The organism is Steroidobacter cummioxidans (assembly GCF_003104955.1).
On record NZ_LSRW01000022.1, the window covers coordinates 1 to 115343 of the forward strand.

A 115343-nucleotide genomic window follows, 5' to 3' on the forward strand; every position below is an offset into this window, starting at 1 on the left:
GCAGCGTCAGATGTGTATAAGAGACAGACGTGGATGTTTGCTGGCCGGCGGCCTTGCTCGCAGCGCCCCAGCGCCACCCGGTGACTTCCGGCAGGTCGTCGCCGTGCTTGGCGATGTAGTGCTTGTGCTCGAGCAGCTTGTTCTTGATGGCTTGCAGGGCGTAAGCCGCGCGCGAGCCTAGCTGCTCGATGCGCTCGATCACGTCACTCACGAGGTGGAAGCGATCGATGCGATTCAACACGGCCATGTCGAAGGGCGTGGTCGTCGTACCTTCCTCCAGATAGCCGCGCACGTGGATGTTGCCGTGATTGGTGCGTCGATAGACCAGCTTGTGAATGAGGGAAGGGTAGCCATGGAACGCGAAGATGACCGGCCGGTCCTTGGTGAACAGCGCATCGAAATCCTGATCGGGAAGCCCGTGGGGATGCTCGCTCGGCGGCTGCAGCTTCATCAGGTCGACCACATTGATGACGCGGACCTTCAGCGTCGGCAGATGAGTGCGTAACAGGTCGACCGCGGCCAGCGTTTCGAGCGTCGGCACATCGCCGCAGCAAGCCATCACGACATCTGGCTCGCTGCCTTTGTCGTTGCTCGCCCATTCCCAGATGCCGATGCCGGCCGTGCAATGGCGGATGGCCTGATCCATCGTCAACCACTGGGGCGCCGGCTGTTTGCCGGCCACGATCACGTTGACGTAGTTGCGACTGCGCAGACAGTGATCGGTGACCGACAGCAGCGTATTCGCATCGGGCGGCAGGTAGATCCGCACCACCTCGGCTCGCTTGTTGGCGACATGGTCGATGAAGCCGGGATCCTGATGACTGAAACCATTGTGGTCCTGGCGCCAGACATGCGAGGAGAGCAGATAGTTGAGCGAGCTGATCGGGCGACGCCATGGAATGTGGTTGCACACCTTCAGCCATTTGGCGTGCTGGTTGAACATCGAATCGATGATGTGGATGAACGCCTCGTAGCAGGAGAAGAAGCCATGACGGCCGGTGAGCAGATAGCCCTCGAGCCAGCCCTGGCACTGATGCTCGCTCAGCACCTCCATGACTCGGCCCTCCGGTGCGAGGTGATCGTCGTATGGGAAGCGCTCCGCCAGCCACGCGCGATTGGTCACTTCGAGCGCATCCTGCCAGCGGTTGGAGTTGTTCTCGTCCGGGCTGAAGAGGCGGAAGTTACGCTGCTCCATGTTGAGCTTGAGCGTGTCGCGCAGGAACTTGCCCATGACACGCGTCGACTCCGCCATCACCTGTCCTGGAGCGGTGACTTCGACGGCGTAGTCACGAAAGTCCGGTAAGCGCAGATCCCGCAGCAGTCCGCCGCCGTTCGCGTGCGGATTGTCACTCATGCGTCGCGCGCCTTTGGGCACGAACTCGGACAACTCCGGCTTGGGGCGCCCGTCGCTATCGAACAACTCCTCCGGCCGGTAGCTCTTCATCCACTGCTCGAGGATCTTGATGTGCTCGGTCTTGTTCATGTCGCTCATCGGCACCTGGTGCGAGCGCCAGTAGTCCTCGGTGCGCTTGCCGTCGATCTCCTTTGGGCAGGTCCAGCCTTTCGGCGTGCGCAGCACGATCATGGGCCACATCGGCCGCTTCGCTCCGCCGTCGCGCTGTGCGGCCTTCTTGATGCGCTGGAGGTCGTGCACGATGCCATCGAGCGTCGCGGCCATGGTCTGATGGAGCTTGGCCGGATCGTTGCCTTCGACGAAGTAGGGCGCGTAACCATAGCCGCGCATCAGATGATCGAGCTCGTCGTGACTGATGCGAGCGAGCACGCAGGGATTGGCGATCTTGTAACCGTTCAGATGCAGGATCGGCAGCACCACGCCATCGCTTGCGGGATTCAGAAACTTGTTCGAATGCCAACCGGTCGCGAGCGGACCGGTCTCCGCTTCGCCGTCGCCGATGACGCAGGCGACGATCAGATTCGGGTTGTCGAAGGCTGCGCCGTACGCATGCGAGAGCGCGTAGCCGAGCTCGCCGCCTTCGTGAATCGAGCCCGGCGTCTCCGGCGCAACGTGGCTCGGAATCCCTCCCGGAAACGAGAACTGCTTGAACAGGCGCTGCATGCCTTCCTCATCGCGCGAAACGTTCGGGTATACCTCGCTGTAAGTGCCATCGAGCCAGGCATTCGCGACCAATCCCGGGCCGCCGTGGCCCGGACCGGTGATGTAGATCATGTCGAGGTCGTGGTCGCGGATGATCCGGTTCAGATGCGTGTAGATGAAGTTGAGGCCCGGGGTGGTGCCCCAGTGGCCGAGCAGGCGCGGCTTGATGTGCTCGCGCGCCAAGGGCTTTTTCAGCAGTGGGTTGTCGTACAGATAAATCTGGCCGACTGAGAGGTAATTCGCGGCTCGCCAGTGCGCATCCAGCTTGTTCAGCACTTCGCGGGTCAGCGGTTTCGCGGTGGCAACATCGTTCATAACGGCTCCATCCCATCGGGAAAGTGAAGGGCGTGCGTGCCGGCGGCATACGCGAGCCGAGGAGCAACTTTCCTCGCATCGTGTGGTTCGCTCCATGTCACCAAGGTCCCATAGAGCACTCGGCGCGGCGTGCGCACGCTGCTCCATACTGGAAGCGGATATGACTACGCGGGAACTCCTATTGGTCCGGCACGGCGAGACGGAATGGAGCCTGAGCGGCCAGCACACGGGCCGCACCGACATTCCTCTTACCGAAAACGGTCGCGTGGCTGCAAAGCACCTCGCGCCATTGTTGGCGAGCAGGGCGTTCGCTCTGGTGCTCACCAGTCCATTACAACGAGCACGCGAAACTTGTCAGCTCGCAGGACTGGGCGCACAAGCGCAAACAGATGCCGATCTGCTGGAGTGGGACTACGGCGCTTACGAAGGACTGACGCCGCAACAGATTCGCGCAGAGCGACCGACCTGGATGATTTTCACGGACGGTTGTCCAGATGGGGAAACGCCTCAACAAGTTGCAGAGCGCATCGATCGAGTCATTGCCAGAGTGCGAGCGGCGATTGGGAATGTCGCAGTATTCGCGCACGGACATGTGTTGCGAGTGTTTGCCGCACGCTGGCTCGGATTACCGCCGTCCGCCGGCAGCCACTTCATGCTCAGCACCGCAACGGTGAGCGTCTTGAGTAGTTATCACGGCATCGCAGCCATCAAGCATTGGAACGCCCCCTTGATGTCGTCGGCGCCGCAGGTCACCGAAAGCGAAGCTCGGGGAGCGGGTGACGACGAGTGAGTCATGCATGCGCACGCAGATCGAAGGAGTGTGCGCCCCCGCCGGGCAGCAGATACTCACGTTCTCTGAATCCCAGTTTGATGGGCGCGGCGCGAGGCTCCCGGCCACGAACAGTGAGTGCTTCGTGAGTGAGAGACAGATCCAGCGTATGGCCGCGATAGCGGATGCGCAGGTCCAGTCTGTCGAGCGCATCCGGCAAGCGCGGATCCAGTTTCAGCATGCCGCCCGCAACGTCGATGCCGGTACAGACCCGCTGCACCAGATCGACGGTGCCTGCCATGGCGCCGAGATGAATCCCTTCGGCCGTCGTGCCTCCTTGAATATCGCTTACGTCGCTCAGTAAGGCTTCGGAGAAATAGGTGATGGCCTTCGGTCGATCGCAGCGTGCCTGCACCCACGCGTGGACGACCCGGGAGAGTGTCGAGCCATGCGAGGAGCGGGCGTCGTAGTAGGCAACGATGCGTGGGATCGTTGCGGGATCGAATGAATATCCGAGGCGCGCGAACAGTCGGCAGAGCTCGTTGGTCGAGAATACGTAGAAGAGCATCAGCACGTCGGCCTGCTTCGCAAGCTTGTATCGGTTGGCGCTGTCGTTCTCGGCCTCGAGAATGAGCTCGAGGCGCTGCACGTTGCCGTAACGTTTCCGATAAGCCTCCCAATCGAGCTCCGCGAGCGCTTCGTAACCTTCGAACTGACTGATGATGCCGTCGTCGTGAAACGGCACGAACATGCGTCGGCTGATGTCGTCCCAGCGCACGATTTCCTCGGTGGAAAGTCGCAGTCGCGACGCGATCTCGGCGCGACGCAAGGGCGGCAGCAGATCCAGCATCTTCTGCGCGTGCCACAGAATCCAGGCGGCCATGACGTTGGTGTACGCGTTGTTGTCGACCCCCGGGGTGGACGAATCCGGATAGCCTTCGTGGAATTCGTCGGGCCCCATGACGCCGTGGATTTCGTAACGTCCACGCGTCTCGTTGTAGGTGGCGATGCTGGCCCAGAAGCGAGCGATCTCGAGATACAGCTCCGCGCCATAAAACTGCAGGAACTCGAGGTCGTCGGTGATCTGCACATACTCCCAGACATTCCAGGCGATCGCGCTGCTCACGTGCCGCTGGCGAAAGCTGTTGTCCGGCACCCAGCGCTGCGAGTGCGGATTGAGGTTGAGCTCCTGCGTTTCCTCCTGGCCGTCACTGCCGCTCTGCCACGGAAACATCGCGCCCTTGAAACCGGCGCGCCGCGCGGCTTCGCGCGCTTCGCTCAAACGCTTGTATCGGTACATGAGCAGGGAGCGCGTGATCTCCGGCTGGCGCAGCGCCAGCGTCGGGAAGATGAATAGCTCGTCCCAGAAGATGTGGCCCTGATAACCTTCGCCCGTCCAGCCGCGGGCCGGCACACCGATGTCGAGCCCGATGGAGTTGAGCGATGCCGCCTGCAAAAGATGAAACGTATTGAGCCGCAGCAGCATCGGGATGTTCAGTCTGAACGGCGCCCTGGCGGAGTGCAGATCCAAATCGAAGCTGCGCCACAACTGGCTCCAGGCGAGGCTGTGCGCATCGAGCGCTTGCGCGAACGATCCGGCTCGCATGATGGCATTGCGAGCCGCGACCACGGGTTCGGAGATCGCGGCGTCTCGGGAACTGTAGAGCACGGCCATCTTTTCGATGGTCAGAGTCTCACCCGCGGCCAGCTGCACCTCGATTTCCTGGCCGATGAAGTCGCGCTCCAGCAGTTCGCGTCGGATCGCTATCGCGAGCCGCTCGTCACGAAACAAACGCGTACGCGCCGCTTCCACCACGTGGAGGTTCGATTGGCTGGTCCGCACGTGCAGCAGCACCGTGTCGTCTCCAATCTGCTCGCTGCCGATCGTTTGCAGATGGCGATTGTTGAATTTCTCATACAGCTTCGCGCCGGCATTGACGATGTGCCCGTCGATGGCCGAGCGAACCGTGACCGGCCCGGACCAGTTCTCGGCGGTGACAGTGATTTCGAGTGCGGCCAGGTGCATCTCCGCCATGGAAACCAGGCGGCGCTCTCGCAGCGTGCTGCGTCGTTGCGACTGATCCTCGAACGTCAGCGTTCGCGACAGCACGCCGTGCTGGAGATCGAGCTCCTGGCGGTACGACAGAATGCGTACGTGCTGCTCGTTGAACCAGTCGGCAGTGTCGAGGCGCAGCTGGACCAGCAGCCAGTTGGGGAAATTGACCAGATCCTCATTCTCGACGACGCGGCCGGCGATGTCGGTGCACAGGCGATTGTAACCTCCGGCGAGATAAGTCCCTGGATAGTGCACACCGTCGGCCCGCGCCCACGCCGCTGCTCCGCGCGTGGTGAAGTAGCCATTGCCGAGTGCGCACAAAGCTTCGCGGGTACGTTCTCTCGGGGCGTCGAAGTCTTCGTAGACCAGCGACCAGGTGGCGGCCGCCTCTGGCGTGACTTGAATTTGCAGCAGGCTGGCGACCACCTCATCCGCACCTGCTTTGCGCAGGGCCTGGGATTGGCCGCCGCGGTCCACGCCTATCAAAAGACCGAAGCCACCCGCCTTGCCGGCCTCGATACCCACGGTCGCATCTTCGACGACTATGGTGCGTGCGGTGTCCGCACCGAGGCGCCGCGCCGCTTCCAGGAATGCATCGGGCGCGGGTTTGCCCCTCAGGCCGAGACACCGGACGTCCTGGCCGTCGACGCGCTCATCGAACAGGCAGGCAATCCTGGCTGCTTCGAGCACAGCAGCGGCGTTGTTGCTGGACGATACGACGGCGGTTTTGATCCCCTGTGCGTGCAACACAGCGGCTAGCTCCGCTGCACCTTCGAACGGCGTGACGCCGTGTTGCTCCAGATGCTGCATGAAGTAGCCGTCCTTCAGATTGCCCAGCGCATGGATGGTCTGCTCGCCGGGAGCATCGTCCGGATCGCCCAATGGCAGCGCTATTTCACGCGATGCGAGGAATGCAGCGACTCCTTCGTGACGCGGTCTGCCATCCACATAGCGGCGATAGTCGCTGGCGATATCGAAGTCGACGCAGGGTTGCTGCGTGACCTCGCTGCGATGGCGCAGAAAATCATCGAACATGCGCTTCCAGGCTGCCGCGTGAATCGCTGCTGTCGGTGTGAGGACACCGTCGAGATCGAACAGCACCGCGTCGAAATCCCGCGGCGAAACTGTGACGAGCAGGCCACTTGTAGCGCTCACGGCTGTGCCCCTGTGATGCCGGACCGGCCCTTGAGCTTGCGAGCCCGGTTGGGACCTGCCTACTGCCCCTTGGGCCTACTTTTCAATGTGAGCGCAGGATTACGGCACGATATTTTCGAGCAGCTGGCTGCAGCGTTGGCGCTTGCCTGAAACTCCGGCTCACTAGTCTCATCCTGCGAAATCTGCGCGCTCATTGCGCGTTGCCGCTGCGCCGTTTGCCTTCCGGCGTCGACGGCTTATATTTCGGCATCCGCCCGCTGTGCCCCCAGCCCGATTGCCAGGAGAAAGTATGGCCAAGTTGAACGTCAACGGAACTGTCCGCGATATCGATGTGGACCCGAATACACCGTTGTTATGGGTATTGCGGGAGCAAGTCGGCCTGACGGGCTCGAAGTACGGCTGCGGCGTGGCTCAATGCGGTGCGTGTACCGTACACATCGACGGCAATCCGGTGCGCTCATGTGTACTTCCTGTCAGCGCGCTGTCAGCTGAGCAACAGATTACGACCATCGAAGGATTGTCAAGCGATGGTTCCCACCCGCTGCAACAGGCCTGGCTGAAGCTCGATGTGCCCCAGTGCGGCTACTGCCAGTCGGGCATGATCATGGCGGCGGCCGGGCTGCTGAAAAACAATCCCAAGCCCACCGATGCCGATATCGACGCCAGCATGACCAACATCTGTCGCTGCGGGACGTACAACCGTGTGCGCGAAGCGATCAAGCTCGCCGCCGCTGGCCTGCCGGCCAAGCAGAGCACTTAAGGAAGGGGGCCTCATGAGCATGGCAACGCAGGTTTCTCGTCGTAGCTTTCTGATCGGCTCGGCCTCCGCCATTGGCGGCTTGTCGCTGGGCTTTCATGTGCCTTTTGCCGAGGGCGCGGCGCCCGCCAAGACCGCGGCGGAAGTGAACGCATGGGTCGTCATCCAGCCCGACGACCAGGTCGTCATTCGCATCGCCCGTTCCGAGATGGGCCAGGGCACCCTCACGGGCCTGGCACAGCTCGTCGCCGAAGAGCTGGAGTGCGACTGGTCCAAGGTCACCACGGAATACCCGACCCCGGGCCAGAATCTGGCGCGCGATCGGGTGTGGGGTAATTTTTCCACGGGTGGCAGCCGGGGTATTCGCGAGTCGCACGAGTACGTGCGCAAGGGCGGGGCCACTGCACGCCAGATGCTGATTAGTGCCGCCGCTGCCGAGTGGAAAGTGCCGGCGAGCGAATGTGTTGCCGCCAACAGCGTCATCACTCACAAGCCGAGCAATCGCAAAGTCACCTTCGGCAAAGTGGCCACCGCTGCTGCGAAAGTCACTCCGCCCAAGGATGTGACGCTCAAGGATCCCAAAGATTGGAAGATTGCGGGCAAGCCGCTGCCGCGCCTGGACACGGCGGACAAGCTCACCGGCAAGCAGATCTATGGCACGGATCTGAAGCTGCCGGGCATGTTGAATGCAACGGTGCGCGCGTGCCCGTATTTCGGTGGCAAGGTCAAGAGCTTCGATGCCTCGGCAGTCTCGAAAATGCCGGGCGTGCGTAAGGTTGCGCAGATCGACGACACGACGATCGCCATCATCGCCGACACTTGGTGGCAGGCGAAGACCGCGATGGATGCATTGCCGATCGTGTGGGATCAAGGTCCGAACACGGGGGTGTCGAGCGAGTCCATCGCCGAGATGCTCAAGGGCGGTTTGGATGCGAAGGATGCCTTCGTACAAACAACCGTAGGCGACGCGCCGGCTGCGCTCGCGGGAGCGAAGAAGACGATCTCGGCCGTCTACGCCTATCCGTATCAGAACCACGCGACGATGGAGCCGATGAACGCAACCGCGCTCTACACGCCGCAGAAATGCGAAGTGTGGGTGCCGACGCAGAACGGTGAAGCGAGTCTGGCAGCGGCGGCGGAGGCGGCGGGCCTGCCGGTGCAACAATGTGAAGTTTACAAACTGCATTTGGGCGGCGGCTTCGGCCGACGCGGCAATTTCCAGGACTACGTGCATCAATCGGTGCTGATTGCCAAGCAGATGCCGGGCACGCCGATCAAGATGATCTGGACGCGCGAAGAGGACATGTTGCACGGTGCGTATCATCCAACCACCCAGTGCAAGTTCACTGCCTCGTTGGACGATCAAAACAACGTGACGGCCATGCACATGCGCATTTCCGGCCAGTCGATTCTGGCGGCGGTACGGCCCGAGGGCATGCAGGGCGGTAAGGATCCCGCCGTGTTCCAAGGCTTGAACCTGACCGGCGATGAGGGCCACATCGGCTACACCATTCCGAATCTGCTGGTCGATCACGCCATGCGCAATCCACCGGTGCCGCCGGGGTTCTGGCGCGGTGTGAACTTGAATCAGAACGCGTTCTATCTCGAATCGTTCATCGAGGAGCTGGCGCATGCGGCCGGCCAGGATCCGCTCGTGTTCCGTCGCAAACTGCTGAAGAATCATCCGAAGCATCTGGCCACTTTGGAAGCGGTGGCGAAAGGCATCGGTTGGGACACACCGGCGCCCAAGGGCGTGGGGCGTGGCCTTGCTCAGATCATGGGCTTCGGTAGCTATGTGGCCGCTGCGGCGGAGGTATCCGTAACCAATGGTCAGATGAAGATTCATCGCATCGTCGCAGCGACCGACGCCGGACACGTCGTCAATCCTGCGCAGGTGGAACGTCAGGTGGAAGGCTCGTTCGTCTATGGACTGTCGGCGGCACTGTTCGGTGAATGCACGATGCAGGGCGGCCGCATGGTCGAGGACAATTTCCACACCTATCAGGTCATGCGCATGGCGGAGATGCCGAAGGTGGAAACTCACATCGTGCCGTCGGGCGGATTCTGGGGCGGCGTGGGTGAGCCGACCATCGCAGTGGCCGCTCCGGCGGTGATCAATGCGTTGTTCGCAGCCACCGGCAAACGTATTCGTACGTTGCCGCTAAAGAAACATAGCCTCGCATGATTCGTTGGGGCTATACGCTGGTCGCGGCGACACTGATCGCCGCACCAGTGTCCACCTGGGCTGCTTCACCGCCCGGCGCTGCAGCGTGCCTCGGATGCCACACTGTCGCGGCGGATGGCAGCCCGGTGCCGCCGCTCGGAAATTTCAAGGCCGAGCAGATCGTGACGGCAATGCAGGCGTTTCGCGCCGGTACGCGTCCCGCCACCGTGATGGATCGCATCGCCAAGGGATTTTCGGATGAAGAGATCAAGGCCATCGCCGACTGGTATGCGCGCTCCAAAGCAAAGTAGTCGGCGCGCTGTCCTCGGCGGTCTCGCAGCGGGCGGCGTGCTGGCCGCGTTCGGAATGCCTGCGGCTCGCGCGGCGACGAAGGCAGCGCCGCACGTCGTTGTCATCGGTGGCGGATTCGGTGGTGCGAGTTGCGCTCGCTTGATCAAGAGCGAGGATCGCAGCATTGCGGTGACGCTCGTTGAAGCCAACTCAACTTACATCGCCTGTCCGTTCAGCAACGCGGTGATCGCCGGGCTGCGCCAATTGGAGCAGCAGAAGTTCGGCTATGACCGGGTGCGAGCCGCTGGCATCGATGTGGTCCATCGCAAAGTGACTGCGGTCGACGCCAGGCAACGGACGGTTCGTCTCGATGATGGCAAGCAGCTCACCTACGATCGCCTGGTCGTGGCGCCGGGAGTGGAGGTGCGCTTCGACGCACTTCCTGGCTACACCGAAGCTGCGGCGGAAGTAATGCCGCATGCATGGAAGGCGGGCGAGCAAACGCTGTTGTTGCGTCGTCAGCTCGAAGCGATGAAGGATGGCGGCGTGGTCGTGATGTCCGCGCCGGCCAATCCGTTCCGGTGTCCGCCCGGGCCCTATGAGCGCGCCAGCCTCATTGCTCATTACCTCAAGACGCACAAGCCGCGTTCCAAGCTGATCCTGCTCGACGCCAAGGATGCATTCTCAAAACAGAAACTGTTCGAGGCGGCGTGGCGGGAGCTTTATCCAGGCCTGATCGAGTGGGTGGGCCTGTCGTCCGGCGGTAATGTCACTCGCGTCGAGCCGGACACTCGCACGTTCGTTACGGAATTCGACAGCCACCGCGCCGATGTGGGCAATGTCATTCCTCCGCAGCGTGCCGCGGCGGTCGCAGCGATCGCCGGCGTAGCCGATCAAACTGGGTGGTGTCCGGTCGATCCGGTGACGTTCGAATCGAAGTTGCAACCGGGCGTGCACGTGATTGGCGATGCCATCATCGCTGGCGGCATGCCCAAATCGGCGTTCTCAGCGAATTCCCAAGCGCGCGTTTGTGCCGCAGCCGTGGTGGATTTACTTCGCGAACGGACGCCTGCGACGCCCAAGCTCATCAATACCTGCTACAGCCTGGTGGCACCGGACTATGGCATCTCCATTGCCGGCGTCTATCAACCTGCGAATGGTTTGCTCACCGATGTGCCGGGCGCGGGTGGCGTCAGTCAGCTCGATGCGCCGAAGTCGGTGCGCGCACAAGAAGCGACATACGCGGAAGCGTGGTTCAAGACCATCACTCACGGCGTCTTCGGATGAGGATGACGTGGCCACTGTGGGCGCTGTGCGCGTTGACGTCCGTGGCGTCGGCGACTTCGCCACTGCAGAACGTGCAACCGTACGCTGTCACGGGTGATGCCATCGAGAAATCGTTGACGGGGCAGGCCGGCGATGCGAAGCGAGGCGCCGAACTCATACAGCAGCGGCACAAGAGCCTCTGCGTGTTGTGCCATTCGGGCCCGTTCCCCGATCCTCACTTGCAGGGGACGCTTGCTCCGGACCTGACAGGCATCGGCGAGCGACTGTCGGCCGGGCAGTTACGCTTGCGCATCGTGGATACGAAGCGATTGAATCCGGCCAGCATCATGCCCACGTATTACGGCGTCATCGCGAATGACAAGGACACTCGCGTCGCCGACGGTTGGCGTAACAAGCCGGTGCTCACGGCCGAGGAGATCGAGGATTTGGTGGCCTATCTGCAGACGTTGCGGCGATGAAGATCACTCGGCCGACGCTCGATGAAGCGATTCGCTCGTTCACCGGTGGCGCCGTCGTGCGCGAAGCTCGCGTGAAGTTCGAGATCTCGCCTTTGGTGGAGAACGGCAACGCAGTGCCCGTGAGTGTCGAAGTCGACAGTCCCATGACTGCGGCCGATCACGTGCGGCGCATCGCGCTGTTCAACGAAAAGAATCCGCAGGCCGACGTCGTCGTGTTTCATCTCAGTCCACGCAGCGGCCGCGCGCGCGTGGCGACGCGCATTCGCCTGGCCGCTTCGCAAACGGTAGTCGCACTGGCTGAAACGAGTGATGGCGCGTTCTGGTCCGCCCAGGCAAAGGTGATCGTGACGCTCGCGGCCTGCATCGAGGATATCTCTCAGCAATGACCCGCGCGCTCGTCAACGTCCCGAAAACGGCCAAGCGCGGCGAGATCATCGAGATCCGCGTGATGATTCAACATGTGATGGAAACGGGCTATCGCGAGGGGCCGAATGGCGTCACGATTCCACGCAACATCATCCATCGGTTCGTTTGTAAATACGCGGGCGAGGAGATCTTCTCCGCCGAGCTGTTTCCGGCGATCGCAGCCAATCCCTACATGGCTTTCAGCGCCGTTGCGACCGAGAGCGGCACGCTGACGTTCGAGTGGACCGACGACAAAGGTGAGACGCAGAACACGTCCGCCGAGCTTACGGTGACGTAATGTTCCGGCTCGCGCTGTTGGGTGCATTGGTGGTTGCTTCCGTGAGCGCCGTTGCTGACATCGCTCCGAAGGACCGGCGTTCCGGCTTCGAATTCATGTCGCCGCAGACGCAAGCCATGCAGTCCGACGAAACCAGCAATCCCGGCATGTTGTGGGTCGCGAACGGCGAGCGCCTGTGGAGTGAGTCACAAGGCACCGCTGCCAGATCGTGCGCGAGCTGCCATGACGATGCGGTCAAGAGCATGCGTGGCGTCGCGGCCCGCTACCCAGCCTTCGATGAGGAATCGAAACGGCCGATCGATCTGATGAGCCGCATCAATCAGTGCCGCACAAAGCGCCAGGGCGCGCCGCCACTGACTCAGCAAAGCGATGAGCTGCTGGCACTCACCGCATACGTTGCCTACCAGTCCCGGAACATGCCTGTAGCACCTCCCGCAGACCCTCGACTTCAGCCGTTCCGCGACAACGGTCGCGCCTGGTTCGAGCGGCGCCTGGGGCAACTGCAACTGTCCTGTGCTTCCTGCCACGATGAGCGTTGGGGCGCCCGGCTCGGCGGCAGCATCATTCCCCAAGGCCACGCGACGGGTTATCCGTTGTATCGCCTGGAATGGCAAAATATCGGGTCCCTGCAACGCCGGCTGCGCGGCTGTCTGGTCGGGGTGCGAGCTCAGCCGTTCGATTTCGGTGCGCCGGAGTTCGTGGATATCGAATTGTTTCTAATGGAGCGCGCCCAGGGCTTGCAGATGGAAGCTCCGGCGGTGCGGCCGTAAGCCTGGACGTGACCTGACGGAATGACAGCACAGGTGCAGCGAGTCTCGACGCAGAGTGTGCCCGAACCGGAGCGTTTGGCGTACCTCCACGACTTTATTGCGCGCAATTGGGCGGGTATGCGGTTCACTCCGTTGAACGATGCCGACCAGCGCATCGACATCGCGGTGTTCGAGTTGCCGGATGCCGTGGGTATCGCGCGCGCTCACTATCCGTCGATCATTGGCACCCGCCCGCGCGATCTTCTTGGCGATGGACGTGACAACTACACGCTCGCAATCGTTTCCGAGGATCACGAGGTTTCCGTGGCGGGTTGTCGGGCTTTCACCGTCAAAGCCGGCGACCTGATGATCATCAACGAAGGCACGTGGTTTGAAGTCCGGCATGCTCGCGCCACGGTGGAATTGGTTTCCCTCGGGTGCTTGCAAATAGCTGCGCGCGTGCCTCGTCTCGATCTCGCGCCGTTCTATCACATTCCACGCAACGCCCCGGGTGCCTCGCTGTTTATCGGTTACGCGAACCTGCTGCGGCAAGCACCGCCGGAAGGGGACAAGGCGCGGCAGATGGCCGCGAGTCACATTCACGATCTGATCGCCGTGGTCCTGGACGGCTTCGTGCAGGGAGGCGCGGAACGTAACGAGCGTGGCATTCGTGCCGCTCGACTCGAGCTCATCAAGCAAGACATTCTCGATCGCGTCAGCGATCACGCGCTCAGTGTCAGCTCCATCGCCAGCAGTCAGGGCGTGACGCCGCGTTACATCCAGCATCTGTTCGAAAGCGATGGCACGACGTTTACGGAGTTCGTGCGTGACAGCCGGCTCACGCTGGCGTTCCAGCGACTGGACGCAGGTACTAAGGTAAGGCCCATTTCCGAGATCGCGTTCGAGTCTGGATTTGCGGATCTTTCCAATTTCAATCGCGCCTTTCGCCGCCGCTATGGCGTAACGCCCTCGGACGTTCGGGCAGAAGCGATGCGCAAGCGCATTCGCTGACGTTCGTATCGACAGGGCAGCGCATGCCCTTAGGTCACGATCTTCGTTCCCTGCAGCATCAGTTCGCCTGACACCAAGACACGCACGCCTCCTCGCCGCGATGCTGTCCGAATCGCGTGGCGTTTTTCGGCTATTGGCCAGCCACACGTCGTACCTGCAGAGGCAAGAGAAAGCGTGAACAGATCGATGTTTTTTGGAACGAGGGTGGGTCGGGGCGCAGTCAGCAATGGCGCTGCGCGCATGATCTGGACCGGTGGCTTGCTATTGATGCTTGCCGGATGCGGTGGTGGTGGTGGTTCGAACTCCGACGACGGCGGCCGCAATGAGCCGCCCCCGCCGCCGCCGCCAACCCAGAGAGATCCCGTTACAGCGGTTGCCACTGAGGTGGGCAGCCCTCTCGACGCAGCGGTGACGCAAGCGATCGGCCCGGCAGGCGGCGTGCTCGAGTCGGCCGACGGTACGCTGCGCGTCGAGGTGCCTGCTGGCGCGCTCACGGCGGAGCAAACCTTCAGCATTCAGCCGATCTCCAATAACGCACACGGGAAGATCGGCGGCGCCTTCCGGCTCGGCCCCGAAGGCGTCACGTTTGCCAGCCCGATTCGACTGACATTCAACTACACGCCCGATCAGATCCTCGGCACGGCACCGCAACTGCTGCGCGTGGCGAGCCAGAATCGCAACGGCTTCTGGGAGCTGCACCAAACGACGCTCGATGCAGACGAAGGGACCGTGTCGGTCAACACGACTCACTTCAGCGACTGGTCGGCCGTGGCTGGCGCGCAGCTTTCGCCGGGGTCCGCGACGGTGAAGCCGGGCGAGACTGTCGCTCTGTCGGTTGTGGTTTGCGCGCCCGTGCAGTCCGACGACCTGCTCACGACACTCCTCTCCGAGTGTCAGCCGAGCACGGTGATCCGGAATCTCGTCAGGAATTGGTCGGTCAACGGAGTGTCGGGCGGTGACGGCCACGTGGGCACCGTTGCGGTACAGGACGACCGTTCGGCTGTGTACACGGCACCTGCCAGTGCGCCTCAGTCCAACCCGGTGGCGGTCTCTGCGGAATACACCACGCTGCAGGGTGAGCTCGTAACGCTCATTTCAAACATTCGAGTGCAGACGGGCCTGTGCACCCCCGCCAACCCGGGCGAGCCTTGTTTCTTCGATCTGGTTCAGTACAACGGACGGGGATTGCCGTCCGACGAGCTGCCTCGCGAGACTTGGGAGAACCCTGAAAGGGTCACGGGTGGGCGGCTGTCGCTGCGGGACTACGATGGTGACGGCGCGGGCACCTGGACGCTGCGCCACGTGTGGGTCGAAGAAAGGCCTTCCGGCAATCTCGAGCAGTTCGTGCAGGCCGCGGGTGACTTCACCAGCGATGCGAACGGCCGGTTGAGCTTCACCGCGCTTGGCGGCGAAGCAGCCTTCACTGGCTCCATTCAGCAGGGTGTCGTCACGATCGAGGGCTATCCGCTCTCGACGCGGCATGTGACCGTGTCGGCCCAGCTCAGATTTCAGCAGCCGTGAGATCGACCCGGCCGCCGACGAGTGCGTCGGCGGCCGGGACAGCGGCCCGTCATCGTTCAGATCGGCCAGTTGGCCACGTCGCACTTGCGAGGCAAGGTAAATTCCAGCTTCGCAAACGCCGCGTATAGCAACCTTGTCGATAACGCAGGTTGGCCGGTTTCGACGATGGCTTTGAGCCGTTGCAGGATGACCGGCATACCGCCAGCGATGCCCTTGGCGGTCGGTGTGCCCATAGGAATGTTGTCGACCAACAACGTTACTTCGACGCCGCCGGTGACTGGCTTCAATTCATAAGTCACGACGCAGGGTGGATCGTCGTAGCCCGCGAAACGGAACGAGTGAGAGAAGCGGCGGGGCGGGTCGTAGTCGAGCACTTCTCCGACCACCATCACCTTCTTCTGACTGGATGTGCGCATCTGCATGCGCGCACCAGGTCGCAGCGTCTGGGCGTGCAGCCAGGTATTGAACACGGCCAGCTGCGGCTCGTCTTGTTTGGTGAGCTCGCGCCAGATGGCTTCCAGCGAGCCATCGATGACGATGCGAGAGACCAGTCGACGTTCGTTGCTCATTCCTTTTTGCTCCGTTCCACCGCATATTTCAATCGAGTCAGGCGCCCGGCCCAGAACGATCGATACTGATCGCTCCAGCGCTCGTGGATGACCTGCAGCGGCGCGAGATTGACGTACAGCGGTCGATCGCGCCCCACCTTCTGCGACACCAGCAATCCTGCTTCCTCCAGCACATTGATGTGTTTCAGCACTCCAATGCGGCTGAGATCGAAGTGGTCCACCACTTCGCTGACGAGACAACCGGGCGCTGCCGCCACGATGTCGATGATCTGCCGCCGCACCTGGCTGGCCAGCGCTTGAAAAACCGTGTCGAGTTCGTGTTCTTGCATAAGGCCTTATAGGTAACTATATTGTTACGTGTTGGCTCGGCCTGTCAAGTGACAGGCGCATCGCGAGGTTGGAGACATGACGCATCCTGTCGCCGTGGTCGGTTTCGACCACATCGTGCTGCGCATCCGCGACAAGACGCGGATGCTCGGTTTCTATCGCGATGTGCTGGGATTCCCGGTCGATCGCGATCGGCCCGAGCTCGGCCTTACGCACATCCGCGCCGGCGACGATTTGATCGACCTGGTGACGGTCGATGGGCCGCTTGGTCGCAAGGGTGGCGCAGCGCCCGACGCGGAGGCACGCAACCTCGATCACTTCTGTCTGCGGATACGGCCGTTCGATGAGGCCGCGCTTCGGGCCCACCTCGCTGCTCACGGTGTGCAGATTGATGAAGCGGGTGATCGTTACGGTGCCGATGGCAACGGCATGTCACTTTATATCCGCGACCCAGAGGGCAACACGATCGAGTTGAAAGGCCCGCCGCGATAGTCGCGACCGGCGTTGCCGCACACCGCTGTTCCCTAGGTCCAATAGTGACCGGCGGCCAGACTGGATCACCATTCCTCAGGTGCACGCAACGTTCCCGCTATGTGAGGAGAGCGCTCATGATGCGTACGAGATTTGCGAGACTCGCCAGCCGTATTGGCGCTGCCGCACTGTTCGCCGTTTCGCTCACCTGTCTGGCCCAGTCGATCAATACCAACTACATGCCGGGCACCGACTTCTCGAAGTACCACACCTACCGCTGGGTGTCGGTCGGGGAGCACGGGGCGGTGGATCCGATTCTCGACCAGCAGATCAAGCAGGCCGTGGACAAGCAGCTCCAGGCTAAATCCCTCGTGAAGAAGGATGAGGACCCAGCCGATCTGTACATTGGCTATCAGGTGGGTGTGCAGCAGGAACACGAGCTCAATGCCTACGGCTCGCCGGGCTGGCGCTTCGGTGGCGGGATGGCGAACGCGACCACCTCCACGGTGGACAACGGCACGCTCGTGCTCGATATGTACGACCCTGCGATGAAACAATTGGTCTGGCGCGGCGGCGCGACCGAGACCATCGACAAGAACAGTTCTGAGGAAAAGAAACAGAAGCAGCTCGACAAGGCCGCGACCAAGCTGCTGAAGAACTTCCCGCCCAAAGCTGCCAAGTAGCGGCGCGCTGGGGCGAGTCATGGCGGTCGGCGAGGTTCTGCAATCGTGGCACGACGGCCTCATCAAGTCGTCGATCGTCGAGTTCGTGGCGCGGGTGACGAACCGTGGCAGCACGGACTATGTGCCGCCAGCCGAGCGGATCGCGGTGTTCGATAACGATGGCACGCTGTGGTGCGAGCAGCCGATGCAAGTGCAAGTGTTCTTTGCGCTGGATCGCATCAAGCACCTCGCGAAGCGGGATCCGACGCTTGCCGAGCGCCAGCCATTCAAGGCCTTTATCGAGCGCGACTTCAAAACGATCGCCTCGCTCGGCAAGCGCGGCGCGTTCGAGTTCGCCTTCATGACGCATGCCGGTGTCTCGGAGGAGGAGTTCGATGCCCTGGCGCATGCATGGCTCGAAGCCGAGCGTCATCCGACGCTGGGGCGTCTGTTCAAGCGTTGCGTCTTCCGTCCCCAGATCGAGCTGCTCGACTATCTACGCGACAATGGTTTCAGAACTTTCATCGTCTCCGGCGGTGGCATCGATCTGATGCGGGCCATGTCCGAAGAGGCGTACTCGATTCCGCGCGAGCAGGTGATCGGGTCCAGTCTCAAAACGCGGGTCGACGTGCAGGCTGGCGTGCTCACGCTCTTCAAGCTCTCAGAGCTGGGAACCTTCGACGATCGCGAGGTGAAGGTGGAGAATATCGGTCTGCACATCGGCCGCCGTCCCATCCTGGCCTTCGGCAATTCGGATGGCGATCTGGCGATGATGCGCTACACGCTGGCGGGCCCGAGGGCTCGCCTCGCGTTGCTTCTGCATCACGACGATGCGGAGCGAGAGTTCGCATACGACCGCGAGTTTCGATTGAGCCCGCTCAGCGAGGCATTGGATTGCGCCGAGAAGGATGGCATCCGAGTCGTCAGCATGAAACGGGACTGGTGCACGGTGTTCATTTGAGCGCCGTCTGATCCCGAACCAGCAGGTGCGCGACCAGCAACCCTGCTTCATAAAGCAAGTACATCGGCACCGCCATCATGCACATGGAAATGGCGTCGGCGGGAGTCAGCAGGGCCGAGATCACGAAAACTCCCAGCAGCACATAGGCGCGATTCTGCTTCAATGCAGCCACGCTCACGATGCCCGTCAACACCAGCAGCATGACCACGACCGGGAGCTCGAAAGCGATCCCGAAGGCCAGGAACAGCACCATGACGAAATCCAGGTAACTCGAAATATCGGTCATCATGGCGACGCCTGTGGGGGTGGTCTGGGCGAAGAAAGCAAACATCACGGGGAATACGAGCGTGTAGGCGAACGCAATGCCGACCACGAACAGCACCACGGACGAAACCATCAGCGGCACCGCGAATCTTTTCTCGCTTCGATACAGTCCTGGGGCTACGAACGCCCATGCCTGGTAGAGCGTGTAGGGTATCGATAGGAAGACGGCGACGAAGATCGCCAGCTTGAAAGGCGCCATGAAGCCGGACGTGACGCTGGTGCCGATGAGCTGGCCGCCGGCCGGCAGTTTTGCGACCAGTGGCGCGGCCAGGACTTCAAAGAGCGCATTCGAAAAGTACAGGCAGGGAATGGCCAGGATGACCACACAAACGACGGCTCGAAGCAGACGGGTGCGCAGTTCGAGCAAATGCGACATCAATGGCGCTTCGGTGAACTTTTCGTCAGAGGTTTCCATCTGCAGGCTCGTGGCAAGGATTGGTGATGTGGTTGGTGCTTTGAGCAAATGCTCCGGCTCACAGAAGCACGAATGCCGCGGCTGCGAGCAGCGTGGGAACCGCGGCGCCCAGCAGCAACCCGCCAGCGCCGATGGTCTCGTCGGCGAAGCCGCGTTTGAGTAGCGTGACGCCTGCCGGATTCGGTGCATTGGCGATCACCGTGAGGCCGCCGCCAGCGACTGCTCCGGCCACGAGCATGTACTTCGCTTCGGCGCTGATGCCGCTGATGAGCGAGCCCAGGTAGGTTAGAGCGGCGTTGTCGGTAATTGCGGTGAGGCCGAGCGCGCCGAAGAACAACGCCAGCGGCTCGAGGGCCGATACGATTGGCTGCAGCCACCACCGTTGCATGCTTCCCAGCAGTACCAGGCCGGCCAGGAAGAAGCCCACCAGCAACGCTTCCTTGACGATCAATGGCGCCTGATAGCGATCGTAGGCCTGCGTGAATCCGAGGAACATCAGGAACAGGCCCACAAAAATGATCGGATGGTGAGCAAAGATGACCACCGCAGCGAGGAAGATCCCGTGCACCACGATCACCGTGAGCGGCATGGCGGGACGATTTGCGGGATTGGGTGGCTGCATGCGGATCAATTCGCGACGGAGCACGAACGTGGCCAACGTCGCGTTGATGAGCACCACCAAGGCGGCCTTCCATCCGAAGTTCGCCAGCATGAAAGCGCTGTCCCAATTCCAGGTGGCGGCAACCATCAATACCGGGGGCGCGGCGTAAGAGGTGAGTGTTCCGCCGATCGATACGTTGACGAAGAGGACGCCCAGGGCGAGGTATTTCGGCGCTTCGGGCACGGGGCGTTGGAATACCTGCGGTGCCAGCATCAGTGCAGCGATCGTCATCGCAGCAGGTTCTGTGATCAACGAGCCGAACAGGGGAACGACGGCAAGGCTCAACCATGCGAGCATCACCGACGTGGGTGCGGGCAGTATGTGCGCGACCCGGCGCAGCGAGGCTTCGACGGCGTAAAGGATCGGGCGGGAGGCCGCGATCACCATCACAACGAATACAAAGAGCGGCTCAGTGTAGTTGCGCGACTCTGCGTACTCGATCGCGCTGGCGCCACCGGAGAACACGGCCATGCACGCGATCAGCACGATGGCCCAGAAGCCAAACACGACTTCGACCTCTCCCAGCAAGTGGAACAGGCCCGCATGTCGGGGCGATCGGGCAGCGAGTCGCTCGAATTGTTTGGCGGAGAAGGTGTGCAGCAGTGCCAGCGCGAACAGGCCTGCGGCAATTTTCTGCAAGACAGGGTCGGATTCTATGGACATGGGCACGGTCAACCCGCGCGGCGGCCCGACCAGCGCACAACCTGTGGACGATCATTCGCCCAACACCCACCGCGCAATATACCGTTACTTCACCGTGATGGCGAATGTCGAAGCAAAGTGGAAGCTACCCATCGGGATACAGGTGTCCAGCGTGCCATCCGAGAGGATCGGGCAGCGTTTCAGATACGTATCATTCGTGGTGAGGTAAGCGTTGGTCGTCGTGAAGGCCGCGCGCGTCACGGATTCGCCGACCGCTGTGTCCACGCACATGCCGAGAGTGCCGCTGGAATTGATCGCGCACACCAGCAGGCCGCCGCCGTCACGCAGCGAGTACAAGCGATCGCCGATCACCTGAGAAACCATCGTCGCACGCGACGTGTTGATGCCGGTGTCGAGGCAACTTGACAGGCTGGATGACGTGGCGCTGCACGATTGCAGACGCCAGCCGCCGGGGAAGCTTTGGTAGTAAGCGCCATAGGCCCGGGTGCCGTTCGCCGAGAACACCACCTTCGTGAGTCGCTGAGTGTTCAGCAAGGAGCAACTCAAGATGTCTCCATCGATGTTGAGCGGGCAGCGCTTCAATCCCTGGCCCACATCGTTGACGAACAGGGCGTTCACCGCCGGATGCACACCGATCGTCAGCGGGTTCGTGACCTGGTAGCCGATCGAGGTGCCAGCGAGGCCCCCACCGTAGCGCCAGACTGCGCCCAGCGTGTCAAGATTCGAGTTGGCGTAGTAAAGCTTGCCGCTGCGATAGCCGAGGTCGATCCTGCCGGATCCGTAGGCGTCGAAGACCAGACATCGCCGCAACATGCCGTAGCCATCGAGGTCGCACTCGGAGATGAACGATGCGTCGGAGTAGCTGATGTACAGCACAGGGTCTGCGGCACTGTAGTTGATCGAGGCCGTGCCAAATTTCGACGTGCCGGAGTTGTCGAGGTAACTGAAGCCGAGCGTCAGTGTGGCGGCCGCGGGGGCGCGGGGCAGATAAAAGAGTGACAGCTGACAGCTGTTGTTGCCGGTGACGTTGGCGCAGGTGAAGTCCGATGGGCCGAACCAGCCCTCCGGCAAGGCAGGCAAGTTGGTCACGGTGAAGTTCGTAGCCGGATTGCCGTCGTCGGTAGCGTAAGTCAGCGTGACGGTCTGCATTTGCCCGGTATGCACAGCGATCGAGCTTTGGCTCACGGTCGCGGCGATGTTGTTGTTCACCGTAGCGGCATAGGGAATGGTCAACGATCCGGTTTTGGCTGTACCCGAGTTGTCTCGGTAGCTGTAGTTCAATGTGAGATTGCCTGAGCCGAAGACGGCGGGCGCGAATAGCAGCGGCAACTCACAGGGAAGATCGACACTCACGGTCGCGCACGTCAACGCGCCGACCGTGCTGCTCCAACCCATCGGCAATGTGCTCAGATCCGTGGTCACGGCGAATTGGCTCACGGTATTGTCGTCATCCGTCGTGAAGGTGATGTGTACGGGCCGATTGCCGACACCGGCGACGGCGGTGATTTGCCCGCCAGGGGCGACGTTACCAACGACGTTATTGTTCGCGGTGGCCGTATAGGCGATGTTGATCGACCCATTCTTGCTGGTGCCGGCGTTGTCCTGGTAGGTGTAGCCGAGCGTCAATGTGCCGCTACCGGTAGTGGCCGGCGTATAGGTGAGTGAGAGTTGGCAGCCATTGCCAACGCTGACGGTAGCGCAATCGAGTGTCGCGCTCGATACGCTCCAGCCGGTTGGCAGTGACGCAAGTGCCGTGGTGATCTGCAATGCCGAGGCTGAGAAACCATCGTCGGTCATGAACGTGACATTGACCGGTTGGCCGCCGCCACCGACGACGGCAGCGATCTGTCCGCTGGGTGCCACAGTGCCGTTGACGTTGTTGCGCGTGGTCGCGGCATAAGCGATGTTGGCCGAGCCGTGCTTGCTCGTGCCCGAGTTGTCTTGATAGGTGTAGTCGAGCGTCAATGCGCCGCCGCCGCCAGTGGTCGGCGCATAAGTGAGCGAAAGCTGGCAGCCGTTGCCAGTGCTGACGAGTTCGCACTCGAACGTTGTGCTCGACGTGCTCCAGCCTGAAGGCAGCGACGCAAGTGCCGTTGTGATCTGCAGAGCTGAGGCCGGGAAGCCATCGTCGGTCGTGAATGTGACATTGACCGGCTGGCTGCCTTCGCTGGCAACCGAGATGACTTGCCCGGTTGGCGCGGCGGTCGCGACGACGTTGTTATTCGCGGTGGCGGAATAGTCGACGAGCTCGCGCCCGGTCTTGGTGTTGCCCAGGGCGTTCGTGTAGCTGTAATCAAGGTTGAGTGTGCCGCTGCCGCCCGCGAGTGGGGCATAGGTGAGATTCAGCACACAGCCACTGCCGGTGGTGACGTTCGCACAGCTGAAGCTTGCGGGGCCGCTCCAGCCTGCCGGCAATCGCGTCAGGTCTGTCGTGATGCGGAGATTCGTCAGCGCGTGAGCGTCGGATGAAGTGAACGTAAAGCTGAGTGTGCGAGTGCCGCCGCTCACCGTTTTGATCCTGTCGCTAGTCGAGCGAGTCACGACCGAGGTGTTGTCGGTAGGGGTGTCGCGTGGGGTATTTTGCACCGGCGTCGCGGCCTGCTTCGAGTCGCTGCAGCCGACCAATGTCAGCAACAGCAGGCTCGATGAATAAACAAGTGCTCGTGAGTGTGCGTGCCGGGCAGTCATGAAACTTTCCGTTGTTACGACTGAGAGATCAGCGGCGGCACCATAGTGGCGGCTGTCGTGACGTCGATGTTAAAGACATCACACAATGTTTATTTATTTGTAGCGTCGGCGATGTTGTATGTATTTGTTAGTTACGAAGGCGTAGGTCGAAAGGCTTGGAAAAATGCAGCATGTGTGGGGTGCAGGTCTGTGCTGCGCACGCGGCCGCGGATCACATCGGTGGCGTCGTAATCACTCGGATTTCGCGGGTGGGTTAGGTGGATTCACCGGTAGTGCCGGCAGTTGCATCGGCTGAGACTCCAGTACGTAGATGAACCACTGAGCAGGGCGTTGTTTATGTACCGGCGAATTCTGGTGCCGATCGATGGCAGCAGCACCGCGCTCGAGGGATTGACCGAGGCGTTGCGGCTCGCCCGGGCATTTCAGGCCAGAATCAAGTTGGTGCACGTGGCCAGCGAGCTGAGCATCGATCCGGCTGTCACTCCGTCCGTGTACTACGAGTTCGCTGCCGAAGGCAGGCAGGCAAGCGGCCATGAGGCGCTGGCGAACGCGCAAGCGTTGGCGAACGAGCAGGGCGCGGACGTTGAAGTGCAACTCATCGAGGCCACTGGCGCTCGGGCAGCCGATGCCATCGTTGCAGCGGCTCAGCAGTGGCCGGCGGATCTCATCGTGATGGGAACCCATGGCCGTAGTGGAGTGAGGCGGCTGGCATTGGGCAGTGATGCGGAGATGGTGTTGCGATCGGCACCGGTTCCGGTGTTGATGGTGCGAGAAGGTGTCACCAGCTGAGTTCCGCGTCGGCGCGCGTGGTCGTGTTTAGTCGCGATGGCTGGCGAGATCTCGAATCGTCCGGGCGATGAGCGGGGCAATGGAGCAGACGCGCAGTCCGGAGTCGAGCCACTGCTCGAACTCTGGGCGTAGTTCGATTGAGTCAGTCACGAGAACGTTGTCGGCTGCGTGTGATGAAAATATCTGGCTGGCTGCCGGCAGGAAGGCAGCGTGTGCTGCCGCGACTAGCACCGTCCGCGCGCCGGCCTGGCGCGATGCCTGGCAAGCTCGCAGAATTGTGGAGCCGCTGACGATCATGTCGTCGTAGATGATGACGGCTCGTCCCGCCAGATCGCCGACCACTGTTGCCCCGGAGACGACGCCCTTCGTACGGCGCTTCTCCATGAATGCCAGATCGACTTCTCGCGATAGAGTGCTGGTCAGAAATTCGCGAAACCGTTGCGCGCGCTTCACGCCACCGATGTCCGGCGACATCACCACGACCGGTTGATCTCCGACTGCCTTGGCGATGTCCGCAACGAAGACGTCGGCGGCTTCCAGGCGGAGGGTGTGACAGCGAAAGGCGTTGTCGAAGGCCGCCTCATTGTGCATCTCCAGCGCAACTACGCGATCGATGCCGACGGCTTCCATGAGCGCTGCGACATATCGCATTGTCACTGGATCGCGAGGCTGGGTTCGTCGGTCCTTGCGTGCGTACGCGAGGTAGGGCGTTATCGCCGTGACGCGCTCAGCGCCGGCGTCCTTTAACGCGCCAACGAAGAACAACAGACGACACAGCTTGTCGTTGGCCGAGGCGTTGGCATCGCCGCAAAGGTCTTGCACGACATAGACGTCCTCGTTGCATACGTCGACCAGCGGACGCATCTTGTGCTCGCCACCCTCAAATTCTCGTTCTTCGCTCGGCGCCAGCACCGTTCCAAGCGCAGCAGCGACCCGACCTGCGAGGCTCGACGAAGTTTTGGGGGCGAATATCAGCATGGGATTACTGTGAACTGCGGCTGCTGCCGGGACCAGCTGCAACCTCCACGCAGCCGCTCCGGCGTACTACGTAACGGCTCAGGGTCACGGCGCGTTCCGCAGTGCGTGGCGTATGGCGAAGTCCTAGGAGCGTTCTTTTCCGCCGCCAGGGAGCCCGCGGGCGCTCGGGTCGGCAAGTGAGGAATGAAACAGTAAAGCGCAGCATCTCACGGGCGTCGCAAGCGCCCGTGCTTACCTTCGTGCTGTAGCTCGTGACGTGCGGGACGCAGCGCTCGATTCGGTCGCAAAGCTGTTCAACAACGTGTCGACCAGCGCCAGACCGTCACGCTCCAGCGAGATCAGTTGCGGATTGAGCAGCCACTCACGAATCAGACCGCTGATCGCACAGCGCAGGATCATGGCGCAGATGGATGGATCGAGTTCCGCACGTAACTGCTTCAGTCGCTTGGCATGAGCGAATGCTTCTTCCATGCGCTCCTGAAACTGCGTGGCGCCGCGCTGCTCGCGACTCAGAATAGGGCGGGTTTCCTCTGCAAGCTCGCAGTGCAGGTACGAGATCTCGACCGCGTTACGTGTATGGGCATTGTGGGTCAGCTCATCGAACACAGTGATGTGGAACTGTCGCAGCGTCTGTAGCGGCCGATCGCTGTTGCTCGAGGCGATCTGATCGAGCTGGCTGATGAAGGGGCTTTCGACGCGCTCCATCACCGCCTCGAAAACCTCGAGCTTGTTGGCGAAGTGCCAGTAAACCGCGCCGCGGGTGTGACCGGCCTGGGCAGCGATGTCGTCCAAAGTGGTGCGCGCCACGCCTTTTTTCAGGAAGCACAGCTCTGCCGCGTCCAGGATGGAGGAGCGGGTGGCCTCGGCGTCTTCTTTCGTCTTGCGAGCCATGAGTGTGTCGGGCATCTCAGATCGGACCGCTATGTTAACCGGTGGGTTGATATACATACAAACGTGTATGTATAATTGTTCGATCTGGTAACCCCTGGTGATTCCGTGCCCCGTCCATCGACCTCCCCGGTGGCGCTTTTTGGCGTCCTCGCTATCTCGCTCGCGCTTGTCGGGTGTGCTGAAGATCCGCCGCCTGCGCCGCCCGCGCCCGATGTCATCGTCGAGACCGTGCAGCGGGGCGACTTGCCGCTAGCGTTTGAGTATCCAGCGCGCGTCGCCGGTTCACGCGTCGTCGAAGTGAGAGCGCGCGTGAGTGGCGTCATCGTCGAGCGCAAATATCGGGAAGGTCAGCCGGTAAAGGCGGGCGATGTCTTGTTCCGCATCGAGCCGGACAACTATCGCGCGGCTTACGAGCAGGCCGGCGCCGAAGTTCAGATGCAGCGTGCAGCGATAACTCAAGCCAGGAGCGACTATGAGCGCGCCAAGGCGCTGGTCGCCGAAGGCGCGGTCAGCAAGCGCGAATACGATCAGGCCGAGGCGGCATTTCTGCGCGCACAAGGTGGCTTGGCCGCGGCCGAAGCTGCACAGAAGATCGCACGCTTGAATCTCGACTACACCGAGGTGCGCTCGCCGGTGACCGGTGTTGCGAGCAAAGAGGCGGTCACGGTCGGCAATCTGGTGAACGGCGCTGCGACCGCGGGTGGCGATTTACTGACGACGGTGATTCAAGCCGATCCCGCCTACGTGGAATTCTCCATCGCCGAGGCGGAGCTGTTACGTCTGCGCCAGCTGTCGGAAGGGCAGAGCAAGCAAGCTCAATACCCGGTTCGTATCGTGCGTGGCTCGGCGTGCGAAAGCACCGGCAAGCTCGATTTCGCCGATACCTTCGTGAATACGAGCACAGGGACGGTGCGTGCGCGAGCGGTGTTTCCCAATCAGAACGGCTGTCTGGTCTCCGGCCAGTACCTCGCGATTGAATTGAGCGGCGTACAGATCGCGGATGCATTGGCGGTGTCGAAAGCCGCCGTGCTGTTTGCTCAGACGGGGCCCATGATCTGGGTCGTCGGTGACGACAATAAGGTCAGCCCGCGACCCGTGAAGATCCAGGAGAGCTGGCGCGATCGTTGGATCGTGCAGGAAGGCGTACAGCCGGGCGAGCGCGTCATCGTGGAGGGACTGCTCAAGGTGCGGCCCGGCGTCGAAGTCGTCGCGCTGACCCAGGAGCAGGACACTGCACGCAAGGCCGCGAAGAACCAACCCGCGGCAGCGGCGGGCGAGGGCGGCTGAGATGTTCGCCGAGTTCTTCATTCGCCGGCCGATCTTCGCGACGGTGCTGTCGATCCTTATCGTGATCCTCGGCCTGGGGGCGATGGTGGGCTTGCCGGTGGCGCAGTATCCAGAAATCCTGCCGCCGCAGATCACCGTGAACGCGACCTATTCGGGCGCTGCTGCCAATGTCGTGGCGGAGACGGTCGCCGCGCCGATCGAAAATCAAATCAACGGCGCGACCGGCCTGCTCTACATGAATTCGTCGAGCAGCTCCGACGGCCGCATGACGATCACTGCCACCTTCGAGACCGGCACGGATCCTGACGAGGCGTTGGTCGAAATCAACAATCGCATCGCCGCCGCGACACCGATGCTGCCGGAAGAAGTGCGGCGTCTGGGTGTCACTGCGCGTAAGTCGATGTCGAGCATTCTCGGCCTCGTCTCCCTGCAATCGCCGGACGGACGCTACGACGACGTGTTCCTGAACAATTACGCGTTGTTGAATATCGTGGACGAGCTGAAGCGCGTGCCCGGCGTGGGCGATGCGCTGCTGTTCGGCTTGCGCTACTACTCGATGCGCATCTGGATGGATCCCGACCGCATGCGTGCACTCGGCATGACGCCTTCGGACATCATTCAAGCGTTGCGCGATCAGAATGCGCAGCTGCCGGCCGGCAGCATCGGCGCACCTCCGCTGACCGAGCCGGTGAACTTCACGTACACGATGACGACCAAGGGACGTTTGAACACGCCCGAGGAGTTCGGCCAGGTCGTGCTCAGACGCGATGCCGACGGGGGCCTCGTTCGTCTCAAAGACGTGGCTCGCGTCGAACTTGCTGGCCAGAACTACAACTTCACGTCGCAGTTGAATGGCAAGGCGGCGGTGCCCGTTGCGGTGTTCTTGAGTCCAGGTGCCAACGCGCTCGAGGCGATGGATGCGGTCAAGAAGCGCGTTCATGAGTTGAGCGCCGCGTTCCCCGATGGCATCGAGTACAGCATTCCGTACGACACCACCGAGTTCGTGCGTATTTCGATCAAGGAAGTGGTGAAGACGCTCTTTGAAGCGATGCTGCTGGTGTTCGCCGTCGTGTTCCTGTTCCTGGGCAACTGGCGCGCGACCTTGATTCCCAGTCTGGCTGTGCCGGTCTCGTTGATCGGCGCCTTCGCCGGCATGGCGATGCTCGGATTCTCCATCAACACGCTGACGCTGTTCGGGCTGGTGCTTGCCATCGGCATCGTGGTCGATGACGCCATCGTGGTGCTGGAGAACGTCGAGCGCATCATGCACGAGGAGCACTTGTCGCCGACGGAGGCGACGATCAAAGCCATGCAACAGGTCACTGGCCCCGTGGTCGCGATCGTGCTGGTGCTGTGTGCGGTGTTCGTGCCGGTCGCATTCGTCGGCGGCATGAGCGGCGTCATGTATCGACAGTTCGCCATCACGATCGCGGTTTCGGTGGCGATTTCAGGGCTGGTGGCGTTGACCCTGACGCCGGCGCTGTGCGCGCTGCTGCTCCGACCCGGAGACAAAGCGCAGTGGCGATGGTTGGAGAGCTTCAACGAGTGGTTCGCCAGACTGACCGGCCGATACACGCAAGGCGTGGCCTATCTGCTGCGTAATACCGCGCTCACGGTTTGTCTGTTCATCGCAATCGGAATCGCGGCGACGCTGTTGTTCCGATCCGTGCCGGCGTCGCTGTTGCCGAACGAGGATCAAGGTGTCGCGATTGCCGTGCTCAATCTTCCCGATGGCGCGTCATTGAGCCGGACCCAGGCCTCCGTCGATCAGTTGACCGAGTACGAGACGCAGCATCCCGACGTCGATCGCGTGGTCAGTCTGGTCGGCTACGACATGCTGACGGGCGCGCTCAAGCCGAACGCCACGACGCAGTTCGTGCGCTTGAAAGATTGGCAGGAGCGTCCGAAGGAGCAGCAAAGCTCCGAGGCAATCGCGGCCCAGCTCATGGGCGAGGGCGGTGCGCAGGTGCGAGATGCTTTCGTGCTTGGCATCAATCCGCCGCCCATTCCCGGGCTCTCGACCACGGGCGGGTTCGAGTTGTATGTGGAGAGCCGCGTCGGGTCCGACTACCGCAAGATTGCCGAGGTGGTGAGCAATTTCATCGCCAAGGCCAATCAAGATCCTCAGCTCAAGGGCGTGGCCACGATGTTCAGCGCCAATGCGCCGCAGATTTTTCTGAACATCGATCGCGACAAGGCGGCGCAGATGGGCGTGAGCCTCACGCAGCTCTTTCAAGCGACGCAGGCGACCTTCGGTTCGTTCTACGTCAACGACTTCAATCGCGACGGCAGAACGTATCAAGTGCAACTGCAGGCTGAAGGGGCGGCGCGCGATGAGATCGAAGACTTGCGCAATGTCTCGGTACGCGCCGACAGCGGCGAGCTCGTGCCACTGAACACGCTGGTGACCGTGGAGCAGGACATCGGTCCTGAGCAGGTCGAGCGTTTCAACAGCTTCCCGGCGATCAAGGTGCTCGGCGATCCGGCGCCTGGGGTCGCGCCCGGCGACGCAATCGCGGCGATCGAACGGATCGCGGCTGAAACGTTGCCGCAGGGTTACACCGTGGCCTGGATCGGCTCGGCGTATCAGCAGAAACAAGTATCCGCTTCATCTGCCATCACGATGGTGGGCGGATTGCTGTTCGTGTTCCTGATCCTGGCCGCGCAGTACGAGCGCTGGTCGCTGCCGATGGCGGTCATGCTGTGTATGCCATTCGCGCTGTTTGGCGCCGCGCTGGCGGTGCTGATGCGCGGTTTGACCAACGATCTGTACTTTCAGGTGGGCTTGATAACGCTCATCGGCTTGTCGGCGAAGAATGCGATTCTGATCGTCGAGTTCGCGGCAGAGAACGTTCGGGCCGGGATGCGAGTCAAGGAGGCGGCACTGGTCGCGGCCAGACAGCGTTTTCGTCCCATCGTCATGACCTCGCTGGCGTTCATTCTGGGCGTCGTGCCGCTCGCGATCAGCTCGGGCGCAGGCGCAAATGCTCGTCACTCGATCGGCACCGGCGTGATTGGTGGTTTGTTGATGGCGACGCTCGTGGCGACCTTCTTCATCCCGTCCTTCTTCCGTTGGGTGATGCGCCGTGACGAGCGACGCGAGCAAGTCGTGCCGGCGAACGCCTTGTCGCAGGAGATCTGACATGCGACGAACTGCTATCGCGATTGCTGTCGCTGCGTTGTTGAGTGCCTGTGCCCAGATGCCGGAGCGCAATGTTCCAACCGATGTGGAGGGCATGTTGCCGGATCGATTCACCGACGTGGTGGCGATCCCGGACACAGGCGTCCCGCCCACCTGGTGGCAGGCCTTCGACGATCCCAAGCTGGTGTCGCTGGTCGAAAGTGGCCTGCAATACAACAGCGATCTGATCGTCGCCGCGGAACGATTGCGCGAAGCTCACGCGACGATGCGCTCGGTGCGCTCGGCTCAGCTGCCTGAGGTCAGCGCATCCGTTGCCGGTACGCGGCAACGTACCTGGGTGGCCGGCTTGCCAGACTCGGCGCTCATCGAGACCGGTCAGTATGGTGTCCAGGTGCGTTACGAAGCGGACCTGTGGGGACGGTTGGCCTCACAGACGGAAGCAGAGCGGCAGCGATATCTGGCTCAGGGTTACACCTTGGCATCGCTGCGACTGACGATCGCGGCGGAGCTCGTGCGAGGTTATCTGCAGGCGCAGTCGCTCTCCGAAGCCCGCTCAGTGTTGGAAGAGAACGTTCACGTGCTGGACGATCAGCTGCGACTCAGCCGGCGTCGCTACGATGTCGGTGCGATTTCGGAGCTGGATCTGCAGCGCTTCCGTTCCGAGCTGGAAGACTCACGTGCGCAACTAGCCGAAACGACACAGCAATTGCGCGCCGTGCAGCGGGCATTGCTGCTGCTCGCAGGGCAGCTGCCCACGGATGAGCGCGTGGCTCATATCAACATCGAAAGCGAGGAGCGCCCACCGGCAGTACTGCCGACCGTGCCGACGGGGCTGCCTTCATCGCTGTTGAATCGACGGCCGGATCTGCGAGCTGCGGAGGCGAACCTTGCGGGCGCCGGCGCTGATCTGAACGCCGCGCGGCGTGCGTGGCTTCCGACTATTGCTATCACCGGATCGGCGGGTGAGATTTCGAGGGGGCTTTCCGATCTGTTCAAGGACGGCATGAGTCTTTGGTCCGTCGGGGCGACGGTCACGCAAGCGATCTTCGACGGCGGACGGCGCAATGCTGCCATCGAGATCAGCGATGCGCGTCGCGAGCAGCTGGCGGAGTCGTATCGCGCAACAGTTCGTCAGGCATTCGGCGAAGTGCTCGATGCCTTGGACGCTCGCACCGCTGCCGACGCGGTGTATCGAGCTCGAACCGAGCAGTCCGACGCATTACAAACGGCATTGCGCCTCGCGCAGCGTCGCTACGACGAAGGATATTCCGACTATCTCGGTGTGCTCGACGCACGCCGCAGCCTGCTGCAATCCCGTCTGGCCGTGGCCGAAGCGCGACGCAATGGTGGCGCCGCCTATGTCGATCTCGTCCTGGCCATCGGCGGCGGCTGGAGCGAATCGACATGACGATCGACTCGGAGGCATGTTGAGTCAGAACGGCAGGCCCATGCGTTTGCAGGCAAATACGTCGCGCCGCCAGCAACTGCTCAACTCAGCGGCTCGACTGATTCTCGACCAAGGCGTCGGCAAGCTGACTTTGGAGGCCGTGTGCGAGGCGGCTCGGGTCAGCAAGGGTGGCTTGCTGTACTACTTCGAGAGCAAGACCGCGTTGCTGGAAGCCTTGGTGGACGATCTGGCCGCGCAGCTGCAAGGCGAAGTGGACGGACAGTTACATACGAGCAGTACTGACGGCGTCAGTGGCGCGCGAGCGTACCTTCGTGCCGTCGTTCGGATGGGGGAGTTGCCGCGAACCCAGCAGCTCTGCAAGGCTCTGACATTCATCTGCGCTGCTCACCCTGAATTCGTCGATCGCATCCGCTCGCGTGCGAAACAGCGCTCCGTGTTCTGCTCCGCGAGGAACCTGTCGCTCGAAGAACTGCACCTGCGCCTGCTCGCGGACGGCTTGTGGCTCGCGGATATCTATGAGTGCTATCAAATCACCCCTGAACGCCGCATGCAGCTGCTGGAACTGTGCGGCTGTGCCGACAGCGACGTCGCAAGCGATCGTTGATGCCCACAGTTATCAGCAGAGCGGTCGCGATTCTTGCGATGTCTCAGGCAGCCCTTCTCTTCAGTTCCGCAGCTGAGAGTGCCGAGGAGGGGCAGTTCTACGGACTGTTGCGCGCACGGGACCTGACTCCGTTCGGATTCTTGCGACTCGATATGCGGCCCGGCTACGCAGGTTCCTTGGAGACCGGCGCTTGGGCGGTCGAGCTCGAGATCGGCTACCAGAACACCTGGGCGTTGAGCCCGAACGTGGAGCACTATCTCACCGATCTGGAAGCGCAGGGTCGCAGGGAGCTGGGCGCGGCCGAGTTGCAGGCCATTCGGGAGCTGCCGGGTGAGAATTATCTGGTCGATGTCGAGTCCGCGACCTTGGATGCGATCGTCCACTACAAGTTCGCCGAGGATTGGACCGGATATCTGATTACGAGTGGCGTCTCGTACCAGGGCGGATTTCTCGACAGTACGATCGAAGGCTTTCACGACGCGTTCGGCTTCAGCTCATTCGGGCGACCGGCCGTGCGCAGGAATCAAGTCAATTACATCTACGATCTCAAGGGCACCCAGCTCGCCAGTCTAGATGGCCCAGCGCATGGCGGCGTGCTGGATCCAACGCTCGGCGTACGCTACACCGGCTTGCGACTTCCGCAGCCGTGGACGTTGGCAGTCGAAGCGGCTGTCAAAGTGCCGATCGCCGGAACCCGCCAACTATTGTCGACGGGTCACTATGACTACGGATTCCAAGCGTCGCTGCAGCGTCGCGGCGTGCGCCATGCGCTTTACGCCGACGTCGCGGCTGTCTACTACGGTGGCGCCGAATTTCCCGTGCCGCAGGATGCTCAGATCATCCCGACCGTGATCATTGGCTACGAGTATCGGTTGACCGAGAGGACCAACCTCAATCTCCAGGCCTATGTGAGCCCCAGCGTCTACTCCAGGCGTCAGACCGATCTCGAGGAACTGACCGGCATCAAGTATCAGTACAGCTTGGGCCTGCGTCATCGTATCGGCCGTGCGCTCCTGACTTTCGGCGTGACAGAGAACGTGCAGAACATCAACAACACGCCGGACATCGGGTTTCAGCTGGGCGTGGCTTATCTGCCTGCTGCGGGTCGAAGGTAGCCGACGCCCTGTCGGGAATGCACCCGACACAACCTTTCGACGATGAACCCGCGACCGTGCTGGCGCTTTAGTAGTAGATAGGTTCGCGCTTGAAACAGGGGGTACGCCCCATGAACGCTCCGCAGCTGGCGTCTTTGAATCGACTTCTGGCGGGTCTGCCCGATCTGCTGCCGATGATCGAGGCGACGTACAAGGACGTTCACGCTCATCCCGAGCTATCGATGCAAGAAATCCGGACCGCAGGCATTGCGGCCAGGCACCTGGCGGACAACGGCTATGAGGTTACGACCGGGGTCGGCAAAACTGGCGTCGTCGGTTTGTTACGTAACGGCGAAGGGCCGATCGTCATGCTGCGTGCCGACATGGATGCACTACCGATTCGAGAGGCGAGCGACGCTGCCTATGCGAGCACGGAAGCATCGGTAGCGCATGCCTGCGGACATGATATGCACGTGGCATGGCTGATGGGAGCGAGCGCGTTGTTCGCACTCGCGCGTGACACATGGAAGGGCACACTGATCGTGCTATTCCAGCCCGGCGAAGAAACGGCGCAGGGCGCCCGAGCGATGATCGACGACGGTTTGTTCACTCGCTTTCCCAAGCCCGACATCGTGCTGGGCCAACACGTGATGGTCGGGCCTGCGGGCACGGTCGCCGGCAGTGCTGGGCCGATCACATCGGCAGCAGACAGCCTGCAGATTCGTCTGTTCGGTCGCGGCGCGCATGGCTCGATGCCACAAGCCAGCATCGACCCGGTCGTCATGGCTGCGTCGGTCGTACTGAGGTTGCAAACAATCGTCTCGCGCGAGGTCGCAGCCACCGAGTCTGCCGTGATTACGGTAGGCGTGTTGCAGGCGGGCACGAAGGAAAACGTCATTCCAGACGATGCGCTGATCAAGTTGAACGTGCGCACCTTCGACGCAGGCGTGCGCAAGCGTGTGCTCGCCGCGATCGAGCGTATCGTGAATGCCGAGGCGCAAGGGTCGGGCGCGACGCAGGCGCCGGAGATCACGCCACTCGATCGCTATCCATTGAACATGAACGACAAGGCTGCGAGCGACCGCGTCGCTGCGGCATTTCGCGCTCATTTTTCGGCCGAGCGCGTGTTCCATTCCGGTCCGGCACCGGCGAGTGAGGATTTTGGATGTTTTGGCGCTGAGTGGAATGTGCCTTCGGTCTATTGGTTCGTTGGCGGCACTGATCCTGCGATTTATGCCAAGGCAAAGGAGGAGGGCAGAGTTCAGGAGTTGCCGGTGAATCACAGCCCACGATTCCTGCCGGTGCTGCATCCGACACTCGCAACGGGCGTGGAGGCGATGGCAGCTGCCGCGCTGGCGTGGTCGGCGGTCGTGTGACCCCATTCGATCCTGCGACGGCGAAGGAAGTCCAGGACACGCTGGTCCTGGTGCTCGATCTCTGCGGCACCTTTGCGTTTGCGTTGAGCGGCGCGACGGCAGGCATGCGCCGCGGCCTGGATGTGTTTGGTGTGCTGGTTCTCTCGTTTGCTGCGTCGAGCTTCGGTGGAATCGGTCGCGATGTGCTGATCGGCGCGACGCCTCCTGCGGCTTTGGTGGATTGGCGTTACCTGGCGGTGTCGCTCGCGGCTGGACTCATCGTGTTTTTCTGGTCGTCGACAATCGAAAAACTCAGCAACCCGGTGCGGCTGCTGGATGCCGTCGGTCTGGCTTTTTTCGCCGTTTCCGGGACGGAGAAAGCACTGACGTTCGGTTTGAGCCCGGTGATGGCGGCGTTGTTGGGGATGTTGACCGGCATCGGCGGCGGGATGGTGCGTGACGTGCTGCTCGCCGACGTGCCCGCCGTACTGAAGTCGGATCTCTATGCTGTGGCGGCATTGGCCGGTGCGGCGGTCGTGGCCGGTGGTCGAATGCTGCATGTCCCGGCTGTCGTCACCGCAATCTGCGGGGGAGCGATTTGCTTCGGGCTGAGAATGATGGCCATCCGCTGGGGATGGCATCTGCCCACCGCTCGCCGCGATCGCGCCCCGCCCGGCTGACGCATCTTTCAACATACTCACACACAAGAGAGTGAATGTTGACATTGGGCCGGCTTGGTGGCTCACTCAGCATCCTGCAGAACACTCACCAGCGTGAGAATGAACTAAAGACCAAGATCTAGCAGCACGACAGGGGGGATCATCATGAAGCTCGCGTTATACGGGACCTCAGGCTTTGCTCTGTTATTTGGACTGGCCGGGGGCGCCGGGCCGGCCTGGGCTCAGCAGGCAACGCAGTCGGTGCCGGCCGCCGCTGAGGGCGCGCTCACCGAAATCGTGGTTACCGGCTCGTTCATCCGAGGCACGCCGGTAGATACCGCGTTGCCGGTCGAGGTTTATTCACGGGAGGAACTGGAGAGGCGAGGCTCTCCGAGCGCCCTCGAATTCGCCAAGAGCCTGACCATCGCCGGTCCGACCACCGGAGAGTCCTATTATTTCGGCGGACCCACGCTGATCGGCTCGGTCAATTACAACTTGCGCGGCCTCGGTGCCGACAAGACGCTGATCCTGCTCAACGGTCGGCGCATGGACATCAATACTGCGAATATTCCTTCGCTCGCGCTCGCCCGTACCGAAATCCTCAAGGATGGCGCCGCGGTGATCTACGGCGCAGATGCCATTGGCGGCGTGGTGAACTTCATCACGCGCGATCGTTTCGTTGGCGTCGATATGGATGCGCAATACAAGTACATCAGCGGGTCGGACGGCGATTATTCGACCGGCATCCTGGGAGGCTTCGGTGAGGGACGCGTGAATGTGATGGCGTCGGTGGAGTACGAGCATCGTTCGCGGCTGCACGCGTTGGAACGCGATTTCACGCGTGATTCGCTCGATCCGACCAAGGCCGGTTACAACCCAGCGCCGTGGTCGACGCTCACCAATCTGGCAGGGTGGTTGCCGCGGGGCGCGTTGCCGGCAGTTCCCAGCGCGACAGCCAATGGCGAATTCGGGGCGCCGGTTGCAGACATCGTGTCCGATTTCACGCGGCAGTCATGCGCGGCGGTCGGCGGCCGATACGACAACAACTTTACCTGCGCATACAACTACATTCCTTATTACAACCTGGTCGAAGACAACGATATTTACCGCGGCTATTTGCAGCTCAACGCGGAAATCTCCGAACGCATGGACTTTCATGCCGATGCGTCCTACGCGCGCGTGACATCGCCGCAAGTGTTTGCTTCGCCAGCACAGCCGATGGTGCGCGGGCCGGCGATGGCGACCGGATCGACGTTCCAAATCTACGTGCCCATCGAGAATCCCTACGCCGCGGACTTTGCAGCTCGCAACGGCATCGTCGGCGCGTCGGGATTCACGCCCGTCACGTATCGACTGCTGGGTCACGGCGGCAACTTCGCGTTCGGTAACGGCAAGGGCTTTGGCGTGCCCGACCGAGTCGACAACGAGATCTGGCGCCTGTCAGCGGGCCTCAATGGAACGTTCGGTGAGTGGGCCGGCAAGGCCCGCGACATCGGTTATGACTTCGCGGTGACTTACAACCATTCGGATGCGTTCAACACCCATCCGGATACGATCGGCTATCGCTTGCAGCAAGCACTCAACGGTTTCGGCGGTCCGAACTGCCAGGCCCCCGATCTGGATCCAACGCGATTCGGCACGCAGAACCCCGCGGCAGCCGGGCAGAACGGCTGCATGTGGTGGAATCCGTTCTCCACCTCGTTCGCCGGCCAGCCCATCCTCGGCCTCGCCAATCCGAACTACGCGCCGGGCAGTGAGAATTCGCTGGAGTTGACGCGCTGGTTGTTCAATCCGCGTGCAACTAGGACGATCAACGAAAACACCACCGTAGATTTGGTGTTCGACGGCATGCTCGGAGTGCATCTGCCCGGCGGTGAAATGGGTTGGGCACTGGGCGGGCAGTATCGCGATGTGAAGCGTCGCGAAGACATTCCCGATCCGATCTACAACGGCAGCCTGGCTTGCGAATGGCCGGCGGAGTTCACCAGCGCGAACGGCGTCGGTTCGCCGAACTTGCCGGCCCGGCCCCTGCCGACCAACGACCCGAATTTCCGCGGCTGCACGCCGGACAGCCCGGGACCGTTCGTGCTGTTCGCGCCCGAACTGGCGGATTCGCTCGGTCGTCATCAATACTCGGCGTTCGCCGAGTTGCGCCTCCCAGTGCTGTCGAACCTCGACTTCCAGGCGGCCGCGCGTCACGAGGAGTTCGAAGGTGGGCTCGGTGCCACCGTGTACAAGCTCGCGGGCAAATGGAATGTCTGGGGACCGCTGTCGATCCGTGGCTCGTATGGAACGAACTATCAGGCGCCGCCGCTGGGCGTCGTGCCCGGCGCCGTCACGGTTGCTGCTCGCACGTACACGGCCGCAGCCAGCAACTGGCTGGGCGCGCAATTCATTACTGATGCGAATCTGAAACCGGAAACGGCCACTGCCAAGAACTTCGGGGTGCTCTGGCAGAGCGAGGGCTTCAGGCCGGGACATCGCTTCCAGGCGATCGTCGATTATTTCGACATCCGCACCAAGGATCAGATCGGCCAGGTCGCCGATCCGAACCAGATCGCGAGCCTGGTGTTCAATGGTCCGGGCAATACGATCACGACTTGCGATCCGGCCGTGCAACCGCTGCTCAACCGCGTGACCTTCAACGCGGGCTGCAGCGTCGGCATGAGCGGTGTGGGCACCTTCTCGTCGGTATCCACTCGCTATGGCAACGGCCCCGGACAGAGCACCAACGGCATCGACTTTCAGAGCATGTACGACATGCCGCTGGCCTCCGGCGATCTGTCGCTGAGCCTGAGCGCCACCAGGATCACGGAGTTGAAGACGGGGCCCACATCGCTCGACGGCGTTGTGATTTCAACGGGAGACGACCGGCTGGGCATGCTGAACTTCGCGACCTTCGCGCAGGCCGCGCCTGAGTGGCGTGCGAACGTCGATGCGAACTACCGGTTCGATCGTCACAACGTGCGAGTGGGCGTGAATTACGTGTCGGCCGTGAAGGACGAGCGTCCTGGCGTGCAATACGGCGAAGAGGGCGAGGACTGGATCACCGTCGATCTCACTTATCGGTTCCAGTTCAGCGCGGGTCTGGCGCTCTCAGCAACCTTGGCGAACGCTTTCGACCGCGATCCCCCGCCGGCGCAGGAGGAGTTCGGCTACGACCCGTGGACTGCCAATCCGCTGGGTCGTACCGCCGAAATCGGTCTCAGAATGACGTTCTAGTGGTCGCGGGCGGCGGCTGATAACACAGCCGCCGCTGCTGCCTATCTCGGTGCGTCCTCGATGTGGATACATTGGCCTGTCCAGACGCGGACGCGCTTGTTTCGCGCCGCGTCCGGTGCAACGACGGTTACGTCGATCGTGCACGGATTGGCGGCATCGAGGCCGCCGAACACGAACGGCTCCACGGGATAGATCGGCGTGGTTGTGGTCGTGGTCAGCGAACGCCGCGGCGTCGTATCGGACGGGTAGCGAGCCGCCAGCGTCCACTGATAGCTCAAGGTTTCATTGAGCGGATTCTCCACGCTCACTTCAGCCGCAAAGCGCGGAACTTGGGTGCCGATAAGGAACGAGCAGCCACGCCGGCGCAGATCGACGATCGAGCCCGACGGAACCGAGTTCGATTGGCAGACTATGAGCGGGTTGGAGGAGAAGTCACGCGAATACAAGGCGGCGCTGGTAACGCGCGGATAGGGATTCGCCGGCGGCGGCAGCACCGAGAATGTTTGGAGACGCGATGCCGTCGAGCCTTCCCGATCCCGCGTCGTTGCACGGACCGTGCGCGAACCGGCAACGCCGAAGCGAATCGTTCGAGAACAGCCTGCGCCGGAGACGATGACATCCGGATCCGCTACTTGCCACGTCATGGCATTGCACATATCCGTGAGCGACGGCTCGTTGATGTCGGTGACTATGGCGGTGACGACGAAAGGCTCGCCTTCCTGCGGCTGCCCGATCGTCTCGAACGCGATTTGCGGCGGGGTATTCGTCGCGATGACGGTTTTCGTTACCGTGACTACTTGCGTTCCATAGCGCGCAGTCAGCGTCAGCGTGCGCTGCCCGGCAGTTTGAAATGCGACGCGCAGATCGTTGCCGAACAAGATGCCGCCCGGGGCGACTGGATTCTCCACCACCCACTGACCGTCGAAGAGCTGTCCGTCCCGATCCGAGGTGATAGTGAGGCGCACGTTACTGGCTCCTGGCTGCCGTACGCCGAATGTTGTCGCGATATTCGTGGGAACGCGCACGTCGACGGTGCTCACGCCGCGCGGATCAATGGTCAGCCCCGCGGTTGCGCCTGGAAGTGACTGATCGTTGATCCATCGCTGACTGCGCCGCGAGTCGAACTCGAGCGCTTCCAACGAATTGAAACGACTGCTCACGTAGTCGGCCGGAATGTAGTAATAGCCTGCATCCGCGGCGCCGCAGCCCCAGGAGTTGCGGATCACGAAATACCCGCCGCCGCCGACATTGCTGGTCACCGGTCCGAAGGTCATGTCTTCGTTGCTGATGAATCCGACGACCTGTACGAGATGACCGCCGCCGTCATTGTTCTTGTCGTAGTCGGTCAAGCGGCCGTCGGCGCCGACGTTGCGAAAACCGTCGTACACCGGGAACGAAGCCATGATCGAGACGCCGCTCGCGAGCAGTGCGCGATAGCTGTTCAGATCGAACGTCTGTCCGCTCTTCCACAGCAGACGCGCGCGGCTTGCCCTCACGCCGGCGCCCGTATAAGTCATGACCGAATAGGCGCAGAACCGCCGATTATTTTGGATCGTGCAGTAGCGCTCGCTTTGATGTGCGCTTTCCGAACACGTCGCGGGGTAGTTGGCGCACGCAGATGTATAAGAGGCAGCCGTGCCTTCGACGCCCGTATCGAAGGCGTTTGCTGGCCTGCTATACGAAGGGTTGTAGGGCCAGTGCGTTTCGGGCGGCAACGCTACGTTGCGATCGGCCGCGGCGTTGAGCGCCCGGGACGAGGACCCGCTGTCCACGAATTCGCTCGGCAGCCATTGGTGTTTGGCTTGATTGACGAAGAACTGCTCGGACAGATCGACGACGGCGTCGTTCTGCACGCGCTCCCGACTTTCGATGGCCGCAATCGCTGTGAAAGCCCAGCACGTGCCGCGCATTCCCTGTTGCTTGACCGGCGAGACGAAGGACCGCAGCGGAAACCAGTGGGTTCTCGCCAATCCGGTCGGGCTGCAGGTGCCGTCGTTGTCGACGCGCCTGGAGATCGCGCGTGACGTTTTCGCGGCGACAGGGGATGCCGCTTCCAGATCGAGGCGGGTTCCATCGAGATCGACGACGGTATCGAGCACCGTATCGAGCTGACGCCTGGCTGCCGCAATCTCTTCCAGCGACGCTGCCGACAGTGACTCCGGCGCGGGCACCTGCGCTTTCAACTCATCGCTGAGCACGGAATGTGACAAGGCATACGCCGCGAGCACCGCTGCCGGATCGTGTGCGTCTCGATGATTTCTGGCGAGGGCTTCGATTCGGCTTCCCAAGTCGAGCAGCGCCACCGTTTGACCACCCGGCAGCGTGACGACCGGCGTGCCGAGATAATCTCCGGACGCGCGGGCGCGCGCGATCAACGCCTGCTCGTCCTCGTCCAGATCGGTCTGGCCTTCGAGAAACGTCAATTCTCGATCGATGTGTTCGCGCCGGGCGCGCTCCTGGTCGGCCTGCTCGTTCGACGTGATGATCTGCAGCGCACTGGCTGCATGCATTCTCCGAAACTCTTCTGCCGAAACGCTGCGGGCGTCGCTCGGTGTCGCCCCGTGCCACTCGTTCTGGGTAGTGAACAATGTTTCAGCGACGGGCGGGGGACTCGTGGTCCCACTGCCGCCACCGCCACCACCGCCACCGCAGGCTGCCACCAAGAGCAGCGTAGTGAGACCGAGAGCAGGGGCTCCGGACTTGATTTGACATTGTCCGGCAACGCTCGGATTGGGTCCGTTCAGCATCCTCATCACCCTCCACAGCCGGCACAGGGAGCCGGCCGTTAACTGCAGTTACGCAGTTCGCAGGGAAAAAATGACAAGGAGGATGAAATTCTAGATCGGTCGCGCGCCTTGCCTGAGCGCTCGTCGGCGCCCTGCGAGCAGCAGCAGGGCGCCGAGCAATGTCACGAAGTCCATCGAGCCACCGCCGCCGCCACCGCCGGTATTGCCACCGTTGCCGCTACCCCCGCCGCTGTTGCCGCCACTGGGCGGCGGTGGTGGCGGTGGTGGTGTGGTGGCCGTGACCGAGCTGGTCGCGGAGTTGTTGGCTGGGTCGATATCGGCGAGCTCAGAGCCGATCGTCACTGTCGCGCTCGCGTCGACGGCACCTGCATTCGTTGCCACTGCGCTGAACGTGAACGTTTGCGAGGCGCCGACTGCAATCGTTCCCAGGTCGCAGGATGCGCCGCCAGTGCTGGCGCTGCAGCCGCTGGGCAGCGTTCCCAGCGTGAATGCCGATCCCAGACTGAAAGTGACGTTGCCTTCGCTCGACGGGGTGCTGCCGCGATTCGTCACCGTTACCGTGTAAGTGACATCACCGCCCTGGAGCAGGGTGGTCACCGAAGGCACGACGGTCACGCCGAGATCGCCAGGATCCCCCGTGATCGCGGAGGCTTGCACAGTGTTGTTCGTTGGCGTCGCGTCGCTCTCATGGCCACTGACAGTGGCCGTCGCCAACAGGAACAGGGCATGGGCAGGCGTCGTATATCGAACCACCGCGTTTATCTCTTCACCCACTTGCAGCACGGGCACGACGCAACCTGTGGTCGAGCAGGTGCCGCGATCGGCGCTGTAGCTGATGTTCGTCACGCCGGCCGGCAGCGTCGCTGACACGTTCACTCGGGTGGCGGCGTAGGGGCCGTTGTTGACGGCACGCAGGTTGAAAGTCGATTCGAAGTTCTTTGCGCGCGTACCGCTGTGACCGCTGATGTCCACGTGCAGATCCGGCGCCACTTCGAAGCTGGCGACGCCGCGTCCGCTCACACTGACATACAACAGCGAAGGCGTATTGGGATCGAGCGCTAGTTTGTATGCTCGCCACGGTCCCGGCTCCGTGCCGGCGCGCAGGACCTCCCACGTCTGGCCTGAGTTGACGGAGCGAAGCACATACGAGGAGGAGCTCGAGCTGGTCGCGTACAGGGTCGTGGGCACGACCGGGTCGATGGCAACCGACTGCGCCGGCTGATTGGTCGTCACAGCAAACGAATTGCTGGCGGTGAACGTGTCACCCCCATCGTTACTGACCTGCAGGGCGGCTGTCGCGGCATAGATGCGCGAGGAGTTCGATGGGTCGATCGCGATCTGCCGCACGTCCTGACCGACGAACGCTTGCGTCCAGGTGGTGCCACGATCGGTGGAGCGATACAGCCCGCCGGTGTTTGGCTGGCCGAACTGCAAGGCGGCGAGAAACATGCGTGAGGGCTCCGCAGGATCGATCTGCAGGTCCATGCCATACACAGATGCGTTGAGGTTGGTGCTCAAGGGCGCCCACGTCGCACCGTCGTCGGTACTGCGATACATGCCGCTCGAGCTCGGCGACGACAGATCGAAGGAGCTGGCGTAGAGCGTGTCGGGCACCTCGGGATCGAATGCGAGGGTCTGCGTGGATCGGCCATTCAAACCAGTGCCTGGCAACAGCCAGCTCAGGCCGCCGTCGGAGGAACGATAAACGCCCTGGCCGAAGCTGCCGAAATAAATGCGGTTCGGTGCGCCGGGTCGGACGGCGATCGTGGCTTGGCCGGCATCCGGTCCCTGGCCCGGCACGATCAAGCGCTGCCACCCCGAGTCGCCGCTGGTCGCGAACAACGCGCTGCCGCCGACGCGCGACGTATTGGTGTACGCGTAGACCTTGGAGTTGCTTGCCAGAGTGGTGGCGAACTGGCTCACGTCGTGTGCGATCGGTGGCTGCGTGGCATCGACCCAGGCTTGGGCGGAATTCGTTGTGTAGCGAGCGAACTGCGAACCGAGCAGGACGATCCGCGAGGAGGCCTGCGAATCGACCGCCACACCCTCCGATCTGCCGTCGGACGATGCGCCGAAGCTGTGCCAGCTCGCGCCGTAGTTGGTGGTTTCGATTAGCGAACCGCTCGACCAGCGCGAGGCAACCGCGCGACCGGGCGTCGTCGGGTCCGCAGCCACAGCAATGAAATCTCCGCTGGTTGCCCAGGTCCAGGTCGCGCCGCCATCGCTAGAAACGAAAATGCCACCATCGGCGACCACGGCCAGCTGGTTGGTCGACAGGTGCGCGATGTCGCGGGTCCATAACATGCCCGAAGCGCTCACGGACACTTGCGTCCAGGTCGTCCCGCCGTTTGTGCTGGTGAGCACGAAAGGACCGTTGATCCCGTAGGCCCGATCCGAGTTTTGCGGGTCGACGACGATCTTGGTCAACGTTTGTGAAGCGGTGCCCCGGGCGGTCCAGGTGTTGCCGCGATCGACACTGCGGTAGACCTGCCGATCGGCGCCGGAGTAGTAAACGGTAGTCGCATTCGCACCGACGCCCCAGATGCCGCTGCCCGGGGGCGCGACGATCGAGAAGCTGTCGCCGCGATTCTCGGAGCGGTAGATGCCTTCGTTATAAACGGAAACATACAAGCGATCGCCATCGGACGGGTCGACCGCGAGGCCGTTCACCTGGCCTTCGAAATTACGCAGCACCGCCCATGTGACACCGCCGTCGGTCGAGCGGTGGATGCTTCGCAGGAACATCGCATAGAAAACATTCGGTGCGGTCGAGTGGGCTCTTACACCCAGCGCGTGCCCGCCAGGCGGACCTTTGGTGGTCCAGCTGTTGGTCCCCGCATGACTGACGACCGCAACCATGGCTAGCACGGCACTCAACAGCGACGCGCCTATCCGTGAATGAGAGCTCACCCGCGTTACCCTTTGTATATATCGTCGTTATCGAGGCGGGCGGGAGCATAGCAGTTGTGGCCGCGGGGCGGCGGCCGATGCGTCGTAATGTTACCTGTTCTGCCAGGCAGCGATCGCGTTCACCAGGGAGATTATCGGTGCGATCCGGACTCAATCGCGGTACCCAGAATCCACGGCAAAATGACTGGCGGGCTGGTGCGCTCGCCGGCAGGCGTCAGATTCCGGCGTACCACTCGTATCCGTCATCTTCCCAGTAGCCGCCCTTGCCGCCGTTGATTCGGGCGAAGCTGGCTACGAGCTCGATGTGCATGAGGTACTTCGCCATTTTGTAGCCGAGTTGACGTTCGAGGCGCAGACGCAGCGGCGCGCCGTTCGGGATCGGCAAGGCTGCGTCGTTCAGCGCATAGGCGAGGATGGTTTGTGGGTGCATGGCGTCTTCCATGTCGATGCTTTCGTAGTATTTCGCTCCCGAGACATCCATCGGATCGGCACAATAAAACATGACGTAGCGAGCGTCGGCTCGAGGCCTGACGAGAGCGAGCACTTCGCTCAAAGGGGTGCCGGTCCACTTGCCGATGGCGCTCCAGCCTTCGACGCAATCGTGTCTCGTGATTTGCGTGCGGCTGCGCATCGCGCGCAGTTGATCGAGCGTGAGTTGCACCGGGCGCTCTACCAGACCATCGACGCGCAGCCGCCAGTTGACGAAGCCGTTCGTCGCGAGCGCGCGGTACTCTGCGGTGTCGGGGTAGTCAGTGCCATTGCTGCGAAACTGGGGCGATAGGTCCGCCTCGGTGAATTCCTGCGCCATCGATGTGCGTGGAGTCACCGCGTGCTGAACGTTCCGACTCAAGAGCTCGCCGATCTCCAACACTTTAGTGACGCGCGGACTGCGGGAGGCCGCGTCGCAGGCGCCCAGCAAAACGCCGCCGCTGGCCACGGCGAGATGACGGAGGAAGCGTCGCCTGGGCGGTTCAGCGTTGCTCATGTTCGATCCGATAGCGGCCGGTGATCATCGAGCGCAGGTTGTTCCAGAAGCCCGTTACGATCACCTCGAAGACGTGAATGAAAAGAAACAGCACCAGCAACCAGGCAACGACGAAATGTATGGTACGCGCCGATTGGCGTCCGCCGAAGATCTCGACCCAGCCCGGCCACACGGAATCGAGCCGGGGCGACATCGACATGCCGGTCAGCACCATCAGCGGCAGCAGCACGAAGATCACCACGATATAGCTGAGCCTCTGCAGTACGTTGTAGCGCGTCGCTGCTTCGCCACGCGGGTGACGCAGGTGCAGATGATCGGCAATCGAGCGTCCGATCGAATGCCAGTCGGATCGGGTCGGAACGAGATCGCGTGCGACATGACGACTGGCGATCGAGTAGACCAGATACGCCAGGCCGTTGATGACGAGGATCCAGGCGAAGAAGAAATGCCAGCGTCGGCCCATCGCCAGCCACTGCACACTGGGGATCGTCAGCCAGGAGGGAAAACCGTTGGCCAGCTCGAACCAGGGACCTGCGCCGGTATAAGAGGACTGCCCCCAATACAAGCTGGGATGAGCATTGAAGATCTGCAGTCCGCTCATCAGCAGCAGGATCAACGCAACGGCGTTGATCCAATGCGTCACGCGCACAATCAATGCATGTCGTCGCTGGATCACAACGCACTCAGCACCGTTTTTCCTCGCGCATGCTCGCGTTCGAGGTGCGCTTGCGCTTCGGCAGCGTTGCGCATTGGGTAGACCGCTTGCACATACACTCGTACCTTGCCGTCGTCGATGAGCCGCGCAATCTCGGCGAGTTGCCGCGCGTTTGGCTGCACGCCGTATCCCTTACCGCTGGCTTTGCGTGCTTGCGCCTTGTCTTTTGATGATGGCGGGCCGAGCGTCGAGACCAGCGTCCCGCCGGGTTTCAGCACCGCCCACGAGCGATCCTGTGTTTCGCCGCCGATCAGATCGAACACCAGATCCACGTCGCGAACACGGTCCTCGAAGCGCTCCGTCTTGTAGTCGATGATCTGGTCGGCGCCCAGCTCGCGTAGGAATTCCTTATCCGCATTCGATCCGGTGGCGGTGACTTTCGCACCCGCGGCCTTCGCGAATTGAACGGCGAAATGGCCGACGCCGCCGGCTCCTCCGTGAATCAGTACATGTTGTCCGCGTTGCAGGCCGCCCTGATCGAACAGCCCTTGCCATGCGGTCAGCGCCGCCAGCGGCACAGCGGCCGCGTGCTCGTGATCGATGGATTGCGGCTTGGGCACAGCGTCGCTCGCCTTGATCGTGACGTACTCCGCGTAGGCGTGGCGGCTGCTCGGCAGCATCGCGAAGACATCGTCGCCGGTTTCCCAGTCCTGCACCTGCGTGCCGCAGCGAGCGATCGTGCCGGACATGTCCTGGCCGAGCACCATCGGCAACTGCTCGGCTTTGGCGAACTGGCCGGAGCGAATCTTGTAGTCGACGGGGTTGACGCTGGCTGCCTTGATACGAACCAGGACCTCATCCCGCTCCGGCTCCGGGCGCGGCACTTCGTCGAGCTGGATCACATCAGGGCCGCCGAACGAATGAATACGCATCGCGTGCATGGTCGCCATGATGTCCCCCTCGAACGTAGCTGGTCGGATGGGATTTCCTCGAGCGTGGAAGTCGAGCGCAGCGGCAAAGGTTCCGCGCACGTGGCCCACATCAACGCAGACACCGCGGACTGTCGTAAGACTGCGCGAGAGGATTGCGAGCTACTGCGCCGATTCGGGCAGCGTTTGGATGATCAGATCACCTCGGCGCAAGTCGAGTCCCGCTGCCGCACAATCCCGGGCATCGCCTGCATTCGCGTTGATCGTCACGCTTTGTCCCGTGGTCAGGTTCCGACAGATCACCCCCTCCGGAACGACGCTAGACATCGATCCGCCAGCGTTGCGCTGGTTGATCCGCAATGTTGCAGGAGGTGGCAACTCGACCGTATGGAAGGCGAGAAAAGGACCGTTCTGTGCAATAGGTGAGGGTTCTGCAAACTCGAATCTGAAGCCGATGAACTGTTGCCCGGCCGCGAGCGCCGCCTCTACCGCCGATGTGACGTCGAGTCGTACGACTTCCTTGCCGCGGTAGCGGAAGGAGCGGAGGAACGTTCCGCCTGTCCAGTCGCTCAGCGTGAGTTGTCCATCTGCGGGGTAGGCAAACACTTCGATGTCGAAGGGGAACGGTCCCATCGATGCGAAGGCGGGCAAAGAAAGCCTCGCGTGCGAGACTGGCAGATCGAGGCCCGCCAGGTTGAATTCGATGATGCCGCGGTCTTCGAAGGTCGGTATGTCGAGTATTTGTGCTACCGAGTTCTCGATGATGTCATCGGGCGCATCATCCTTGGGTGCGGCCAGACCGTCACGAACGCTGCCATCGGCCACCGCGAAAGTCAGTGTGGGGGCGGCGCTGGCGGTCGAAACCGATGCGGTGATTGCAACAAGAGCACAATGTGTAAGAAATTTTCGGGTAGCCATGGCAGCTCCTTGAACCCCGATGAGCCGGTGGATGTGGATGCGACCGGGCCCGTGGGGGTGTGCGTTTCGCGAAAGAAGATGCGCGTGTTCAAAGCTGACACAGCTGCGCGGCAACATTCCACCTCAACGTGGTTCAGACATGAGACATTCCGAGAGACATCGAACGCAGCGAACGGGCTGGCTGCGAGCCGCTGTGCTGGGCGCGAACGACGGCATCGTGTCGACGGCCAGTCTGATCGTGGGGGTGGCCGCCGCCGGAACGAGCTCCTCCGGTATTCTCCTTTCCGGAATCGCAGGACTGGTCGGCGGCGCCATGTCCATGGCCGCCGGCGAATATGTTTCGGTCAGCTCACAAGCCGATACCGAACACGCTGACCTGGCGCGTGAGCGACAGGAGCTCGCTGCCAGTCCCGAGCAGGAGCAGGCGGAATTGACGGCGATTTACGTCAAGCGCGGACTGCAAACCGAGCTCGCTTCGCAGGTGGCAACGCAGCTCATGCGGCACGATGCCCTTGGCGCGCACGCACGGGACGAACTGGGTATCTCGGACACTTTGGCGGCGCGACCGGTGCAGGCGGCAATGGCGTCGGCTGCAACGTTCGCCACTGGCGCCGCGCTGCCGCTGTTGATGGCTGTCCTCGTTCCAGTTTCCTGGCTGTTATGGGTAGCGCCTGTCGGTTCACTGCTCTGCCTCGCGGTGCTTGGCTCAGTGGCGGCGAGGGCAGGGGGCGCGCCGCTGCGGCCCGCTGCAATCAGAGTGACATTCTGGGGCGCCCTGGCGATGGCTGCGACTGCTGCCATCGGCTCGCTGTTCGACGCATGACGGATCGATCAGGCTTTTCTCACGAACTCCGACTTCAACTGCATCGCGCCGATGCCATCGATTTTGCAGTCGATGTCGTGGTCGCCTTCGACCAGCCGGATGTTCTTCACCTTGGTCCCCATTTTCACGACCAGCGATGACCCTTTCACCTTCAGGTCCTTGATCACGGTCACGGCGTCGCCATCGCGCAGCTCGTTGCCGACGGCATCGCGAATGATCCGAGGCTGGTCGGCTGCATCGGTCTGCTGGGCCTGATCTTTGGACCACTCATGGCCGCATTCCGGACAGATGTAGAGGGCGGAGTCCTCGTAGGTGAGGCTCGAATTGCATTGGGGACAGGCGGGAAGATTGCTCATCCCGCGATTATAAGGCCGTGCCGCGGCGATATCAGCACGGCCTCAGGTCCTTCAGTTGGCCAGCAGATGGGTCGCCAGGAATGCCTCCATTTCCGTCAGCACGCGAGTACGGGACTCGCTGCGCGACAACCAGTGATCTTCGCCGGGCAGCTCGATCAACGTGTGCGGCTTGGAAAGCGACTTGAGCGCCTTCGCCATCTCGCGCGACTGCACGACAGGCACGACGGAGTCGTTGACGCCGTGTAACAGTAGAACGGGAGCGCGCACATTGTCGGCAGCGCGGGAAGGGGACTTGGAGATTACTTCGGGGCTCGTCTTTGGACCGATGTGATCTCTCCAATACGCCACCAAATCAGATTGCTTGCCAGCGTACTGCTCGGCGAGCGACAGCATGAGCGGTAGGTTGGATACGCCGTTGATGCTCACTGCGCACGCATAGAGCTCCGGAGTGAACGCCGCACCCGCGAGCGCCGCGTAACCGCCATAGCTTGCGCCGACGATACAAACGCGCTGGGGATCGACGCGGCCCTGCTCAATGAGCGCCTTCACGCCATCGGTGACATCGTCCTGCATGAGTCGTCCCCACTGGCGATAGCCGGCCCTGCGATGCGCCTCGCCGTAGCCGGTGGACCCGCGAAACTGAGGCTGCAGCACGACGTAACCGCGCGATGCGAGGAACTGTGCAAGCCAATCGAAGGTGCGCATGTCGCGGGACTCGGGCCCGCCATGCGGCAGCACCACCAGCGGCAATTGTTTTTCATCGGCACCCGGCGGCAAGGTTACGAAGGCGGGAATGTCATAGCCGTCGCGGGCCTTGTAGGTCAGCTCTCGAACTTCGCCGAGCGTTGCGTCCACCAAGGACGGATATTCCTCGCCGACGATATCGGCCGTGCCCTTCTTGTAGTCGATCAAATAGTAAATGGCTGGTGTTGCGTGCGTGGCCACGGACACCAGCGCTCGCGTGTTGTCGCTCGAGCGGCCGAGCAGATCGGCTTGCTTGCCACCGAAGGATTTTTTCAGGCCATCGGCTCGTGAGCGCGCCTTGTCGTCGAGCCACAAGATCTGCGGCTCGCTGCCAGTGGTCCAGGCGCCGGTGACCGCCTGCGAGTACGGATCGCGAATCAATCCTCCGATGTCGCTACGCTCGTCGCTGATGACCATCTGCGGCGCGCTGCCATCGAACGGCACGCGCCAGATCGCGCGATAGGGGCGATTCAACACCGCACGCATCAGCACGCCTGAGCCATCGTTCGCCATTCCCAGCACGAGCGGTAACTCGCCAGAGTCGCTGCTGAAGATTTCGCTCCAGCTCCCGTTACGGCGATGCTGCAGCTTGAAGCTGGAGCGGTCCGCTTGCCACTCGCTACGAGCGATCGCCTGTCCGTTGGCGTCGACGACCCATGCGTTGGTGAAGGCAGTCCCTCCCTCGATCAGTCGTGGCGCGCCGCTGGTGGTATCGACTTCATACAAGTTGTAGGTCCAGCCCTCGTCCTTGCGGCCGCCGACGACGCGCGTGCCGGTCTGCTGCTTGTATTGGGTGGCCGACCAGTCCCACGAGGACATGATCACTTTCTTCGGCTTCGGCGTGCGCATGGACAGCAGCGCGCTGCCCGTCACGTTCCTCATCGAACCAGCGCCGTGGAGCAGGATGCGTGACTGGCCGGAGGTGATGTCCACCGAAATCGTGCGAAACCACTCGTAGGTCGGTGCGTTCACATCCGGGCGCTGGGCCATGCTGGCGCCGACGAACAGCGTTTCCTCGTCGAACCACGACAGGTCACGGACGGTCGCGTCGGGAGGTGCGCCAATGCGCGTGCGAATTGCGCCTTTCGTCAGGTCGAAGACGTGGAGTTGCGACTGTGCGCCCCGGTTATCCAGCCAGGCGAGCAGATTGCCGCTTGGGCTGAGTGCCACGAACTCCATCGCCGGCGTCTGACCAAACGCTGTCACCGGCAGCGGTGCTGCCCACGTCAGGATCGGAATGCAAAGACAAAAGTAGCTGAGCGCAGCAGCCAGGGATCGAGGCATGAGGTCTTCCATCGTCTGTAGTTATTCCCGCGTGCGGATTGTAGTGATGCCAGCGCGGCTGGCTATGACGCGGTTGACAGATCAGCAGCTGCTGCGTCCGATTGAACGTAATGTCCCGAAACAGCGGCTGACGAGCCAAGGCCGCGATCCCCGTTAGGCAATTGCAGATAAGAATGATTTGTATTAGTGTTCGCTCGCTGTGTCGTACCCGCGAAACACTTACATCCTTTTCATGCTGCTGCTGGCACTTGGCCTGTTTGGCGGGGCCGTCGGCGTTGCCGATGCCCATTCCGGGCACGCGCAGGCGTGGGGCGCGGGTGAGGTGGCCATTGCAGCGCTCGAGGATTTGGGGGCAGTCACCCCGGAGCGCGAGGAGTCGCGGCCCAGTGCGGAGGAGGTAGGCAAGCGCCGCGTTCGCGAGTTTTTTGGGCCAGCGACTCCTGTCAAAGTCGCGCTGGCGCAGACATTGAAAGCGACTCCGTGGTCAGGTGTCGCAGACGCTTCCATCGTTGACCAATTCTCGACTCCGCTTGCCACTGCGCTCAGCGCGCATGCCTGCGCCCACGTCAGTTCTCGATTGCAGCTGAAGCTGCAACTCGGCCAGGCCCCCTAGCAGCAACCCTCGCTGCCCTCCGTCCGGTGATTCGGGTCGTCCGGATCGCGCGTGTGAGTGCGTCTGTCCCTTTCCTTTTCGTGAATTGCTTGAATTCGAGGCCCGTTTGTCATGCCCGCGCTTGCTCCCTCTTTGTGCGAGACCGTCGCTCGTCATCCGATTCGCTGCGTAGTCGCTCTGGCCCTCGCCACCGCCGGATCGGCTCAGGCTCAAACTACGGCTGCGCTCAATTCGCGGGCCGTCGAGGAAGTGGTCGTCACTGCATCGGGCTTCGAGCAAAAGATCGTGGACGCGCCGGCGAGCATCAGCGTCGTGTCCGCGGAGGAGCTGGCAAAGCGGCCGTACATCACGCTCATCGACGCCGTGCGCGAGCTCGAGGGTGTCGATATCGGTGAGACGTCCGATAAGACCGGTCAGCGCACGATCAGCATCCGCGGCATGGGCTCGGACTACACGCTGATCCTCATCGACGGCAAGCGCCAGAACAACCACGGCGACATCTATCCCAACAGTTTCGGCGGCAACCAGTTCAACCACATTCCGCCGCTGGATGCGATCGAGCGTATCGAAGTGATCCGCGGTCCGGCATCGACGCTGTACGGCGCCGACGCACTGGGCGGCGTGATCAACATCATCACCAAGAAAGTCTCGGACACCTGGCGTGCGTCGACCACGATCGGCCACTCCATTCAGGAAAACGACATGTTCGGCGCCGACACCACGTATGACCTGACGGCGTCCGGCCCGCTGATTCGCAACGTGCTCGGACTGTCGTTGCGCGCGTCGCGCTACGAGCGCGACGCTTCGCTGCCCGAGTACGAGGTCATTACGGATCCTTCCGGAGAGACCCATGAGCGCGTGCTGGGCTTCGGTGCCGGCGGCAAGACCGTCAACAACGTCAACGAGTCCTACGGCGCTACGCTGAACTGGCGGATCTCGGATCGACAGGACATGAGCTTCGACTTCGATACGTCCGAGCAAGTCTACGACAACACGCCGTTCACCAACAATCTCGGTACCACCGCATATCCGCTGGGTACGGTCGATAACGTTGGCGAGCTGTGGCGTGCCCAGCCGCGCGCGGGGTACTCAGCGGACCAGACATTCACTCGCGACCAGTGGGCGGTCACTCATCGTGGCGATTGGGGCTTTGCCAGCAGCTTCGTGTCACTCGCGCACATCGAAACTGCGAACAATGGCCGCACGCTGCCGCTGACCGCGACCGAACGCGCTCTGCAAACTCAGATCTTCGAGGGCACGGGGGCCTATGCCGGCCTGTCGCCAGCGCAGCGGCGCGCCATCATGGAAGAAACCTTCCTGCCGCGGCCGAAGCGCACGATGGAGAGCACGCAGTACACGTTGGACGCCAAGCTGGATTTCCAGATCGAAGGGTTTGCCGGCCGTCATCACCTGGTGGTGGGCACGCAATATATCGATGGTGAGCTCGAGGACGGCGTGTTTGGCATGGAGGGCGGTACCGATGGCGCCGGCACCGTGCAGCAACACAAGATGTATTCGCTGTTCGCGGAGAACAACTGGACGCCAGTCGATCCGCTCACCGTGACACTGGGCGTGCGTTATGACGATCACAAAGTGTTCGGCGACCACGTGAGCCCGCGCGTCTACGCGGTCTACACCATCAACCCGAGCTGGAGCATCAAGGGCGGTGTCGCTACCGGCTTCAAGACGCCGAAGACCACGGATCTGTACGACGGCGTTACCGGCTTCGGCGGCCAAGGCGTGACGCCTTTCGTGGGCAACCCGGACCTCAAGCCCGAGACCAGCGTGAATACGGAAATCGCGCTGTACTGGACCGGCGAAGGCGGGGACCACAACTTCAACGTCACGTACTTCCGCAACGACTTCAAGGACAAGATCGCTCGCGGCGAAACCAACCAGAGCTGCGAAGCTACTGGCGGTGTGCGTCCGTGTGCCAACTTGGGTGCCTACGCCGATCTCGGCTACGCGACTTACGCGCAGAATATCAACATCGATGAGGCCAAGATTCGCGGCGCCGAAGTGGCCGGTCGCTACCGAATCATCGGCCCGCTATCGGCGCGCGCCAACTACACCTACATCGATAGCGAACAAACCAGCGGCCCGCTGGCAGGTCAGCCGCTGACCAATACCGCCAAGCACATGGCGAATGGCACGTTGGACTGGGCTATCACCGACGCCTTCAGCACGCAACTGACCTGGGAAATGCGCTCGAAGCGTTATCGCGGCGTGGGTGCCAACAACGAGCATCTCTACTACAAGGACTACGACGTGCTGCACTTGGGCGCGCAGTACCGGTTTAACGACCACGTGGCCTTCAACGCGCGCATCAATAACCTGCTGGATGAGGACTTCACCAGCTTCCAGACGAGCTTCACCCGTAATGGCGACACCGGCCCCTGGACGCCCACCTACGTCGATGACTTCAACAACAAGGACAAAGCGCGAAATTACTGGCTGAGCGTCAATCTGGCATTCTGATTGAGATGCAAGCGGTGGCTGCGCTCTACCCTTAGCGCGGCCGGCTGTAACACGCAGCGGCTGGGTTCGCCTCAGAACTCGCCGGTGAGCTGCAATCTCCCGCCTGCGTACCAGAGAAACACACTGGTCGCGGCATGCGCCCCGGACCAGGTGCAACGATGTAGCACCATGCAAGGCTCGCCAGCTTCCATGCGCAGTAACTTTCGCACTTGAGCCGTCGCTTTGCGTGCGGTGATCGAGTACTGCACTCGTCTGATCGGCGCGCGCCGAGTCATGTAGTCACTGGGCGTGGTGATGTTGAAATCCTGTTGCAGATAGTCAGGAAACAAAGCCGGGTGCACGAAGCGGTCCTCGAACTGCACCGGAATGTCGTTCTCGAAGTGCACGATCTGGGATTGAAACGCAAAGTCATCGCTATCCAGGCCGAGCGCGCGTAACGCCTGCGCGTCGTTGCTGCGTCCAAGCAGCACGACTTCGCTGGTGTGCTTGTGACCTCGGCCGGCGATTTCCTCGTGGATGCTGCGAATTTCGATCAGCGTCGATTGTGAGCGCCGGTCCGCAACGAACGTACCGGTTCCCTGCACACGCATCAGCAGTTGCTCGCTGGTCAACTCGCGCAACGCGCGATTCACCGTCATGCGAGCCACGCCAAACTTGCGCACCAACTCGTGCTCGGAAGGAATCAAGTCGCCAGCCTTCCAGGCACCGGCTTCGATCTTGTCGCGCACGTACGCTTTGATCTCGAGATAGTTGGAGGGTGAACGGCGCGACATGGTTTGTTGGAGGTAGCAAAGCGGTCACATGACATCAGCAGCTGCACTTCATGAAAAAACGGACTAAGGCGTCCTGAAACTCGCGTGCTAGCGTGCCAGCGATTCTTGGTTGTCTAGGCAAGCGGACTACATGTCGATTCCGGCGGTTGGCGATGTCACGTCAAGCAGTATGCACTATCTCGATGAGGGTCAACGGGCCCGGGTCGAGCGGCTGCGTGCGAGCTGGCTATGGCGCAGCGAGTTGCCGACCTGGCTGGTGATTGCAGCCATTTATGGCGGCTGGTTCGCCGTCGTGATGAACGCGCAGGCATTGGGCACGCCGCTCACCATCGTACTGCTCATCGTGCTAGTCACCTGGTACTCGTCGCTACAGCATGAGCTGGTCCACGGCCATCCCACTCGCTGGCCGTGGGTCAATGCACTGTTTGGCTATGCGCCACTGGCGATCTGGTATCCGTATGGCTTGTATCGCGACAGTCATCGTCAACATCACCGCAACGAGCACATCACTTACCCCGGTGCCGATCCCGAGAGCTATTTCGTAACCCGCACGCAGTGGGATTCGTATCGCGGCTGGTATCGCGCGCTGCTGCGGTTCCGTAACACCATCGTCGGACGATTGCTGGTCGGACCGATTTTTTCTGTTGCCGGCGCCGTGCAGGGCGAGTGCGCGCTGATCGAGCGAGGTAACGTGCGCGTCGCCGTGCGTTGGCTGGTACACGTCACGCTGGTCGTCGCGCTGCTGGTGTGGGTAAAGCAGGTCGCCGGAATTTCGCCGTGGCTGTATCTGCTGGGCGTTGCGTATCCGGCGCTGGCGTTGTCGCTGGTGCGTTCGTTTCACGAGCATCGCCCGGTCGCAGCGGTGGAGCAGCGCTCGGTATTGAACGACGCCGGCTGGCTCTGGCGGCTGCTGTTCCTCAACAACAACTATCACCTGGTGCATCACGATCTGCCGGGCGTGCCTTGGTACGGGCTACGGCAGCTGTATCTGGAGAATGGTGCGCGTTACGACCAGCGCAGCGGCAACTATTGCGTCGAGGGTTACGGCAAGTGGCTGCGCCGGCACGCCTTCAGTCCGGTGGAACATCCTGTCCACGAGCTCAATCGTGTTGATCGGTGATGTCACTCTCGCTTGGCAGGACGTCGTCGCCATCGCGGCAGGCGAGCCTGCAAGCCTGTCCGGCGCGGCCGAACGGCGCATGGCCACGTCACGCAGCGTGGTCGATAGCATCGTGCGTGATGGCGTACGTGCATACGGAGTCAATACCGGACTCGGCGGTTTGTCGCAGGTCGTGTTGTCGAGCGATCGGCTGGTGGCTTTCTCGCTCAACACGCTGAAGAGTCACGCATGTGGCGTCGGTGCGCCGTTGCCGGCCATTCAAGTGCGGGCAATCATGGTCGCCGCCGTACAAAACTTTGCGCACGGCCGCTCGGGGATCAGCCCGCGGATTCCAGTCGCGCTGCTGAGTTTGTTGAATGCCGGTCTCACGCCCGTGGTGCCCGCCGGCGGTTCGGTGGGATATCTGACGCACATGGCGCACATCGGGCTGGCGCTCGTGGGCTTGGGTGAAATCGAAGTCGCCGGCCAGGTGCGAGCCGCCGCGGATGCGCTGACAGAGGCGCGACTCGAACCGCTGCACTTATTCGCGAAGGACGGTCTGAGCCTGGTCAACGGCACTCCATGCGCCAGTGGTTTGCTCAGTGTGGCGATGGCGGATGCAGTTCGTCTGGCACGCTGGGCCGATGTGGTCGCGGCGATGAGTTTTGAGGCGTTGCGGGGGCAGAGCGATGCGTTCGATGCCGACGCGCTGGCAGCCAAGCCTCATCCTGGCGCGCAACTGGTGGGCAGCAATCTGCGTCGGCTACTTGCCGGCAGTGAACACGTTTCCAGGCATCGAGGCGTAAGAACTCAGGACGCACTCAGCCTGCGCGCCATTCCGCAGGTCCACGGCGCGACGCGCGATCAGCTGAGCCACGTCGAGCGGCAGTTGAACATCGAGCTCGCATCTTCTACCGACAACCCACTGATCTTCGGCACACCCGATAACTATCGAGTGCTGTCACAAGCGAATCCACACGGGCAATCGCTGGCCTTCGCGGCGGACCTGCTGGCACTGGCTGCGGCGGAGTTGGGCGGTATCGCCGAGCGCCGGATTTATCGGCTCATCGATCCGTCGATCAGCGGCTTGCCGCCATTCCTGCTCGAGGCGGCCGGTGAGCACTCGGGGCTCATGATTGCCCAGTACGCCGCCGCGTCGCTCGCGGCGGAGAACAAGTTGCTGGCGCAGCCGCTGGTGGTCGAGAACTTCGTGACCTCGGCCCTGCAGGAGGATCACTTGAGCTTCTCCACGCCGGGCGCGCTCAAAGCATTGAAGGTGCTGGAGAACGTCGAACGCATCCTGGCCATCGAATACCTGACGGCCGGTCAGGCGTTGCAGTTCGTGGCGCGCGATCACCTGGCGTTCGGCACGCGCGCCGCTCTCGATGTCCTACGTTCCAAGACGAGCCTGTACGTCGAGGATCGGATCGTGTCGACGGACATCGAGGCCACCGTCGCGCTGCTGCGTGAGCCCGGTGCGCTGGCGCGGATCGAAAGCGAAATCGGTGCGGGGCTATGAGCCGCACCTCCGCCGACGTGCGCAAAACGGTGACCGCGATGTCACTACGCTCAATTATGTCGGCACGCGTCGCGAAGCAGCTGCTGCTGGCAGTAACCACTTTGTTATTGCTGAGTATCCTGGTCTTCGCGGCGGGCGAGCTGTTGCCGGGAAACATTGGGCTTGCGTTGCTGGGGCCGTTTGCGGACCCGGAGGCTGTCGCCGCGCTCAATCGTCAACTGGGCGCCGATCAGCCGGCGTTGACGCGCTACTTGGCATGGCTGGCTGGCGCCATACGCGGGGACTTCGGAGTCTCGCTGCAATATGAGATTCCCGTGGCGCCGCTGGTACTCAGTGCGCTGGTCAATTCTCTGCAGCTGGCTGCATTGACGTTGGTGCTCGTGATTCCACTCGCGCTGGCTGCAGGCATCTGGTGCGGGCTGCGGGCCAACAGCGTTGCCGATCGATGCATCGGCTTGTTTGGCTTGTCGCTGGCGGTCGTTCCCGAGTATGTCACCGGCCTGGCGCTCGCCCTCGTGCTCAGTGTCGGCTTGCAATGGCTGCCGATCTCGGCTGTCTGGGATGAGAACGCGAGCTTCGCGGTTCGTTTGCAACATCTGCTGTTGCCAGCGTTGACGCTCGCCGCTGGCTTGTTCGGATATATCGCACGTATGGCGCGTACGGGGGTGGCAGAGACCGTACGTAGCGACTATGTGCGCACGGCAATTCTGAAAGGCTTGCCGTTTCATCAGGTCGTGACACGTCACGTACTCCGCAATGCCTTGCGTCCGACATTCGCGGTGATCGTTGCGCAGACGGGGCACCTGATCGGTGGCTTGCTCATCGTCGAAACTTTATTTCGTTACGACGGCCTGGGTCAGCTGATCTACACCGCGGCGCGCACCAAAGATTTCCCCGTGCTCGAGGCGGGCATCCTGATCAGCGGCGCGATCTATATTGCGGTGACCACACTGGGTGACAACCTGATCGCTGCAATGGATCCGCGTCGACAATCGGTGCCGCGATGAGTCGTCGTTGGGCACTGGGTGCGGGACTGGCGATCGTGACGCTGTGGCTCGCGGCGGCGCTGACGTGGCCGTACTTTGCTCCCTACGATCCGTTCACTGATGACATTCTCGCCGTGCTCGAGGCCCCGTCGAGTCGTCATTGGTTTGGCACAGATCTGTTGGGACGCGATGTTTTCTCGCGTGTGGTAGCGGGCTCGTCGGAGATCCTGCTGGCTGCGCCGGCGGCCGCCGTGCTCGGCGTGCTGATCGGCAGCGTGCTTGGATTATTGATGGGTTACTACGGCGGAGTCGCGGATACGCTGCTGGGGCGATTGCTCGATGCGTTGCGTGCCGTGCCACTGGTCTTGCTCGCGCTGCTCGCGCTCGTTGCGCTCGGACCGTCGATGTTGAACGTCGTCATCGTGATCGGCCTCGCGTTCGCGCCTATCGTGGCGCAAGCGGTTCGGGTCGCGGTTCAAACCGAGCGGCGCCTGGAGTACGTGGATGCGGCTCGACTGCGCGGCGAGAGCTCGCTGCACATCATGTTTGCGGAAATTCTGCCCAATGTGCGCGGCCCCATTCTGGTGGAGACCACGCTGCGGTTCGGCTTTGCGATCTTCGCCATCGCTGGGCTGAGTTTCCTCGGTTTCGGCTTGCAGCCCCCGTCGCCGAATTGGGGGGCAACCATCGCGGAGAACTATCCGCTGATCGGCGCGGGCTATTGGTGGGTGGTTGCGTTCGATGCGTTGGCCATCGCTTCCCTGGTGATCGGCGTCCATCTGGTGGCCGAGAACCTGGCGGGGGAGCCGCGATGACGCACGTCCTGCAAATCGACGATCTGCATGTGAGCTACGGTCGCGAGTCAGTGTTGCGCGGCCTCAGTCTCAGCATCGCCGAGGGCGAGACATATGGGCTGCTCGGTGCTTCGGGCTCGGGAAAGTCCACTGCGGCTCTGGCGGCTTTGCATTACTTGCCGAGCGAGGCAGCGATCGAGCGCGGTCACATCCGAATTGCCGGACGCGATCTGTATTCACTCAGTCCCGATGAGCTGCGTCAGCTGCGGATACGGCAAGTCGCTGCGGTTTATCAGAACCCGGGCCGCGCATTGAATCCGACCATGCGCATCGGGGATCAAGTCGCTGAAGTGTTCGAGTTGCAAGGCGTGAGTCGGGAAGAGGCTCAGAGTCATGCCTTGAGCGCACTACGGCGCGTGGCGCTCGTCGCACCGGAGCGGATCATGCGCAGCTATCCGTTCGAGCTCTCCGGCGGCATGCAACAACGAGTGGTCATCGCGATGGCGATTGCTGCGCAACCTCGCTTGCTGATTCTCGATGAGCCGACGACGGGTCTCGATGCCACGGTCGAGGCGGGAATTCTGGATCTGATCGAGAGGCTGCGAAGCGAGCTGTCGACGGCCATTCTGCTGATCAGTCACGACATCGGCGTCGTGCGGCGCATGTGCTCGCACATCGGTGTCCTGATCGACGGCCAATTGGTCGAGCAGGGCGCCGCGCGTCGGGTGCTCGAAACTCCGCAGGATCCGAGAGTCGCAGCATTGCTTCGAGCCGAGAGCGGCGCCAACCAGCGGAGTGCGCGTGGCTCGTTCGACAGTGACGCGCCCATCTGTTTGCGGGCCACGCATGTTCACAAGACATTTGCCTCTTTCGGTCGCAGCGTGACTGCGCTGAAAGATGTATCGCTGAGCTTGCGCGTCGGCGCCACGCTTGCTGTGGTGGGAGAGTCGGGTTCCGGAAAGAGCACGCTGGCGCGTATGTTGGTCGGATTGGAACAGCCGGACGCAAATCGCGGCATTGTCGAGTTGGACGGCGAAGGCGTCGGCTATGCAGCGAAGCGCAGGCGTGAGCAACTGAGCGCGCTGCGCTTCGTCGCCCAGAATCCGGACACCGCGCTCAACCGAGCTCACACCGTACGCTATACCTTGAGCCGCGCGTTGCTCAAAGCGGGCGTCAAACGAGCCGAGCTGCGTGAGCAAACATTGTCGCTGGTGCGGCTCGTCCATCTGGATGAAGAGCATCTCGATCGACTGCCGCGACAACTCTCGGGCGGCCAGAAACAGCGCGTGGCAATCGCCTGCGCCTTCGCCGGCCAACCTCGTGTGGTGGTGCTGGATGAGCCCACTTCGTCGCTGGATCCCATTGCACAGTCCGCCATTCTGGATCTGCTCGTGGACCTACAGTCCCAGCAGGGCGTGAGTTATCTGTTGATTACTCATGATATGGAGGTCGTTCGCCGGCTGGCCGACAGCATCGCGGTGATGTATCGCGGCGAGGTGGTCGAGGTTGGAGATTCAGCGCAGGTGCTGGATGCGCCACGGCATCCCTACACACGCGAGCTGCTGCAAGCGACGGTCGTCGATGCGCTCGACGATCTCTCGCGGAGAACGGCATGAAACGTCTGCTGCTATTGTTGATTCTGATCACCGCCTGGCAGGCTGCCTCCGCAGATACAGAAGTCGTACGGACCGACCACCTGCGCTCGCGAGTGGTTGCGAAGACCGCGGCGGCGGTGCCGGGTCAGCCACTGCAGGTGGGATTGTGGCTGGACCACGATCCGCACTGGCACACCTATTGGAAGAATCCCGGCGACTCGGGGTTGCCGACCAAACTCACGGTTTCGCTGACCGGAGTGAGCACCGAGCGCATCGATTGGCCGGTGCCCGACCGATTCGATCTAGGGGAGATCGTGAACTACGGATATGGTGGCATCGCATTGCTACCCGTGACCGTAAGTATTCCGGAGAGCGCGCGTGGACAGACCAGCATCACTCTCGACGCCAAAGCCAGCTGGCTGATCTGCGAGTACGAGTGCATTCCCGGTGAAGCGAGTTATTCGCTCACGTTGCCAGTGGCGTCGACCGCCGCTGTCGACGAGCGCTGGAGCTCCGCGTTCGAATGGGCCGCAGCGCGTCAGCCAGAAATGGTTTCGTCCCGAGCCAGCTATCGAATCGAGGGCAGCGATGTGATCGTGCGCTTCGAGGGCGCGGGCTGGCCGTCCGACCTGGGCGCGTGGCAGCTGTATCCCGCCGTTCAACAACTCATGGCGAACTCGGTGACGGGTCGCTGGCAACGGGCCAACCAGGGTTGGGAGTTCAGACAGCAGCTCAGCGACTATTTCGACGAGGCACCGGCCGAGGCCGAGTTGCTGCTCACGAATCAGGGGCGCGGGTTGCAGTTGATCGCGCAGCTCGAAGATTCCGCCGCAGCGGTTACCACATCAGGCGAAAGCACCCAGAGTGTATCGTCCTGGCAGAGCTTGTTACCTGCGCTGTTGATGGCGTTCGCCGGTGGTCTGGTCTTGAACCTCATGCCGTGCGTGTTTCCGGTGTTGTTCATCAAGGCGCTCGGCATCGCACAGGCCGGCGGCGATCGTGCATTGCTGCTACGTCACGGGGCGATCTATGCGGCAGGCGTGGTTGTTTCTTTCCTGGCGATTGCCGGGCTGCTACTGGGTCTGCGCGCGGGCGGCTCGGCGTTGGGATGGGGTTTCCAGCTGCAGCAGCCGTGGTTCGTAGCCGCCATGACGGTGCTGTTCTTCCTGATGGCGCTGAGCTTTGCGGGTGTGCTCGAGCTGGGAGGGCGCCTGGCTGGCGTCGGGCAGCATCTGACTGAAGGGCACAGCGACCGCAGCGCCTTTTTCACGGGCGTGCTGGCCTGCGTGGTTGCGAGTCCTTGCACCGCGCCGTTCATGGGCTCCGCGATCGGCTTCGCATTGTCACAACCCACTTGGTGGGCGCTGCCGGTCTTCGCAAGCCTGGGGCTCGGCATGGCTGCGCCAATGCTGGTGTTGACTGCTGTGCCAGCACTGACGCGATATCTGCCGAAGCCTGGCGCATGGATGCAGCGACTGCGTGAGCTGCTGGCGTTTCCGTTGTTACTGACGGTTGCATGGCTGCTGTGGGTGTTCGGCGAGCAAACCTCGACCGTTGGCATGGCTGGTCTGCTGGCGGCGCTGATCGCACTGGGCTTCGTGCTGTGGCTGTTTCATCAAGCGCGAGGGCTGGTGAAAACATCTGCTGTGTTGGTAACGCGCGTTGCAGCCGTCGTCGTACTCGTCGGCGCTGCGTACGGTCTCGTCTCGATCGTCGCGCAATCGGAGGCGGAAGCGCAGAGCCGGATTGCCACCGCTGAGGCGGGCGTCGAGGCCTGGTCCGGGGAGCGTCTGCGCGAGCTGCGCGAGTCGGGGCAGCCGGTGTTCGTGAACATGACGGCTGCCTGGTGCATCACGTGTCTCGCCAATGAAAAGGTCGCGCTGTCGTCGGCGACGGTGAAACAAGCCATGCAACGCGCCGGCATCGTCTATCTGAAAGGCGACTGGACCCGTCAGGATCCGGACATCAGTCGCTATCTCGAATCCTTCGGCCGCAATGGCGTGCCGCTCTATGTGTTTTATCCGGCCGCCGGAGGCGAGCCGGTTGTGCTGCCACAGTTGCTCACGGCGCAGGTGGTCACGGATGCGCTGACCGCGCCTTGATTCCATTCTGGAGAGAGTTCATGAAGAAGCGCAGTTTGCATGGGTTCGCGTTGTTGTGCGTCGGGATGTTGGCGTCGCCGTTGGTAGCGCACGCCAGCAAAGTCGGCGAACCGGCGCCGGCATTTACATTGACCGACAGCGATGGCAAGACACGATCGCTCGAAGAGTTCAAGGGCAAGACGGTAGTGCTCGAATGGACCAATGCCGACTGCCCCTTCGTGAAGAAGCACTACGGCAGCGGCAATCTGCAACAGCAGCAACGCGATGCCACCGCGCAAAACATCGTCTGGCTCACCGTCAACTCAACCGCCAAGGGGCGCGAGGGCAACGTGAGCGGCACCGATGCGAATAAGATCCGCAAGGAACAGAAGGCGGCACAAACTGCTTACTTGATCGACGAGGACGGCAAAGTTGGCCATGCTTACGGTGCGAAGACCACGCCGCATCTGTTCGTCATCGACGCGCAGGGCGTGCTGCGTTACAACGGCGCGATCGACAGCGTGCCGAGCACCAAAGCAGAGGATTTGACCCGCGCCACGCAGTATGTGCCGGCGGTGCTCGCCAGCTTGAAGAAAGGCGAGGCGGTCAAGCCGGGCTCGACCCAGCCATACGGCTGCGCGGTGAAATATCCATTGGTGAATGCAGAGAAGGAAGAGGATTGCGGCTGTTGAGTTGGCGAGTCTCATTGCCCATGTACGCGTTGACCGCCGAGCTGCGCCGGCGGTCGGACGCTTTGTTGCACGCGCTGATCGAGACGAGGCGCTCGCGGGGCTGGCATGACAAAGTCACCATCGTCGAGCCCGAGGACTTGCTCGAGCATTGGCGCGATCCTTCGCTGCTGCTGTCGCAGACCTGCGGATATCCGCTGCTAAAGAGTCTGGCGAATAAGGTTCAGCTGGTCGCCACGCCTCATTACGACGTCGCCGGATGCGGCGGTCCTTTCTATGCGAGCGCACTGATTGTCAATGCGCAAAGCGAGGCGGCAACCCTGGCGGATTGCAAGGGCAAGATTGCCGCTGTGAACACGCACGATTCTCAAAGCGGTATGAACGCGTTCCGTCACGCCGTTGCGCCTCATGCCGACGGTGGCAAGTTCTTCGAGAAGGTTATCTACACGAAATCGCATCTTGCCTCGGTGCGTGCGGTCGGTGGCATCGGCGACTGGTCGGCGGACGTTGCTGCAATCGACCCTGTCAGCCTCGCGCTGATTCAAGAAAGCTTTCCCGAGGCGGCGCGCCGCGTACGCACGATCGGCTACACGGCGCCGGCACCGGTGCTACCGTTCATTTGTTCGATTCGAGTGCCGAAACAGGTCGTGGCCGAGTTGCAGGCCGATTTGCAGGCGCTAGTGCAAAAGAAGGCTGACGTGTTGCGCGGTCTGCGGATACGCGATTTCTCGTTCCTTTCGCTGGAAGACTATCGAATCATTCTCGATTACGAGAGCGAGGCACAGCAGCGCGGCTATCCGACGCTGCGTTGAAGTCTCAATACGGTCACTTCAGCGTCTGCGCGCGGTTACATGCTGCCGCGGCATTTCAGGATTCCCCCAAAGCACAGTTGTTACTTGTATAGACATGCTACTTTTTTCCGACGTAACGGCTACGGCCGTGGGTTTCGGGAGGGTGATCGATGTCTATTCATATCGAGCGCACGCCGCGCTGGGTGCGTGTGCGCTTCGCGGGCGTGACCATAGCGGACAGCAAGAACGCACTGCTGGTATTCGAGGGCGGCGGCCTGCCCAAATATTATTTCCCCAAGGCCGACGTCAAGACCGCGTTGCTGGTGGATTCCAGTCGTACCACGCAGTCGAAAGATGCGGGCAAGGCGCGCTGGTGGAGCATCGAGAGCAACGGGCGTTTCGCTGAAGACGCCGTCTGGGCGTACACGAGTCCGCCGGCCGCCGCTCAGCAGTTGAAGGACTACATTGCCTTCGAGTGGGACAAAGTGGATGGCTGGTTCGAAGAGGAAAAGGAAGTCTTTCGTCACGCGCGCGATCCCTATCACCGCGTCGATGCGGTAGCCAGCTCACGTCATATCAAGATCGTGCTCGGCGGCGAAGTGATCGCAGAGAGCCGTCGGCCCATCCTGGTGTTCGAGACCGGCATTCGCACTCGCTACTACTTACCTCGGCTCGATGTGCGAGAAGACCTGCTCACGCCCACCGACAGTCACACGCGTTGCCCTTACAAAGGCGAAGCGTCGTACTGGACTGCGAAGGTCGGCGGCAAAGAATACCGCGACATCGTGTGGAGCTACGTGAGCCCGATCGCGGAGATGCCGAAGATCGCCGGCCTGTATGCGTTCTACAACGAAAAGGTCGACGCGGTGTATGTCGACGGTGAACAGGAGCCCGCCGAGTTGCGCTGGAATCGCAGACTCACGGTGGCCAGCTGAAACAACTAACCATCATGCGTACTCGGTATTCATTAAAACATCGTGGATCGCTGCTCGGCGCTGCCGTCGCAGGCGTGTTGAGCTCGGTTGCGGTTACCGCGCAGGCTCAGGACAATCTCGAGACCGTCGTCGTGCTCGGCACCTACAGCAGCGACACCACCGCGCTCACCAGCACCGCACCAATCGACGTGCTCAAGGGCGAAGAGCTGCAGAAAAGCGGTGCCACCACGCTGAATCAGGCCTTGTGGCAGCTGGTGCCGTCTTTCAATTTCCCACAGAACCAGCCGACCACGCGGGGTCAGAATCCCAAAGGCGCCTCGCTGCGCGGCCTATCCACCGATCAGACGCTGGTGCTGATCAATGGCAAGCGTCGGCATGCGTCCTCGATCGTGCAAATCTCTTCTGGATTGGGGCTCGGCGCGCAGCCGGTCGATCTGGATGCGATCCCGTTCAGTGCCATCGAGCGCATCGAAGTACTGCGTGATGGCGCGTCGGCGCAGTACGGTTCGGACGCCATCGCGGGCGTGATCAACATCGTGCTCAAGTCGAGCACCGCTACCGACTTCAACGTGCAAGTGGGGCAGTTCTCGCAGGGCGATGGGCTGCGTCGCTCGGTGGGCAGCTCGACCGGCTTCGAACTGCCCGGCGATGGCTTTCTGACCGCGAGCGTCGATGTCATCGACTACGATCCGACCGACAACTCGCGCCCGGATCTGGCGGCTCACTATTTCGATGGCGATCCGCGCGAGGCCACCGTCAATCGGCAGCATAAAGTTGGCTCTCCGGAGCGGACTCGCATCAATGTCGCCCTGAATGGCGAAGCCGATGTGAGTGAGAACGTCCGCGCTTACGGCTTTGCGACTTACGGCAACAGCGATTCACGCAACAACGTAATCGGCGTGTTGTATCCGCGCTCGGATTGGACGGTGCGCGCGATTTATCCCGATGGCTCGCATCCCTGGTACAAGTATCGCAACGAAGATATTTCCGGCACGTTCGGGGCGCGCTTTGGCAACGATAGCCTCGGTCATTTCGATCTCAGTGCCGGCTATGGCCGCGACGATCACGACGAGCACATTTACGACAGCATCAACCCGAGCTTCGGTCTGGACAGCCCGACCAGCTTCCTGGTCGCGTCCTTGAAGAACGAGCAGACCAATGTCGCGCTGGACTATCGGCGCGAGTTCGCGGTCAGCGCCTTCCATGGCCCGCTGACATTGTCCTCGGGTATCGCTTATCGCCACGAGGAATACACGCTCGGCGCGGGCGACTACGAATCCTATGCCGATGGCGGCGTACCCATCCTGGATGGCCCGAACGCGGGGCGTCGCGCCAACACCGGTGCATTCCAGGGACAGGGCATGCGTCCGCTCGATGCGGGCACCTTCACGCGTGACGTACGCAGTGCCTATGTCGGATTCGAAGCGCAGTTCACGTCCAAGCTCAAGCTCGGCATAACCGGCCGCGCCGAGGACTATTCCGATTTCGGTTCCGCCACCAACGCGAAGCTGTCGGGTCGATATGAGATCACGCCCGCGATCGCGCTGCGCGCAACGATCGGCACCGGCTATCGGGCACCGTCTCTAGGACAGATTGGAACCTCGTGGACTACTTCCACGGGCACGGTGCTGGCGGCGGATGGCACGCCGGCGCTGACGCGCATCTTGCCCGTCAATGATCCGGTCGCACAGGCGCTCGGCGCTCGCAGGCTGACGCCCGAGGAGTCGACCGACATCAATGTGGGCTTCGTGATTCGTCCCAACAGCAGCTTCTCCATTACGGCCGATGCCTATCAGATCGAAGTCGACGATCGAATCACGCTCAGCGAACGCTTGAGCGGCGCGACAGTACAGTCGGTATTGAACGCGGCGGGCTATTGGAACTACGCAGCCGCGCAGTTCTTCACCAACGCCGCCGATACGCGCACGCGCGGCTTCGACGTCGCCAGTCGCTACTTTGCCGAGTTGGCCGGCGGCAAGCTGGAACTGTCGGCGAGCTACGCCAAGTACAAGACCGAAGTGACTGATGTGGAGGCTAGCCCGTTCGGCTTCGATGTGTTCGGCCGCTCACAACGTATCTTCATGGAGCGCGGCAATCCGGAGTCACGCCTGCTGCTCGGTGCGCGTTATTCCCTCGGCGCCTGGTCGGTGTTCCTGGCAGAGTCGCGATTCGGCACGTACATCTCGCCGCACGCGACCACGCCGTCACTCGATCAGACTTACTCGGCGCTGTGGAAGACGGACATCGATATCAGCTACCGCCCGAACCAGAAGTTCTCGATCAATGTAGGCCTGGAGAACGCGCTCGACGAGCGTCCGGACCGCGTGATCGATCCTGCCGCGCGGGTCCAGTACGGCAATTCGGTGGCAGTCGCGCCGGAGGGAGCGTTCTGGTACTCGCGGCTGGCGTATAGCTTTTAGGAGTCGACATGGCCCAGAAAAACTCCACGCAATCCCGCGGCGGTGGCTTGCTCATCGAGCCATCGCCGCGTTGGGTGCGCGTCGTGTTCAACGGCGTCGTGATCGCCAACACCAAGCGGGCATTGTTCGTGCACGAGACGGGCGAGCATCGCAAGCTCGCCACGTATTTCTTCCCGCGTGCGGACGTGCGGACCGACCTGCTGCAGTTCTCCGGAGAGAATCCTGACGCAAGCCGCGCCGGCGCGACGACGTATTTCACGATCAACGCGCAAGGGCGCAGCTATGAAAATGCGGCGTTCAGCTATGAGGCGCCTACAGCCAATGCGCAGGCGCTGAAAGGTCACGTTGGTTTCGTGTGGGACAAAGTCGATCAATGGCTCGAAGAGGAGGAGCCGATCTTTCGTCACGCACGGGTCCCCTACAAGCGGGTTGATGCGATTCCCAGTTCGCGCCATGTCAAAGTCGTCCTGGGCGGCGAGGTCATCGCCGAAAGTCGGCGGCCGGTGCTGGTGTTCGAAAGCGGCCTGCGCGTGCGCTACTACCTGCCGATGCAGGATGTGCGTGAAGACCTGTTGCAGCGGACCGAGTCGCGAACCAGCTGTCCTTACAAGGGCCATGCTTCGTATTGGTCGGCTCACATCGGCGGCAAGATCTACGAAGACATCGTGTGGTCGTACCTGCAGCCGTTGCCTGAAGTGCAGCACATCGCGCGCTTCCTGGCGTTCTATCACGAGAAAGTCGACGCTGCGTACATCGACGGCAAGGCCGACGATGGCCAGCTCTGGAACGATGGCGCCAATGCCTTCTATGTTTGAGTCGAGGCACATAGCATCATGAGTAGCTCGTTCGGCAGAATCCTGCTGACCCGTCGAGAGTTGTTGCAGCAGACCGCACTGATCGGTGCGGTGACCGCTGTGGGCACCAGTTTGGTCCGTCCGGCCGATGTGCTGGCGGACAACGTCAGCGCCAATCGCATCCTCATCGAGCCGAGCCCACGCTGGGTCCGCGTGAAGTTCAACAACGTAGTCGTTGGCAACACCAAACGTGCTTTGTTGGTGCACGAGCTGGTGCCGAACGGTTGGAAGGCGCCAGCTTATTTCTTCCCAAAGGCCGACATACGCAGCGACCTGCTCACCTTCAGCGGTCAGGACGAAGCCGTTGGACGTGCCGGCCCGGTGACGTTCCATCACATCGAGGCGAGCGGCAAGCGCTATGAGAACGCCGCGCTGACCTATGACGAGCCCTTGCCAGGCACCGAGACTCTGGCCGATCACGTCGGTTTCGTCTGGCGCAAAGCAGACGAATGGCTGGAAGAGGAGGAAACGATCTACCAGCATCCGCGCGATCCTTACCATCGAGTCGATGCCTTGCCGAGCTCGCGTCACATTCGCATCGAGCTGGGCGGTGAGGTCATTGCCGATACACGAAGGCCCGTGATCGTCTACGAAACCGGGCTGCGTCCGCGCTATTACATTCCTCGCACCGACGTGCGAGAAGAATTTCTTGAGCGCACCAACCGCCACACGCGCTGCCCGTATAAAGGCGAGGCATCGTACTGGTCGGCGAGCATCGGCGGGCGCACTTACGACAATATCGTCTGGGCGTATCCCCATACATTTCCAGGCGTGAGCAGCATCGCGGGACTGTTGTCGTTCTATAACGAGAACGTCGATGCCGTGTATGTGGATGGCGTGAAGGAAGTTGCTCAGCGATGGAACGGAGGCGCCGACGCGTTCTATGTTTAGGCGGCGCCATGCGACGCCGCTGGAGCATCATCTGGTCGATGAGTTCGATGCGGGGCGGCTGACGCGTCGGCAGTTGCTGCGTCGGCTCAGTGTCATCGGCGCGGGCGTCGCGCTTGCCAGCGGATGGCCAAGATCTTCCCACTCGCAAGAGCGTGCCGGCGCCGTGATTCGCTTGTCGGCACATGCGCCGGCGGGATCCATCGATCCACTGCGCTCGAACGATGCGACCAGCATCCTGTTGCTGACACAGGTGGCGGAATTTCTGGTCACGAACTGGCCGGATGGATTACGGCCATCGCTCGCCGAGAGCTGGGCTCCCAACGCCGATGGATCGGTCTGGACCTTCCGCCTGCGCCGCGGAGTGCTGTTTCACTCCGGACAACCGCTGACCGCCGGCGATGTGGTCGCGACGATGGATCGCTTGACAGATCCAGCCAGTGGCTCAGGCGGAGCCTCATTGTTTCGAGGCACGCTGTCCAAGGGCGGCACGCAGCGTCGTGACGACTACACGGTCGAGTTCCATCTCGATCGGCCCAACGCCAGTTTTCCTTACTACGTTTCGTCGGATCACATCAACGCGGCCATCCTGCCGAACGGCAACGGCGGCAATTTCCAGAGCGGCTTTGTGGGCAGCGGCCCGTTCCGTTTGCAACGCTATCGCGCCAATCAAGGCGTCGTGCTGACGCGCAATCCACAGTGGTGGGGCGGGGCGGTGCTGCCCGAACGGATCGAGGCGTCGTTCCATCCGAGCGAGCCATCTCAGACTTTGGCGATGCTGTCTGGTGACGTGGATCTCGCGTTCGTGTCCGCGTTCGCCACGCAGCCCTTGTTGAAGGATCGACGGTTTCGTATCGAGCGATTGCCGTCGAGCGCGCATTTCCAGCTTCACATGCGCAATGATGTCGCGCCGTTCAACGACAGGCGTGTGCGCGAAGCGTTCGCGTTGGCGATCGACAGGCCGCGATTGATTGGCCTGCTGTATCGAGGATTCGCCGAGTTGGGAAACGATGCGCCTCTTGCGCCGGCGCTGAGTGTGACCGACGCCTCCGTGGCACAGCGCGGGCGGAATCTGCAGAAGGCGAGGGCATTGTTTCAGGCCGCCGGCGTGAGAACGCTCCCGTTTCCACTCGTTGCTCCGCGCTGGCTGGAGATTCCGAACTACGCTGTGTTGGTGCAGTCGGCGCTTCGGGAAGCGGGCGTGGACCTTTCCTTGAGAATCGATGCGCTCGAGAAGTACTACGGCAGCGCGAAGTTTGGCACCTCGCCGTGGCTCGATTCGCCGCTGGCAATTACGGATTACGCCTCACGCGGCTTTCCGGACGTCTATCTCGGCGCCGCGTTGTCCAGCACGGGCATCTGGAATGCTGCGCGCTTCCACAATGAGGAGTTCGATCGCCTGTTCGCGCAGTATCAGCGCACGTTGGATCTGCACTCTCAACGCGTCATCGCGCGTGACATGCAGCAACTGCTGCTGGCTGAGACCCCGATGGTCGTGCCGTTCTTCCGCAACGTGTTGATGCCGATCGACGCCCGCCTGCGGGACGTGGAAGCGAATCCATTCGGTTGGGTCTCGCTGGCGAGGGCGTGGCGGGCGTGATCCGGCTCGATGGCGTGTAACGGCGCGGTCACATAGCAAGGAGGAAACAAAGGATACGAAACAGTCACATGTCTGTAACCGAGCATGTCGTGATGGAATTTCGCTATTTCCATGCAATCTCATGCCGTGGATAGAGTCAGCGCAAGCAGAACAACAGGGAGTTGGGATTCATGGCGCTGTCACTGGTTCACTCGTCATCACGAGTCGCGCTGGCCATCGTAGTGGCGCTTTCCTGCTCGCACGACGCGGCGCTTGCAGCCGAGGGTGCGGGTAGCGAAGAGCGGGCGACCGGGCTGGAGCAGATCATCGTCACGGGAACGCGGCGTGCCGAGCGCACGGTCCTGGAGTCGAACGTGCCCATCGATGTCGTGAGCAATGACGATCTGCGACGCACCGCGATGCCCGATCTGAGCAGCAAGCTGCAAGCGGCAATCCCGTCTTACAACGTGCGGCGCCTGCCCACATCCGATGGCTCGATTTTCGTGCGGCCCGCCTCGCTGCGCAATCTCTCCCCCGATCACACGCTGGTGATGGTGAATGGCAAACGTTTTCATCGATCCGCATTCGTAGATGTCACGGCGCGCGGCGCGCAGGCAGTCAATCTCGCACTGCTCCCGGCGAACGCGTTCAAGCGCACCGAAGTGCTGCGTGACGGAGCAGCTGCGCAATACGGCTCCGATGCAATTGCGGGCGTGATCAATTTCATCCCGAACGACCAGCCTGGCACCGACACGTATGTGCAGTTCGGCGAGTACAGCGGCGGGGATGGACAGAATCTGCAGGTCGGCTGGTCGAGTGGCTTTCGGTTCGGTGACAGCGGGCATCTGAACTTCGCAGCGGAATACATCGACGCCGATGCCACGAACAACGGCATTCAACGTCCGCAGGCTGCGCTCATTGCGGCCCAAGGCGAACCATACGCGAGTGCCGTACGGAACATCGGCAAGGTGGTGCAGCGGTACGGACTGCCGGAGCAGGAGACGAAGAAATTATTCGTCAATACCGGTTTCAACCTGACCGGCAGCACGCAGCTGTACGCGTTCGGCAGCTTCGCCGACGATACCGGCGTCGCTGATTTCAACTACCGGCCCTCACTCACCGTGACCGGGCCGAATGCCGACGGCAACGTCGTCACGTTCGCGCGCAACGGTGGCTACAACATCAAAGCCAACGGCAAACACTCCATCTATCAGACCGCTGGGACCGACGGGGTGAATACCTGGGCCGCCACCGATCCCGACTTCAATCTGCTCGACATCTATCCCGGCGGTTTCACGCCGCGGTTCGGCTCGGACACTCGCGACTACAGTGTGGTTGCGGGACTCAAGGGCAGCGTGGGTGCGAATTTCGACTGGGACTTCTCTGCGGCGGCCGGCAGTAACCGCATCGAATACTGGTTGAAGGAATCCATCAATCTGTCGCTCGGCTCGCAGTCGCCGACAGAGTTCGACAATGGCGGCCGCGAGCAGCGGGAGCAGGACGTCAATCTGGATTTCGTTTACCAGTGGCAAACCGCGCTTGCCCGTCCAATCAACGTGGGCTTCGGTCTGGAGTATCGACGTGAAGAGTTTCGTATCACCGCTGGCGAATATGCATCCTGGGCGGTGGGCCCGCTGCGCGACCTGTCGCCGGCCTCGAATGGATTTCCAGGCGCTCATCCAGCGACGGCCGGGAGCTGGGATAGTTACAACACGGCAGCGTATGTCGACTTCGACGTGAACCTCACAGATCGCCTCAACGTGGGAGTGGCCGGACGCTTCGAGGACTACTCGCTGTTCGGCACGACGACGAACGGTAAGCTCGCGGCGCGCTTCGAGCTGACCGAAGCTATAAGCCTGCGCGGTGCCGTTAGCACCGGCTTCCGCGCGCCGACGCCGGGGCAGCAGTATTTGCAGAACGTCGGACAGAATCCGAACCTCAATCCGTTAGCGACGCGCTCGGTCGACGTGCGTGCGCAATTGCCTTCGAACTCTCAAGCCGCGGCGCTGTTCGGCGGCAAGGCGCTCACACCCGAGGAGTCGCTGAATGTGAGTTTGGGCGTGGTGCTTCGGCCCTTCAAGGGGGCGTCGGTCACGCTCGACGCTTATCGAATCGACGTCAACGACCGCATCGGGCTGTCCACCGCATTCGAGCTGACGCCGGCCCAGCGACAGCAGCTGGTCGCTGCCAATGTGCCGCTGGCGAACGAGTTGACGCATGTCAGTTTCTACACCAACAGCTTCGACACTCGCACGACCGGGCTCGACTTGGTCGCGAATTGGCAGGGCTCGGCAGGACCCGGCGCGCTGGGAATTATTTGGGCGAGTAATTACAACTACACCGAGTATCTGCACTATGACCCGGTGCTGCTTGACGAGCAGGCGCGCGTCACTTTCTTGAAGACCATTCCGCGCTTCACCAGCCATCTGTCCGCCGACTATGCATTCGGCAAGTGGCAGTTTACCGCTCGCGGTCGACACTTCGGCGAGTGGACGTATGTCGCGAACACGACCATTCCCTACGTCTACGAGCAGATCGGTGCTGAGACCTTCCTCGACCTGATCGGAAACTATCAGTTCAGCGACAGCGTCGGCATCACGCTCGGCGTCGAGAACGTCCTCGACAACTATATCCAGGAGGTCGGATTGGTGACCGTGCGCAACAACGGACGCCGCTATCCGGGAGGAGCGCCGTACGAGAACGAGGGGCGGCAAATCTACGCGCGAGTGGGCGTTCGCTTCTGAGGGCGGTTTGCAATCGGTAACAAGCGGCTGCTATGGAGCTGAAGTTGTTTCCTCATGAGAAAACATCATGCATGAAACAGCGTGGCGCACGTTTGTCGCGCATGAGGCCCGACTATAGTGGTGCGACGTAATTTGCACCCCAAGGTTTTGTGACCGGTTTGCAACCTGGCGTGAGTTCGATTTCGGAACATAGAGGAGTGGAGTCATGATCAAACGCGCGTTGAGGGTCGGCCAGGCGGCCGTGCTGCTGGCCGCCTGCGTATCGGCAGCGTCGGCGTTCGCCGGCACCAAGAAATTCCCGAGTGAAGGCGTGTGGCGCGGCGAGTTCACCGTCGACGGCGAGGCGATTCCATTCAACTTCGAGGTCAAGGGAAAGGACGCGGCGGGCGCAAAATTTTCGCTGATCAATGGCACACGCCGTGACAACTTTGTCGTGGAGCGCGTCTCCGACGACGAGCTGTCCGTGCCGATGAATACCTATGACGCGGCACTGGTATTCAAGGTCGTCGATGGCAAGCACATTCAGGGCGAGTACCGCGACCTCGTGCCGAAGCGCAACGGCGCTCGCAACCTGCCGTTCACTGCCGAGCATGGCAAGAGCTGGCGCTTCGTCGAGCCTGCCAAGCAAGCGGCCGCAGAGGTGGATTTGACCGGCAAGTGGGCCCTGCGCCAGGCCGACGACACGCAGCTGCGTGAGGCTGCCAGCAACGAGCGTGACAACCGCCGCAATCAGGTCGGTCTGTTCAAACAGAACGGCACGCATCTAAGTGGCGTGATCATGACTTCGGTCGGCGATACGCGCGAGCTCGAAGGCGTCGTGCAGGGCAATAGGTTCTATCTGTCGCACTTCAGCGGTCCGAGCCCGCGCCTGATCAAGGGCTCGTTGGACGAGGATGGCAATCTGCAGGGCTCGTCGGGCAGTGGTATCTACAACGTCGCTCGCTTCGAAGGCGAGCGTAACGAGAACGTGGAGCTGGCCGATCCGTACAAGCTGACCCGCTTGAAGGACGGCCAGACGCGCATTGATTTCACCTTCCCGGACCTGAAGGGTCAGCCGGTGTCGCTGCGCGACGATAAATATCGCGGCAAGGTCGTGATCGTCGAAGTGATCGGCACCTGGTGCCCCAACTGCACGGATCAAACCTACTTCCTGTCGCCGTGGTTCAAGCAGAACAAGCAGCGCGGCGTCGAAGCGATCGCCATCGCCTTCGAGCAGGAGGATAGTTTCGAGTACTTCCAGAAGACACTCGGCAAGTTCAAGAGCTACTTCGACATCCAGTACGACATCGTGTTCGGCGGCATTGCCGACAAGAAGGTTGCGACCGAGAAGCTGGCGGGCTTGAACTACATGGCTGCGTTCCCGACGACGCTGCTCATCGACCGCAGGGGCGAGGTGCGCGAGATCTACACCGGCTATACCGGTGAAGTGACCGGCCAGTACTTCAAGGACTACGTCAGCAAGTTCAACAAGGTGCTGGACGAGCTCATCGCCGAGCCCGATCCGTACTCGACGGTGAGCCAGGTCACAGGGCCCTGATGTCACGTTCGCTTTATTGGGTGACTTTGCTCGGCGCCGTCCTTGGGACGGCGCCGGTGCTGGCGGCAGGCGAGTCGACGCAGGAGCGCGCTACCGCCCGCGTCGAGCTGGGTCGCAAGTTGTTCTTCGATCCTTTGCTGTCGAGCGACCGCACGGTCAGCTGCGCGTCCTGTCACAAGCCCGAGACGGCGTTCGCCGATGACGTGGCGTTCAGCCTCGGCGTCGGCGGTGCGAAAGGCGAGCGGAACACACCGACGCTGTTGAACGTCGGTGGCCGCACCTCGATGTTCTGGGATGGCCGCGCCGAGACCTTGGAAGATCAGGCGATCTTTCCCATCGAGAATCCCGTCGAGATGAATCTGCCCGTTGCCGAGGCCATTGCGCGACTCGAGGCGAACGACGAATACAAGGATCGATTCGCGGTGGCGTACGAGGGCAAGATCACGCCACGCACGATTGGGCGGGCGCTGGCTGCATTCCAGAAAACGCTGCAGAGCTTCGATACTCCCTTCGACAGCTTCAACCTCGGGGACGACTCGGCGATCTCCGAATCTGCCAAGCGCGGCCGGCTGCTGTTCATCGGCAAGGCGAAATGTGCCGATTGTCACTCCGGCACCGACTTCACCTCGGAGCGGTTCCGCAACATCGGCCTGTTCGACGGCAGCAAGCTGAGTGATCGTGGGCGAGGCAATGTCACTGCCAATCCGGCCGACGACGGTCAGTTCAAGGTGCCGACACTGCGTAATGTCGCGGTGACAGCTCCGTATATGCACAATGGGATGTTTCAGACGCTGCGTGAAGTAATCGCGTACTACAACGAGCCCGACAAAATCGTTCCCGGTCAGAAGGGACGAGATGCGTCGATCGTGCCGCTACAACTCACGCCGGGTGAGCTCGAAGATCTCGAGAACTTCCTGGTGGCGCTGACCGATCGGCGCTATACCACGCAGGCTACGGCACAGCGCTGAGCGACTCAGATCAGGCCCAGCCAGCGGCCGGCGATGACGACGCCGGTCCACAGCAAAAGGGAAGTGAACGCGAGTGCGCGAATGGCGCCAGACGTCCCGTCACCATGTGCGAGGCGGCGAGTGAGCCACGTATGCGCGGCCAACGCTGCGACCAGCAGCACGAGCTTCACGGGAAACAAAGGGTTGGTGTAGTACTTGAATGGTCCGGCAGCCACGAGTAGCAGGCCGGAGAGGGTGACGATCACCAGGCCGATGGACGCGACCGGCTGCAGGTTGCACACGATAGTCGCGGGGGCCAACGGCTTCAGCGTCAGCCCGAGTGCTGCGAGATGGGTGATCAGCACGGCGCCACCGACCACGGACAATGCGATGATGTGTACAGACTCGGTTGCGGCGAAGGCGGCGGTGGATTGGTTGAGGTAGCTGCCGATCGTGGTCTCGCCCAGCCATACGAAGAAATCGTAAAGAAACATAGTGGGCAGGACTCAGAAGTAGGCGATGAATCGGCCAGTGACGATCACGGCGGTCCACGAGGCCAGGGAGACAGCGGCAAAGACGCGAGCGCTGGCAGGCGCTTCGCTGGCATCGTTCCAACGGATGGCATTGCGGAACGTCGTTGCGTGGAACAGCGCGACGTTGAGCAGTGCGATGGCCAGCAAGCCCAGCTTCAATTGCATGAAGAAATTGGTGTAGATGCGAGCCGATTGAGCGGCGAACAGCAAGCCGCCGCTGATCAGCATCACCGCGAAGCCCAGCCATGTGATCGGCAGCAGCGAGCGCGTGAGTGTTTCCGGCGCCGTGCCGCGGAACAGAACGCGAAGCAAAGTGAGGTCGACGATGGCGATCGCGCCGGCGAGCAGGATGGTGCCGACGATGTGAAACGTCTGCAGCACGGGAAAAAGGTCGTTGGATTCGCGGATCGAGGTGGCGATCTGCGAGTCATATAGGTGCTGGATCACTGCGGACGCAGACATGCCGTTCTTTAGTTATTGCGCACGGCGGGAGCGCCGTGGGCTGGTGAGTGGACGCGGCCCGATGGTGGGCCGCGCCTCGAAATATCAGGGTTTGAGCTGAGCTCGTATCTCGCCGGCCTTGTTGGCGGCGCTGTGCACGTTGACGTACAGGTGGCCGGCCTGATACGCGGCATACTGCTCATCGGTGAGCTTCGAGCCTTCCGGCACGTTCCACTCGTTGTCGGATTTCTTGGTGAGCGTGATGACCGGCGGACCGTTCTTGCCCGCGGGTGCCAGATGGATATGAGCGGCCACGCCGACGATGTCCTTGGTCGTGACGCTGCCGGTGACGGTCTTGTCGTTCTTGACGGTGATGGTTCCGGTGCCGCTGGCGCTGGTAGTCACGGCAGGCACTTCCTCGCTGCCTGACAATGTGATTTTGCCGTCCGCGGAGGCGACGCCGCTGGCCAGCGCCAACGCAACTACGATTGCTCCGAAACCCAGCGCTTTCTGATTGCTCTCGAGCATGAGACCTCCGCTGCTGTGGCGCGCATACGCCGATCATTGGAAGATATCGGCGCCCCGGTCACGGTGTCAGTCGATTCAGGGAGAAATATCAGTCACAGAACAAAACGGTTCGCACCGACAACGATTGGTTATTCGGTGTTCGACAGGCGCTTTGCGTCCTGCGCGAACGCTCGTGAAATCATCGCGCGGGTGGAGTCGCTCCGGTCGTGTCTCCCGGGCCGCCATCGCCTGGCGTGCCGCCGCTGACGACCTTGCCATCTGGCAGCGTCACGCGGCGCGCATCGATGATCTTGCCGCCGGCCTTCGCCAGGTAGCCGTCGACGATCAGCGTATCGCCGATCTTGATGTCGCTCTTGTTGAAACCCCGACGCGACAGCGCGCCCGGGCCGGCACCTTCGCACGCCCACGTGGCGAGGTTGCCATCCTTGCCGGTCACCTCCAGATGGAAATAGGAATGCGGATTGGTCCATTCCACCTTGACCAGCTTGCCGACCAGGCGGACCGGCTTGGCGGCGTCGTACATGGCGGCGAATGAATGATGGGCCTCGGCGGAGGAAAGTAACAACGAAGCGAGCGCGGCGCTGAGCACGAACGAGTTGCGAAGGTTCATGGGAAATCCGTGGCGATGAATGCGGAGAATGCCTGTTGGAATGTGCGGACAGTCCCGGATCACAGTACCACGCGCGCGCGGGGAGTCGAGATGTTCCATGCGCGGTCACCAGGATGGATCGGCGAAAGTCTCTTTCCGGTAACAAACGCAGCGTTTGTTTATGAGTCAAGTAACGGCGGAACTGCCCTTCCGACGGACGCGAAGAGCGTGCGCATTTGTGTTGTCATTGTCGCCTCAGAGTGCACTCACGAGGATGACGACGATATGTTTGCTTCCCGATGCCGGCCGCTGCTGGCGGCAGTTGTCATATTGCTGACGCAGGCGGGAGTCGCGCAGACATTGCCGCCGTCGGCGGATGTCTTGTTGGGTAAGGAATATCGCGGCCCGAAGGTGGCGACACCGCGCGATGCGCAGGGCAAGCCGCTGTTGACCGGCTATTGGAAGCTGTTGCATGAGCCCGGTAAGCCCGATGGCAATCTCGCCAAGGACGAACCTGGCTTGCGGCTGCCGTATAGCCCGAAGGGCGAGCAGATCCTGCGCGACAATCTCACCCAGGTCGTCGATCCGGAGGCTCGTTGCATCATCACCGGCATTCCGCGTCTGCTGACCAGCGTGCTGCCGTTCGAGATCCTGCACACACCCAAGCGCCTGGGCACGTTTCATCAACTCAGCTGGCATCGCTGGGTGTGGCTCGATGGCCGTCAGCACGAGCAGGACCCGGATCCGGAGTATCTGGGCAATGCCGTGGGACACTGGGAGGGCGACACCCTGGTGATCGACTCCATCGGCTTCCAGGACAGTGCCGACGGCCGGGTCTGGCTGGACGACAACGGCAATCCGCAGAGCGCCACGGCGCGCGTCATCGAACGCTGGTCGCGCCCGGATTTTCATCACTTGAATCTGTCGCTGACTTACATCGACAGCGAGTACTACGCCAAGCCCATCCACTACCAGCGCAGCTGGGTGCTGGGCGCGCCGGGCGAGGGACTGAAAGAGTTCTCGTGCGAATGGAATACGCCGTGGGTCGTCACGCACCTGGAGCCAGGGCCGGGTGTCATCGGTCCGAACGGCAATCGCGGCTACGGGCCGAATGCCCAGGTCGTGCCCGATCTGCCGCTCGGTTCGGTGGACTCATCGCGTGGCACCGCGTACTGGCTGTTCCGTTCCAACAAGCCCAAGCCGTCGGACCTGCCATCGCCGCCGTCGTCCGCCGCCGCACGATAAATTGAGAGTCACGCACATGCCGAACATTCATCGCTGCACCGGTGGCGCGCTGCTCGCGTCACTGTCGTTGCTGGCCAGTGCTCAAACACCGCCGACGAATCCCGCCGATGGCGATCAAACATCGCAACTGATGCGTGGACAAGCCTATACCGGTCCGACGTTACCGACGCCGCGCGGCCTGGACGGAAAGCCCGATCTCAGCGGCTTCTGGCGTCCCTTGAGAGAGCCTGGCAAACCCGGCGGCAACCTGGGCAAGGACGAGCCGAACTTCATTCTGCCGTTCAATGAGGTGGGCAAGCGCGCGCTGGTCTACACACAGAATCACACCGTTGATCCGGAAGCTCAGTGCATTCTTGGTGGTATCCCTCGCCACAACGGCAGCGGCCTGCCGTTCGAGATTCTGCACACGCCGCAGCGGCTCGCCACGACGTACAACTACAACACGTCCCGGCTGGTCACGATCGACCCGAAGTTGAAGCATGGCAAGCAGCTCGAGCCGCTGTACTTCGGCCATCCGATCGCGCACTGGCAGGGCGACACGCTGGTCATCGAGACGCGCGGTCTGAAGGACAGCGCCAAGGATCGCATCTGGCTGGATGAGAACGGCAATCCGACCAGCGATCAGACGAGGGTGATCGAGCGCTGGTCGCGGCCAGACTATCACCACATCAAGTTGGAGATGACCGTCACCGATCCGAAGTACTACACGCGGCCGATCACGTTCAAGCGCACCTGGGTGCGAGCCGATGAAGGCTTGGGGCAAAAGGAATATGCCTGCAACGAGAGCAACTTGTCCGGCGAGCTGATCGGTCCGGGCGCCGGCGTGATCGGACCGGACGGCAACCGGGGATTCGGTTACAGTGAGCCGCTCCCCGACGTACCGCCGGGGCCCGAAGCTTACGAGAACAGTAAAGAATGAAATCGATGCTGAAGCGGGCTTGCCGTCTGTCGTTGGCGGCGGCTGCCCTGTATGGCGTGCAGTCGCATGGGGCGAGCCCCGTCGATGCAGCCGAGGCTAAACGCCTGCACGAGCGGATGCTGGTGCTGGATACGCATCTGGATGCACCCGCCAACTTCGTGAAACCCGGTTGGAATGTCGCGGCTCGACATTCCTTCGACGACGACGGTTCGCAGGTCGATCTGCCGCGCATGATCGAAGGCGGATTGGACGGCGGGTTCTGGGCCATCTACACGGGTCAAGGTCCTCGTACGTCGGAGGGGTTTGCGGCCGCACGCGATACGGCGCTGCTGCGTGCTCTTAGCATTCACGAGGTGGTCGCGCGCAATCCTCAACACTTCGAGTTGGCGCTCACGTCCGCCGATGCGGCGCGCATCGCTGCACAAGGCAAACGAGTGGTGTATCTGAGCATCGAGAACGGTTATCCGCTCGGCCTCGATCCCACGTTGCTGCAAACGTTTTATTCGCTGGGCGTGCGGCTGTTCGGGCCGGTGCACTTCCGCAACAACGACCTCGCGGACTCAGCCACTGACCCAGCGAAGGAGTGGAACGGATTGAGTCCGCTGGGCAAGCGGCTGGTGGTCGAGGCGAATCGGCTCGGCATCGTGCTGGACGCCTCGCATGCCTCCGATGACGTGCTCGACCAACTGATCGAGTTGTCGCGCACGCCGGTAATGCTGTCGCACTCGGGCTGTAAGGCGGTGTTCGACCATCCTCGCAACATCGATGACGATCGGCTCCGCAAGCTGGCAGCGAGCGGCGGCGTGATCCAGATGAACTCGCTGGGGGCCTACTTGAAACGGATTCCGCCGATTCCGCAGCGGGACAAGGCGTTCGCCGAGCTGAGTGCGAAGTACGGTCCCGCCGCAAATCTATCGGCCGATAAGGCGGCAGAGTTGCGTCAGGCGCGTCGTGCCATCGAAAAGCAGTATCCGCTGGAGCGCGCGACCTTCGAGGACTTCATGAACCATCTGCTGCACGCTCTGCGTCTGGTCGGGCCGGACCATGTCGGCATCGGTGCCGATTGGGATGGCGGTGGCGGTGTGATCGGCATGGACGACGTGACCGCGCTTCCGAAGATCACCGCGCGGCTGCTGCAGGAAGGCTATAGCGCTGCGGACATCGAGAAGATCTGGAGCGGCAATGCGCTACGTGTGCTGAAGGCCGCCGAAGATTACGCGCAGCGAGCGGGGACGGAATGACCGGTCGTCATACCGTTTGAAACGACCGGCGATACGTGGCGGGGCTGCTCCGGACAGCCGTCGGCACGGTAACGATAAATAAACCCGCGCACGCATCCTTACGCGCGCGGGCCGCCATCAATCGTTAGAAGCTTGCCGTCAGCGTTGCCTGATAGGTGCGATCCGGACCCGGACGGAACGTGGCCGCACCGGTGGCAACCGTACTGATTGTGCCGAGATAGTCCTTGTTCGTCAGATTGTCGACGTTGAAACGCAGCTTCAGGTCGCGCACGGGCCCCAGATCCAATCCTTCGCCGCCGAGATCCACATAGGCGTTATAGATCGTGTAGCCGCCGATCTGCTCCGCATTCACGTAGTTGCTGAAGCGGCTGCTCAGGTAGCGCGCCGACAAGTTCACGATGATCCACGACGACGGCTCGAACGTCACGCCGGATTGCAGCACGTATTTCGCATTGTCCGGCAGGCGATTGCCCTTGATAGGCAGGGTGCTCAGCGTGCCGCCGGTGTTGAGGTTGGTGGTGGCGTAGTCGTCCTGAAACTCGGCGACGTTGTAGGTGAGGTTGGCATTGAAATACACCTTCTCCTGCAACAGGTGCGGCTTCCAGACGCCGCTCAGCTCGGCACCGTAGGCCTCCACGTCGCCCACGTTCGCATAGAAAGTCTCGGTTCGGCCGCCCCCGCCGGGCACCGCGGCGCTATACGCCTGCAGGAAGTTTTCAAATGACGTTCGATACAGCGCCAGGGCGGCGTTGAAGGTCGGCCGATTGGTGCGATAGCCGATCTCTATATTCTTCGACGTCTCCGCGTCCAGACTCTGGATGACCAATGGATTGTCCGGGCCGGCGAATACGTCGTCGGCGCCACGAGGCAGCGCCAGGTTCTCGGAGTAGGACGCGAACAACTGATCTGTGGCATTCACAGAGAACACCGCCCCGATCTGCGGCAGGAACGCGTCGTCCCAGCTGTCGGTGATGCGGGCGCGTCGTCGGGCGATGTAATCGGCGGCGTTGCGGAAGCCTTCGATCTCATAATCGAGATTCAGCGCCTTGAAGCCGAGCTCGAGTTGCAGCCGCTCGCCGAGCAGCGACACGGTGTCTTTGACGAAGAGCTGTAGCGAGTTGCGCTGTGAGGTGTGGTCGCGTTGCAAATGAACGGGCTCGTGCAGCAGCGGCTCGCCGGCGGGATTGCCGCCCACCTGGTTATATCGGGCCTGCGTGCGGTGATACTCATCGACTTCGTACCACGCGCCAACTTGCAGCGTGTGAATGCCCCGCTCGTATTCCAGCCTGGTGCTGATGCCGCGCCGATCGCCCGCGATGGTCGACAGTCCATACTGCAACCCGCGCGGCGCAACCAGGCCGGGCACGAAAGCGGCCTCGGAGTTGTAACGGGCGATGGAAGTGGAATACGCCTCGGGCGACACGCCGTAGCCATCCTTGTCTTCGTAGTAAATCGCTGTCGTCAGTCGCAAGCTGTCGGAAATCTGCACCCGATCGGTCAGCCCGAACAAATAGTCGGTGCGCTGATTGATGGCCTGCTGATAGTACTGGTTGTACGCAGTGTTGGAGTAGGGGATGCCAGCGACGCTGACCGGCAAGTCCGGCACATAACCAAGATACGCGAAGTATCGGCCGCTGCGGCCAAACAGATCGTTGGCCGCGCCCGCGTACTGAGCTTTGCTGATAGCGGGCGTGTCGTAGTCGAAGAAGTCGTTGTACACGCCCTGCAATGTGAGATCGTGAGTCTCGCTGAACCGATAGCGCAGTTTTGCTTCGATGTGCTCACGGTCGATCGAGCCCGGGCCGCGCCACAGGTCGCCGTCGATCTTTGAGCGGCTCAAGTAGCCGGAGAAGCCGCCGAGGTCGCCGCTCTCCACTTTGATGAAGGAGCGTCGCAGGTTGTCGCTGCCGATGGTTTGCGCGAGCGTGACGCCGAATTCGGCGGCGGGATCGACGCTCAAGTACTGAACGATGGGACCCAGCGAGGCATAGCTGGCCTTGGAAACGTCGCCAGCGCCTTGCGAGGCGGCAACTCGCCCCAGGTTCTCGTTGTCGACATAACGGAAGATCGGGCTGCCGCCGAACTGGTCGGAGCGTCCCATGGGAATCTCATCCAGCAGGAAGCCGATTTGCTGAAAGTTGAAGGCACGCACGAACACGGAGTTGCCGAACTCGTACAGGCCCAGCGCATCGTTTGCCTGCACGTTGAAGCCGGGGAGCGACTCCAGCATTTTCAAGCCGGAGATCCCGGAAGGAGCGGAGAGCAGAGCCTCGCGCGTAACGGAGATCGTGTTGCTGATGGAATCCGTGCCGATTGCGGCCGACGCCTCGGAGATTCGACGCCCGGTCACGACGACCTGTTCGACATCTTCGGCGGCCAGGCTGGCCGTATTGGCGATGCCAAGCAACAGCGCGCCGCTGATGAGGCGCGCAACGAAACGATCGATCACGAAGACTCCCCAGTCGAATGCCAGAAGAAAATTTGTCAGCAAACATTGGTGGCTGGCAGGGGAGATGTCCAACCACCGATGGTTATATGCGCGGAGTGTGACGTTATGTGACTGGCCCATGACGTGGAACGCGGGATTGCTGACCAGATGCAGACCGCGGAGGTAGAGATCCAAGGCGCTGAGCCTCTATGCGCGCCGGCATCTGGAGTAATCACTAGCTCGGGCTATTCGAGAATGGCCCCGCGGGCCGCTGAGCTCACATATTTGCGATAACGCTGGAGAAATCCCGTCGGCGTTTCTTTCTCGACGGGTGTCACGGCGGCCAGGCGGCTCGCGAGCGTTTCGGCCGGCACGTCCAGATGCAGTTGTCGTTGCGATACATCGATGAGCACGCGATCGCCATTCATCACGGCGGCAATAGGGCCGCCCGCTGACGCTTCGGGCGTGATATGTCCCACGCAGGGACCCGATGTGCCGCCAGAGAAGCGGCCGTCGGTGACCAGTGCGGCGCTGATCCGGAATGCCTTCAGCATCGAGGTGACGCCAAGCATCTCAGGCATGCCGGGTGCGCCGCGTGGGCCGAGATAGCGCATCACGACCACGTCGCCGTGTTTTACCGCGCCGGACTTGATGCCCTCGATCGCGCTCTCTTCGGAGTCGAAGCACACCGCGGGACCTTCGAAACGCAGCAGTTCCGGTTTGACGCCAGCCTGCTTGATGACTGAACCCTCCGGCGCGAGATTGCCCTTCAGGATCGCAAGGCCGCCGTCCGCTCGAAACGGTTTGTCTCGTGGCGGAATGACTTTCGAGTTGGTGACGCGAGCCTGCTCCACGACGTTTGCCAGTGGGGTCCCCATGACTGTCAGGCAGGTCAAGTCCAGGTCTTGCTGCATCATCTTCAGCACCGCGGGCATGCCGCCCGCTGCCCAGACGTCCGTGAGCCCCCAGGGTCCGTTGGGGGCCACTGCCAGCAGTGTTGGAATCTTTCGGCTGTACTCGTCGAACACGCTGAGCGGCAGCTCGAACCCGGCGCTGTGGGCGATCGCGGGGAGATGCAGCGTGGCGTTGGTGGAGCCGCCGATCGCCATGTTCATGGCGACCGCGTTGAGGATCGCCGGCCGGGTGAGCACGCGCCGGAAAGTCAGGCCCTCGTTGACCATGGCAACGATGCGCTGTCCGGTGAGTCGTGCGTATTTGAGCTTGTCGGAGTGATAGGCGGGTACATTGGACGACCCCGGGATGCAGATCCCCATCGCCTCGGCGAGGCATTGGAACGTATTTGCGGTGCCCATGATTTCGCATGCGCCGCACGTTCCGCACTGGACCGTTGCGACCCGGGTGTCACGACTTTCGTAGTCGTCGGGCTCGATGCTGCCCTTGAAGTCGCTGCGATGGCGCACGTCATAGAGGTTGGGGCCGCCGGCCAGGTAGATGGCCGGAAGGTCCAGACGCGCGGCCGCCATCATCATGGCCGGGTTGATCTTGTCGCAGCTCGCAATCAGCACGAGCCCGTCGAACCGCTGCGAACGAACGTGGGTCTCCACGATATCGGCGATCAGGTCTCGCTGTGCGAGGACATAGCGCATCCCGTCGTGGCCCATCGCCATGCCGTCACAAGGTGCCGGCACGTTGAATTCGACGACCTGGCCGCCGGCCATCAGCACGCCTTCCTTCACTTTCTCGCCGAGTGTGCGCAAGTGAGTGTGTCCGGCGGTGAACTCGGAGTGCGAGTTGGCAATTGCGATCAACGGCTGACGCTTCAGGCCCGCAACGTCGGTCCCCAGGGCTTGGAACAGGCCGCCTCGGAACACGTCCATCAGCGGATTGCCGCTCTCGGTCAACACTTTGCTCTTGTCTTTGCCTGCCACGAAGCATCTCCAGAACTTCTTGTCCTGTTCACCTTAACTGTCGCAGGCGGGTTGGCCTGTCACGTAAGTGACAGGCGAGCGCGCGCGCAAGCCTCAAGCTGTGGTCATCACGTTGAGGTGCTGAAGACGATGGCTGAAACACTGAAAGCGCGTATGCAGGCGGGCGAGACCGTGCTCGGCTTGCTCAACCCTTACGGCGATCCAAACCAGGCCGAGCTGCTGGCCATGAGCGGCTGGGACTTCATCATCTTCGACGCTGAGCACGGCAGCCTCGGCCCACGCGAGGTGCAGGACTTAGTGCGGGCCTGCGAGCGGCGCGGTTGCACGCCGCTCGTTCGTACTCCGGGTCGCGAGCCTCACATGGTCAATCGCTTTCTCGACGCAGGATCCCGAGGGATCATGGCGCCGATGATCAACGATGCGGCGGGCGCGGCCGAACTGGTCAGGGCGGTCAAATATCCGCCGCTCGGCGCACGCGGACTGGCGCCGACGCGCGCTGCGAGCTTCGGTCTTGCCGGCACGCTGTCGGCGTACATCGAAAGCGCCAACAGCGAGACGCTCGTGATCGCTCAGATCGAAACCGCCGAGGCGGTGGATCGAGTGCAGGAAATCCTCGCCTGCGATCAGGTGGACGTCGTGTTCATCGGTCCCGCCGATCTCTCGACCAGCCTGGGGCACTGCATGGATTTGAAACATCCCAAGGTGATCGGGGCCATACAGAACGTGGCCCGTGCCGTTGCGGGCAGTGGTAAGCACCTCGGCATACTGATCGCGCAGCCTGAGCAAGCGGCGATGGCTCGCAGCCTCGGCGCACGATTCATCGCCTGTTACATGGATTCAGTGCTGGTGGGCGGCTGCAGAGGTTTCGTGAATGCGGCGCGAGGGGCGAACGCGAGTCAGGGCTGATCCGGTCTTCGGCCTCAGTGCGGCGACGGCGGCATCAACGTCGATGCGTGGCGAGCGGTTGGCGGGCCAGCAGATGATGCCGGCGCGTTGCAGATCTCGTACGGCCATATTCACGCGCTGGCGGGATGCTCCCACCCATTTCGCCAGCTCGCCCTGGCTGAGCCGCAGCTCGATCTCGACAGTCTCTCCCACGGCGCGGCCGCAGGTGCCGGCCAGGATGAGCAAGCGGCGCAGCAGCCGCTCGCTCAGCGAAAACTGTCGTTGCTCCGTCAACAGCGCCACGGTCTGTCCCAGGCGCCGGGCGACGAACTCGAGCAGGCGATCGGACACTTCAGGATGAGTCTTGCGCAGCTGCTCGAAACAGCCTCGACCCAGGGTGCCCAGGCGTACGGCCCCGCATGCCCGGGCTCCGGTCTGGCGCGGCTCGCCGTGTGCGAGGCTTTGTTCCCCGATGCAGTCGCCGGGACCGAAGATCGCGATCAATGTTTCTTCGCCGTCCGCCGAAAGCCGCACGACCGCCACATGTCCATTCATGATCTCGAACAGCGCCGTCCCAGGTTCACCCTGGCGATAGATGTTCGTGCCATGCGAGACATCGCGCGTGGTCATCGCTTGCCGCACGGCGGAGCGCGCTACGGGCGACAGCAGCTCGATCCAATTCACGACCGCTTGTCCTTGCGGCGAGGTGCGGTCGATTTCTTGGGAAGGCCGCTGTCGGTCGGAAGCAGTCGTTCGAGGATTCCCGGCAGCATCTGCGCGGGAACTGCATCCGGGTCCGTGAGTCGCTCGAGGGCCAGACCGTTGGCGAGTGCGAACACCACAGTCGCCGCTGCCTCGGGCGGTAGCGAAAGATCGGGACCGAATGCGGCGGCAATTGCACGGCGCAGACGTTGTCGTAGCGCGCCGAGCTTGCCGCGCAGCTGCGGATCGCGCAGCGCATGGATCCAGAATTCCAACAGCATGGGCGTCCAGTCCGGCTCGCGATCCATGAGCTCGGTCAGCGCAGCGCCCAACGCGCGAGCCTGTTCTCGGCCGGGGCGGGCGTCGAGTGCAATGCTGGCCACGTAAGCCGCGCGGCGCTCGACTCGGTCTGCGATCAGCTCGAGAAAAATTTCGTCTTTGTTGGCGAAGCTGGAATAGACCGCGCCCTTGGTAAAGCCCGCGCGATCCGCGATTTCCTCCACAGTGGCCGGCTGAAAGCCGCGCTCGCGAAAGACTTGTTCAGCCGCCGTGAGAATGACACTACGCGTCTCCTCTCGAGTGGGGCGGACACGCGGACGACGGCGGCCCGTGACGGTGTTCTGTCTCAAAGTCGCTCTCCTGAAAGCACGCCGTGAGCATAGCGGTCGGCGGGCCACACCGCCAACTCGATACGCGGCGTATTGACAATTCGATACGCAGCGTATCGAATAGCCAGCAACAGGTACGGTGCTAGGAGGCGGGGGATGTCCGAAACAAAGAAGGTCAGGGCGAGATTTGCGGCAATGGTCGACGGCACGCTCGACGACTGGAAAATCATCGGACGCGAAGCCGAGGTGTTTGGGCGACAGCTGCCCGATCGGCTGCTCGATCACATGCGGCTGTTGGGAGGAGACTCGGGCGGCTACGCCGTGGACCGTCTCGAGCACTGTCTGCAGACTGCCACGCGCGCTTTGCGTGACGGGCGCACCGAAGAGTATGTCGTTTGCGCTTTGCTACATGACATCGGCGACACGCTGGGGCCGCGCAACCACGCCGACGTAGCTGCCGCCATCTTGCAGCCGTTCGTATCGGGGCAAAACCACTGGATGGTGGAGAAGCACGCGATCTTCCAGGGCTATTACTTTTTCCACTTCGGCGGGCTCGACCGCAACATGCGCGATCGGTTTCGTGGCCACGAATGGTTCGACTACACGGCCGAGTTTTGTCACCTATATGACCAGACGTCGTTCGATCCTGAGTACGACAGCCTGCCGCTCGATGCCTTCGAGCCGATGCTGCGGCGGATTTTCGAGCGGCCGGTTCGGTCGATCTACCTGCCTGGCTGATAGAGCGATGTGACCAACGATTGATCACGAAGCGGCCGCAATGAGCCGCAACACACACGGGGGATATCCATGCATTACGCTCGACAGCGGAACGGGGCGCTCTTGTGCGCACTCATCGCAACGACCGGCACGCCTGTGCTGGCAGAAGACGTCAATGTCGAATCGGATAGCGGCGGCAGAGCGGTGGAGGAGATCATCGTCACCGCGCAGAAGCGCGAGCAGAACTTGCAGGACGTGCCCATTGTGATTACGGCGCTGTCCGCGGGACTGCTGCGAGATGCGGGCGTGCGCGATCTGAGGGATCTAGCCGTGCTCGCGCCAGGCTTGCAAGTGATCTCCACGTCGAGCGAAGCCACCAGCACTGCGCGTCTGCGGAATATCGGCACAGCCGGCGAGAACCCCGGACTCGAGTCGTCCGTCGGCATGGAGATCGATGGCGTCTATCGTCCTCGCACCGGCATCGGCCTCGGCGATCTAGGCGAGCTGGAGCGCGTCGAAGTGCTGAAAGGCCCGCAGGGCACGCTGTTCGGCAAGAACAACTCTGCCGGCGTGATCCGAGTCATGACCAAGCGACCGGAGTTCACCTTCGGCGGACAGGCCGAGGCGACCTTCGGCAACTATGGCGCCGCCTACGGCGCGGTTTCAGCCACTGGTCCGCTCATCGCCGATCAGCTGGCCGGAAGAATCTATCTCGTAGGCGCGGAGCGCGACGGATTCTATGACGTGCGCGTTGGCGAGGGGCCACGCACGGCGCGTGAAGATCAGACGCAGAATCTTCGAGGCGTCCGCGGCCAGCTGCTCTTTACGCCGACCGACAACCTCGACATACGAATGATCGCCGACTTCAGCGAGCGCGATGAGTTCTGCTGTGTCGCTGTCCAGCAGACAACCGGCCCCGCTGCGGGGCTGATCGATGCTTTGGCAACGGATGAAGGCGTGATGCGCCCGGCGGCTCCCTTCGAGCGCGTCGCCTACGCCAATCGCAACACGCAGCAGGAGATAGAAGATAAGGGAGTGTCCGTTGAGTTGAACTGGACGACGCCGTGGCTGGGGCAGGCGGCGCTCACATCGATCACCGCGGTTCGCGATTGGCAGGTGATCAACGGCGAAGATTCGGATTTCACATCCGCGGACATCTGGTATCGCGAGGCCGACGATCGCAACGGCTACCGCTTCCGCCAGCTGACTCAGGAACTGCGTCTGGCGGGAACGGCGGGGCGCATCGACTGGCTCGTCGGCGGGTTTTATGCAGGCGAGGATCTCGACCGCAATGCCACGCAATACTACGGTCCGGACTATGAGCCGTATTTGGGGTTGTTGCTCTCGAACGGCGCGCGCGCTGACTTCGTTTCGATTCTGACGGGCCGGCCTTTCGGCACCAACTTCTCGGGTTTGAATACCGAATCGCACTATCGGCAGACATCGCGCTCGACGGCGCTGTTCACGAATCAAACACTGCACGCGACCGACCGGCTCTCATTGTCGTTGGGTCTGCGCTATACCCAGGAAGAGAAGAAACTCGACACGTATTATTTCAACGGCTCCAGCCCGGCATGTCAGGCGGCGCTCGGGCGCACGGCGATCATCGCCGGGATCGTGGGTGCGGCCAACGTTCCGGAGGTGCTCGGGACGATCTGCCTGCCATGGGCCGACGCTTCGTTCGACGGCATGGTCACGCAGCAGAAGCGCAGCGAGGACGAATGGAGTGGTGAGATCAAAGCCAGCTATCGCTTCGCTGACAGCCTGATGGTCTACGGCGGTTACGCGCGCGGCTATAAGGCTGGCGGTTTCAACCTCGATCGCTCTCGCATCGCCATTGGCGTACCGGATCCGGACACCAGCTTCGGCGCCGAGATCGTCGATTCCTATGAGGTGGGCGCCAAGGCCACGCTGATGGATGAGCAACTGCTGCTGAACGCCGCGCTGTTCGACGAGCAATTCACGGGCTATCAGTACAACCTGTTCACCGGGATCGGGTTCATCGTTACCGGCATTCCCGACGTTCGTTCGCGCGGCGCCGAGATGGACTTTCTCTGGAGAAGTCCGGTCGGCGGGCTGAGTTTGCAGGGCGGCGTGACCTACGCCGAAGCGAAGTATGGAAACTTCACGCCACCGCAGGGGCTGTCGAACGCGATCGTGGGATCGCAACTTCCCAACGCGCCGCATTGGTCGGGCTCGCTGGCAGCAACGTACCGGCATCCCATAGGCGGCGGATTGGAATTGCGGACCAACGTCAGCGCTCGCTACAACTCGCGTCATGCGATGAGCGCTACTGATCTCACTCGCGTGCAAGACGAACTGACGGTGATCAACGCGCGCATCGGCGTAGGTCCCGAGAGTGAGCGGTGGGCCGTGGAGCTCTGGGCGCAGAACCTCACGGACGCTGAGTACTACCAGTCGATGTTCGACGGACCACTACAACCAGGCACGACCGCCGCGTTCCTGGGAGCGCCGCGCACCTGGGGTGCGACATTGAGGATTGCATTTTGAGTGCACAGGCCAAGATCGTTTCCGAACAGACCGCCGACACGCGTCCTGCAGGGGCGGCACACCCGGAGCGGCGGCTTTCCAGCTGGCTGCTCATGGCGTTCGCCGCTCCGTGCATTCCGATCGCAGCGCTCGGCTTGCCGATATCGTTGTACATCCCGCAGTTCTACGCGGGGCCGATGGGACTCGGTCTGGGCGCGGTCGGCACGATCTTCATGCTGGCCCGTTTGTGGGACATGGTGACCGATCCGTTGATGGGCTTCGTGTCCGATCACTATCCGACGCGCTGGGGGCGGCGGCGGCCCTGGCTGGTGATCTCGACGCCGCTCATCTGTATTTCGACGTGGTTCGTGTTTCTGCCGCAGGCACCGGTCACGACCGGCTATCTGCTGTTCTGGATTTTCGTTCTCTACCTCGGCTGGACCATGCTGACCATTCCGCATCTGTCGTGGGGAGCGGAGCTGTCCGGCGATTACTATCAACGCTCTCGCGTGCATGGCTTTAGAGAGGCGGGCGAGATCATCGGCGTGCCGCTCGTGCTCGCCATTCCTGCGGTCATCGAGCAGTTTTCGACGGGGGATTTTCAAACGATCCGCGTGGCGTCCATGGGACTGTTCATCATCGTGCTGCTGCCGATTGCGGTTGCTATCAATGTTTGGAGCGTGAAGGAACGGCCGGCTCGGCCGCAGCCGAAGCTGTCTTTCAAGGATGCATTGGGCAGTCTCGCTGAGAACCGTCCCTTGCGCACGCTGGTGATCGCCGACGCGATCAGCGGCTCGGCCGGCTCCGCGCTCGGCGCACTGTTCGTCTACGTCGCGACGCATGTATGGGGCCTGGGCAGCTCCGCCAGTCTGCTCATGCTGATTTATTTCATTGCGGGTCTGGGTTTCGTGCCGCTGGTGGTTCGGGCCAGCCGTCGTTTCGGTAAGCACCGCACGCTGGTCGGCTGTTGCGCCTTCTATGTCGTGGCACCGCCTCTGACGCTGCTCATTCCTCAAGGCAACATGCTGGCTGCGGCTGGCTTGATGGTGCTGTTGGGCGTGAACGTCGGCGGTGCGGGTGTCCTGTTCCGTTCGATCATGGCGGATGTCGCCGATCTGGACGAGCTGAGCACCGGTCGGCAGCGCACGGGCGTGCTCTATTCGTTCATGGCGCTGACCCGCAAGGGTTCCGGTGCGCTCGCCGTTGGTGCGACGTTCTGGGCGTTGCAATGGATGGGCTTCGATCCGGCCGGCGACAACTCCGCCGCAGCTCGCAATCTCGCATTGTTGTTCGCGACGGTGCCGATGGTCTGCAACCTTGCGGTCATGGCACTGATGTGGCGCTTTCCGATCGGCGCCGAACAGCAACTGGAGCTACGCCAGCGCCTGGAACGCGCTCGAAGCCGAGGCGAGCACCGAAAGTGTGCCGAGTCCCCTCAGCTGCCTGTTGACTGATCCACCTGCCGAGCTTTCTTGTGAGGCAGGTCAACGACCCTGGCAGGTCGCTCGCGTGAGACTCTGACGTTCACGTGCAGGCGAAGTCGGGGTCACGGCGTCATGGAAAAGATTGGAGCTCATTCCACAATCAGGTGGAGAGCGAATTCGTCACGCCGTCATCGCTTGCTGGCAGCGGTAATGCCGCTGGCATTGACGCTGTCGTTCTCCTGCTCGCCGGACGCCTTCGCCCAGTCCATCGTTGTCACAGGCGACACGGATCCAACGCTGCCGGCCGATGGTGTTCTCGCCAGTGACTTGTTTATCGGCGACACAGCGACCGGTTCGCTCAGCATCCTCGATGGTGCGTCCGTGTCGAATTGGAACGCAGTCCTGGGCAATCAAGCTGGCGGCGACGGCACCGTCACGGTGGGCGGCACAGCTCCGGACGGCACTGCGTCTACCTGGAACAACTCTGGATATCTGGAGGTCGGATTCGACGGGCGCGGTACGCTGACCATCGAAAACGGCGGCGTAGTCACCAGCGCGTCAGGCTATGTCGGCGGTCCGTCCAGCGGCGCAGTCGAGGTGACGGGTACCGGATCGTCGTGGACCAATGATGCCGAGCTCGTCATCGGCAATTCCGGCCAAGGAACGCTGACGATCGCCAATGGCGGCAGCGTGTTCAACGGCCAAGCCATCATCGGCCAGGGCAGTACCGGTGAGGGTGAGGTAATCGTGACGGGCGAGGGCTCCAGTTGGAGCAACTCCGACCGGGTGACGATTGGAAACTCTGGCACCGGCAAACTGCGCCTCGAAGATGGAGCCACCCTGACCAGCGTCGGTGGCATCCTTGGCAGTGGCAACGCGGGCGAGGCGATCGTCACTGGCGGAGCGACCTGGACGAATACCGCCTACCTCGACGTCGGCAGCTATGCGGCCGGTACGCTGACCATCGAAGACGGGGGCGCCGTCTCCAGTGCATGGAGTTATATCGGTGCCGGTGCCTCGTCCACCGGCGTCGTCACGGTGACGGGCGCAGGCTCCTCATGGGTCAACGACAGCAGCATCACGATTGCCAATTTCGGCACCGGCACACTGACCATCGCCGATGGTGGTCACGTTCGCTCCGGAGGGCTTGCTCTCGCTCTGGATGCTGCCAGCAGCGGCACCTTGACCTTGAGCGGTTCAGCAACGGCTCGATCGGTGCTGGAAGTGACGCAGATTGGCGCCGGAGCGGGCAGCGTCGACTTCACCATCGATGGCGGAATTCTGCGTTCGCTCGCGTCCAGCTCCGATTTCACGAGCGGTTTCGAGGGGCGTGAGATCACGATCGGTGCGAACGGCGCGATCATCGACACGGACCAGTTCGATATCCGGGTCAGCGCAGATCTGGTCGGCGGTGGCAGCTTGGAGAAGATCGGCTCAGGTTCGCTGACGTTGACTGGCGCGGGCTCCGAAGTCGGTACGCTCAACGTGCAGGCGGGCACACTCGAGATAGCTGCTGGCGCCAGTTTCGCGGCACAGACAATCGACGTGGCAGCAGGCACGACCGTGCGCAATGCCGGAACGTTCGGCGGAACCGCACTGGCGGATGTGGTGACAGTCAACGGCACGATGGCTGGCCGTGTGGAAATGTTCGATGGCGACGATCGCGTGGTGATCGCCGATGGCGCCGATATCTCTGCGGCGCATTTCGACGGCGGTGCCGGTGTCGATACGATGGAGCTGACGCATGGCGCGGCGCTGACGATCGACGACTCGTTCGCAACGAACTTCGAGCATTTGCTCAAACATGGCAACGGCGCGCTCACGTTCGACGGCGCAATCAACGGTTTCAGCGACAGCATTACGATCGCCGCTGGATCGGCGCATCTATCGAATGCTGTGCTTCACACCAATCACCTGCAGGTTTCGGCCGGTACGACGCTGACGGGCGTCGGTTCGATTTCCGGTGCTCTTACCAACGACGGCGTGCTGTCCGCGGGCAACAGTCCGGGCACGATCCAGGTCGGCGGCAACTTCACCCAGAGCGCGAGCGGTACGCTCGTCTCAGAGATCCAGCGCAATGGCAATGATCTCATCGACATCGCGGGGACTGCGACGCTGGCGGGCACGCATCGAGTGCAGATCGACTACGGCCTGTATCTGGATGGAACGACGCAGACTGTGTTGCAGGCAGCGGGTGGTGTGAGCGGCTCATTCGAGAACGTCACGATCAATCCCAGTGCGCTCATGACCGCGACTCATCAGATAGGCGCCAACGATGTGACAGTGAGCTTCGAGCGTCAGGCCACGACTACTGTGACGACACCCGGGACCGACCGCGACCGATTCGCTACATGGCTCGACGATCAAATCACGGGCGGCACACTTACGCCGGAGCTGAGCGCGTACATCGATACGCTGCTGCAGCAGCCCACGGCCGAAGAAGCAGAAAATCTGCTCGGCGAGCTTGCGGAACCGGCAGCAAGCGTCGTCCAGGACAGCGTTTCGACGTTGGGCGCTGGATTCGCGAGCGCGGTGTTCGACCGCTTCGCCAATGACAGCGCGAGCTGTATCGACGTCGATGAGAAGGGCGCTGCCCGCAACTGCGGCTGGGTCCGTGGCCTCAGACAGTGGGGCGATGTCGATGGCGATCGTTTCGGGCCGCGCTATGACCGGACCACGGATGGCGTGCAGATCGGCGTCGACCACTCCACGTCATCGTCATGGACGTTCGGTATCAGCGCCGGATATGCCGATACGAATACACATGACGTGCACGGCGGACGCAATGCGTTGCGCTCGACGTTGGGCGGCGTGTACACGAACTATACGGGCGAGCGCATCAACTTCGGTGCCGTGGCGATGTATGCGAGCCATGAGAACCGCACCACGCGAAATTCCACCATCAGAACAGACGTGCGCCAGGCACGCGCCGAATTCGATTACGACAGCTTGGGTGTCGGGTTGCGAGTCGACTATCGCCTGACCGGTACCGATCGCGCGATGGTGCGGCCGTTCGTGGAAGCGTTCTACGATCGTATCGATGCTGTGTCGTTCGCCGAGCAAGGCGCTGCGGCCGGTAATCTCAGCGTACACATGCATGAGCGAGAAGGACTACGCGGCACCGTCGGCGTCCAAGTTGCGGACGACTACGTTGGGTATGGTCTGGTGTTCCGCCCGATGCTCGAAGTAGGCATCGTGCATCAGTTCCTGGATACGCAGTCGGCGCTCGATTTGTATCCTTTCGCCGGCGCTTCCGCATTTCGCGCTTACAGCGTGCAGCAGGATCGCACCTCGTATCGCGCGAACGCCTCGCTAGGCATTTCGCTGGGCACGAATTCGATGCTGTCGTTCGGTTATGGTGGGGAGGTTGCGGCCCATCGCTCCCAGCAGGGCATCAATCTGGGCTTCAGGGTCGTGTGGTAGGAGCCGCCCTCGGTGAGTTGCGAGATCAGCTTGGGATAGAGCGATCGGTGATCGAGCAACCATTGCAGCGACGCATTGGCCACTCGCGCTGGAGCAGGCGGCATTTCCGGAAAACGCGACTCAACCGTCTAAACTGGATGAGGAGCGTTCCGCTGCGAGTCAGCGGTGTCATGAGTGAATGAGTCGACAGCCTGACGAGGTCCATAGAATCGATGAGCGACCGGAGCCAAGCCCCGCGGGGACCGGCTCGGATCTCGCTCGCTTGTTCGAAGAGCACAACGCAGCGCTGATTGCACTACTGCGCGCCAAGCTGCGTTCCAATCAGGAGGCCCGCGACGTTGCTCAGGAGGCCTACGTGCGCCTGCTGCAACTGGATCGGCTCGGTACCGTGAGCTACTTGCGGACCTATCTTTTCCGAACTGCGCTCAATATCGCCACCGATCGCTTGCGTAGCGCTTCGGTGCGAGTTGCCGCACACCGCGACCCGATCTTCGATCCGCGTGTCGATGAGATCTCGCCCGATCGACTGGCGCTCGCGGAGGATGAGCTGCGCGTGATCGCGGCCGCGCTGGAGTCTTTGCCAGCGAAGCCGCGCTATGCGTTCTTACTACATCGCTTTGCCGATCTCGACATCGACGAAGTCGCCGGACGACTGGGGGTCACGGAGCGGATGGTCCGGAACTACATATTGCAGGGCATGCTGTGCTGTCGAGCGGCACTGGATAACGCCAGGAAGCGGCAAGCAGAGACAGGAGGTTCAACGTCATGACGGGTTTGCATGAGATATCGACGGAGCTGCTCGAAGAGGCCGGAGATTGGTTCTTGCGCGTACGCTCTCGCAAAGCGGATTCAGAGCTGCACGCTGCCTGGCTGCACTGGATTGAGGCAGATCCCGCGCATCGAGAGGCGTTCGCGGCAGTGCAGACGATATGGGATGCGGTCGGGCAGGTGGATCCGCCGCCCTGGCCGCGGCCCGAAGAGCTGGCAGGACTTGCGGCTATCGATGCGTCAGTGCCGCCAGCACCTCGCAACACGCAACGGCGCTTTCATGCGAATAGACGGCGATTGGGCTCATGGGCGCTCGCTGCCGGTTTGGCGACATGCTTTATTGCGCTGTTGGTCGCGCGCGTCGATCTGACGGAGTGGCTTACCGGCGGCGCTCAGCGCATCGCGACCGCTCGCGGGGAGCAGCAATCGGCAGTGCTGTCGGATGGCTCTCGTATCGAGCTGGGTGGGCTCACTGGTGTCGAAGTGCAGTTCTCGTCCGAACGGCGGCTGGTGATTGCCGATGAAGGCGAGGTGTTCTATCGGATCGAACATGATCCGTCGCGACCTTTTGTCGTCCAGGCGGGGCCTGTCAGCGTCAAGGCGATCGGCACGGCCTTCTCGGTGCGCCGCGAGGCAGGGACGGTTTCAGTGGTGGTGACTGAAGGTGTTGTCGAAGTCAACACGCTGTCCCAGAAAGGGGCCGCTACTACCGGGTCAGTGTCGCGGGTGCAGGCCGGTGAACGTATTCGCTTCGATCACGGACAACTGCAAGCGGCACCGCAAGCCGTTCACACCGACCACGATGTCGTGTGGCGGCGTGGTCGCCTGCGCTTCGAGGAAGAGCCGTTGCGAGTGGTCGTGGCGAGCCTGAATCGGTACACGACCAGGCCCATCGTTCTTGGCGATCCCAGCCTGCAAGAGCTGCGCTTCACCGGCACCGTCTTCGACGACAGCGTCGAGGATTGGCTCATGGGAGTGCAAGTGATCTTCAAAGTGACGGTGGATGACTCTCATCCGGATCGAGTCGTTATTCAAGCGCGCAGGTAGCCGTCGTTCCGGAAGATTTCCAGAATATCTGCATCACACGTCTAAACAGCAGGGAGGCGATGCGCGGCACCGCGCTCGCTCGACAAACAAACAGACGTGGGGTGATATGACAACGAATTTCCGTGCCAGCGTATTCGCCATCGGCGCACTGGTAGGTACCTCTATAACTGCCAGCGCGGCAGAGCTGCAGACAACGTACACCTTCTCGATCCCGTCGCAGTCCATGTCGGCGGCGCTGCTGACATTCGCTGAACAGGCGAAGATACAAGTCATGACGGCGAGCGCGGATCTCACCGGTCTCACGTCTCCTGGCGTTTCGGGCGAGCACACGGTGAGTGAGGCGTTGCAGGCGCTGCTGCAGGGAAGCGGCTTGAGATTTCGGGTGATCTCCGCCGATGCGGTGGCGGTGGAGCCCTTGGCACCTCGCGCGGATGCCAACGATGGGACCCGCACCATCAGAGGTGTTCCGGAAATTCTGGTGACCGGCTCGCGCGTGCTCAACATGGACATTCGGCGCGATCGCGACGATCCGCAGCCGTACAGCATTTTCGATCAAGCCCAGATCGAGCATTCGGGCGCGGCCAGTGTTGAGGATTTCCTCAAGATGCGTCTGACGATGAATTCGCAGGCGACCACGATGAGTCAGCAGACGGCCGCTGCTTTCTCCAACAATTCGAGCATCAACCTGCGCGGCCTGGGTGCCAGCCAGACATTGATTCTGATCGACGGGCGCAGGCAGCCGAGCTTTCCGAACTTTGGCAACGCTGCGCAGGCCGATCTCAACGGTATTCCGCTGGCGGCCATCGAGCGCATCGAAGTGCTGCCAACCACAGCGTCGGGCATCTATGGCGGCAGTGCCACAGGCGGTGTCGTCAACGTCGTGATGCGTCGGGACTATGAAGGCGCCGAGGTCAACGTGAGATACGAGGACTCGGTGCGCGGCGACGCGCCCAATCAGCGAGTGGATCTGGCCGCCGGCATCAATCTATTCGGCGGCAAGACCAACGTGATGCTTGCGGGCAGTTATATGGAAGGCGAGCAACCGAAATACGGCGATCGCAACTTCTGGCAGCGCGGCCGGCGCAACGTTCTGGCCAACAGCGGCAACGATTATCGCGCGCTTGAATTGATCGGCGACCCGCCGCTGGGGGCAACACCCAACATCCGCAGCATCACCGGCGAGAATCTGGTGCTAGACAATGGCACGCCGCTCGGCTCGGCGATCACGCATGTGCCGGCCGGCTACACCGGTCTTGCCTCTGGCGACGGCGGGGCGGCGCTGGTGGCACAAGCGGGTACTTACAACATCCAACCCTCGAACACGGCACAGACCGTCGGCGGCAGCAGGGCGCAATTGGGACAGGATCCGCAGCTGAAGTCCATGTCGCTGACCGTGCGACAGGAGATCGCTCCGAGTGTGCAGGGGTTTCTTCAGGCCAACGCTTCGCAGAGTGTCCAGCGATTCGACCTCGACGCGATCATTGGTCAGGGCAACACTGTCTATACGCTGCCCGCCGCGGCGCCGGGCAATCCGTTTCAACAGGACATACGAGTAACCGTGCCGAGCGCGTCGGAGCTGCGCAGGCTGCAGTCGGAAACCGAAGGTCGCAGCGTCGCTGGCGGCTTGATCATCAAACTGCCCCGCAACTGGGTGACCGGGCTCGACTACACCTGGGCTCGCTCGGAGTTCGAATACGCCAGTCAGTTTGCGTCGAACCTGGGTGGACCGCGGGCCGCGGTGACTGCCGGCACGGTGGATGTGCTTCGCGATACGGCGCGCGATCCCATCAATTTTCTTCCTTACCTGGATAGCGGCGCGGGTTCGCAGGGTAATTTCAATGTGACGCTCAAGGCCGCGAGCGCGCGTTTCGCGGGACCGCTATGGGCACTGCCCGGCGGCGATATGCAATTGACGGTGCTGGCGGAATATCGCGAAGAGCTGCTCGGCAACGGCGCGAGCTCCAATTTCAGCACGGCCGGCATCTTCAATCGGTATTTCTACCCCAGCCGCTCGCAATCGGTCCGCAGCGCGTATGCCGAACTGCGCATGCCTTGGATTTCCGCGCGCAACAGTCTGCCTGGCGTGCAGTCGCTGGAGTTACAGCTTGCCGTCAGACACGACGACTACACGACCCGAGGGTCCAACTCGCAGCTTCTCATTCCCCCGAGCGGCGAGATCACGGGCATCGTTCGTAGCACCAACGAGGTTGCCTCCACCGACCCGACCTTCGCGCTGCTGTATCAACCGGTGCGGGATGTCACATTGCGCGCCAGCTACGGCACCGGCTTTCTTCCTCCCAGCGTGGGTCAAGTGGTTCCTGGCTCACCCGTGCTCGGTGCGGGCGCAGGCGCCGATCCGCTGCGAGGCGACACGCCTGTCGGCACTGCTCTGATAACCAACGGTGGCAATCCCAATCTGCGTGCGGAGGATTCGGAGAGCTGGTCGGCGGGCTTGATTCTCACGCCGCGCGCGATCCCGGGTCTGCGCGTATCGCTCGATTACACCAAGATCAAGAAGAACGACATCATCTCGACGCCGACGATCGAGACGCTGGTCAATTTTTTTCCGGAGCGCATCACGCGTGGGCCGAATCTGCCGAGCGACCCCGCCGGTTGGGCCGGACCCATCGTCGAGATCGATGCCACGCTCATCAACGTCGCGAAGGCGCAGGTCGAGGCGTTCGATCTGCAGGCCGACTACGAGATCGATACCGCGTTCGGCCGCTTCACGCCGTTCGTGTTTGCCTCGCGCCAGACGCACTTCCTGCAGCAGTTCCTGCCCAACGGCGTGGTGTTGGACAACGTCGGCGTCACCAGTGCCAATCCGCTCAAGCTCAAGGGCAATGTTGGCCTGAACTGGCGTCACGGCGCGTGGTCCGTCGGCTGGGCGGCGAGATACTTCGACTCTTACCTCTCGTCGATGAGTGCGACCATCAATCGCTGGCAGGGCAATGGCGGGCGGGTGTCGAGCCAGACCTACCACGATGTGTTCGCGACTTATCACTTCTCCGCCGATTCACCGGCGGCGGTGTTCGCCGACAGCGAAGTAACGTTGGGCATCAAGAACCTGTTCGACAAGGCGCCGCCGTTCGATGCCAACAACACCTACAACGGGTACTACAGCACGTTCGGCGATCCGCGGCTGGCGAGCTACTGGCTCGGCATCAAGAAGCGCTTCTGAGCTGAGGGCGTAACCATGCGAGCTCCTGTAAAAAACCGCTGCGCGAAGATTTGCCTGACGGTTGGTTTGATCGCGGGTGTCATTCATGCCGCGGCGGCGGAAGAGAGCGTGCCGCGAAAGGTCACTCTCGACGATGCTTATGCGGTCAAAGGCGTCGGTGCGATCGCGGCGAATCCAACGCAGCCCGTGCTGGCGGTCGAAGAAGGGCCGGGCATTCTGATCGTCGCTGCGAAAGATGGACGACAACTGAAGCGCCTCGACGGCACGGCGCCCCAATGGTCGCCGGATGGCAAGAAGCTGGCTTTCTTCTCGCGTAGCAGCGGCCACGCACAGGTGCACGTGTGGACAATGTCCGCCGACACGGAAGTGCAGGCAACCAAGCTGCCGAACGGCGTCGTTGCGAACCATAGGACGATGGGGGCCACGTGCGGCCCGCAGCGAACCTCCTGGTCGCCCGACGGACGTTCCATTGCTTTCGCCACCATCGCGATATCGCTCGAAGGGATTCCATCGGCCGATACCACCGTGCCCGCCGTGCGTGTTTTCAAATCGCATCCCACCGACCGGCGCAGCTCGCTCGAAGCGATCTTCAAGAATCGGGACGCAGCGAGCGGCATCTTGCGCTCGCCTGGCGACTGGGAGGTGTGGTTTTCGGCGGAGCCGGACTTCGTCGCCGCGATGAACATCGGCGAGCAGTTTCCCGAGCAGGTGGCCAATCGCATCATGGTGGTCGACATCGCTTCGGGCGCGCTGAAATTTCTTCCCGGAACGGCCACCCAATATTTCTGTCCGGCCTGGTCGCCGGATGGCCGGACCATCGCGAGCATCGCCGATGTCACCGAGCCGACCCTCAGCAATGAATCGTATGGCGCGCTGGGCTCGCCCGCGAACAGCACGGTAGCTCTGCATGATCTGCACACGGGGCGTGAGCGATTGCTGCCTGCCGATCCACTCAGCCGCGTACGTTCCCTGGTCTGGTCCGGCAACGGCCGGTTGGCCACCATCGCGGAGTCCGGAAAAAAGCAGAGTGGGTTCACCCGCCTGGTCACGATCGAGACTGGCAGCGGCCGCACCAGCACTATCGCTACACCGGATGGGCATGCGGTGCTCGAACTGCGTGAAGGTCGAAGAGGAAAAGTGGGTGTTCGCTTGGCGGGCCGCTTCGTGGACACCGTGTGGTCCTTCGATGCGCGCTCGGAGAAGTTCGACGCGGCCCAGACCTTCGACTGGCAGATGACGAGTTTCGATTTCCTGCCAGACCGGACGCTGGCGTTCTGGGCGGAGTCCGCGACATTCTCTGGGCGACTGGTGCTCTCTGCGCCGAATGCAGCGGCGCGCGTTATCCATGACGCCAATCCGCAGATCGCACAGTTGGCGCTGGGCGAGCAGCGGCGGCTCACATGGAAAAACAAGAGCGGCGATGAAGTCGACGGGATCGTGATTCTCCCGCCCGGCTATCGTAGCGGCGAGCGTTATCCGGTGGTCGTCGATGCTTATCCAATGCCAGCGAAAGACAGGTTCAGGCTGCGACCCATCGTCGAGGACATGGGCCAGTTGATGGCGGCCGAAGGTTTCGTGATCTTTCGGCCTGCATTGCGTGCACCCCATGGAGCCTATTGGTACACGCGCGACGAGGCCTATCAAGTGAAAGCCGTCGGTGCGCCGGGTGTGAAAGTGATGGTGGACGATTTCGAATCCGGCATCGAGGCGCTGGTCGCGCAGGGAATTGCGGATCCTGCACGCATCGGCATCTATGGGTTCAGCAACGGCGGGTGGGTCGCGAACCTGCTCGTCACTGAAACGAAAATGCTGGCCGCCGCCGCGGTCCAATCAGGAATCAGCAACGCTATCGGCATGTCGTTGGGGCTAACGGTGCTGATGCCGCGGGGAGTAGACGCGGCCACGGGCGGCAACGTGTTCGACAATCTCGACGACTACGTGCGCCTGTCGCCAATCTTCCGGATGCGCGATGTCACGACTCCGATGCTGTTGATGGTTGGAGACTACGACAGGCTCTGGGTGCCTCAGATGATTGCGCAGTACGGAGTGCTGCGGGCCGAAGGTCGTGATGTGACATTGGTTCGCTATACCGCTGAAGGGCATACGCGGGCCAAGCGTGAAACGGCGATCGACGCTCATCAGCGGGTGACGGAGTTCTTCCGGCAGCACCTGGGCGTGGCAGGGAGCGTGTCGGAGTGAGGGTGTCCGCTACGACATTTTCTAGCGTCGGCACGCTGGTTTTTATGTCAACGGCCAATACACCTCCGTGACGGTGCTGCGAACTAATGCGCTTCGCCTGCAATCTTTCGCAAGGAAGTCGTAGCCGGACACCCTCAAACCACAATTGGGAGTTGGCCTAGTCCCCTTGGGAGTGCTTGCACTTCACTGCAAGAAAATTTGATCGGTGTTGCGTGTCGCATGGCCGTGGAAGCGACCTGTGTCACGCATTGATGTGTTCGAGCGCAGCAAACTCCGCGCCGCTATTCATAACCAGATCGAGTGTCTCTCATGAGTTGGACTTTCAGGATGCAGGCGGCGTCACGGACGCGGGTCGCCGGCCTCGCAAGGATGGCTGAGGCAAGTAGTGGCATGCGCGAAGCGTTGCGAACGACGCGCGGCTTTTTCTCGTTCGCTTGGCATGTGGTCAGTGCGACGCTGCTCGCTGCCGTTGCGTCGATGACGATATCGTCGAGCGCGCATGCGCAACTCGTGCACTCTCAGACAATCAGGTACCACGAGAACAACGCCCCCTCGTTGCGAGGTGCCAAGGACGTCCTCGTCTCTCCGGACGGGCGGTTCGTGTACTTGCTGAGCAACGGATACGACGCCGTGTCGAACGCGAGCAGAAATCCCGGGACCGGGCAGCTCAACCCCGGAGGCTGGGCTTCCAGTGGCGGCGTGCCGGAGGGCTGGTATGCGGTGGCAATGAGCGCGGACGGCAGGTTTATCTACCTCGGTACCGTTGGCACCAATACTGTGCGCGTGTACTCGCGTGACGCCAACGGCAACTTGATGGCGGTAGAGTCGTACACGGGCGGAGGGCTCGACCTGCAGAGTGCGGGCTTCCTGTCGCTGGCAGTTAGCCCGGATGGCCGCTTCCTTTACGGCACGACCGGCCTGGTCTCGGGTCTGGTCGTATTCGCCCGCGATGCCGTGAACGGCACGCTCACGCTGGTCCAGGAGCATGTGGGCGGCGTGGACGGCAATCTGCTTGGGCAGCTCTACGGCGACGGCGACGGCCCGGTGAATAACATCGCTTTCAGCAGCGACGGTGCCTTCATGTACGTGACGGCGTCGGAAGACGACGCGCTGAACGTGTATGCCCGCGATGCCAATACTGGCGCCGTGATGCTCCAGTCCACGCTTGTGAACAACACCGACGGCGTCGTCGGTCTCGACGGTGTCACGTCGGTGGTCGTCTCGCCGGACGATAGGTTCGTGTATGTGGCCGGCAAGGAAGACCACGCTGTGGTCACGTTCGCTCGCAATGCGGTGACGGGCGGGCTCACCTTCGTGGGCCTGAGGTCCTTCGATGAGGTAACCGATCCAGGGCTGGGTGGTCCCCGCAGTCTCTTGATCACGCGGGACGGTCGTTTCCTGTATGTCGGTGCCGAGGACAGCTCATCCGTCTCGGCGTACCTAAGAGACATCTCCACCGGTGAACTCACCCTGGTCGCCTTCCGCGGCTCGGCTGACGTCGAGGGTCTGGCGAGACCGGCCGGCATGGCGATCGATCCTCTGGGTTTGCACCTGTACGTGGCGGATCACGGCGCGACCCCCAACGACGGTGCCATCATCGTGTTCTCTCTGCCGTTGCCGGTCGTTGCGTTGTCGAAGACGGAACAGACAGTCGATGAAGGCGGCGTCGTCACGCTCGATGAGGCTCTGCAGGTGTTCGATGGCGACAGCGCGACGCTGGTAAGCGTGCGTGTCGCGATCAGCAGCGGATTCGTGGCAGGCGACAAACTGAAGGTTCTCTCACCGGGGCCAGTGCATGTCGACTTCAACGACCAGACTGGCGTGCTCACGCTCAGCGGGCAGCATTCGCTCGCCGAGTATCAGGCCGCGCTGCGCTCGGTGCAGTTCGAGGCTGGCGACGATCCGAACCTGGAGCTCGGACAGACGCGAGTCAAGAAGGTGTCCTTCCTGGCGCACGACAACAGCTACTACGGTAACGAGGCCACGATCGAAGTGACTGTGAACGGTCGCAGCGGTCCGCCGGCGTACATACTGAGCTACAGCGCGGATGCGCACGGCTCGATCGACGGCATCGCGTCGCAGACGGTTCCGGCCGGCGGCAACGGCAGCTCGGTCACCGCCGTGCCGAACGAAGGCTATTACTTCGTCAACTGGAGCGACGGTTCGACGGCGAACCCGCGCGTGGACACCAACATCAGCGGTGGTCTGAGCATCACGGCGAACTTCGCCATCAAGATGTATGAAGTGACCGCGATTGCCTATGGCAGGGGTTTCATCGACCCGCCCAGCGTGATGGTCGAGCATGGTGAGTACACATACTTCAAGGTTGCGCCGGAACTGGACGCGCAGATGTTGAGCATCGAAGGTTGCGGCGGCTCGTTCGCCAAAGGCTCGTTCCTCACCGGTGCGATCACGGGCGCCTGCACAGTGATCGCGAACTTCACCCCTGAGCTGGTCACCTTGACCGCATCGGCGGGCACGGGCGGCGCCATCACGCCGACCAGCGTCACGGTGAATCGCGGCACGAGCACTTCGTTCACGGTGACGCCGCAGCCTGGCTACAGCGTCCAGAGCGTCGAAGGTTGTAACGGTACGCTCTCGGGCGACACTTACACCGTCGCGTCGGTGTTCAACGCCTGCACGATTACCGCCAGCTTCGCAGCGGGCGGCGTGAGCAAGCCGAGGTTCGATCCGGCCCAGCCTGAGGCGATCGATATCAATGCACGTGAGCTGATGACGGCGTTGCCGTCGAACGCCGCGCCGCGCGCTGTCGATGCGCAGGGGAACGCGTTGCCTGTTACGATGGTCGGTGGCAAGACGCGCTTCGCTGCTGGCAAGCACGTGCTGCAATGGCGCGCCGTGGACAGTCAGGGCGCGGAGGCGACCGTGAATCAAGTGCTGCGCATTTGGCCGACGGTGGGCTTCAGCCCCGATGTGAGCATCGGCGGTCAGCAAGGTAACTTCGACTTCTTCCGTATCGCGTTGAACGGTCGCGCGCCGGAGTATCCGTTCGTGGTGAATTACACCGTCGACGGCGACAAGGGCACGGATCTGAAAGACGGCCAGGTGGTCTTCGAAGAAGGTGAAATCGAGAAGTCCGTGGGCTTCGCGGTGGTGAGCACGATGGCGTCCGGTGAAGCCGATCGCCAGGTGCGGTTGACGCTCGATGAAGGACTCAACCGTGTGAGCGCGCGTTCGCTGACGATTACGTTGTCCGCGCTCAATCTGGCGCCGGCTGTGAAGCTGAGCGCCTGGCAGGGCAGCGATCAGCCGCCGAGCGTCGCACGCGATGGCGGCCCGGTCGTCATCGTGGCCGACATTCGCGATCCAAATACAAACGACACGCATACGCTGCAGTGGACGACACCAAACAATCTGGCCTTTACGGAGACAGAGGGTGGCATCGAGATTCAGCCGGGCAGCCTGCCCGTGGGCGTGCATCGCTTCGAAGTGACGGTGACCGATAGCGGCAATGCGCCGCAGGTCGCTCGTGCCATCTTCGATCTGGTGGTCGTCGATACGCATCGTGCTCTGCCCGACGGTGCGCTCGGTTGGTTGAGCAACGGTCTGCCGGATCATCCTGATTACGCGCCTGAGCAGCCCAACGTGCTGCCGGAGCGTCGCGGTGAGCTGTCGCACTTCCTGATGGAGTCGGATCCGGGCACGCATCTCGCGCTCGGTGCCTACTCGGTGTTGCACGGCCAGTATCAGACCGAGGTGCCGGGTTCGCTGCTGAACGGCTCGACCCTGCCTGCGGATAGCGTGACCAACCGCGGCGGTTACTTCGACTTCGTGGTCTCGAATCTGCCGCGAGTGGGCGAGAGCGTGAGCATCGTGATTCCGCAGCGGGCGGCGATTCCTGCTCGGCCGGTGTACCGCAAGTACGATCCGGCTACGAACGCCTGGAGAGACTTCCATGAAGACAACGACAATCAGCTCGCGTCGGCCCCGGGTGAAAGCGGCTTCTGTCCGCCGCCGTCCGATGGCGCTTATCGTGCTGGCTTGAACGCGGGTGACTGGTGCGTGCGCCTGACCATTCGCGACGGCGGTCCGAACGATGCCGACGGCCAGGCGAATGGCTCGGTGGTCGATCCGGGCGGCGTGGGTGTGCTGGCGGATGTCGTCGTGAACGGCAACGTCAAGGGCAAGAGCGGTGGTGGCTCCTTCGATCTGTGGCTGCTGTTGGGTATCGCGGTGCTGGCCTTCGCTCGTTACTTCAAGCGGCCGGCCGGTTGGCTGGCGCTGGCCGCGCTGGGTGCGACGAGCACCAGCGCGGTGGCCGATGAGTCGGCAGGCTACTGGTACGGTGGCGCGCAGTTCGGCCAGGCCGAGAGCGATGTGAATTCGGGCGAGCTGACGCGCCGACTGCAGGCGTCAGGCTACGACGTGACCGCGCGTTTGAGTGATACATCGCGGACTGCCTGGCGCGTGCACGGCGGCTATCAGTTCTCGAAGTATCTCGGCGTCGAAGCGGGCTATGTCGACCTGGGCGATGTGAAGAGCACGTTCAGCGGCGACATCTCCGATCTCGAGGGCCTGTTGTCGACTGCAAACAAGTTGCATCCGGCTTCGGCGGAAGGGTTTGACCTGTCGGTGGTTGGCCGCTACGCGTTCGGCGAGCGCTTCAGCGTGCAGGCCCGTGTCGGCGCGCTGCGCTGGGACACTCGCACCAGCACGCAAGGCGAGGGCGGCCAGGCCATTCGCCGCAACGATGATGGCATCGATGCCTTCATCGGCCTGGGTGCCGCGATGAACTTCGGCACGAACTGGGTGCTGGGGGTGGATGCCACTCGCTACGAAGTCAGTGGCGACGACATCGACTTCATCGCCGCGGGGCTGAGCTATCGCTGGCGCTGATCGCAGCAGCATCGATCAGTAACTCCTCGGACGGGCTTCAGTGGCGTGCGGCATGTGAGCGCACGCTGCTGGGGCCCGTTCGCGTTTGGGTGATCCGGTGCGAAAGTTGAAGTGCGCGGGCCCCGCGGGCTATAAGGGCTGCGCATGAAACCGCGATCGCCAGCGAAGGCTAGGCAGAAGGCCGAGCCCGGCACCAAGACAAAACGGCTCGCGCCTGAAGTCCGGCGTGCGCAGATGTTGGACACGGCCGCCAGGATGATCGTGGAGCAGGGCTATCTGCCGCTACCCGTGGAAGAGCTCGCCCGGCAGGTGGGGACGAGCAAAGGGCTGGTCTACGCCTACTTCCCGACGCAGCACGATCTGTTCAATGCCTTGCTGGAACGCGAGATTGGCAGTCTTTTGCTGGGCGGATTGGAGACAGCCTCACAGGTGCAAGACCTCGAGCAGGCCGCCGTTCTGTGCGCGATGCTGTACTTCGAGCACGTCGCTCGCAACGGCCCGCTGTTGAACATCTTGATGACAGATCTTTACATGGCAGGGCACTTGGATGCGGGCGTACGGCAGTCTTGCGACGATATCGCGGCACGACTGACGCGTCTTGCTGCCAGGCAGTTGCCGTGCAGCCCGGAAGAGATCCATGCAGCGATCGAGATGATGGTGGCCATTCCAGACGAGGCCGGCCGGCTGGTGTTTCATCGCGAGCTCGATCAGACGACCGCGCGTCAGATCTGTCACGGCCTGATCGAGAGTTGTTTGAAGGCGCTCAGGGCGCCCGAGCAGGTGATCGTTCCCGACTGACCAGATCGCGCGACCCTTGCAGCATCATGCTCAGGCAGAGTCGCTCCGCCGTTTCGACTGGAATACGGCCGTCCGCGACGATCTTGCCGGCACGCAGGCACATCGTCGTCAACACCACGGTCGTGCCGAGCGCCAGTGGCCTGGAGATTCCATAGAGCGAAACAAGCTCCTCTGCATGGGCGTGAAAACTGTCGTGCTGTTCTTTGCGCCGTTCGGCGCGTAGCAGCGCGCGAACTTCGGGATTGCTGAGCAGCGTCTGCAACAGCGCGCCGCGCCGGCCAATATGGCGCAAATAGGTTCGTGTCATTCGGGTGATGCGTTCGTAGTGATCGCGCGAGCGTTGCACATCCTCCTGACGTGCGTCGCGAATGCGCCGGAATTCGCGCCGTGCCAGCTCCACGAACAATTGTTCGCGACTGCCGAAATAGTTGTACGCGAGCGTCTCGCTGATTCCCGCCTCGGAAGCGATCCGCTTCATCGTTGCCGCGTGCACACCGTATTCCATGACGAGTTGCTCGGCGATTCCGATCAGCTGCTCGCGTCGAGCTTCCGGATCCAGACGCGTGCGCACGCGGCGCGATGCGGCCCGCTCGCCAGGGATGATGATGTGCGTCGCCTTGATGTCCGGAGCGATGGGTAGCGGCGGCTTCGGTACTGCCTTGCGCGCTGCCCCCTTGGCCCAATAACCGCGCGGCGGGTAAGGCACCATCAAGCGATTGCAAATCTTTGCTAGTGCGTTACCGCTCAGCGCGAACTCGTCGGCGACCGCGCTGATCGGCTTCGACCAGACACGTCGGTACAGTTCCTTGCGAGTCAACGTAATGGGCTTTTTGCCGCTCATCGGTATGGGAGGCAGGTCGCAGCTGGAGAGCTGCTGAAGCTATCAGGCTGGCTGCCAGTGTCAACCTTGGCAGCTGGCGCAGGGCGCGCCAGCCTCGCGCCGATAGTTGACTATCACACCAGTAATGATTCAAATGGCTCCCAGCACGGCTAGCGCTTTGATTCATGCAGGGGGCACTCATGACTGGCTACGATCGTCGCAGATTTATCGCGTACGCACTTCCGGCGTGTGCAGCGCTCTGTGCTGGCGCGTCGGCGCGTGGGGCCTGCGTCGATCCGGACGAGTTGAGCAGTAGCGCGCAAAGCATGCGCGAGTCGCTCGAATACACCGATGCTGCAGCCGATTCCAAACGAACCTGCAAACACTGCGCATACTTCAAGTTCGTCAACGCCGGCGACAGCTGCGCGCCTTGCGAAGTTTTTGCCACTCCAGTCAGCGCGGCGGGGCATTGCGTGTCCTGGACCAAGCGCGGCTGACGCAACGCTCACGGTGGTTCATCGGGCGTGCCGACAGACCAGCGATGTTTCCAAATGTTCTCGCGAACTCGCCATCGATCATGCATCCAAACTACAGCTTCAGCATTCTCTTGAGCATCGGTCTGTACGCTGCTGCGGGCAGCGTCGTTGCGGATGAGCAGCTCGATCCCCAACCGGTGATCGAAGGTCGCCAGTCCGCGTTGCGTGACATCGGTGCGGCCTTCAAAGGAATCACCGATGAGCTCAGAAAGACGGCGCCGTCGCTGCCGCAGATTCGGCATTACGCACGGCAGATCGATGATCTCGCCAAACAACAGACATTCTGGTTTCCGGCGGGAACCGGGCCGGAAGCAGATATCGAAACTGCGGCGAAGCCGGAGATCTGGCAGCAGCCCGCGCAGTTCAAAGCGGCGCAGACGGCCTTTGGTGAGCAAGTCACAAAACTTGTGAGCGTTGCCGCCGCTGACAATGTTCCCGCAATCAAGAGCCAGTGGCAGGCGCTCGGCAAGACTTGCAAAGGCTGTCACGACAAATTCCGCGAAAAAGACCAGTGATGGCAGCGCCGGCGTCGTGGCCACGCCGTCTGTCTGTCCGCAGCGGCCGCCCTGCGGAATTCCCAGGTTTTGCTGGCTTCGTCAAGAAAGTTCATGGGGTGTCGATGTGCAATTGACGGTCACTCCAATAATGTAATACGGTCGCGACGTGCGCTGTCCTGCTGTGCCGGGGCTGCGCTGCCAGGGGGACGAACGAGTGAGTACGAAGACAGCTTTGGTCTGCGCTTTGCTCGGCGCAACCATGTTTGGCGCCGTCGTGAGTCACGCGGCCACGCCTGCGCCAGGCGCGTCGCTGGAGCCGGCGATGAAAGTCGGTGTGCGTAGAATCACCGAGACGCAATATCGCCATACCATCGCCGATGTATTCGGTCCTGCGATCAAGGTCGAGGCTCGCTTCGAGCCCGAGCGCCGTGAAGACGGACTGCTCGCCTTGGGCAGCGCGATGCTGTCGCTTACGTCGGCCGGCTTCGAGCAATATTTCGCGCTGGCCAGATCCATTGCGGCACAAGTGCTCAGTGAAAAGGGTCGCGAGGTTGCGGTCGCCTGCAAGCCGGTGGATGCGACCAAAGCCGACGATGCGTGTGCTCGCCAATTCATCGCTCACCATGGCGAGCTGCTGTTCCGACGGCCGCTCGCGTCCGCGGAGCTGCAAAGCCGACTGCAAAGCGCAGCGTTCGGCGCGAATCGAGTAAACGACTTCTACGCCGGCCTCGAGCTCGCATTGACGAGTCTGCTGGTGGCGCCCGAGTTTCTGTTCCGGATCGAATCGGCGGAGCCCGAGCCGGCCCATCCGCAGCAGTATCGACTCGACGCCTTCTCCAAGGCGACGCGTTTGTCGTTCCTGCTTTGGGATGCCCCGCCCGATGGTGAGTTGCTCGCGGCGGCGCGCAGTGGGGCGATTCATTCGCAGGTCGAGCTGGACAAACAAATCGAGCGCATGCTCGCGTCGCCAAAGTTTCACGATGGCGCCCGCGCTTTCTTCGCGGACATGTTGCAACTCGACGGGTTCGGCAATCTGGTCAAGGATCCGACCATCTATCCAAAGTTCAACCAATCCGTAGCGGAGTCTGCCCGCGAACAGATGCTCCTGCGCGCGATCGACCTGCTGGTGAGCAAGCAGGGCGATTATCGCGACCTGTTCACTTCGCAGCAGACCTATCTCAATCGTTCGCTCGCGTCGGTGTACCAGGTTCCGTATGCATCCAAGGCGGAGTGGGCGACGTATCAGTTTCCGCAGGACTCAGAGCGTTCCGGCATCCTGACCGACATTGGCTTTCTCTCGTTGCATGCTCATCCAGGCACTTCCTCGCCAACCCGGCGCGGCATCAAAGTGCTGGAAGTCTTCATGTGTCAGGCGACGCCGCAGCCGCCGGCAAACGTCGATTTCTCGAAAGTTCAGGACAGCACGCAAGGCACGGTGCGAGGGCGTCTGCTCGATCACATGGAGAACGAGGGTTGTTCGGGCTGTCATCGCCGCACCGATCCGCTGGGCCTCGCGCTCGAGCATTTCGATGGTCTCGGACAGTTGCGCACGATGGAGAACGGCGCGCTCATCGATGTGAGTGCGCAGCTCAAGGACGTGACGATCGAAGGGGCGCGCGGCGTCGGAGAGTATTTGCGCAATGAGCCACGGGTGCCTGCCTGTCTGGTGCGCAATGTGTATTCGTATGGCGTGGGCGAGAAGACCTATGGCCGTGACAGGGCCTACCTCGCAGCGCAGACGGAAGCATTCATCGCGAGCGGCTACCGCTTTGCGGCGCTGGTGCAGCGTATCGCATCGAGCCCGGAGTTCTTCAAAGTCGTCGCCCCGAAGGCAAAGTCTCCAGCGCCGGTTGCCGAAGCAACCGTGACACAGCTGCAATCCACGGCGGAGTAACCTGATGAAACTGCGTTTCGATCGTCGCTCTGTTCTGAAGGGCATGCTCGCCGGCTCGGCGGTCTATGTTGGGCTGCCCATGCTCGACGCATTTCTCAATACGAACGGCACCGCGTTCGCCAGTGGTGCGCCCCTGCCCGTGAGATTCGGTACTTACTTCTGGGGGCTGGGACTTACCGATACGCCTGCCGGGGGCACGCGTTGGGTGCCGGCCAAGCTGGGACCGGGCTACGAACTCATGCCAGAGCTGGAGGCAATCGCGCCGCTCAAGGACAAGGTTTCAGTGTTCTCCGGATTCCGTGTGATCGGAGACGGACGAGCCAATCTCGTGCACTGGACCGGTCATGCGTCGATTCTGTCGGGCGTGGCGCCTGCGTCGGCCAGCAAGTTCGACGCTCCGTCGTTCGACACGAGGGTTGCCGACGCGATCGGCACGTCCACTCGCTTCAAATCGATCGACGTCGATGCTTCCGTCTCGCGTCAGCCAGTGAGCTACTCCACGCGCACGGGCTCGACTTTCGCCTCTCCGGATGCAACGCCACTCGCTCTGTACACGCGCTTGTTCGGGCAGGGCTTTCAGGATCCCAACAGCGACCATTGGCAGCCGGATCCTTCGATCATGCTGCGCCAGAGCGTGCTGTCCGCCGTCACGGAGCAGCGCCAGGCGTTGCTGAAGGGACTGGGCAAGGACGACCAGATGAAAATGGATCAGTACTTCAGCTCCGTGCGTGACATGGAAAATCAGCTGGCCGTGCAGTTGCAGAAGCCGGAGAAGCGCGCAGCCTGTGTGCTGCCGCAAGCGCCGAAGGATCCTGCGCGGATCTCGTCGGTCGACGTCGTGAATGCAAACACCAAGGTGATGGCGAAGCTGCTGGCGATGGGACTCGCCTGCAACCAATCGCGGGTGTTCACCTTCGTGCATACCTCGGGTGCCTCGGAGACTTACTTGCCCGGCCAGAGCAAGATCTATCACCAGATCACGCACGACGAGCCGACCGATGCCCGGCTCGGCTATCAGCCCGAGACGACCAGGCTTGCGGGCGAAGTCATGAAGGGACTCGGTGCGTTCCTCACCGAGCTCGACGCAATCAAGGAGGGCGCCGGCACGCTGCTCGACAACTCGATCGTGCTGGCCTTCAGCGACACCGGCTACGCGAAGATTCACGCCATCGAGAACATTCCGATGTTCCTCGCGGGTCGCGCCGGCGGACGGCACAAGGCTGGACAACACATCGCCGGCAAGGGCGATTCGGTCACGCGGGTTTCGCTCACCGCCATGCAACTCGCCGGCGCTCCCATCGGCGAGTTCGGCGTCGGGTCGATGAAAACCACCAATCCAGTTGGCGATGTCATCGCGTGAGGGTGCTTGGCATGACGAGGATCGGTCGAGCGTGCGTTGTCGTGGCTGCACTGGCGCTGCCTGGCGTCGCGACGGCGGCATGGATGAAAAGCTACGTCGTCGAGTGGAACGAGCCGGCGATGTATTACGGCGCGAACAGCGGCGTCATCGATCCCGGCACGGATTGCCCCAAGGGCACCAATCCCGAGATCAATTGGGTGCAGGTGCTGATGGACGCAGGCTACACGCGTGAGGAGGCGGAGTGGTTGCGCAATCCCGCCAATCCGACCCGCAGTCCGGTGCATGGTCAGAATCAACTGGCGTTTCGTGGCAAGAATCGAGCAAACGTCTATGTGAATCCGACCTCGACAGCCGATCCAGGCCTGGTTGGCGTCAGCGGTGCGCTCGCCGAAGGCATCGATCTGGATGGCAATCCGAACACGGGTTTCACCGGCCCCGCGGGAGAGGCGGGCATCGACAACAACTTCTACAAGACGGTCGGTTGCTGGAAGACCTATCGCGGCCCGCACCGGCTGTCGAGCGGCGCGCTGCAGTTCAACGATTCCATGCGTAACGGCGCGTGGACCACAGTCATCGTCGTCACAGGCCAAGGTCAGGACCCGATGAATGACGAGCAGGTCACCGTCGGCTTCTATGTCAGCAACGACAAGATGGTGAAGGATGGCAACGGCAACATCGCCCGCGATTACACTTTTAGCATCAAGCCGCATGGAAAGTATGAGGCGATCTTCCCGGCGCGCGCCAAGAGCGGCGTGATCACATCGACCAAGCCGGTGACGGGTGCACTGCGCGAGCCTGCTTATTGGCCCGATCTGGAGCTGGAGCGTGCCCAGATCAAGCTGACGATGAAAGCCGATGGTTCGCTGACTGGCTACGTGGGTGGCTATCGTCCCTGGGAGGACGTTTATAGAGGTTGGGTGAACGCGCGCGGCCCGGTCATCGAAGCGCTCACCTGGGTGCAGCTGCCTGGCGTTTACTATGCCCTGCGTCGCAATGCTGATTACAGTCCAAGCGGCTCGAAGGGCAAGAAGACTCACATTTCGTACGCGTTGCGCGTCGATGCACTGCCGGCGTTCGTGATGACGCCCGATGCGACCGAACAGGTCGCTGCCGTGCAATCGTACAAATC

At 62.1% G+C, this 115343-nt stretch carries 87 protein-coding genes (1 of these 87 running past the window's edge); 60 read left to right on the plus strand and 27 right to left on the minus strand.

Annotated elements, in window-relative coordinates; translation table 11 throughout:
• Window positions 1-2431: phosphoketolase family protein (locus D0550_RS13605; protein WP_153067156.1), on the minus strand; the 2431-nt coding region annotated here is incomplete at its 3' end.
• A 160-nt stretch (window positions 2432-2591) separates the two neighbouring features.
• Here D0550_RS13605 and D0550_RS13610 point away from each other — a divergent pair.
• On the plus strand, window positions 2592-3221 hold the full coding sequence (locus D0550_RS13610; protein WP_116809746.1) for a histidine phosphatase family protein: 630 nt from the start codon (window positions 2592-2594) through the stop codon (window positions 3219-3221).
• 1 nt (window position 3222) lies between these two features.
• Here D0550_RS13610 and D0550_RS13615 read toward each other — a convergent pair whose 3' ends face one another.
• A complete protein-coding gene (locus D0550_RS13615; RefSeq protein WP_206606266.1) occupies window positions 3223-6411 on the minus strand; it encodes a beta-phosphoglucomutase family hydrolase in 3189 nt (1062 codons plus the stop codon).
• 289 nt (window positions 6412-6700) lie between these two features.
• On the opposite strand from D0550_RS13615, the gene D0550_RS13620 reads away from it, so the two are divergent.
• The 10 genes from D0550_RS13620 to D0550_RS13665 all read left to right on the plus strand — a co-directional run bounded on the left by D0550_RS13620 (window position 6701) and on the right by D0550_RS13665 (window position 15352).
• Window positions 6701-7171, plus strand: a complete 471-nt coding sequence (locus tag D0550_RS13620; RefSeq protein ID WP_116809747.1) for a (2Fe-2S)-binding protein — start codon at window positions 6701-6703, stop codon at window positions 7169-7171.
• A gap of 13 nt (window positions 7172-7184) precedes the next feature.
• The gene (locus tag D0550_RS13625; protein WP_116809748.1) at window positions 7185-9353 is read left to right on the plus strand and encodes a xanthine dehydrogenase family protein molybdopterin-binding subunit; all 2169 of its coding nucleotides are present in this window, start codon (window positions 7185-7187) and stop codon (window positions 9351-9353) included.
• The gene (locus D0550_RS13630) at window positions 9350-9643 is read left to right on the plus strand and encodes a c-type cytochrome (RefSeq protein WP_116809749.1); all 294 of its coding nucleotides are present in this window, start codon (window positions 9350-9352) and stop codon (window positions 9641-9643) included. The genes D0550_RS13625 and D0550_RS13630 overlap by 4 nt, the downstream gene beginning before the upstream one ends.
• Window positions 9621-10910, plus strand: a complete 1290-nt coding sequence (locus D0550_RS13635; protein ID WP_116809750.1) for an NAD(P)/FAD-dependent oxidoreductase — start codon at window positions 9621-9623, stop codon at window positions 10908-10910. Before D0550_RS13630 ends, D0550_RS13635 begins: the two co-directional genes overlap by 23 nt.
• A 2-nt stretch (window positions 10911-10912) precedes the next feature.
• The gene (gene soxX / locus D0550_RS13640) at window positions 10913-11368 is read left to right on the plus strand and encodes a sulfur oxidation c-type cytochrome SoxX (RefSeq protein WP_116809751.1); all 456 of its coding nucleotides are present in this window, start codon (window positions 10913-10915) and stop codon (window positions 11366-11368) included.
• A complete protein-coding gene (locus tag D0550_RS13645; RefSeq protein ID WP_116809752.1) occupies window positions 11365-11754 on the plus strand; it encodes a SoxY-related AACIE arm protein in 390 nt (129 codons plus the stop codon). The genes soxX and D0550_RS13645 overlap by 4 nt, the downstream gene beginning before the upstream one ends.
• Window positions 11751-12071 (plus strand): thiosulfate oxidation carrier complex protein SoxZ, encoded by a 321-nt coding sequence (gene soxZ / locus D0550_RS13650; RefSeq protein WP_116809753.1) that lies wholly within the window; start codon window positions 11751-11753, stop codon window positions 12069-12071. Before D0550_RS13645 ends, soxZ begins: the two co-directional genes overlap by 4 nt.
• Complete coding sequence (soxA, locus tag D0550_RS13655) at window positions 12071-12841, plus strand: sulfur oxidation c-type cytochrome SoxA (RefSeq protein WP_116809754.1); 771 nt, start codon at window positions 12071-12073, stop codon at window positions 12839-12841. The genes soxZ and soxA overlap by 1 nt, the downstream gene beginning before the upstream one ends.
• A 117-nt stretch (window positions 12842-12958) precedes the next feature.
• Window positions 12959-13831: a helix-turn-helix transcriptional regulator gene (locus tag D0550_RS13660; protein WP_241520799.1), complete on the plus strand. Its 873-nt coding sequence runs from the start codon at window positions 12959-12961 to the stop codon at window positions 13829-13831.
• Window positions 13832-14005: 174 nt separating this feature from the next.
• Window positions 14006-15352 carry a hypothetical protein gene (locus D0550_RS13665; RefSeq protein WP_153067157.1) on the plus strand — a complete coding sequence of 449 codons (1347 nt, stop codon included), beginning with the start codon at window positions 14006-14008 and terminating at the stop codon, window positions 15350-15352.
• Window positions 15353-15408: 56 nt separating this feature from the next.
• On the opposite strand, the gene D0550_RS13670 is transcribed toward D0550_RS13665, so the two are convergent.
• Together D0550_RS13670 and D0550_RS13675 are read right to left on the minus strand one after the other, a co-directional pair.
• Entirely contained in the window at window positions 15409-15921 is a 513-nt protein-coding gene (locus D0550_RS13670; protein ID WP_116809757.1) for an SRPBCC domain-containing protein, read from the minus strand.
• A complete protein-coding gene (locus tag D0550_RS13675) occupies window positions 15918-16250 on the minus strand; it encodes an ArsR/SmtB family transcription factor (protein ID WP_116809758.1) in 333 nt (110 codons plus the stop codon). The genes D0550_RS13670 and D0550_RS13675 overlap by 4 nt, the downstream gene beginning before the upstream one ends.
• A gap of 76 nt (window positions 16251-16326) precedes the next feature.
• On the opposite strand from D0550_RS13675, the gene D0550_RS13680 reads away from it, so the two are divergent.
• The 3 genes from D0550_RS13680 (at window position 16327) to D0550_RS13690 (ending at window position 18342) form a co-directional block, all read left to right on the plus strand.
• A complete protein-coding gene (locus D0550_RS13680; protein ID WP_116809759.1) occupies window positions 16327-16740 on the plus strand; it encodes a VOC family protein in 414 nt (137 codons plus the stop codon).
• Window positions 16741-16856: 116 nt separating this feature from the next.
• Entirely contained in the window at window positions 16857-17402 is a 546-nt protein-coding gene (locus D0550_RS13685) for a DUF4136 domain-containing protein (RefSeq protein ID WP_116809760.1), read from the plus strand.
• Window positions 17403-17421: 19 nt separating this feature from the next.
• On the plus strand, window positions 17422-18342 hold the full coding sequence (locus D0550_RS13690) for an HAD family hydrolase (RefSeq protein WP_116809761.1): 921 nt from the start codon (window positions 17422-17424) through the stop codon (window positions 18340-18342).
• Here D0550_RS13690 and tatC read toward each other — a convergent pair.
• From tatC to D0550_RS13705, 3 genes are all read right to left on the minus strand, one after another.
• Complete coding sequence (tatC, locus tag D0550_RS13695; protein WP_116809762.1) at window positions 18335-19081, minus strand: twin-arginine translocase subunit TatC; 747 nt, start codon at window positions 19079-19081, stop codon at window positions 18335-18337. The genes D0550_RS13690 and tatC overlap by 8 nt on opposite strands.
• A 58-nt stretch (window positions 19082-19139) precedes the next feature.
• Window positions 19140-20405 (minus strand): putative Na+/H+ antiporter, encoded by a 1266-nt coding sequence (locus D0550_RS13700; RefSeq protein ID WP_116809763.1) that lies wholly within the window; start codon window positions 20403-20405, stop codon window positions 19140-19142.
• 84 nt (window positions 20406-20489) lie between these two features.
• The gene (locus D0550_RS13705; RefSeq protein WP_153067158.1) at window positions 20490-23093 is read right to left on the minus strand and encodes an autotransporter outer membrane beta-barrel domain-containing protein; all 2604 of its coding nucleotides are present in this window, start codon (window positions 23091-23093) and stop codon (window positions 20490-20492) included.
• Between the two features lie 336 nt (window positions 23094-23429).
• Between D0550_RS13705 and D0550_RS13710 the strand changes: the two genes are divergently transcribed.
• The gene (locus D0550_RS13710; RefSeq protein WP_116809765.1) at window positions 23430-23882 is read left to right on the plus strand and encodes a universal stress protein; all 453 of its coding nucleotides are present in this window, start codon (window positions 23430-23432) and stop codon (window positions 23880-23882) included.
• A 27-nt stretch (window positions 23883-23909) separates the two neighbouring features.
• On the opposite strand, the gene D0550_RS13715 is transcribed toward D0550_RS13710, so the two are convergent.
• Window positions 23910-24860, minus strand: a complete 951-nt coding sequence (locus D0550_RS13715; protein WP_116809766.1) for a ribose-phosphate diphosphokinase — start codon at window positions 24858-24860, stop codon at window positions 23910-23912.
• A gap of 231 nt (window positions 24861-25091) precedes the next feature.
• Entirely contained in the window at window positions 25092-25766 is a 675-nt protein-coding gene (locus tag D0550_RS13720; protein WP_161965814.1) for a TetR family transcriptional regulator, read from the minus strand.
• 90 nt (window positions 25767-25856) lie between these two features.
• Between D0550_RS13720 and D0550_RS13725 the strand changes: the two genes are divergently transcribed.
• The 8 genes from D0550_RS13725 to D0550_RS13760 all read left to right on the plus strand — a co-directional run bounded on the left by D0550_RS13725 (window position 25857) and on the right by D0550_RS13760 (window position 38522).
• Window positions 25857-27038, plus strand: a complete 1182-nt coding sequence (locus D0550_RS13725; RefSeq protein WP_161965815.1) for an efflux RND transporter periplasmic adaptor subunit — start codon at window positions 25857-25859, stop codon at window positions 27036-27038.
• A gap of 1 nt (window position 27039) precedes the next feature.
• The gene (locus D0550_RS13730) at window positions 27040-30180 is read left to right on the plus strand and encodes an efflux RND transporter permease subunit (RefSeq protein WP_116809769.1); all 3141 of its coding nucleotides are present in this window, start codon (window positions 27040-27042) and stop codon (window positions 30178-30180) included.
• Between the two features lies 1 nt (window position 30181).
• Entirely contained in the window at window positions 30182-31588 is a 1407-nt protein-coding gene (locus D0550_RS13735; RefSeq protein WP_116809770.1) for an efflux transporter outer membrane subunit, read from the plus strand.
• A gap of 40 nt (window positions 31589-31628) precedes the next feature.
• A complete protein-coding gene (locus tag D0550_RS13740) occupies window positions 31629-32192 on the plus strand; it encodes a TetR/AcrR family transcriptional regulator (RefSeq protein WP_116809919.1) in 564 nt (187 codons plus the stop codon).
• A gap of 38 nt (window positions 32193-32230) precedes the next feature.
• On the plus strand, window positions 32231-33307 hold the full coding sequence (locus tag D0550_RS13745; RefSeq protein WP_161965816.1) for a DUF3187 family protein: 1077 nt from the start codon (window positions 32231-32233) through the stop codon (window positions 33305-33307).
• A gap of 110 nt (window positions 33308-33417) precedes the next feature.
• Window positions 33418-34662, plus strand: coding sequence for an amidohydrolase (locus tag D0550_RS13750; protein WP_116809772.1), 1245 nt, complete (start codon window positions 33418-33420; stop codon window positions 34660-34662).
• Entirely contained in the window at window positions 34659-35321 is a 663-nt protein-coding gene (locus D0550_RS13755) for a trimeric intracellular cation channel family protein (RefSeq protein WP_116809920.1), read from the plus strand. The genes D0550_RS13750 and D0550_RS13755 overlap by 4 nt, the downstream gene beginning before the upstream one ends.
• Window positions 35322-35465: 144 nt before the next feature.
• The gene (locus tag D0550_RS13760; RefSeq protein WP_116809773.1) at window positions 35466-38522 is read left to right on the plus strand and encodes a TonB-dependent receptor domain-containing protein; all 3057 of its coding nucleotides are present in this window, start codon (window positions 35466-35468) and stop codon (window positions 38520-38522) included.
• Window positions 38523-38563: 41 nt separating this feature from the next.
• Here the strand turns inward: D0550_RS13760 and D0550_RS13765 are convergent, their stop codons facing one another.
• The 6 genes from D0550_RS13765 to D0550_RS13790 all read right to left on the minus strand — a co-directional run bounded on the left by D0550_RS13765 (window position 38564) and on the right by D0550_RS13790 (window position 47666).
• Window positions 38564-41032, minus strand: a complete 2469-nt coding sequence (locus D0550_RS13765; RefSeq protein WP_116809774.1) for a C1 family peptidase — start codon at window positions 41030-41032, stop codon at window positions 38564-38566.
• Between the two features lie 327 nt (window positions 41033-41359).
• Window positions 41360-44137, minus strand: coding sequence for a VPS10 domain-containing protein (locus D0550_RS13770; RefSeq protein WP_241520806.1), 2778 nt, complete (start codon window positions 44135-44137; stop codon window positions 41360-41362).
• Between the two features lie 256 nt (window positions 44138-44393).
• Entirely contained in the window at window positions 44394-45164 is a 771-nt protein-coding gene (locus D0550_RS13775; RefSeq protein WP_116809776.1) for a molybdopterin-binding protein, read from the minus strand.
• Complete coding sequence (locus D0550_RS13780) at window positions 45151-45840, minus strand: cytochrome b/b6 domain-containing protein (protein WP_116809777.1); 690 nt, start codon at window positions 45838-45840, stop codon at window positions 45151-45153. Before D0550_RS13780 ends, D0550_RS13775 begins: the two co-directional genes overlap by 14 nt.
• Window positions 45837-46769, minus strand: coding sequence for an NADP-dependent oxidoreductase (locus D0550_RS13785; protein WP_206606269.1), 933 nt, complete (start codon window positions 46767-46769; stop codon window positions 45837-45839). Before D0550_RS13785 ends, D0550_RS13780 begins: the two co-directional genes overlap by 4 nt.
• 141 nt (window positions 46770-46910) lie before the next feature.
• Window positions 46911-47666 (minus strand): hypothetical protein, encoded by a 756-nt coding sequence (locus D0550_RS13790; RefSeq protein WP_153067160.1) that lies wholly within the window; start codon window positions 47664-47666, stop codon window positions 46911-46913.
• A 139-nt stretch (window positions 47667-47805) separates the two neighbouring features.
• Here D0550_RS13790 and D0550_RS13795 point away from each other — a divergent pair, with 139 nt between their 5' ends.
• Entirely contained in the window at window positions 47806-48489 is a 684-nt protein-coding gene (locus tag D0550_RS13795; protein ID WP_116809779.1) for a VIT1/CCC1 transporter family protein, read from the plus strand.
• 8 nt (window positions 48490-48497) lie between these two features.
• On the opposite strand, the gene D0550_RS13800 is transcribed toward D0550_RS13795, so the two are convergent.
• Together D0550_RS13800 and D0550_RS13805 are read right to left on the minus strand one after the other, a co-directional pair.
• Complete coding sequence (locus D0550_RS13800; protein ID WP_116809780.1) at window positions 48498-48845, minus strand: zinc ribbon domain-containing protein YjdM; 348 nt, start codon at window positions 48843-48845, stop codon at window positions 48498-48500.
• A gap of 51 nt (window positions 48846-48896) precedes the next feature.
• On the minus strand, window positions 48897-50873 hold the full coding sequence (locus tag D0550_RS13805) for an alpha/beta hydrolase family protein (protein WP_161965818.1): 1977 nt from the start codon (window positions 50871-50873) through the stop codon (window positions 48897-48899).
• A gap of 232 nt (window positions 50874-51105) precedes the next feature.
• On the opposite strand from D0550_RS13805, the gene D0550_RS13810 reads away from it, so the two are divergent.
• Both D0550_RS13810 and D0550_RS13815 read left to right on the plus strand, forming a co-directional pair.
• On the plus strand, window positions 51106-51486 hold the full coding sequence (locus D0550_RS13810) for a hypothetical protein (RefSeq protein ID WP_153067161.1): 381 nt from the start codon (window positions 51106-51108) through the stop codon (window positions 51484-51486).
• A gap of 111 nt (window positions 51487-51597) precedes the next feature.
• On the plus strand, window positions 51598-53964 hold the full coding sequence (locus tag D0550_RS13815) for a TonB-dependent receptor domain-containing protein (RefSeq protein WP_116809783.1): 2367 nt from the start codon (window positions 51598-51600) through the stop codon (window positions 53962-53964).
• Window positions 53965-54035: 71 nt separating this feature from the next.
• Here the strand turns inward: D0550_RS13815 and hutC are convergent, their stop codons facing one another.
• Complete coding sequence (hutC, locus tag D0550_RS13820) at window positions 54036-54737, minus strand: histidine utilization repressor (RefSeq protein ID WP_116809784.1); 702 nt, start codon at window positions 54735-54737, stop codon at window positions 54036-54038.
• Between the two features lie 130 nt (window positions 54738-54867).
• Here hutC and D0550_RS13825 point away from each other — a divergent pair, with 130 nt between their 5' ends.
• From D0550_RS13825 to D0550_RS13900, 16 genes are all read left to right on the plus strand, one after another.
• A complete protein-coding gene (locus D0550_RS13825) occupies window positions 54868-55857 on the plus strand; it encodes a fatty acid desaturase (protein ID WP_116809785.1) in 990 nt (329 codons plus the stop codon).
• Window positions 55826-57355, plus strand: a complete 1530-nt coding sequence (locus D0550_RS13830) for an HAL/PAL/TAL family ammonia-lyase (RefSeq protein ID WP_116809922.1) — start codon at window positions 55826-55828, stop codon at window positions 57353-57355. Before D0550_RS13825 ends, D0550_RS13830 begins: the two co-directional genes overlap by 32 nt.
• Window positions 57352-58362, plus strand: coding sequence for an ABC transporter permease (locus D0550_RS13835; protein WP_206606271.1), 1011 nt, complete (start codon window positions 57352-57354; stop codon window positions 58360-58362). Before D0550_RS13830 ends, D0550_RS13835 begins: the two co-directional genes overlap by 4 nt.
• Window positions 58359-59156 (plus strand): ABC transporter permease, encoded by a 798-nt coding sequence (locus D0550_RS13840; RefSeq protein ID WP_116809786.1) that lies wholly within the window; start codon window positions 58359-58361, stop codon window positions 59154-59156. The genes D0550_RS13835 and D0550_RS13840 overlap by 4 nt, the downstream gene beginning before the upstream one ends.
• Window positions 59153-60751 (plus strand): ABC transporter ATP-binding protein, encoded by a 1599-nt coding sequence (locus D0550_RS13845; RefSeq protein ID WP_116809787.1) that lies wholly within the window; start codon window positions 59153-59155, stop codon window positions 60749-60751. Before D0550_RS13840 ends, D0550_RS13845 begins: the two co-directional genes overlap by 4 nt.
• Window positions 60748-62832, plus strand: a complete 2085-nt coding sequence (locus tag D0550_RS13850) for a protein-disulfide reductase DsbD family protein (RefSeq protein ID WP_116809788.1) — start codon at window positions 60748-60750, stop codon at window positions 62830-62832. Before D0550_RS13845 ends, D0550_RS13850 begins: the two co-directional genes overlap by 4 nt.
• A gap of 20 nt (window positions 62833-62852) precedes the next feature.
• Window positions 62853-63503: a thioredoxin family protein gene (locus D0550_RS13855; RefSeq protein WP_206606272.1), complete on the plus strand. Its 651-nt coding sequence runs from the start codon at window positions 62853-62855 to the stop codon at window positions 63501-63503.
• A complete protein-coding gene (locus tag D0550_RS13860) occupies window positions 63500-64312 on the plus strand; it encodes a phosphate/phosphite/phosphonate ABC transporter substrate-binding protein (protein ID WP_153067163.1) in 813 nt (270 codons plus the stop codon). Before D0550_RS13855 ends, D0550_RS13860 begins: the two co-directional genes overlap by 4 nt.
• 149 nt (window positions 64313-64461) lie before the next feature.
• Entirely contained in the window at window positions 64462-65226 is a 765-nt protein-coding gene (locus tag D0550_RS13865; protein ID WP_116809790.1) for a DUF427 domain-containing protein, read from the plus strand.
• Between the two features lie 14 nt (window positions 65227-65240).
• Window positions 65241-67646: a TonB-dependent receptor plug domain-containing protein gene (locus D0550_RS13870; RefSeq protein ID WP_116809791.1), complete on the plus strand. Its 2406-nt coding sequence runs from the start codon at window positions 65241-65243 to the stop codon at window positions 67644-67646.
• 8 nt (window positions 67647-67654) lie between these two features.
• Window positions 67655-68461, plus strand: coding sequence for a DUF427 domain-containing protein (locus D0550_RS13875; protein WP_116809792.1), 807 nt, complete (start codon window positions 67655-67657; stop codon window positions 68459-68461).
• Window positions 68462-68479: 18 nt separating this feature from the next.
• The gene (locus tag D0550_RS13880; protein WP_116809793.1) at window positions 68480-69391 is read left to right on the plus strand and encodes a DUF427 domain-containing protein; all 912 of its coding nucleotides are present in this window, start codon (window positions 68480-68482) and stop codon (window positions 69389-69391) included.
• Complete coding sequence (locus D0550_RS13885; protein WP_116809794.1) at window positions 69384-70988, plus strand: ABC transporter substrate-binding protein; 1605 nt, start codon at window positions 69384-69386, stop codon at window positions 70986-70988. The genes D0550_RS13880 and D0550_RS13885 overlap by 8 nt, the downstream gene beginning before the upstream one ends.
• A gap of 170 nt (window positions 70989-71158) precedes the next feature.
• On the plus strand, window positions 71159-73711 hold the full coding sequence (locus D0550_RS13890) for a TonB-dependent receptor plug domain-containing protein (RefSeq protein WP_116809795.1): 2553 nt from the start codon (window positions 71159-71161) through the stop codon (window positions 73709-73711).
• 205 nt (window positions 73712-73916) lie between these two features.
• A complete protein-coding gene (locus D0550_RS13895; RefSeq protein WP_116809796.1) occupies window positions 73917-75248 on the plus strand; it encodes a peroxiredoxin family protein in 1332 nt (443 codons plus the stop codon).
• Window positions 75248-76216 carry a cytochrome-c peroxidase gene (locus D0550_RS13900; RefSeq protein ID WP_116809797.1) on the plus strand — a complete coding sequence of 323 codons (969 nt, stop codon included), beginning with the start codon at window positions 75248-75250 and terminating at the stop codon, window positions 76214-76216. Before D0550_RS13895 ends, D0550_RS13900 begins: the two co-directional genes overlap by 1 nt.
• 5 nt (window positions 76217-76221) lie before the next feature.
• Here the strand turns inward: D0550_RS13900 and D0550_RS13905 are convergent, their stop codons facing one another.
• The 4 genes from D0550_RS13905 to D0550_RS13920 form a co-directional block, all read right to left on the minus strand.
• On the minus strand, window positions 76222-76689 hold the full coding sequence (locus D0550_RS13905; protein WP_116809798.1) for a DUF6644 family protein: 468 nt from the start codon (window positions 76687-76689) through the stop codon (window positions 76222-76224).
• Window positions 76690-76701: 12 nt separating this feature from the next.
• A complete protein-coding gene (locus D0550_RS13910; RefSeq protein ID WP_116809799.1) occupies window positions 76702-77190 on the minus strand; it encodes a DUF6644 family protein in 489 nt (162 codons plus the stop codon).
• A gap of 84 nt (window positions 77191-77274) precedes the next feature.
• A complete protein-coding gene (locus tag D0550_RS13915) occupies window positions 77275-77697 on the minus strand; it encodes a CHRD domain-containing protein (RefSeq protein WP_116809800.1) in 423 nt (140 codons plus the stop codon).
• 178 nt (window positions 77698-77875) lie between these two features.
• The gene (locus D0550_RS13920) at window positions 77876-78307 is read right to left on the minus strand and encodes a DUF6152 family protein (RefSeq protein WP_116809801.1); all 432 of its coding nucleotides are present in this window, start codon (window positions 78305-78307) and stop codon (window positions 77876-77878) included.
• Window positions 78308-78571: 264 nt separating this feature from the next.
• Between D0550_RS13920 and D0550_RS13925 the strand changes: the two genes are divergently transcribed.
• From D0550_RS13925 to D0550_RS13935, 3 genes are read left to right on the plus strand one after another with little or no spacing between them, the layout of a single operon-like run.
• Entirely contained in the window at window positions 78572-79531 is a 960-nt protein-coding gene (locus D0550_RS13925; RefSeq protein ID WP_116809802.1) for a hypothetical protein, read from the plus strand.
• Window positions 79532-79547: 16 nt separating this feature from the next.
• The gene (locus D0550_RS13930) at window positions 79548-80450 is read left to right on the plus strand and encodes a hypothetical protein (protein ID WP_116809803.1); all 903 of its coding nucleotides are present in this window, start codon (window positions 79548-79550) and stop codon (window positions 80448-80450) included.
• 5 nt (window positions 80451-80455) lie between these two features.
• A complete protein-coding gene (locus D0550_RS13935; protein ID WP_116809925.1) occupies window positions 80456-81691 on the plus strand; it encodes a dipeptidase in 1236 nt (411 codons plus the stop codon).
• 124 nt (window positions 81692-81815) lie between these two features.
• Here the strand turns inward: D0550_RS13935 and D0550_RS13940 are convergent, their stop codons facing one another.
• Both D0550_RS13940 and ilvD read right to left on the minus strand, forming a co-directional pair.
• Window positions 81816-84260, minus strand: coding sequence for a TonB-dependent receptor (locus D0550_RS13940; RefSeq protein ID WP_116809926.1), 2445 nt, complete (start codon window positions 84258-84260; stop codon window positions 81816-81818).
• A 104-nt stretch (window positions 84261-84364) separates the two neighbouring features.
• Window positions 84365-86008: a dihydroxy-acid dehydratase gene (gene ilvD / locus D0550_RS13945; RefSeq protein ID WP_206606275.1), complete on the minus strand. Its 1644-nt coding sequence runs from the start codon at window positions 86006-86008 to the stop codon at window positions 84365-84367.
• 129 nt (window positions 86009-86137) lie between these two features.
• Here ilvD and D0550_RS13950 point away from each other — a divergent pair, with 129 nt between their 5' ends.
• Complete coding sequence (locus D0550_RS13950; RefSeq protein WP_153067164.1) at window positions 86138-86914, plus strand: HpcH/HpaI aldolase family protein; 777 nt, start codon at window positions 86138-86140, stop codon at window positions 86912-86914.
• On the opposite strand, the gene D0550_RS13955 is transcribed toward D0550_RS13950, so the two are convergent.
• On the minus strand, window positions 86846-87577 hold the full coding sequence (locus D0550_RS13955) for a Crp/Fnr family transcriptional regulator (protein ID WP_116809805.1): 732 nt from the start codon (window positions 87575-87577) through the stop codon (window positions 86846-86848). The genes D0550_RS13950 and D0550_RS13955 overlap by 69 nt on opposite strands.
• A complete protein-coding gene (locus tag D0550_RS34615; protein WP_161965819.1) occupies window positions 87574-88224 on the minus strand; it encodes a TetR/AcrR family transcriptional regulator in 651 nt (216 codons plus the stop codon). The genes D0550_RS13955 and D0550_RS34615 overlap by 4 nt, the downstream gene beginning before the upstream one ends.
• Before the next feature lie 135 nt (window positions 88225-88359).
• On the opposite strand from D0550_RS34615, the gene D0550_RS13970 reads away from it, so the two are divergent.
• The 10 genes from D0550_RS13970 to D0550_RS14020 all read left to right on the plus strand — a co-directional run bounded on the left by D0550_RS13970 (window position 88360) and on the right by D0550_RS14020 (window position 109107).
• Window positions 88360-88941 (plus strand): HD domain-containing protein, encoded by a 582-nt coding sequence (locus tag D0550_RS13970; RefSeq protein WP_116809806.1) that lies wholly within the window; start codon window positions 88360-88362, stop codon window positions 88939-88941.
• Window positions 88942-89043: 102 nt separating this feature from the next.
• Window positions 89044-91431: a TonB-dependent receptor gene (locus D0550_RS13975; RefSeq protein WP_206606276.1), complete on the plus strand. Its 2388-nt coding sequence runs from the start codon at window positions 89044-89046 to the stop codon at window positions 91429-91431.
• Window positions 91428-92864 (plus strand): MFS transporter, encoded by a 1437-nt coding sequence (locus tag D0550_RS13980; RefSeq protein ID WP_206606277.1) that lies wholly within the window; start codon window positions 91428-91430, stop codon window positions 92862-92864. Before D0550_RS13975 ends, D0550_RS13980 begins: the two co-directional genes overlap by 4 nt.
• A gap of 180 nt (window positions 92865-93044) precedes the next feature.
• Window positions 93045-96257: an autotransporter domain-containing protein gene (locus D0550_RS13985; protein WP_161965820.1), complete on the plus strand. Its 3213-nt coding sequence runs from the start codon at window positions 93045-93047 to the stop codon at window positions 96255-96257.
• 178 nt (window positions 96258-96435) lie between these two features.
• Complete coding sequence (locus tag D0550_RS13995; RefSeq protein WP_116809809.1) at window positions 96436-97026, plus strand: RNA polymerase sigma factor; 591 nt, start codon at window positions 96436-96438, stop codon at window positions 97024-97026.
• Complete coding sequence (locus tag D0550_RS14000) at window positions 97023-98072, plus strand: FecR family protein (protein ID WP_116809810.1); 1050 nt, start codon at window positions 97023-97025, stop codon at window positions 98070-98072. The genes D0550_RS13995 and D0550_RS14000 overlap by 4 nt, the downstream gene beginning before the upstream one ends.
• Window positions 98073-98178: 106 nt before the next feature.
• A complete protein-coding gene (locus D0550_RS14005) occupies window positions 98179-101253 on the plus strand; it encodes a TonB-dependent receptor domain-containing protein (protein WP_161965821.1) in 3075 nt (1024 codons plus the stop codon).
• A 15-nt stretch (window positions 101254-101268) separates the two neighbouring features.
• A complete protein-coding gene (locus tag D0550_RS14010; protein ID WP_116809812.1) occupies window positions 101269-103452 on the plus strand; it encodes a S9 family peptidase in 2184 nt (727 codons plus the stop codon).
• 309 nt (window positions 103453-103761) lie between these two features.
• Complete coding sequence (locus D0550_RS14015) at window positions 103762-108309, plus strand: beta-propeller fold lactonase family protein (protein WP_116809813.1); 4548 nt, start codon at window positions 103762-103764, stop codon at window positions 108307-108309.
• Between the two features lie 144 nt (window positions 108310-108453).
• Complete coding sequence (locus D0550_RS14020) at window positions 108454-109107, plus strand: TetR/AcrR family transcriptional regulator (RefSeq protein ID WP_116809814.1); 654 nt, start codon at window positions 108454-108456, stop codon at window positions 109105-109107.
• On the opposite strand, the gene D0550_RS14025 is transcribed toward D0550_RS14020, so the two are convergent.
• The gene (locus tag D0550_RS14025; protein WP_116809815.1) at window positions 109073-109948 is read right to left on the minus strand and encodes a TetR/AcrR family transcriptional regulator; all 876 of its coding nucleotides are present in this window, start codon (window positions 109946-109948) and stop codon (window positions 109073-109075) included. The genes D0550_RS14020 and D0550_RS14025 overlap by 35 nt on opposite strands.
• A 520-nt stretch (window positions 109949-110468) precedes the next feature.
• Here D0550_RS14025 and D0550_RS14035 point away from each other — a divergent pair.
• The 4 genes from D0550_RS14035 to D0550_RS14050 all read left to right on the plus strand — a co-directional run.
• On the plus strand, window positions 110469-110978 hold the full coding sequence (locus tag D0550_RS14035; RefSeq protein ID WP_116809817.1) for a c-type cytochrome: 510 nt from the start codon (window positions 110469-110471) through the stop codon (window positions 110976-110978).
• 196 nt (window positions 110979-111174) lie between these two features.
• Window positions 111175-112854, plus strand: coding sequence for a DUF1592 domain-containing protein (locus tag D0550_RS14040; RefSeq protein ID WP_153067166.1), 1680 nt, complete (start codon window positions 111175-111177; stop codon window positions 112852-112854).
• A gap of 4 nt (window positions 112855-112858) precedes the next feature.
• Entirely contained in the window at window positions 112859-114214 is a 1356-nt protein-coding gene (locus D0550_RS14045) for a DUF1552 domain-containing protein (protein WP_116809819.1), read from the plus strand.
• A gap of 11 nt (window positions 114215-114225) precedes the next feature.
• A protein-coding gene (locus tag D0550_RS14050) for a hypothetical protein (protein WP_116809820.1) crosses the window boundary here: on the plus strand, window positions 114226-115343 show its 5' portion. Its footprint extends 145 nt past the window's final position; only the first 1118 of its 1263 coding nucleotides appear in the window; the start codon lies at window positions 114226-114228; its stop codon lies off the right edge, out of view.

What these genes read in the sequence shown, in the direction of transcription:
- D0550_RS13700 (WP_116809763.1), bottom strand. Translation starts at nt 20,405, where the DNA reads ATGTCCATAGAATCCGACCCTGTCTTGCAGAAAATTGCCGCAGGCCTG.
- soxX (WP_116809751.1), top strand. Translation starts at nt 10,913, where the DNA reads ATGACGTGGCCACTGTGGGCGCTGTGCGCGTTGACGTCCGTGGCGTCG.
- D0550_RS13670 (WP_116809757.1), bottom strand. Translation starts at nt 15,921, where the DNA reads ATGAGCAACGAACGTCGACTGGTCTCTCGCATCGTCATCGATGGCTCG.
- D0550_RS13930 (WP_116809803.1), top strand. Translation starts at nt 79,548, where the DNA reads ATGCCGAACATTCATCGCTGCACCGGTGGCGCGCTGCTCGCGTCACTG.
- D0550_RS13790 (WP_153067160.1), bottom strand. Translation starts at nt 47,666, where the DNA reads ATGGCTACCCGAAAATTTCTTACACATTGTGCTCTTGTTGCAATCACC.
- D0550_RS13835 (WP_206606271.1), top strand. Translation starts at nt 57,352, where the DNA reads ATGAGCCGCACCTCCGCCGACGTGCGCAAAACGGTGACCGCGATGTCA.
- D0550_RS13910 (WP_116809799.1), bottom strand. Translation starts at nt 77,190, where the DNA reads ATGTCTGCGTCCGCAGTGATCCAGCACCTATATGACTCGCAGATCGCC.
- D0550_RS13840 (WP_116809786.1), top strand. Translation starts at nt 58,359, where the DNA reads ATGAGTCGTCGTTGGGCACTGGGTGCGGGACTGGCGATCGTGACGCTG.
- D0550_RS13740 (WP_116809919.1), top strand. Translation starts at nt 31,629, where the DNA reads ATGCGTTTGCAGGCAAATACGTCGCGCCGCCAGCAACTGCTCAACTCA.
- D0550_RS13625 (WP_116809748.1), top strand. Translation starts at nt 7,185, where the DNA reads ATGAGCATGGCAACGCAGGTTTCTCGTCGTAGCTTTCTGATCGGCTCG.
- tatC (WP_116809762.1), bottom strand. Translation starts at nt 19,081, where the DNA reads ATGGAAACCTCTGACGAAAAGTTCACCGAAGCGCCATTGATGTCGCAT.
- D0550_RS14045 (WP_116809819.1), top strand. Translation starts at nt 112,859, where the DNA reads ATGAAACTGCGTTTCGATCGTCGCTCTGTTCTGAAGGGCATGCTCGCC.
- D0550_RS14015 (WP_116809813.1), top strand. Translation starts at nt 103,762, where the DNA reads ATGAGTTGGACTTTCAGGATGCAGGCGGCGTCACGGACGCGGGTCGCC.
- D0550_RS13900 (WP_116809797.1), top strand. Translation starts at nt 75,248, where the DNA reads ATGTCACGTTCGCTTTATTGGGTGACTTTGCTCGGCGCCGTCCTTGGG.
- D0550_RS13915 (WP_116809800.1), bottom strand. Translation starts at nt 77,697, where the DNA reads ATGCTCGAGAGCAATCAGAAAGCGCTGGGTTTCGGAGCAATCGTAGTT.
- D0550_RS13610 (WP_116809746.1), top strand. Translation starts at nt 2,592, where the DNA reads ATGACTACGCGGGAACTCCTATTGGTCCGGCACGGCGAGACGGAATGG.
- D0550_RS14035 (WP_116809817.1), top strand. Translation starts at nt 110,469, where the DNA reads ATGTTTCCAAATGTTCTCGCGAACTCGCCATCGATCATGCATCCAAAC.
- D0550_RS13685 (WP_116809760.1), top strand. Translation starts at nt 16,857, where the DNA reads ATGATGCGTACGAGATTTGCGAGACTCGCCAGCCGTATTGGCGCTGCC.
- soxZ (WP_116809753.1), top strand. Translation starts at nt 11,751, where the DNA reads ATGACCCGCGCGCTCGTCAACGTCCCGAAAACGGCCAAGCGCGGCGAG.
- D0550_RS13805 (WP_161965818.1), bottom strand. Translation starts at nt 50,873, where the DNA reads ATGCCTCGATCCCTGGCTGCTGCGCTCAGCTACTTTTGTCTTTGCATT.
- D0550_RS14010 (WP_116809812.1), top strand. Translation starts at nt 101,269, where the DNA reads ATGCGAGCTCCTGTAAAAAACCGCTGCGCGAAGATTTGCCTGACGGTT.
- D0550_RS13895 (WP_116809796.1), top strand. Translation starts at nt 73,917, where the DNA reads ATGATCAAACGCGCGTTGAGGGTCGGCCAGGCGGCCGTGCTGCTGGCC.
- D0550_RS13660 (WP_241520799.1), top strand. Translation starts at nt 12,959, where the DNA reads ATGCGGTTCACTCCGTTGAACGATGCCGACCAGCGCATCGACATCGCG.
- D0550_RS14025 (WP_116809815.1), bottom strand. Translation starts at nt 109,948, where the DNA reads ATGAGCGGCAAAAAGCCCATTACGTTGACTCGCAAGGAACTGTACCGA.
- D0550_RS13675 (WP_116809758.1), bottom strand. Translation starts at nt 16,250, where the DNA reads ATGCAAGAACACGAACTCGACACGGTTTTTCAAGCGCTGGCCAGCCAG.
- D0550_RS13775 (WP_116809776.1), bottom strand. Translation starts at nt 45,164, where the DNA reads ATGAGCAACGCTGAACCGCCCAGGCGACGCTTCCTCCGTCATCTCGCC.
- D0550_RS14005 (WP_161965821.1), top strand. Translation starts at nt 98,179, where the DNA reads ATGACAACGAATTTCCGTGCCAGCGTATTCGCCATCGGCGCACTGGTA.
- D0550_RS13750 (WP_116809772.1), top strand. Translation starts at nt 33,418, where the DNA reads ATGAACGCTCCGCAGCTGGCGTCTTTGAATCGACTTCTGGCGGGTCTG.
- D0550_RS13890 (WP_116809795.1), top strand. Translation starts at nt 71,159, where the DNA reads ATGGCGCTGTCACTGGTTCACTCGTCATCACGAGTCGCGCTGGCCATC.
- D0550_RS13710 (WP_116809765.1), top strand. Translation starts at nt 23,430, where the DNA reads ATGTACCGGCGAATTCTGGTGCCGATCGATGGCAGCAGCACCGCGCTC.
- D0550_RS13720 (WP_161965814.1), bottom strand. Translation starts at nt 25,766, where the DNA reads ATGCCCGACACACTCATGGCTCGCAAGACGAAAGAAGACGCCGAGGCC.
- soxA (WP_116809754.1), top strand. Translation starts at nt 12,071, where the DNA reads ATGTTCCGGCTCGCGCTGTTGGGTGCATTGGTGGTTGCTTCCGTGAGC.
- D0550_RS13630 (WP_116809749.1), top strand. Translation starts at nt 9,350, where the DNA reads ATGATTCGTTGGGGCTATACGCTGGTCGCGGCGACACTGATCGCCGCA.
- D0550_RS13760 (WP_116809773.1), top strand. Translation starts at nt 35,466, where the DNA reads ATGAAGCTCGCGTTATACGGGACCTCAGGCTTTGCTCTGTTATTTGGA.
- D0550_RS13995 (WP_116809809.1), top strand. Translation starts at nt 96,436, where the DNA reads ATGAGTCGACAGCCTGACGAGGTCCATAGAATCGATGAGCGACCGGAG.
- D0550_RS13800 (WP_116809780.1), bottom strand. Translation starts at nt 48,845, where the DNA reads ATGAGCAATCTTCCCGCCTGTCCCCAATGCAATTCGAGCCTCACCTAC.
- D0550_RS13745 (WP_161965816.1), top strand. Translation starts at nt 32,231, where the DNA reads ATGTCTCAGGCAGCCCTTCTCTTCAGTTCCGCAGCTGAGAGTGCCGAG.
- D0550_RS13620 (WP_116809747.1), top strand. Translation starts at nt 6,701, where the DNA reads ATGGCCAAGTTGAACGTCAACGGAACTGTCCGCGATATCGATGTGGAC.
- D0550_RS13810 (WP_153067161.1), top strand. Translation starts at nt 51,106, where the DNA reads ATGCTGCTGCTGGCACTTGGCCTGTTTGGCGGGGCCGTCGGCGTTGCC.
- D0550_RS14000 (WP_116809810.1), top strand. Translation starts at nt 97,023, where the DNA reads ATGACGGGTTTGCATGAGATATCGACGGAGCTGCTCGAAGAGGCCGGA.
- D0550_RS13950 (WP_153067164.1), top strand. Translation starts at nt 86,138, where the DNA reads ATGGCTGAAACACTGAAAGCGCGTATGCAGGCGGGCGAGACCGTGCTC.
- D0550_RS13920 (WP_116809801.1), bottom strand. Translation starts at nt 78,307, where the DNA reads ATGAACCTTCGCAACTCGTTCGTGCTCAGCGCCGCGCTCGCTTCGTTG.
- D0550_RS13870 (WP_116809791.1), top strand. Translation starts at nt 65,241, where the DNA reads ATGCGTACTCGGTATTCATTAAAACATCGTGGATCGCTGCTCGGCGCT.
- D0550_RS14020 (WP_116809814.1), top strand. Translation starts at nt 108,454, where the DNA reads ATGAAACCGCGATCGCCAGCGAAGGCTAGGCAGAAGGCCGAGCCCGGC.
- D0550_RS13985 (WP_161965820.1), top strand. Translation starts at nt 93,045, where the DNA reads ATGCCGCTGGCATTGACGCTGTCGTTCTCCTGCTCGCCGGACGCCTTC.
- D0550_RS13940 (WP_116809926.1), bottom strand. Translation starts at nt 84,260, where the DNA reads ATGGGCCAGTCACATAACGTCACACTCCGCGCATATAACCATCGGTGG.
- D0550_RS13680 (WP_116809759.1), top strand. Translation starts at nt 16,327, where the DNA reads ATGACGCATCCTGTCGCCGTGGTCGGTTTCGACCACATCGTGCTGCGC.
- D0550_RS13735 (WP_116809770.1), top strand. Translation starts at nt 30,182, where the DNA reads ATGCGACGAACTGCTATCGCGATTGCTGTCGCTGCGTTGTTGAGTGCC.
- D0550_RS13815 (WP_116809783.1), top strand. Translation starts at nt 51,598, where the DNA reads ATGCCCGCGCTTGCTCCCTCTTTGTGCGAGACCGTCGCTCGTCATCCG.
- D0550_RS13785 (WP_206606269.1), bottom strand. Translation starts at nt 46,769, where the DNA reads ATGGCGACCATGCACGCGATGCGTATTCATTCGTTCGGCGGCCCTGAT.
- D0550_RS13880 (WP_116809793.1), top strand. Translation starts at nt 68,480, where the DNA reads ATGAGTAGCTCGTTCGGCAGAATCCTGCTGACCCGTCGAGAGTTGTTG.
- D0550_RS13850 (WP_116809788.1), top strand. Translation starts at nt 60,748, where the DNA reads ATGAAACGTCTGCTGCTATTGTTGATTCTGATCACCGCCTGGCAGGCT.
- D0550_RS13845 (WP_116809787.1), top strand. Translation starts at nt 59,153, where the DNA reads ATGACGCACGTCCTGCAAATCGACGATCTGCATGTGAGCTACGGTCGC.
- D0550_RS13905 (WP_116809798.1), bottom strand. Translation starts at nt 76,689, where the DNA reads ATGTTTCTTTACGATTTCTTCGTATGGCTGGGCGAGACCACGATCGGC.
- D0550_RS13865 (WP_116809790.1), top strand. Translation starts at nt 64,462, where the DNA reads ATGTCTATTCATATCGAGCGCACGCCGCGCTGGGTGCGTGTGCGCTTC.
- D0550_RS13795 (WP_116809779.1), top strand. Translation starts at nt 47,806, where the DNA reads ATGAGACATTCCGAGAGACATCGAACGCAGCGAACGGGCTGGCTGCGA.
- D0550_RS13925 (WP_116809802.1), top strand. Translation starts at nt 78,572, where the DNA reads ATGTTTGCTTCCCGATGCCGGCCGCTGCTGGCGGCAGTTGTCATATTG.
- D0550_RS13715 (WP_116809766.1), bottom strand. Translation starts at nt 24,860, where the DNA reads ATGCTGATATTCGCCCCCAAAACTTCGTCGAGCCTCGCAGGTCGGGTC.
- hutC (WP_116809784.1), bottom strand. Translation starts at nt 54,737, where the DNA reads ATGTCGCGCCGTTCACCCTCCAACTATCTCGAGATCAAAGCGTACGTG.
- D0550_RS13765 (WP_116809774.1), bottom strand. Translation starts at nt 41,032, where the DNA reads ATGCATGCAGCCAGTGCGCTGCAGATCATCACGTCGAACGAGCAGGCC.
- D0550_RS13645 (WP_116809752.1), top strand. Translation starts at nt 11,365, where the DNA reads ATGAAGATCACTCGGCCGACGCTCGATGAAGCGATTCGCTCGTTCACC.
- D0550_RS13690 (WP_116809761.1), top strand. Translation starts at nt 17,422, where the DNA reads ATGGCGGTCGGCGAGGTTCTGCAATCGTGGCACGACGGCCTCATCAAG.
- D0550_RS13970 (WP_116809806.1), top strand. Translation starts at nt 88,360, where the DNA reads ATGTCCGAAACAAAGAAGGTCAGGGCGAGATTTGCGGCAATGGTCGAC.
- D0550_RS13705 (WP_153067158.1), bottom strand. Translation starts at nt 23,093, where the DNA reads ATGACTGCCCGGCACGCACACTCACGAGCACTTGTTTATTCATCGAGC.
- D0550_RS13730 (WP_116809769.1), top strand. Translation starts at nt 27,040, where the DNA reads ATGTTCGCCGAGTTCTTCATTCGCCGGCCGATCTTCGCGACGGTGCTG.
- D0550_RS13935 (WP_116809925.1), top strand. Translation starts at nt 80,456, where the DNA reads ATGCTGAAGCGGGCTTGCCGTCTGTCGTTGGCGGCGGCTGCCCTGTAT.
- D0550_RS13855 (WP_206606272.1), top strand. Translation starts at nt 62,853, where the DNA reads ATGAAGAAGCGCAGTTTGCATGGGTTCGCGTTGTTGTGCGTCGGGATG.
- D0550_RS13825 (WP_116809785.1), top strand. Translation starts at nt 54,868, where the DNA reads ATGTCGATTCCGGCGGTTGGCGATGTCACGTCAAGCAGTATGCACTAT.
- D0550_RS13885 (WP_116809794.1), top strand. Translation starts at nt 69,384, where the DNA reads ATGTTTAGGCGGCGCCATGCGACGCCGCTGGAGCATCATCTGGTCGAT.
- D0550_RS13875 (WP_116809792.1), top strand. Translation starts at nt 67,655, where the DNA reads ATGGCCCAGAAAAACTCCACGCAATCCCGCGGCGGTGGCTTGCTCATC.
- D0550_RS13635 (WP_116809750.1), top strand. Translation starts at nt 9,621, where the DNA reads ATGCGCGCTCCAAAGCAAAGTAGTCGGCGCGCTGTCCTCGGCGGTCTC.